The sequence below is a fragment of the Bacteroides sp. 3_1_23 genome (assembly GCF_000162555.1).
Taxonomy (GTDB): domain Bacteria; phylum Bacteroidota; class Bacteroidia; order Bacteroidales; family Bacteroidaceae; genus Bacteroides; species Bacteroides ovatus.
Map to the genome: position 1 here is coordinate 276,541 of NZ_GG774955.1, position 90,502 is coordinate 367,042.

Consider the following 90,502-nt stretch of genomic DNA (forward strand, 5'->3'; position numbering starts at 1 on the left):
AAAAGTACTTCCTTCTGAAAAACTGGTCATCAGTTATCTGGGATATAAGCCCAAAACTATCACTATCGGAAAGAACCGAAGATTTGATATCATTCTAGACCCTTCAGTCACAGAGATGGATGAGGTGGTTGTTGTAGGCTATGGTAGCCAGCGAAAAAGTGATATTGCAACCGCCGTTGCTTCTGTGAATATAAAAGATATTGTAAACAGTAGTTCTACGCAGACGTTGCAAGCACTACAAGGCAAAATCAGCGGAGTACAGATTATCCCCACAGACGGTTCATTGTCAAGCGGAATGACTTTCAGAATCAGAGGTGTCAACTCCGTCACAGGAGGAACCCAGCCTCTCTTCGTCATTGATGGTGTACCAATGCCTACTCAACAGATCACCAATGAAGATACCGAAACGGTAAACAATCCTCTGCTGGGACTGAATCCAAATGATATTGAATCCAATTTGAATTATTGGAATCCTCGTCCTATCAAAAAGGATAATCCATATTTGACCGTCCAAAGGAAGCTCTCTCCACAGACTGTGGAGGATTTCGCCAATAGACTGTTCATCTACCAGGTAGGAAAAAACAATCATATCGGCTTTCCATTCCGCAAACCCTCCCAGATGGAAATCCTTAACTTTGAAATGAGGAACTATTTTGCAGAGACCAATACCAATTATAAAGCCTTTGCCACGGGTGGTGACAAGGCGCAAAGCTGTTGGATGGCCAATTTTGTTCCTTTTGACAAGGTTACAGACATATATCTCTTTGAATCCGCTATTGACGCAATGAGTTTCTACGAAATAAACCATTATACTAAAGAAACCACATGCGCATTCATAAGCACGGGGGGATATGTCACCAAATCCCAAATAGAGAATATAAGCCGTATATTCCCATCTGATAAGGTAAAGTGGAATTGTTGCTATGACAATGATGCCAGCGGTAATGGTTTTGACATCACCACAGCATATTATCTCAAAGGTGAGGAATGTAAAGCTTTTGCAAGGACCAACACTGGAGACACATATAAGACCATCTATTTAAGTTTCCCGGATGGAAACACACAGACCTTCAAAGAAGATGCATTTTCCTCCGGCGAGTATCTTAAACAACATGGTATAGACAATGTAAATATCATCAAACCTTCACGGTACAAAGATTGGAATGAGCTTCTTGTCTATTACAAAAGATTTGATTTGAACCTGGGTCCAGGAATGAAATTCATCCCGGCTATCGAAAAGACCATATCCCAACTGAATCTAAGAGGATATGAACAATTGGCCAATAGTATCAGTTCTTCCACAAAAGAACTGGTGGATTCTCTGCTTGAGCAAGCCAATTACTGCATTTCCGCACCTCTTGCCGAGAGCGGCGCTTATACTCTTATGGTAGACTGTAATATCTTCATGGGGCTGGACACGATGGTACCGGTACCAAGCAACTTATATGTTATAGAAAAGTGCACGCAAAAAAAGATATCGGCACATGCCATAAATGAATTTCTTAAAAAAGAATATATAAACATTTTTAGAGACATGAGTTCATCTGATTTCAAAAATTTTCTAGAGAAAGACATCCTAACTTATACAAAGGGTGCTGTAGAAAAGAATTTTGAGAAAGTGATATTGACTTTCGGATGGAGCCTTAAACCTTCAATTCTAAAAAAAAAGAGTTTTGACTTAGAACATGGTATATAGCATAACAATACAGCATGATACCATAATAGTAGCTGTTTCAAGCAGACATGTTGTCACAATTCCTGCCAGGTTTAATGGAATGATTCTCGGGCTTTGGAACTTGATACAGATTTTCGTTGCCTACTGTAATGAGAATCCGAATTGGGTGAGTAATGTCCGGTCACTGTGGGGTGACCGATTCAAATAGGGACAGGTATGGAACGGATGCCTATTCATGCCCCTATTATAGCTGACACATGGACTTTTATACATTCTTGCACTTTTTAAGTGGGTAAAAAAGTACTATTTGTATTTTATACAAAAAATTGTTTGCTTAATGAAATGGAACATACATTGCCAATGATATTTAATACCTATATATAGGTATTAGATGCGTTTTTATACCCAAAAAATGGTATTTTTATAATCTTTTGTAATATCTAATTTTGCGTCCTAAAATAGATCTTTTATCGAAGAGAGATACAGTTTCCTTATATTTGAACTGGGGCTTCTGTAAAGTGCGATAAATATGAGGCTGGAACGGAGCTATCAGAAGAATTTTGGAGAAAATCCGTTTTTTAACTTAGTTAGATCTATCAATGAAAATATAAGTATTTATCTGCGTTGTATTAAGATATAGCATATCAGAACTACAACCATCCCGTTTTTTATTTAGATTTGCAGTTTGCTTTTAATCACTCAAGATCCGTATTACTATGTATGGAACTTAAATAAAGTACTAATATATATTGGATTTTCCTAAATATAATGCAGTTGCTATATTGTTAGACAACAGACGGTTGAGGTCTGTGAGATTATGCAACGGCACCAACAAAAACAACATGTATTTTTAATAATTTTAGTTTTGTTACACACAATGGTTTGTTTTAATTTAAAATTTACATATAATTTTGCATTATTAATAAATATGATGTTACTTATGAAAAAAGGTATTTTGGGGTGTAATATTATATACTTGTTTATACTTATTTGCATAGGAATTGCCCTCCCTATCAAATCGCAAAACAATTACAAAGTAAAACTTACAGGCACTGTTTATGAGTACGACCACAACAACAAGCGTTTGCCTTTAGAATTTGCAGCTGTGTCTATTCCTGAAATTGCACTAGGGACAACCTCTGATGAAAATGGTAGATACATACTGGAAAACGTACCTACTGGTAAAATTCGTATGCAAATTCAATATTTGGGCAAAGTCTCCATTGACACCTTAATAAATGTAAATAAGGATTTGGTTCTTAATTTTACAATGAGGAATGAGGATTTTAAGTTGAAAGAAGTTACAGTAACTGCAACCAACAGCCGTTCAGGCAAATCCACATCTTCTCACATTTCCCGCTCTGCTATGGACCATATGCAAGCGACCAGTTTATATGATGTAATGTCATTGATGCCAGGTGGAATTTCACAGAATCAAGATATGAGTTCGGCACAACAGATTAACATCCGTCAAGTTTCCAGTTCCAGTGGTCCGGAAGCTCCGATGAATGCTATGGGCACCGCAATAATTCGTGATGGTGCCCCCATCTCAAATAATGCTAATCTATCTGCGATGAGCCCTACGGTATTAAGTGGTACGGAAACACCCGCTTCATTGGCCGGAGGTGCCTCGCCGGCTGGTGGAACCGATGTTCGTAGTATTTCTACTGAAAATATAGAGTCTATACAAATCGTTCGTGGTATCCCTTCTGTTGAATATGGTGATCTGACCTCAGGAGCAGTAATTATTAATACAAAAGCTGGTCGTGAGCCGCTACGTGTCAAAGCAAAAGCCAATCCCAATATCTATCAGGTGTCTATGGGAACCGGTTTTGAACTTGGAAAAAAGAAAGGCGCTTTAAATGTAAGTGCAGATTATGCTTATAATACGAATAATCCAATATCCAGTTACCAGCACTATCAGCGTGCCACAACAAAGTTGCTCTATTCAAATACTTTCTTTAATAATAAGTTACGTACCAATTCCAGCTTTGATTTTATTTATGGTAAGGATCAACGTGAACGTAATCCTGATGATGAACAAACTAAAACAGCTTCGGAAGGCCGCGATATAGGTTTTACTTTGAATACCAATGGTACATGGAATATAAATAAGGGCTGGTTAAAAACACTACGCTATGTATTGTCAGGTACGTATATGGATAAAGACAGTTATTATGAAACCGTATACAGTTCTGCTACATCTCCTTATTCCATGACCACTACAAACGGTGCGGTACTTAGTAACTTTGCAGGTCAGCATATCTATGATGCCAATGGTAATCAAATTACTAATTTTGGACCGGAAGACATAAATCATTATGCTGTTTATCTACCAAGCAGCTATTTGGGACACTATGAGATCGATAGTCGTGAAGTTAATTTGTTTGCTAAAGTGACGAGTTCTCTATTCAAGGCGAGCGGTCATGTAAACAACCGCATCTTGATTGGTGCGGATTTCCGGAGTGACGGTAACGTTGGTAAAGGAAAAACTTATGACCCAAGTACTCCTCCTTATCGTAGTCAATACGGTCATAATTCATCTTTCCGTCCACGTAACTATAAGGATATTCCTTTCATTAACCAATTTGGTGCATATGTGGAAGATAATTTCAAATGGTCCATAAGCGGTACGCATGATTTGAACATTCAGGCTGGTGTGCGTTATGATCATACCTCAGTAGTAGGAGGCATTTTCTCGCCACGTGTAAATGCATCCATTGATTTGATTCCGAATCTATTAAGTCTTCAGGGAGGTTACGGTATTGCTGCAAAGATGCCTTCTCTTCTCTATTTATATCCAGAAAATGCATATTTTGAATATATCAATATAAATGAGCTTACCAATGAAAATATTCCGGAAAGCCAGCGCTTGTTTATGACTACCACAGAAGTTCGGCAAGTAGATAACTCAGATTTGAAGATTGCCCAAAATCATAAAGCAGAAGTCGGTTTTAATTTACGAGTGGGTAAAACCAATCTGAATGTAATAGCTTATAAGGAGCGTCTGAAGGATGGTTATGTAATGAGCCAAACCTTCAACACCTTCAATACATTTATCTACAATGAATACCAGCGCACAGAAAACGGGATAGAGCTTAGTAGTAGCCTACCGGTATTGTCTACTTATGCAAAACCAACTAATAATTTAAATATAGAAACTAAAGGTTTAGAATTTGATTTGAATATCGGACGTATTGATGCTATCCGTACGGCCTTCCAAATAAATGGCTCATGGATGCGTACTAAGAGTTGGCGTCAGGGTTATAGCTTCTATGACAATAGCGAAGATGCTGCTTCAGCCCGTAAACCGGTGGCCATTTATTCTCAAGAAGGCAATGCAAGTTACAAACAACAATTTGTAACGACTTTACGTGCCACTCACAATATCCCGCGTATCGGTTTTGTTGTTACGATGACAGCACAAGCTATTTGGCAGCAGTCTAATTGGAATACATTTGGAAACGATTCTATACCTGTGGGCTATTTAGCATTGGAAGATGCGTCTGTAAATATGTTTCCCAAGGGGAAATATACCACTACCCAGCAAGTAAAGGATGCAGGATATGGATATATGTTGAATAATGTAAGTCATAATAATGCTATAAAAGAATCATACAGTCCTTATTTTTGTTTTAACTTGAATGTAACTAAAGAAATTAGCAATATGCTACGTGTTTCTTTCTTTGCCAACAATATGTTCAGAAGTTATCCGCGCAGAGAATCCAAACGTAATCCGGGTTCATATATTCAATTGAATAACCGATTTTTCTTTGGGCTGGAATTATCACTCACTTTATAATGTTTAGGAAGTTATGAAAAAATATTTAATATATTTGTTTACATTGGCAAGTACCCTTTTGATAGGATGCGATTCGTTCAGGGACATGTCTGGCACAGCAGAAGTGAATCCTATCACAGTGGATGTATATTTGGATATTACCGTTGAAAATATATCCACACTGAAAGATCTGACTGTAAAGTTCGACAATTACGATGAAGATTTACATTATGTAAAAGAAGTAACTGATAATAGTGTGAAAGTTGACGGAATTATCCCCGGAATTTATTCGGTAACAGTATCCGGTACAGCGATCGATACAGAAAACAATGAATACTACATCAATGGCAATTCTGTAAATGCGGCATTATTTAAGCATGGTAGCGCATTGAATATTGAAGTACAAGGGCTTAAAGTGAGCCCATTAATATTCAAGGAGATTTATTATTGCGGTAGCCGTCCGGAAAAAGGAGGAGTCTATTTCCGAGACCAGTTCTATGAGATATACAATAACTCTGCTGACATTTTGTATTTGGACGGTATTTATTTCGCAAATTTAACTCCGGGTACAGCTACCACTAAATTACCTATTTGGCCGGAAGCGGACGGTAATAATTATGCATATGGAGAACGTGTGTGGAAATTTCCAGGAAATGGAACCGAATATCCGTTAGCGCCAGGTGAATCTTGCATCATTTCTCAATTTGCCGCTAACCATCAGTTGGACATCTATAACCCTCAAAGTCCTATAGACGGCAGTAGTTCTGAGTTTGAGTTTAATATGAATAATCCAAACTTCCCTGACCAGGCAGCTTATGATATGCAACATGTTTTCTACCAAGGAAAAGCAGAGATGGGAAGTATACCACAATATTTGACATCCGTATTCGGAGGTGCTTATGTGATTTTTCGTGTTCCTGAAGGAGAAGCTTGGGATCCGGTCAACGATGAAAATATGAAGACAACAGATCTTAGCAAACCGAACAGCAATGTTTATTATGCAAAAATACCTATTAAATATGTATTGGATGCTGTTGAAGCAGTAAACAATGAGTCAAAGATGAATGCAAAACGTGTCCCCGGTGTACTTGATGCAGGTATTACTTGGGTAGGAGCTACTTATTGCGGTTTAGGTATTGCTCGCAAATTGTCCACAGACGAAGAAGGTAATCCTATTATTCGCGAAGAAACAGGTACATATATATATCAGGATACAAACAACAGTACGGATGACTTTGAACGTGGCGTTGTTCCTGTAATGCGTCGTAATGGAGCAAAAATGCCTTCATGGAATCACACATTGTAATAATTAACTAAAAAGACAGAACAATGAAAAAACAATATATGAACTATATGAAAAGCTGCCTGCTGGTAATGATAGCCTGCCTTGTAAGTATGGTGGGAGCGGCACAGGGCTTCTCTCCCGCCGCTATGGAACAATTGAAAACAAGACGACTATGGTCTCATTCACAGAATGCTGCCGGTATGCCATTCGATGATATTCAGAATTATTCGAATGTTATATTGGGATATGACTTACAGGACGGAAACTATTGCCGTCCGCAAGAGGGGCAGAAAGAGGCTATCGTAGGTGTATCCAGTGAAGGCTTTATCAATCTGAAAAATGCATATGTGTGGGGAGCATTTAATTTTGCACAAAAAAATCTGACAGATGCCGGATATAACGCCTCCATTGCCGATCCATTCAGGGGAATGCCTTACTATGTCGCAGACCAGCACTTAAGCAAATGGAGAAATCAATATTACGATCTGAAGTTTCGTGCAGCTACTCCTTTACTTGGTAATCATTGGGCATTGGGGTTGGAAGGTAATTATGTAGCTACATTAGCTGCCAAACAGCGCGACCCGCGTGTGGATACCCGTTTTTATACGCTGGGACTGACGCCGGGGATTACTTACAAGTTGAATAATTCACACAAGTTTGGTGCAAGTTTCAAGTATAGTTCTATCAAGGAAGACTCAAGAATGAGTAATGTCAACTCTTATGTGGATCAGGACTATTATATATTATACGGTTTGGGAACAGCCATAAAAGGAATAGGCAGCGGTGTAACCAGCAATTATATTGGAGACCGTTTCGGTGGAGCTCTCCAGTACAACTTCAGTATGCCCTCTTTCAATTTACTGCTTGAGGGCAGTTACGATGTAAAAGCGGAAACTGTTCAGCAGAGCTATACGACTCCTAAAAAAATAGCCGGTGTAAAAGATAAAACTGCTCATGTTTCTTTAACGATGATTCAGGAAGGAAAGGACTATACCAATTATATGAGAACCACATATACAAATCGTAACATCGATGGTATTCAGTATATTTCTCAACGCGATAACTCTGAATCACAAAGTGGCTGGGTGGAATTATATAATAACATCCGTTCTACGTACAAGGCACAAACCGCTTCTCTTAATTATGCATTAAGCAGAAACCGCGGGAATGAATATAGTTGGAAAGCAGAATTAAATGTGAATTATACCAAGCAAGACGATGAATATTTAATGCCTAATTCTGTACAGAATGCAGAAAATTTATCTTTAGGCTTAGGTGGCAAAAAAAATTTTGTTTTAGGCAATAGTTTGAATCGCAGGCTTTTAATAGATGTTCATGTTGCGTATAACAATAATCTGGGAGGTGAATATGTATATGGTGGCAGCCATGCAGACTATCCAACTGTAACCGAATTACAACAAGGGCTGACTAATTATTATACCTGTGATTACTATCGTATTGGCGGGTCGATAACGTATTCGCAACAAGTCAGAGAAAACAGACGTATGAACTTATTTGCAAAAGTTGTATTCGATCGTGTAAATACCTCTGACTATGATTATGATGGGCGTACTCATTTATCGATAAGTTTAGGATGTAATTTTTAATGCTACATAACGAAATCTATATTACAAAACATGCGTAAATTAATAACTGGAAGTTTGATGCTCTGCAGCATATTATCTCTGCGGGCACAGACATTTGTTAAACCGGCTGTGAAAGTAAAGGACACCTCTTTTGCTGTAATTACAGATAAAGGGACATTTCAGGCTTGTGAAGCCGAGCTTAAAGCCTATCAGGAGATTCTAGGAATGGAAGGGTTGCCTACGTTCATCGTATACAATGAATGGAATAAACCGGAAGATGTAAAGAAAGTTATTGTTAAGCTCTACAAAAAGGATAAATTGGAAGGAGTGGTATTTGTCGGTGATATCCCTATTCCAATGCTCCGCAAAGCCCAGCATATGACTTCCGCTTTTAAAATGGATGAGAAAAACAATGACTGGAGAGATTCTTCAGTGCCCAGCGACCGTTTCTACGATGATTTCGACCTACAATTCGATTTTTTGAAACAGGACAGTGTCGAAAATAATTTCTTCTATTATTATTTGGCTATAAAATCTCCACAGCAAATTCGGTGTGACATATATTCTGCACGTGTCAAAGCTGTTGATAACGGCGAAGAACCGCATGCGCAAATCAGCCGCTATTTTAAAAAAGTGGTGGCTGAGCACCAGATAAACAATAAATTAGACCAATTCTTCTCCTATACAGGTGATGGCTCTTACTCTAACTCATTGACTGCATGGACACCGGAAACCTTTACTATTCGCGAACAAATGCCGGGCGTATTCGATAAAGAGGGACGGGCCCGTTTCATCCGTTATAATTTCAGCGATTATCCCAAGGACGATGTCATTAATATGCTGAAACGCACAGATCTGGACTTGTCTATTTTTCATGAGCATGGTATGCCCGAACGTCAATATCTTTCCGGTAGTCCCGCTACTAATAGGTGGAATGCTCATGTAGATGCAATGAAGTACTATTATCGTGGTTTAGCGCGTAGAAAGCAAAACAACAAAAAGTCTTTCGACGAAATGCTGGATATGATGAAAAACACATACGGTTTGGACACTACTTGGATTGCAGGCTATGATGATCCCAAAGTAATTGCAGAAGATTCTTTACTAGACCTGCGCACCGGTATTATCCTGTCGGAAGTTACAGAGTTTAAGCCTAATAGCCGTATGGTAATTTTCGATGCATGCTATAATGGTGATTTCCGGGAAAAAGATTACATTGCCGGACGTTATATCATGTCGGAAGGAAAATGCGTAACTACTTTTGCCAATTCAGTCAATGTACTGCAAGATAAAATGGCAAACGAGATGCTCGGCCTGTTAGGTATGGGAGCACGAGTGGGGCAATGGGCTAAATTGACGAATATTCTCGAATCGCACATTACCGGTGACCCTACTCTACGTTTTCAATCTATCAATGAGGTAGATGCCAATGCTTTGTTCAAAGAACCATATAGCGAGTCCCGCATGTTGGAGTTATTACAGTCGCCCTATGCCGACATACAGAATTTTGCTTTGCACAACCTTTATCGCAATGACTATCCGGGTATTTCTGATTTATTAAGAAAAACTTTTGAAACTTCCTCGTTCATGATGGTACGTTTCACCTGCTTGGCATTGCTTGAGAAGATTAGTGACAAAAACTTCCGGGAAGTCTTACACTTGGCCATTACGGATTCCTATGAATTTATTCGTCGCACCTCTGTTCGTATGATGCAACATGTGGGACTGAACGAGTATGTTTATCCGCAAATCAAAGCCTATGTAGAAGACAACCTATCCGAGCGTGTGGCATTTAATGTGAGTTTGGGGCTTCAAGTCTTTGATCAGGCAGCCGTACAGGCGGCAATTGATAAAGTAATGGCTGAGACCTATGTGTTGCAAGACAAGGAGGAGATGCGTAAGGTTTTGGAGAATGCCAATAATAGTCGTAGCATGCAAAAAGAGTTATTAAGCAAAGAAACTTCCGAACGTTGGCGCATCCTTTATTGCAATTCTCTGAAAAATCATATGGCACATGCCTGTGTAGACGGCCTCTTGGCTTTACTTACCGACTCCAGTGAAAGTGAAAAGCTAAAAACCTGTTTATTGGAGGCTTTTGCTTGGTTCACTCATTCTTATCGGAAGCCTGACATCCTTCGGGTATGCGATCAACTGAGAAAAGATAAGAGCTTATCCGAGAACCTTCGTGAAGAAGCCGACCGTACATATTACAGACTTAAAAATTAATTGGCCATGATTAAAAAAATAATATATCTGGCATTTCTTTTGCCATTGGCAGGAAATGCACAAACAACAGTCATAAAGCCATTGGTCAAACAACCTACCGCTTTTGCTATCATAACAGATAACCAAACTTATGCAAATACCAAAGATGCCATGCATCAGTACAAAACTGCGGTTGAAGATGATGGTTTGGCAACTTATCTGATCAGCGGTGACTGGCAAAATCCAGATCAAGTCAAACAGATAATCATCAAAACATATCAAGAATGCCCTTCATTGGAAGGTCTGGTTTTAATCGGCGATGTGCCTGTCGCATTGGTACGTAATGCGCAACACATGACTACTGCATTCAAAATGAATGAGAAAGCCTTTCCTTGGGATCAGTCTTCCGTACCTACCGACCGCTTTTATGATGATCTGAACTTAAAGTTTGAGTTCATCAGGCAAGACTCAGTAAATCATCAGCATTTCTACTACAAATTGACAGAAGACAGTCCCCAGCGGCTAAATCCTACTTTCTATTCAGCTCGTATCAAGTATCCGGAAAAAAAGGAAGGGGATAAATATGCGGCCATTGCCTCATATCTGAAGAAAGCTGCTGCTGCCAAGGCAGATAAGCATAATCAATTAGATCGGGTATTCTCATTCAATGGTGCTTCTTACAATTCCGATTGCCTGATTGTATGGATGGATGACGAAAAAGCTTATATGGAGAACTTTCCATTAGCTTTTGGTCGTCAAATGGGATTCAAACATTGGAACTTCCGAATGAAACACCCTATGAAATATAAGTTATTCAGCGAATTGCAACGAAAGGACCTTGACTTATTTATGTTTCATGAACATGGAATGCCAACAGGGCAGCTTATTAATGATGAATTGGCATGCACTGATTTCAATAATCGTTATAAAATGTTGAAGAGTACACTTTATAATGCAGTCATGTCCCATGTTGGAAAACGTGACAAAGACACCTTACGTATTCAGATGCAGGAAAAACGACAAGTGAATGAGGTGTTTTTTAAAGACCTGGACAATCCTAAGTTCTGGGAAGCAGACTCTCTTCACTACGCTGATGAACGTATCGTAACGGAAGATTTAATGAAGAGAAATCTTTCCACTAATCCGAAGATGATAATGTTTGATGCGTGCTACAACGGTTCTTTTCACGAAAACGACTATATAGCAGGACAATATATCTTTAATGACGGTCAGACATTAGTAGCACAAGGAAATACCCGTAACGTATTGCAAGACCGCTGGACTATTGAAATGATTGGTTTGTTGTCCCATGGTGTACGAGCCGGGCAATACAATAAGCTAATCGTATCACTTGAAGGTCATTTGTTTGGTGATCCCACTTTCCGTTTTGCTCCTATCGAAGCCAATACTTTAAGTACCGATATAACAATACACAAAGATGACAAAGCCTATTGGAAGAATTTGTTAAACAGCCCATACGCTGATGTACAAAGTTTGGCCATGCGTATGCTGGCTGACGCCGATACCCAAAAGGAATTATCTCCGTTGCTCCTGAAGAAGTACCGGGAAAGTGGCTTCAATACGGTTCGTATGGAAGCTATCAAGTTGTTGAGCCGTTATCAGGACGACAACTTCATCGAAGCATTACGCGAAGGTTTGAACGATACTTATGAAATGGTAGCTCGCCAAAGTGCCATTTATGCTGGATTTGTAGGTGACGATTCCTTATTGCCCGCTATTGTGGAAGCATTGGTCGAACATAATGAACGCTTACGCGTACAAATGAGTGCCAACAAGGCTTTAAGCCTTTATCCGAAAGAGAAAGTAGAAAAGACAATAGAAGACTTTTATGCAAAAGTTGACCGTTTGAATGAAAACGAAGAGAAAAAACGATTACTAAGAAGCCTGGAAAGAATGTTTGTACAAGAGGCAAAAGTCCATCAGACCTTGATGGATGTAGCTGCACCGGAAGCAAAACGTATCAGTGCAATCCGCAATGTGCGTAACTATACATTCCATTTCCACGTGGATGATTATTTGAATGTAATTCGTGATGCCGGTAATCCACAGGAAGTACGTGTAGTAATGGCCGAAGCATTAGGTTGGTTTACTAATTCTGTACAACGGCCACACATTCTTGAAGAAATAAAGAAGATGCAACAAACAGCCAATCTTCCGGAAGATTTAAAAGCAGAGCTTGAACAGACAATCAAAAGATTAAGTTTATAAATATGAATAAATACATCCTTTTGGCAATTACCGCTTTGTGCTTACAGGATATGCAGGCGCAAACAGTTGTACATCCTAGTATAAAAACAAAGACTACTTTTGCAATTGTAGTCGATCAGAAAAGTTATGATGAAGCGAAAAGTGAAATTGATGCTTATCGTACCAGTATAGAAAAAGAAGGTTTAGGTACTTACTTGCTAATTGATGATTGGAAAAGGCCCGAACCTATTCGTGAGCAACTTGTCAAATTGCATGAGAATGAGAAAACGCCTTTGGAGGGTTGCGTATTTATAGGTGACATCCCTATTCCAATGATTCGTGATGCACATCATCTATCTTCGGCTTTCAAAAGGTCTCCCAAAGCCAATTGGCAGAAATCAAGCGTTCCTTCCGACCGTTATTATGATGACTTCGGATTAAAATTTGATTATATTAAACAAGACAGTTTGATACCTGACTATCATTATATGACATTGCGTGCTGATTCTAAACAGTATATTTCACCGGATATTTATTCGGCCCGTATCCGTCCATTACATTTAGAAGGTGAGAACCGTTATCAGATGCTACGCGATTACTTAAAAAAGGCAGTTGCCGAAAAAGCAAAGCAAAATGCATTTGACCAACTGACTATGGCCCGTGGCCATGGTTACAATTCTGAAGATCCTTTGGCATGGAGCGGTGAGCAAATAGCCTTACGTGAGCAATTGCCGCAAATATTCAAATCGGGTAATACAGTGAAGTTCTATGATTTTAACATGCGCTATCCGATGAAACCATTATACTTGAACGAGATTCAGCGCGAAGGATTAGATGTCATGCTATTCCATCACCACGGTGGCCCCACCATGCAGTATATCAATGGCTATGAAAATGGTTCCGGTATTAATTTGAGTATTGAGAATGCCAAAATATTCTTGCGAAGCAAAGTGCCTTCATACGCCAAGAAACATGGGCGTGAAGCTGCTATCAAAGAATATGCCAAGCAGTATGGGGTGCCTGAAAGTTGGTGTGCGGAAGCTTTCGATGAGGAGAAAATAAAATCGGATTCCATTGTAAACCGTAATATGGATATCTATACTGAAGATATTCGTCTTTTGACTCCTAATGCGCGTTTTATATTGTTCGATGCTTGTTTCAACGGTTCTTTCCATTTGGATGACAACATTGTAGGCTCTTATATATTCAATAAGGGTAAGACCATTGCTACTATGGGATGTACGGTTAACACCATTCAAGATAAATGGCCGGATGAATTTCTCGGCTTGTTAGCTGCCGGTATGCGCATCGGGCAGTTCACTCGTTTTACCTGCTTCTTGGAAAATCATCTGATCGGTGACCCGACTTTTCACTTCACCAATAATGCCGGGCTGGATATGGACATCAACCAAGCTTTAGTTGCGCAGGAAGGAAATGTTACATTCTGGAAAAAACAGCTGAATTCCCCTATGGCTGACATGCAGGCAATGGCGCTCCGTCAATTGTCAATGGCAAATTATAGTGGTCTCGTTGAGTTGCTGAAGAAAAGTTACCACGAATCGAACTATTTCGTTGTGCGGTTGGAAGCATTACGCCTATTAGCTTTGAACTATCCGACAGAGGTTGCCGATGTATTGCAGACAGCCATGAACGACAGTTATGAACTGATCCGTCGTTATGCGGTGGAATACGTTGAAAAGAATTGCAATCCGGAATTGTTGCCGGCATGGATAGAAAGCTATTTATTACGCGGACATGAAAACCGCCATCGTTTCAGAATTTTTAGTGCTATCAACACGTTCGACCATGATATGGCTTTGAATGAATTGAAGAAACAGGCTGCCGATTGGTCTTTCTACGATTCTTCCTATGTGAATGAATTGTTAGAATACCTTCCTCGCCAAAAGAAAGGACTTGAAAGAGATTTTGCACTTATTGACAGTCCGGAAAGTACTACCAAACAGATACAAAGCGAAATAAGTAGGTTCCGAAATAAACCTATTGCTAAAGCTATTGAGCCATTACTGAACATTATAAAAAATGAAAGCCAAGAAGAAGAACTTCGCATATTGGCTGCTGAAACATTAGGCTGGTATAATTTATACTATAATAAAGCAGATATAATCAAAGAACTTAACACATTTAGAACTTCCAATCAAAAGCTAATGAACGAAGTTACCAAAACAATTAATAGGCTGAAAAGTCAAAATAGGTAGAATCATCCAAACGATGAGATAGACCGGATCCAAAGGGCGGTTCTGCCATTCCTGAGCAGCCTGGTTGACTTTGTTCGTGATGATGGAAATAGCTGATGTGGACAGTTCTATCTCATAGATTTCACGCATCTCCTCTTCTATGTCTGACACGCTCATTCCTTTGGCATATAGGGAGATAACAAGTTTTTCTTTAATATTATCGACACTATACAGGGACATTCAGTAAATGTCTATAGTATAACTCCTCAACCAGTTCCAGACACCAATCATTAAAACAGGGATATTCCTAAAATAATAAAATTTAAGGCAACTAATTCATTGCGAGTTAGTTGCCTTTTTTGTATCTTTAAGCATTCCCCCCAAAAAACGGTTTGACGGCCAAAACGGGGGTAATCTAAAATAAAAACACATGGTAAAGATACAAAAAATCTCAGAAATCGAACCTCGTTTAGGTTTTACCGAGTTCGATATGCTAAAAAAATATCGTCAAAGTTTTGCAACGAGTGAATTAGGTCGCCTCCATGCTCTGTTTCCTTTCTCGGAACTGGCCCGACAAATGCATTTGAAGTCCTCTGCTTTGGGTCGTAAAAGTTATTTTTCTCCCGAAGGTAAAATAGCCTTGATGGTCTTGAAGTCCTATACCAACTTTTCCGATGCACAACTGATTGAGCATTTAAACGGTAATATTCATTACCAGTTGTTTTGTGGTGTTCAGATTGATCCGCTTCATCCACTAACCAATCCTAAAATCGTTAGTGCAATTCGTCAGGAACTAGCGCATCGCCTTGACGTTGAGCCCCTCCAGCTCATTCTTGCCGAGCATTGGAAACCTTATCTTGAGAACCTTCATGTCTGTATGACCGATGCCACCTGTTATGAAAGTCATCTGCGTTTTCCTACTGATACCAAACTCTTATGGGAAGGTATTGTATGGCTTCATCGTCATCTGTGCAAACATTGCCAGACCTTGCACATACAACGTCCCCGTAACAAGTATCTTGATGTACGCCGTGCCTATCTTGCTTATAGCAAACTGCGTAAACGCAGGAAATCACAGACTCGTATGATTACACGAAGGTTACTTCAGTTATTGGAAAATTCAATACTGCCAACAGATAATCCAAATGATCGCCTGTCATAATATAACAGGCATTGTTCATTACATAATTGTTGGCATCATATGCAAAAGCCATTTGGTTTCCGATTATTTTCCATACAATTTTTGGCTTAGAAAAATCCTCCCAATAACTGATGCTATCTTGTGTTTCAAACCACTCGTTACTAGTTTTCTTTCGGGCTTTTATTTTTTTGCCATTAACAATATGAGTTTCTCCTGTTTGTTCTAAACGCTCTATGCCAATTGACAGAAGATAATTTTTCACCGCAGGATAACTTTCTATATCATAATGCCGCGAAGGAAATGTGGCTATAATCCACAAGTCCGCCCATTCATATTCATATCTCTTGATATCCCTGCCACGAAGAATCGGTCGTATAAGTTCAGCCGTCCGAACACGTTCATCTTCTGTTTGACAATTCGCTAGTATCTCATCACGCTTTTCGGTAGAAATGATAAAAGCATCATTGAAACCAGTTTTTATCCCATAGTTGATTTGGATGTTCCAATCCTTCAAGGGTATTCCCACAGACTCAATCTTCTGCTTGATGCTCTGTTCAATGGGAGACAATATCACCCATGGGATAGAATCTGCAAAGTTACACTTTACGCCTTGTTGCTGCACGAAATCGCTCAAATTATTCAAGCCATTCGAATCTTGTACCAAACAAGCTTGTGTGTTAAAAATATTTGCTGCTTTTTGAGATAAAAGAATATTTGCTTCTACCGTTATTGCATCGAATATTTTTATACCTGCAAAATCTACCAACATAATAGGATTGGTCTTGCTTGCGAAATAACCTCGCAAGGCTTCACCATACCCTGCACGCATCCATTTATTAGACGTGATATAGCAAAGAAAACCATTGGGAGTAAGCAGGTTCATACCCAACTCATAGAAGAGGCAGTAAATATCACCAGTGCGTGCATAAGTTATGTAACCCATGCATTCTAATACATCGGCACTCTTACCCATAGATTGTAACTGAATGTAAGGTGGATTGCCAATGATACAGTCAAATCCCAAGAAGTTGCCTTCGGCATCGAGTACTTCTGGAAACTCTATACGCCATTCGAATGCACCAAGATAAATTTTGTTGGAGCGTATTTCCTCAAATATATTTTCTAAAGTCGCAATTTCTTTCTTTAAATCGGCAATGCGCTTGTCCGACGCTTTCTTTTCCTTTTTTGTCGGTTCAAACAGTTGAGGCGCTTGTAAGTTTGCCAACTCAGAGCGGCGTTTGTTCAATCTAACCAATCGTGCATCCCGGCGGTTGATCTCTGTTTTCAGTTTCGACTTGATTTCTGTTATAAACGTTTCCAAATCCTGCTTTTCGCTTTTACTTTGGGCATTTTTATATTTAGCTACAGCCTCCTTATATTGGCTGATGCTGATACTAGACTCTCGCAGTACGGTCTGAATACTGTCTGTCAAAGCGAATCGGTGAAGCAAAGAATTTCCACATTTGATGTTAATGTCGATATTTGGTAAGGTTTCTAAATAAGTGTAATTACTTTCAGCCGTATAGTAAGCATTCTTCAACAATTCAATCCACAGTCGTAGGCGGCAAATCTTCACAGAGTTGGGGTTAATATCAACGCCAAATAAACAGTTCTCAATGATTTGACGCTTCTCCTTGAAAAGAGTTTCCTGCATGCGGCGACTTTCCGCATTGAGTGGGTTGTAAGCAAATAAATTACCTTCGGTATCGGTAACAATCAGCTCGTCATTTTCAATGGCAAGTTGATAGTCCGCTTTGCGGATACGCTTACCGGTAGCATCTACCAAAATACCTAATTCGTATTTCAAGAGTATCAGTTCATTGAGAGCAGACACAAGAAAGTGACCCGAACCAACAGCTGGATCACACAGTCGCAAACTGTTAATTAGTTCATTAGCTTCGACTATATTGTCAATATGGTTGTATAGTTCTATACGGGTGGTACAATTCCAGCCATAATAACCATTAAACTTTTGCAACACGGTCTTGGTGATTGCTTCACGGCACATGAACATAGTGATAAAGCCTGGAGTGAATACTGAACCATCCTTGTGACCATTTATTTTCTCGAATATAAGCCCTAAAACAGAAGCATTGATGAGTGTTTTAGCCTCTTCTTGCACTTCTTCACTGCCTTCGCTCGCAAAGTTATAAGCGTCGAGAAAAGCAAACAAATATTGCAGGGTGGGTAATGCGTTGACTTGTAGATTGCGTTTTTTATTTCGTAATACGCTACTCGCCAAGACAGGAAGTACCGTACGTTGTGAAAGGCTGTTTATCTTAATTGTTTTACTTTCCAAATCTGTCACCTCGAAAAGAGAACTGTTAAGATAGGGAACGTAAGCAAAATCACGCATAATGGAGTGTGTGCGGCTGCCCATGTCACGTGCAAGCACTTGGAAAAAGAGTGTGTTGAGATCATCATAGTCATGAATCTTAGTTATTGAAAGAAATTTATAGATTGCATCTCCATTGTGGTATTTCAACATCTGAGCCTCCAACAGTTTCAAGAAAAGGATACGATTCATCCAAGTAATACACAATTCCATTGCAACATTGAATAACCGTTCCTCATAATCATTCCCATACAAACGACCATTTATGTGACGCAAACAATCTTCTGCATCCAGTTGGTTAATAGTATTCTCTAGTAATGAAGCCTCGTCACGCCGTTCCACAGCTTTGCGTACAATCACGGTTTTATTATTCTCTTTGCGTTCCTCAATACCAATAATGTGTAGCAGCTCAGTGTAGAATCCACGGTTGAGCGAATTGCTGTCATTTTGGAACGATAGCTTCAAAAGATGTGTATCGCTGAATATCTTATAAAGTTCGATAAGTTTGCGTGAAGCGCTACTGTCTGTTCTATCAAGCAGGTGTTGATAGTCTTGTAAGTTGAAGTAAGTGTATTCAAGGCTATCTTTCACCTCCTCAATATAGGTTGTTGCAATTTCAGTATAGAAGAAATCGGTTTTGTTACTGGTTTTGCGTCCATCCACAAAGTCTTGAAACTCACGACGTAATTGTTTGTTCTGATAGAATTTGCGTTCAAACTCATGGGCATCAAAAATAAAGAATTCATGAATATTAGTAGCGATGAGATATTTAATATCATTGTTCTTCTTATTGACACGTTCTTTAAGATAGTATAGCAATAATTCCTGCAAAGCCTTACGATTAAGATTGTCATTAGAAATCATCTCACCTTTGTTGGTGGTACTCTTTACTTCAATCAATAACCCTATATTGGACTTGATAGTTTTATCCAATCGGATAGCCAAATCAATATCTTCTTCGGGAGCCATGTAGTATGGCTTGTAGAACGTTTCACTCAGAAAATTACGTAAATGTTCTTTTTGCGTGTGTTCTCTTTGCCCATCCACAATATTGTCTCTCAATGTGCGAAGGGCATTTTTGAATAAGTCAAAATCTGTTGTTTCAATCGCAACCTGTCTATATGCTTTGTTCAAAACTTGATTCGGTTTGAGTAGTCCCATAATGTTTGGTAAATGAGTTAATAAAATACAAAGGTAGTCTAAAAACTTGATAATAAAGAATGAACGTATTGGTTTAACGAAAGTTTGTTCTACTGCCAGCCATTATCAACAAACAATAGCAGCAGTAGATTTGACATGATTCTACTTATTATATTGTAATAGCCAGCCAAAGTAATCTTTTCACATCCGGATCTATCACAGGTTGGATAAGTTGTTAACCTGAAGGTAACCGACCTGATGGTATAGGAACAGGAAGAAGTCTGTAATCATGGCATTTACCCGGATAGAGAAGCCACATTTTTTATTGCCGGACTTCCGGCATTGCCTCATCCATGTGTGAAAAGGAGTTTTTTCTTTCACCACAACGTTCCTTTCACATACCCAAAGGGGGTAGTGGATCCAGACCTGCTTCGGCTTTCTTTTTCCTTCCCATATGACAAAAACCGACTATCCATGACTATTCCTGCCAGTGTGCCGGTCGTGCTTGCCTCTCATGGTTTCTTCCCTTATATTCGCACTGATATTTAAACGAGTTGAAAATATGGAAATATGCTACATCGAGGCCGGTGTCCTTGAGAGGATGCTGGCGCGCGCCGAGAACCTGTCCGCACGTGTGGACAGATTGTATGAGAGAAACCGCTGTAAGGAACCCGGAGAGTGACTGGACGGCCAGGATGTCTGCCTGCGCCTTGACATCTCGCCGCGTACCCTGCAGACTCTCCGCGATACCGGACGGCTGGCGTTCACCCGCCTCCAGCGCAAGTTCTATTACAAGCCCGGGGATGTGGAGAAGTTGATGGTCTACGTCGGCATCAGACGCAAGGAGAAGGAGGTGAGAGAAAGAAGGAAGAACGGAAACCTTTAAAGAGCGGAAGAGATGGAAGGCATTATCGACAAGGAGAACGAACGTGTCCGCAGGTTCTTTGCCCTGCTGGACGACATGGAGAAAAAAGTGGAACGTCTTGCCCGTGACAACCGTCCTCCCTTCAACGGGGAACGGTTCCTGACCGACAGGGAGCTTTCCGGGATGTTGAAGATCAGCCGCAGGTGCCTGCAGGATTACAGGGACCAAGGACGGATTCCCTATATCCAGCTTGGCGGGAAGATCCTGTACAGGCAGTCGGACATCGAGAGGCTGCTGGAGGAGAACTATCACCCTGCATTGGTATAATATCGTATTTAAGTTTAAGGATTGTCGCCGGAATTGCATTTACGATTCCGGCGGCAGTTTTTATTTAGCCTGCGGCTTCCTTGCCGGCCGCGGGCTTTCTTCTTTCCATCAGCCGGTTCATGTCCGAGGATATCTTCCGGTCGGTGACCTGGGCGTAGACCTGCGTGCTGTCGATGTTCGTGTGGCCCATCATCCTGGCGATGCTCTCTATCGGAATACCTGCGGTCAGTGTCAGGGTCCCGAACGAATGCCGGGCCATGTGGTAGGACAGGTTCTCTTTCATGCCTAATGCCACGCCCATTCCATGTACCTCATACCAGAGGACGTCGCGGACCGGCAGCGGGAATACCGGCCTGTCGTCATCCGTGGTGTTGTAAAGCTCCAGTATCTGTCCGGCTATGGGATGCAGCGGGATGAACGCCTCCACGTCCGTTTTGGCGCGGCGGATGCGGATATACCTTCTTCCTTCCGAAGTCGTTCCGATGTGACGGGGATGGAGAGCCCTCGTATCCGCGTAGGCCAGACCGGTCAGCGAGGAGAAGATGAACGTCCTGCGTGCCAGCTCCATCATCGGGTCGGGCAGCGGGGTTTCCATCATCCGCTTCAGTTCACTGCGGCTGATATGCCTTAGTTTAGGTGTTTCTTTCCTCTCGTATGCCACGTCCTCTATCGGATTGGCTCTTAGTATTTCCCGGTCCACGGCGATGTAGATGAGCCGGTTGAGCCAGCACAGGCAGTGGTTCACGTGTCCGTTCCTGTGTCCCAGCTCCTTCTTGAGAAAGACCTTGAACGATTCGGCGAACTCCTCGGTGATGTCCGAAAAGGCGATGTCCTTCATCCCGCGGGATTCGATGAACTGCCTGAGGTTGAGCTGGGTGGTCTTCGACTGGCGGTAGGTGGAAGTGGAGTTGATCTCCTTGGAGCGGACCCTGAGCCGTTCGCGTTCCACCTCTCCGGCCTGCAGGAGGTATTCCGGTACGGAATTGGCGCCTGACACGGTGGTCTTGAGCAGTTCGGCCGTGACCACTCCCTGGTTCCTCAGCAGGTTCCCGTACGCCTCTTCCAACCGGCTGCGGAAGGCGGCAAGGCGGTTGTTCTCCCTGGCTGTTTTGATTTCACACTTCTTGCTGTCCCAGTCCCCGGGTTTGCAATAGACGCCTGTCGTGACTGCCGATTTCTTTCCGTCGATGCTGATCCGGCAGAGGACGGCGGTCGTGCCGTCCGATTTCACCTTGTTACGGTTGATGTAGAATAAGAGCTTGAATGTACTGCGCATGATAATGATTGTTTAGGGATTAAAGGATAAGTTTCAAATCGCGGGTTGCCTCGACGAACCTGTCCATGTCCTCGAACAGCTTCTTCGGGGTTACGCGCGCGTATATCTGGGTGGTCTTTATGTTGGAGTGTCCCAGCATTTTGCAGATGGTCTCTATCGGCACTCCCTCCTCGAGCGTGACCAGCGAGGCGAAAGAATGCCGTCCCATGTGGTAGACAAGGTCCTGGCTCAGCCCTGCCATCAGGCGCAGGGATTTCATATTGGCCCTGAGCGTGTGGTAGTCCTGCGGCGGGAAAAGAGTCTCGCGGGTATCGTCCCGGTATTTCTCAATCAACGCGACGGCTTCCGGAAGCAGCTTGACACGTCCGAGGTAGTCGGTTTTCTTTCGCTGGTATTTCAGCCAGAGGCTGCCCTCGTCATCCCGGAAGAGGTTCTTCCGGGTGATGCTTACCGCATCGGCATAGGCGGTGCCGGTGTAACAGGCGAAGAGGAAGAGGTCCCGGGTGATGACATGTGACCTGCGTTTTTCCGGTATCTCCAGATCACGCAGCTTCTCGAAATTCTCACGGCTGAGTGCTTTCGGTGTTGTCTCCTTCTGCTTGGGCAGCTTGAAGTGGCAGAAATGGTATTTCTCCGAGTGGCCCTCCTTGTAGGCGATGCGGCAGATCTTTTTCAAGATGGCCAGGTAGCCGCGAAGCGTGTCCACGGCATATCCCTTTTCCAGAAGGATGAAATCCTGATAGTCGCGGATGAACTGCTCGTTGAGCTGCCCGAAGACAAGGTCCGGAACCTTGAATTTCGCCTTGATGAATTCGGAAAGCGTGCGGTAGGTGAAGAGGTAGGTCGAGAGTGTGGTGGGCGCACGGTCCACACCGACACGGGCCTTCATTTCCCCGTTATGCCGGTCGAGAAGTTTGAGCAGGGTCATCTGCATGCCCGCATTGCCCTGGAACATGTCCCTGACCGCGGCGGCATCGAAATCCCTTTTTCTTTCCATGAGGGAATTGAAGGCCGAGTGTACGGCAAGCAGCAGTCTTTCTATTTTTTCATTGGTCTCCACCGCTTCCCGGCTCTTGCCGTTCAGCCGGCTCTCACGCGCGTTCCACAGCCCGGGGGTGCAGGAGAGCTTGCAGCTGAACTGCGCCATCGTGCGGTTGAGGGTGATCCGTCCCATGATCGGGGCTTTGCCGGTCTTGTCCGGCTCGCTCTTTTTCAGGTAGAGCAGCACCTTGAATTTTTCCACTTTCATAACGCTCTTTTTTAGGTTGTAAAAATACTCCTTTGAAAAGCGTCCTTTGGCATGCAAAACATTGAGAAACAGTGAATACAAATCCGCTTTGTTCTTATCGGTAAAAATTCGGTTACCTGCCGTCGTTTCCGAAACAGGCGGCTAACAGTCTGGTAACTGAAACGTCGCAATATTTTGTTTTCTTTTGCAGGTCTGTCTGTTCTGCAATTCTCGCAAAATGCTTAATTATAAACGTTTTACGTTTAATTATCGTCATTCTGTTTTTTATTGCATTTCTAAATATTACTTACATGGCCCGACACACTTTTGCCACCACTATCACCCTGTCTCACGGCATACCGATTGAAACTGTGTCAAAAATGTTGGGACATACCAGCATCAAGACGACGCAAATCTACGCTAAGATTCTGGACACGAAAGTCATGGACGACATGGCGGCTCTCAAAGAATTGTACACCAGAAAGGAATCTCAAAAATCACCAGATAATAAAGCCGTAAACGGATGAAAACAACCGCAACCATCAGCCAGGAAGAACTGGAGCAGAAAGCTGTCGATAGCATGATAGCATACGAGAAGAGCCTCATTTCCGGACAGGAAATGAAGGATGCAGTCACCCGCGCGCTGCATCACTACGCCAACAGGGAAGGACACCGGGAAATCGTCCTGAAAGGGTGGATTATAAAAACCATCTACGCCCTCGACAGCAGCCAACTGAAAGACCTCGACCGGGTAGCTTTCACCTGCATGGATAAACAGCCGGTTAACCCCTGATAATTAACTCACATAAAAAACAAAATCATGAAAACAGAAACCAACAGCATGAGAATCGTGAAACCTGAAAAGGAATCTGAAAAAGCAGTCGTGGAACCCCAAAAGGAGAAAGCCACCGGAAAACCGAAGTACAAACCCGTGGAACCCGTCACACTCGAAACTGTTCCGGAAGATGCCGTGTTCATCCGCTCCACGGATGTATGCAAATTGCTCAACATCAGCAACTCAACGTTAAGGAACATGCGTGCGGAGCACGCAATCCCATTCTACAAACTGGGTGGGATATTTCTCTACAGCAAAGAAGAAATCATGAATTACCTCGCATCCAATTACAGTAGAAGAATCTAGCGAAAATGGCAAAAACAGGATTATCATATTATCAGGCGGAAACCGACCGCTTTCAGGACATCAAGGTAAAACGCCTGAAGAAGCGGTACGGCTGCGAAGGGTATGCAGTGTACCAGTATATCCAAAACGAGATATACCGGGTTGAAGGCTGTTATATCCGTTTCACGGACGACCAGCTTTTTGATGTTTCCGAATACTGGGGCATTGAAGAGCAACGGGTAGAAAAAATCATTGAATATTGCACGGAAGTGGAATTGTTCGACACCATTACCTGGCATACGAATCATGTACTTACTTCCGTAGATATTCAGCAGAGATATCTCGAAATCTGCCGGAGAGCCAAGAAGAAGATTGTAATACCGGAAGATATACGGCTTGTCGAGATACAAGACGTGGCTTCCGGTGTGACAGGTGCGCCGCTACCTCTTTTCTCCGGTCAGGAAATTGAGACGAAAACCGGAAAAACAGTTTATGGTTCTCCCAAACTGGATACCGGAAAACAGACCGCAACCGATATCGGAAAAGAAACCGTAATCACTGCCGGAATATCTTCCGGCGTCATTATTCCGCAGAGTTCTGCGGAAATTCCGGAAACTCCGCGGAATTCTGCGGAAAAACGGCACAAAGAAAAAGAAAGTAAAGAAAATTCCCCCTCTATCCCCCGGACTATTCCGCCGGCAAGGGATGATGAGGACAAAGTTTCACTCTCTCCGGACGGGAATAGGGGAAATGTTTCCGCAGAATCCTGCGGGAAACGTCCGGAACATGGCGAAGAATACCGTTTGAAGTTGCAGCGGCTGGGTGAAACCTGCTACAATCTGGGGTGTTCGAAAGGAGATATCCGTAAGGTTCTGATGATAGAAAATATTGCCCTGGACGACAGCCCGATATGGCAACTGATTGAAGAGTTGAAGGCGAGCGGCGGACGTTATTCGTTCACCGGAGAGGTGTTGCCCGCCTTGTGGGGACTGGTGAAGACGGGACGCCTGCGGATGATGGAAGAGCATACGGATGAGGTGAAAGAGGGCGTTCATAACGTCAGGCAGATGCTGTCGGGTATCGGCGTGCCGAGCTACGACATGGACGAATTATGCGGAGAGGCGAAAGGCAAAGAAGATGTCCTGCAAGAGGTTATACGGGAAATACGACGATCGAAAGGGCGGATTCTTTCGGTGAGCTGTTTCATCAGGTCACGGTTGAAAAAAGCGAAGAAAAACGAATTGCAAAAAACGGCGTAAGCCACACAGTTATGAGTGAAGATAAAAACAAGACGCCGCTCTACTACCCCCGCAAAATGCGTACAGGGTGGTGCGTGGCGCACGAAGTGACAGCCGCGGGCGTCACTATCGAGAGATACGGAATACACTGCCAGACGTATGCGGAAGCATACCGACGGGCGGAAGTGATGAACCAGCAGCAACAGGCGCAAGCCCTTCAACCAGCCAACTCTGACGGCAAGAGAGGGGGTGAACGATCATGAGCGAAAAAGTAAGCACGATCACCTTGCGACTGACAGCCGAAGAAGCCGCCCAACTGGAGATACTCAAAGACATCATTGGGAAGAAGAGCGGGAGCGAAGCGATTAAATACGTCGTCAAGGAATACCCCCGTTTCTGTACCCACTACAAGCAGGAAGCGAAGGAACACGGAGAACTGAAACGAAAGTATCGGGAGCAGGGCGAAGCAGTGCGGGGTTTTCTGTCGGCACTCGACAGGTTGGAGAAAGCGGGCAGGGAGAAAGAGTAGGGGGAAACGATTGCTAGCAAAATACGCTCCGGAAGATCTTGGCCAATGAAATATTTGCTAGCAGATGTTTCCGGATCGTGTACTCGAGCTGCGTAAAAGTGCTAGCGGATTCTTGTTCCCGGTTCGTTCCGGAGCAACTAATTTGCTAGCAATTAACGGGGATATCAGGTTGATGGAGTCGGGATCCCGACAGGTATGTGATAGCAAGTGAAGGTAATGGGCAAGTGCCGAACCAAGCGGATTACTTTCGCGAGCGGCTTATCGTCTGATTGCTCACCGTGCCGCCGTGTGGTTCGTGGCAATGCGTGCAGCGGGAATACCGCCGCCCACACAGCCCCGTCCCCCGCAGCAGCACTCCGTCAGTGTTTAATAGCAATATTCCTTCACCGGCAGCGTTTCTCGGACGGGCGGTGTTTCTGTGCACCGTGCCGCTTTCCTTGCTTTCCCGTAGCCACCCAATGGGCGCAAAGAAAGCCGCCCTCTGACAGTGTTTCTATGGAACGTTCTTGGGGGAAGTCTTCCCAAAAGTTACTCCTGTGTGTAACAGTCGAGGCTGGCAAAGTGGGTGATTACGGAAGTTACTACCGCCTGACGCATACGGCTCCGGCTTCCGCTCACACCCCGGCACAGCCGGACTACAAGCGACAGCCTATGCGGTGGAAACCCTTGCGGAAGGGTATCCCCTGCGGAACGGGTGACAGCTGTGATGCCCGGTGCGGTTTCGCTCCGCCCGGCACTAACGCCGGGACTATGGCGAGAATCCGCTACCTCTTTTCGGCTGACTATAGGAACGGAAGTGTTAGCCAGGAGTGCAGCCCTGCGGTGCGGGGTTCCCGGGTTTACGGTTGAGCAAGTTTGTATTGTGGAAGTAAGCACCCTTCGCCGTCCTTCGGGCGCGTACAGACGTGATGCTGCGTGCGCCGTGACAGCAATTGTTTTCCTTCCGTCTTCCTTTTTGGGGGACACCCAAAAAGAGACCGGCAGAAAAACAAAGGGGTAGCGATATTCAACATAACGGGTCATTATGCCCGCACGCCTTGCCATTCAGGCAAGTCGGGTGCATAATGCGTGGTTATGTTTAATATGGATTGTTTTATTTTTCCGCCCCCAGGCGAAAAAAAACATGCGGAGTGGAAACGCCACCACTATGGCGGCAAGCCGCCACCCCGACCACCGCCCCTTAGTTACTTCTGCCACTCCCGAGCCGTGCGGTTTTCTGACCTGTTGCGGGTGTTTGTGCTTCCTGCGGGTTGCGCCTGGCGGCGTGCCCGGCTGACTGTTTACGCCTTTCGGAACATTGGAAATTCCCGGCGGTCGGCTTCGCCGTCCGCTCCATGAAGCGGGGCGAAGCGCCCCGCCGAAAAGTGCAAATAACAAATCCGTGACAATCGGGCAAATGTCACAAAATAAAATAGTAAAAAACGTAAGTTCTCAAAACTTATATTAAACAGAATAGAAATGAAAGAATCACATACAGGTATTGGTATCTGCCGTTGCTACCAATGCCGAATGAAAAAAAAGAACTGCAGCACATCGGGACGTAAATCGCTCAAACGGGCAATCAACAAGTTTCGCCGCAAGCAATTGAAGTTAGACAAAGTAACCAGGCACAATCACTTCGGCGGATATTGGGCCTAAGACTAATACATGCTTTTATCCGCCCCACACTGCACAGGAACACATTTTTTTCCTTTTTTCATCTACCTCTCCAAGGGCATGGATGAACGGCAGACAAGAAATTTCAGATAAAAATACCGCACGACGTAGGAGCGCAGGATATTTTTATCTGAAATAGCGTAGCGGTTCTTGACTGACGGACGGCCGTGACCTATCTTTGTAGAAGAAAAGAGGAAAAATACGCTGTAAAACAGCAAACTTATCATTTATACTTTCCCGTCACTTTATAGATAATTGCGTTTCTGTCTGTGTCATTCTGTTTATTTACGGATAGAACCATACGGGAATAAAACGTAAAAACTCCCGAAAACAGCCGGAAAAGAAGCAAAAACGTACTTGAAACCCTTCGAGTTGTTTTCAAAAATTCATCAGACGTTTTTTTTATTTCGTCAGACGTTTTTTGAAAAACTCCTGATGTTTTCTATGAGACTTTCAGAAGCATATTCCGTTCACCAAATACCCGCAAATGAAAAGCCCGGTGAAATGATTTCTCATTCATCGGGCTTTTTCCTTGGTTTGTTTGCGATGTACGAAACGAGGATAATGCGCTAGCAGGCGTTTTCTTCGTTACCGGTCATTGTTTAAGCTGCCGGGTCTGGAGCTTCTCCGCCGCCTTCGTCAGGTTTCGGATTTGGTTTCTCATCTCCTCCTTCGCCATCTTCGTTCGCTGCGCTTGCTCCTGCCTTGGAGAAAGAATACATTGAAACGGCTTCCTTGATTTCGGCAGAAGGAACATAGATAACACGTGCTTTTTTCACACTGCTTGCTCCACACTTGCTGGCATCCTCGGTGCCTTTACCGGAAACGGAAGGACGGAATGAACCGAGATCTCCCAGGCGGACGGGTGAACCGTTTGCGAGGTTGCGCTTGATAACGACCATCAATGCGTCAAGAACTGCCTTGATGTCAGAGCCGGTCAGTGTACAACGGTCTGCGATCTGGTCAACGATTTGTTTTTGTTTCATTTCTGGAGCGAGCACTACCTGCGCATAGTATTTTGCTGCAGCGGCTTTGTCCTGCGGATTCTTGCGCAAAGCGGGTTTGATTGTAATTGCCATGTTAATTAGTGTTTTAATGATTAATAATGTTGCAAATCTACATATACGTGCGTGGGCGTGCGGACGTATGTTCTTATCTGTGATGATACGTGTTTCATCATACGATTATGTACATGAAAAAAGGGCTGCGGTTTGTATTCCGCAGCCCTCCAAACAGGGGTTTTCACTCCGATCGTAAAGTTTACTCCTTAATCGTTTCTCTTTTCATCGTCTTTCACGGGACTGTCTGCCCCGGTGAGCCAAACAAAAATTTTACCGATAACTTTCAATACCTTCAACGTCGTTCTCCAAAATGGTTTCATAATGACCTCCTTTTTAATTGTTTCCCGCAAAGGTAGAAGAGAGCGATGAACGGTTAATGGTTACCGATTAGTGGCTGCGCTTTCGTGCGTATATCTACGTGTTCATCACTCACCGTTCACTGCTAAATACCCGTATTCGACGGAGACACAGAAGCAGGGGCATTGTTTGATGTACTCGCAGGGTTCTATGGTACCGTTGTGGTTGAGGTCGGGCGAGAGGTCGCGGTGACCGCAAATCTTTGCTCCGTGGTAGGTGAGCAGCAGGAAGCGGAGAAGGGTTTCAAGGCTTTGTTTTTGTGCGTCGGTGCGGGTATCGGCGGCATGTCCGGAAGCGTCCAGGCCTCCTTCGTAGGCAACTCCTATCGACGGAGTGTTGTAGCCTTTGGCGTGGGCGCCGACATGGGTGATGTCGCGCATGTGATGTATTGTTCCGTCTTTGGTGATGTAATAGTGATAGCCACATTCGGCAAAGCCTTGGCGTTTGTGCATGGAGTCGAGGGCTTCCGGGGTGAGGTTGCTTGTGCAACGGGATGCGGTGCAGTGCACCACAATCAGGGTGATGTTTCTTTGTTTAATCATTGTTTTTTGTGGGTGATTATGTGGATGATTTTTAGTTGTGTATTCTTGTTCTACCCCCTTCCGTCCCCCTTTGGGGGAGACGCTTGTCGGGGGAAGTGCTCTTCCCCCTTGCCGCAGGGCGTTCCCCTAGCGAAGAGGGTTCGGGCTGTAGCCGTAGGAGCTGCTGCGCTAGGGTTTAAAAGGGTGAGCCGAAAGAGATGGTTATCAGTTCCTTTTGTTTGGGGGTGAGGATGCGGTTACTTAACTGGTAGTTTGTTTCTTGCAATGCTTCGAGTAGTTCGGTGTCGTCCTTTATCCACTGTTTGAGGCGGATAGAAGCGGACGCAGGTGCAATATTCGGGAAATAGAGAACGGCCAGTTCTTTGAAACCGTAGCTACGGTTGGTCAAACTTTGGCAGTTGTTTTGTTGGTGCATGTTGGTATACATAATTATAGTGTTGGTTTACAGATGTAAAGATAGGCTTTTTAGTGGCTGGTTGTCACCTGTATACTTGGTAGATATAGTTATATATGTTTGTTGGCAGAGGAAATTTGTGATATTCGGGCAATTGTCACGAATTTCTTTTGTCCGTAACTTTTCGGCGGGGCGTCTGCCCCGCTTCGTGAAGCGGACGGCGAAGCCGACCGCCGGGAATCTCCGATATTCTGCAAAGACTGTCCGCAGGGTGCAAACAGTCAGCCGGGCACGCCGCCAGGCGCAGCCCGCAGGAACAGGAAACCCGCAAGAAGTCGGAAACCCTGCCGGAAACCGGGAAAGGCAGGAGTAACTAAGGGGTGTGGTCGGGGTGGCGGCTTGCCGCCACAGTGGTGGCGTTTACATTCCGCAGGGCGCAGTCCGCAAGGGTGGACATTAAACGGAGTAACTTTATGCCCGTTCCTGAAACAACGGAAAAGCCCGCAAACAGCAGGAATATTTGGAAGATGCTGTTATGTTGAATTAAAGCACAAAATCCGGAACGGTTTTGTGACTAATTAAACATAATTGCTCTTCCGGATTTCCTGCGCAAAAGCTGCACTCCACTAGAAAAACCGGAAGACCACGGCGCTAGCAACATCACGTCAGCACGGCGGCGAAAGCTTTCGACGCCTCTAGTTCAAACGGACAAACCCGCTCAATCATAAAACACGGGAACCCCGCACCGCAGGGCTGCACTCCTGACTAACAGCCCGTTCCTATAGTCAGACGAAAAGAGGTAGCGGATTCTCGCCTTAGTCCCGGCGTTAGTGCCGGGCGGAGCGAAACCGCACCGGGCATCGCAGCTGTCACCCGTGCCGCAAGGGATTACATTCCGCTAAGGATATCATCCGAAAGGGTGCCCATCGCATAGGGTGCTGCTTCCTTTGCTGTATTCGGCAAGTGAGGGAGCGGCAACCGGAGCCGGATATAAGACGGTAGTAACTTCTGTAATCACCCACTTGGCAAGCCTCGACTATTATACACCGGAGTAACTTTAAAGAAACTTTCCCCAAGAATGTCCCATAGAAACACTGCCGTAGGGCGGCTTTCTTTGCGCCAGTCCGACGGCTACGGGAAAGCAAGGAAAGCGGCACGGTGCACAGAAACACTGAACGTCCGAGATACGCTGCCGGTGAAGGAATGTTCCGATTAAACACTGACGGAGTGCTGCTGTGGGGAGCGGGGCTTTGTGGGTGGCGGTATTCCCGCTGCACGCATTGCCACGAACCACACGGCGGCACGGTGAGCAATCAGACGAAAAGTTTCAAGCATGACTTTTTTCCAGTTTGCTAGCACATACCTGGCAGGATCCCGGCTTCATCAACCTGTTATCCCCTGCCAACTGCTAGCAGAATCCGGCAGCCGGCTTCTTCCAGGACGAAACATTTGCTAGCACTATTCCCGAGCTGCAGTAGTTGATCCGGAAAAATCTGATAGCAAATCTTTCCTACTGCAGCCGGGGTGAGCTATACAGCCATCGGTTCCTCTTTGATAATCGAGATTTCCAGTGCGTTTTCAATCTTGGTCAAAGTTTCGAGTGAAAGGTTCTCCCGTCCTCTCAACACCTTTGAAATGTATTGCGGGCTGCAATTCATTTTTTCAGCCAATTGCTTTTGGCTCATTCCTAATTCTTCCATCCTGTCCAGCATCAGCATGGCAATATTTTGCGAATGTCGGAGCCAAGACTTGTTTGTTTCAAGGAAGTCAAACAGCTCACGCCATTTCGAAGGCGTTGGAGAAGAATGTTCTTCAAGCCTTTGTGCGATAGATTTCATACTATTTTCCATACTATTCCTCCCAAATTATAATTCACTAATATACTCTATAAACCCTTCGTCATCAATAATTCCTTCTTCCAGCAGGTAGCGTCGGACTTTGTCTATTTTCACAAGTTCCTGCCTGGTGTGCTCTCTTTCCTGCATCGTAGCCGTCAGCTTGATGGCGCCTCCGGTGATGATGTAGTTGCCTTGAATCAATTTGATAGCGTATAGCCGGAGCCATGACGAGTGACCGTATTTACGTTTTAACCGGGCCTTTTCTTTTTGCAGCATCACATCCGAAGCCTGGTTGTTGTCCAGCGGGCGGAATATTTTGCTTAAATCGGTTTCCGGGGAGATGTCCATTATGATGTATCGAAGGCGTTCACTATCTTCAATCGTATCGCTGATAGCTTCTTTTATGTCTGTTATTTTAAAGTAGGCGTTCAAGTCGTCAATGTTCTCCTTGAAGAAAGCACGTAGCCAAACCACGTCCGCCCAGTTGTTGAACACCTTATAAAGTTCGTTATCATCCTCGCCTTCAAAGTGTACAGCCCATAATTTTCTATCTCCAGTAATGTCGTCAAATGTCATATCTCCTTGTTTTATAGTAAGACAAAGATACGCAAAAATAACGAGATAATAAACTTATAGGTTGATTATTTAGCAAGAAAAATGTTTTATTTAGTTGGTTTAGTGGTTGTATGGTAGATGGTGGTGTCTGTGTCCCAGTCATTAATTTCATCATTCGTGTTTATTTGCAGGCTGTCAATGAGAGTTTTTCGATGAGTTATTTCCGGTTGTTCGCAGCCTCCTATCAGTTGTATAATGAATATTATTCCTGCTATAACGATTCCTGCTATGGTATTATTGATAACATTTCTTTTTAAGCCTTTAATATAAGAATTCTGATACCTGTTATTTTGCATAATTTATATTTTTTACGCTGTGAAGTTAATAAATTAAATGCGATATTTATCGTTATTTGTCACTTTAATTAGGTTTATCCGATTAAAAACGATACCTTTGTATTACAAAACTTGAATCCTCAATGGGATATTAAAAGAGGGTTTTTGCCAAAGTCGGTGTCTAATTCGGTGACACTACGAAAATAGGAAGCTGTTAATTCATTATGAATGAGACTATAAAGGAATTAAAGTTTGAGGGCAGGTAGCCCAACAAAACACCAGCTTTTTACTGACAAAAACCCGCTAAAAATGCAATTTTAGCGGGTTTTTTTGTGCTTTGACAAATACCATCCGAAAAAAGTTGACGCTAATTCGGTGGCTAATTCGGTGACACGAATGCACGTTGATAGTTCGAAAAATGCTAATCTTATGAAAAGCCGTGCGGTTGATTGATAAAGAATAAATCCTTAAACTGGCTGTCGTCTTGTTTAGTAGAAAAGAAAAACAGGTTTTATAGCTCAAGTGAGTATAAAACCTGTTTCTAATTTTTCTAAATCGGGCAGAACTCTTATTCTTCTGCTTTTATTGATTCATCGATTACTTTGATCTTTTGTAATACCAGTTCCAAGTCTGCTTTCAACTTATCTACCTTGCGGTTCAATTCAGTCAGCAGGCTGCTGCCTTTCTTAGAAGTAGAAGTCAGGAAGCCTAGATTGTTCTCATAAGTCTGAAGCTCATTCTTCATATTCTCATAAGTACGTACCAGCTTTTCGCGTTCTCTGTACAGAGATTGAGTGCCGCTTCCCTGAATATTGCTGATATTCGAACGGAAGCTACTTAACTTCTTGTTGGAAGCATTGATGTTAAAGCGGTCGAATAGCTGATCGATGATTCCGTGATACTGCTTGTATAACTTATCTTTTTCTTTGAACGGCACATGACCGATAGAGTTCCACTCTTTCATTAAATCCCGAACCAAGGTACTTGCTTCTTCGGTATCCATGCTTTCATCAATAGCGGATAACTTCTCGATCAACGCTTTCTTCTTTTCCATATTCTCTGTTTCTACGGAGCGTTGTGAAGAAGTAGCTTTGTTCTTTTGTTCGAAGAAGTAGTCGCAAGCTGTGATAAACCGTTTCCAGATAGCATCCGAGTGTTTCTTGGCAACCGGTCCGATGGTCTTCCATTCTTTTTGAAGTTTGGTCAGTGCATCGGCAGTTACTTTCCAGTCTGTACTGTCTTTCAAGGCTTCCGCTTTTTCGCAGAGCGCTTTCTTCTTTTCCAGATTCTCGTTCATTCCTTCTTTCAGACTCTTGAAGAATTCTCCTTTCTTCTTGAAGAAATCATCGCAGGCATGGCGGAAACGCTCGAAGATCTTCACATTCATCTTTTGGGGCGCAAAACCAATGGTTTTCCATTTGTTTTGCAGGGCAATCACTTCCTGGGTCTTGTTTTCCCAGGCAGAGAATGTTTTCAGTTCATCATACTCAATCGCTTCAACGATTTCGCAGATGACGGTCTTTTGATCCAAATTATGCTGTTCGGCTTCTTTCAGCGATTCAAAGTGCTGCTGATGGCGGCGGTTGACAGCGGTAGAAGCTGCTTTGAACCGATTCCAGATTTCATCACGCAGTTCTTTGGCTACCGGACCTGTATCGCGGAACTCCTGATGCAACTTCTGAAGTTGGTGGAAAGCGGAAACAACATCTTCCTCGTCAGCCAACTTTTCGGCAGCTTCGCAGAGATGCGTTTTGATTTCCAGATTCTTTTTGAAGTCATATTCGCGGAATTCATTGTTCAGTTTCAATAAATCGTAGAACTTCTCTACATATAATTGATAGTTTTTCCAAAGTTCATTCACTTTACCTTGCGGCACCAGTTTTGTGTCATTCCATTGCTGTTGCAGCTTCTTGAACTCCGTATAAGATTTGTTGGCGTCATCTCCGGATTCCACCAATTCTTTCAGTTCTTCAATAATGGAAAGTTTCACTTGCAGGTTTTCTTCCTTTTGGCGTTCCAGCTCGGCAACCTGTTTGCTGCGTTTTTCCTTGATAACCCCCATCAGGCGTTTGAATTCTTCTTCCGTCGGGTCCTCTTCGGCAACAAAATCTTCAATGTTTCCACCGTTGTCTGTAAACTGTACCTTAGCAGCTTCCAACTCGGCATTATGTAACTTGTAGAATGATTGTTTCAGATTGTCAATTTCCTGCTTGTTCGCATTTTCAGCGTCTTGCGCAAGCTCTTTTAGCTGGTTTAGTACATCTTCCTTAGTGGCAGGTTTAGGAGCTGCTTCAGGTTGAACTTCGGCAGTAACATCTTCAGCCGGAGTCTCTGTAATAGCTTCAGAAACCTCGACTGTTTTCTTTTCTTCTTCTAATTCCCCTTGGTTCAAGGGTTGATTAGTGTCATGAGCGTCCATCATTGTATATTAGTTTTGGGTCACAAATTAATGAAATAAAACGATTACTTCATACTATTTTGCTTATTTTTTTTTGTTTATCGTGTTTTTATGACAATAAAACGGTTATTCCCATGTACAACATCATTCCGATGATGTCATTTGTAATGGCTATAAACGGACCTGTTGCAATGGCTGGATCGATTTTGAACTTCTCCAGCGTCATCGGTACCAGTGTCCCGAAAATAGAAGCGAACATTACCACGGCAAACAGGCTGATGGATACGGAATAGGTGACCGTAGCCGTTGCGCCGAACCTGATAAAGTTGTAGGTGTATACTAATAAGGAGATAATAGTGGCATTAATTAAAGCTACTACCGATTCCTTGGTTATCTGCTTGAACGTGTTTTTAGCGTCCAGCGAGCTGTTTGCCAAACCCTGTACGATGATTGCCGAAGATTGTGTTCCGACATTTCCTCCTGTACCACCGATCAGCGGTATATACAGTGCCATTTCGGGATGGGCAGCAAAGGTGGAGTCGAAATTACCCAATATCATAGAGTTGCCGATTCCGCCGATCATACCGATTAATAACCAGGGGAGGCGGGCGGTGGTCTGTCTCAATACATTATCGTCTGTTTCTACGTCCTGCGAAAGACCGGATGCCAACTGATAGTCACGTTCCGACTGCTCACGGACTTCATCCATGACGTCGTCGACGGTGATTTGTCCCACAAGCCGACCGATACTGTCGACAACGGGGATAGCCACCAAGTCATACTTCTCAATCGCCTGTACTACCTCGTCAATGGGAGTATCTACGTGTACCGAAATCGGATCTTTCTGCATCACGTGTTTCACTTTCGATACAGAAGGGGAAGTAATCATCTTTTTGAGCGGGAAGATACCTCGCAGACGTTCGTCATCGTCAATGACATATACATAATAGATTTCGTCCAGTTCTTCCGCCTGTTGCCGCATCTCTTTCAGACATTCGGGCATACTCCAGTTTTCGTTGACAAGTACCATTTCCGTACCCATCAAACCACCGGCGGTATTTTCGTCGTATTTCAACAAGTCGACGATGTCTCCTGCCTGTTCGATGTCCTCGATGTGCGAAAGAACCTCTTCCTGCTTGTCTTCATCGAGTTCACGCATCAGGTCTACGGCATCATCCGTGTCCATGTAGTCAACGAAGCGTTTGGCGATTGTCTCCGAAGGAAGCATTTCGAGCAGCTCTTTACGAGCATCTTCGTCCATTTCGACAAGCACGTCGGCGGCAATTTCGTTATCGAGCAGGCGATAGACGAACTTAGCCTCTTCCGCATTCAGGTCATTGCACAATTCGGCGATGTCGGCCGGATGGAGGTCGATGAGAAGACCTTTTACCTTGTCGGCGTCTTTTTGCTCAATAAGGTGTTTAACGTTGTCAATGTATTCCTCGTTCATCGTTGTCAATTACAAATTACGAATTACAAAATCCAGTTCTCTGCTCACTGTTGCCCGCCAATTATTGGGCGTTGCCGGCTGTCTTTAATGCTTCTTCCACTTTATTGGTCAGATCGATAAATTCGGCTACCGATAGTTGTTCCGGGCGTTTATTAAATAAGATGTCCTCCGTGAGCGGACAATCTTTGCCTAAAATAGGTTTGATGGAGTTGCGCAATGTTTTCCGTCGCTGGTTGAAGGTCGTTTTCACTACTTGCTTGAACAGTTTTTCGTCGCATCCCAACTCTTTAGTCTCGTTGCGTGTCATACGGATAACAGCACTTTTCACTTTGGGAGGCGGATTGAACACGTGTTCGCTGACAGTGAACAAATATTCCACTTTATACCATGCCTGTATCAATACGCTAAGGATACCGTATGTCTTGCTGCCCGGTCCGGCTGCAATACGTTCGGCTACCTCTTTTTGAATCATTCCCGTGCAACAGGGGACGATATCTTTGTTGTCCAGCATCTTGAAAAAGATTTGGCTGGAAATATTATACGGGTAATTACCAGTCAGTACGAAAGGCTTCCCGTCGAACAACCGGTGAAGATTCATTTTCAAGAAGTCATCCTCGATGATGTGGTCTTCCAGTGACGGATAGGCTTCGCGAAGATAAGCAACCGACTCATAGTCAACTTCTACGACCTTTACCAATCGGTCTTTCTTTACTAGAAACTGGGTCAATACTCCCATACCCGGCCCCACCTCTAAAATAGGCAGTTCGGGGAAGGTGTCGACTGTATCGGCAATATCTTGCGCAACTTTCAGATCTTTCAGAAAGTGTTGTCCGAGAAACTTTTTAGGCTTTACTAATTTCATTTACCAACTAAATAATTACTTTTGCAGCTGACAAAGGTAATTCTTTTAAATGAAGAACGTACCACTATTTATTAAAAAATAAATGATGTGTCAGCGAAGCTAATGAAGAATTAAGGATGAAGAAACTATTAAAAAAGACGCTGAAACTGATATTACCGGTTGTTTTAGGCGGCTTTATCTTATTCTGGGTATATCGCGACTTTGATTTTACAAAAGCGGGCGATGTGTTGTTACACGGTACAAATTGGTGGTGGATGCTCTTCTCGTTATTGTTCGGAGTGTTTGCACAAGTCTTTCGTGGTTGGCGGTGGAGACAAACATTGGAACCGTTGGACGCTTTCCCGAAAAAGAGCGATTGCGTGAATGCTATCTTCATTTCATACGCTGCCAGTCTGGTGGTTCCCCGGATCGGGGAGGTGAGCCGTTGCGGAGTGTTGGCGAAATATGATAATGTCTCGTTTGCCAAGTCGTTGGGAACAGTCGTTACGGAGCGGTTGGTCGATACGTTGACTATTCTCCTCATCACAGGCATCACTGTATTGCTCCAATTACCGATATTCGTCACTTTCCTTCAGCAGACCGGAACGAAAATCCCTTCATTAATCCACCTTTTGACTTCGGTATGGTTTTATATCATTCTGTTTTGTTTTATTGGTGTGGTGATACTTCTTTATTATTTAAGAAAAACGCTGTTCTTCTATGAACGGGTGAAAGGATTTGTATTGAATATATGGGAAGGAATTATGTCTTTAAAAGGCGTGCGCAACATTCCCCTCTTTATTTTTTATACACTGGCTATTTGGGCTTGTTACTTTCTCCATTTCTATTTTACATTCTATTGCTTTGCCTTTACGGCACATTTGGGTATCCTTGCGGCATTGGTCATGTTTGTCGGCGGCACGTTTGCCGTAATTGTGCCTACCCCTAACGGAGCGGGACCCTGGCATTTTGCCATCATTTCTATGATGATGCTTTATGGAGTAAACGTGACGGATGCCGGAATATTTGCCCTGATTGTACACGGTATTCAAACCTTTTTGGTTGTTTTATTGGGTGTGTACGGCTTGGCTGCTCTGCCGTTCACCAATAGACATCGGGCGTAAATTTTTAGCTAAAAGTGTATATTCTTACATGTTTTTGCCAACCTCCTTTGTCATCTGAAAACTTTTCCATAACTTGGCACTGTTTAATTATCAGATTTAAAATAGTTTTAAAATATTTATTATGAGTACCATTCTTTCTTTAGCTCCACAGAACGTGTGGAAGCATTTTTATTCGTTGACACAGATTCCCCGTCCGTCAGGACACATGGAAAAGATTACAGCATTTCTTTTAGGTTTCGGAAAAGAGCTGGGGCTGGAGTCTTTTGTAGACGAAGCAGGTAATGTGATTATCCGTAAACCTGCCACTCCGGGTATGGAAAACCGGAAAGGTGTGATTCTTCAGGCGCACATGGATATGGTTCCGCAGAAGAACAACGATACTGTACACGATTTTGAAAAAGATCCGATTGAAACTTATATAGACGGTGACTGGGTAAAAGCAAAAGGCACTACTCTGGGTGCAGACAACGGACTGGGTGTAGCTGCTATTATGGCCGTGTTGGAAGCAAAAGACCTGAAACACGGTCCTTTGGAAGCTCTTATCACGAAAGACGAAGAAACCGGCATGTACGGTGCGTTCGGCTTGAAACCGGGTACACTGAACGGAGAGATTCTTTTGAATCTGGATTCGGAAGATGAAGGCGAGTTGTATATTGGTTGTGCTGGAGGTATGGATGTAACTGCTACCCTGGAATATAAGGAAGTAGCTCCCGAAGCAGGAGATATCGCAGTGAAAGTTACTTTGAAAGGATTACGCGGCGGACATTCGGGATTGGAAATCAATGAAGGACGTGCCAATGCCAATAAGTTGCTGGTTCGTTTCGTTCGTGAGGCGGTTGCCAGCTATGAAGCCCGTTTGGCTAGCTGGGAAGGTGGTAATATGCGTAATGCTATCCCACGTGAAGCACATGCGGTTATTGCCATTCCGGCTGAAAATGAAGAAGAACTGCTGGGCTTGGTGAAATACTGCGAAAACCTGTTCAACGAAGAATATTCAGCTATTGAAACTCCGATCAGTTTTACGGCTGAACGTGTAGAACTTCCTGCCGGTGAAGTACCTGAAGAAATTCAGGACAATCTGATTGATGCAATCTTTGCTTGTCAGAACGGTGTGACACGTATGATCCCTACTGTTCCAGATACGGTAGAAACTTCTTCCAACCTTGCTATTATAACGATTGGTGAAGGAAAGGCAGCCATTAAGATTCTGGCTCGCAGTTCAAGCGATAGCATGAAAGAATATCTGACTACCAGCCTGGAGTCTTGTTTCTCTATGGCAGGGATGAAGGTAGAGATGGCAGGCGGATATTCCGGTTGGCAACCTGATGTAAATTCTCCGATTTTGCATGCGATGAAGTCATCCTATAAACAACAGTTTGGTGTAGAACCTGCAGTGAAAGTGATTCACGCTGGCTTGGAATGTGGTATTATCGGTGCTATTATTCCGGGATTGGACATGATTTCTTTTGGTCCGACTTTGCGTTCACCGCATTCACCGGACGAAAGAGCGTTGATTCCTACCGTACAGAAGTTCTATGACTTCCTGGTGGCAACTTTGGAGCAAACTCCAATGAAATAACGTATTTCTCTTTATATAAATATTCTCCTATTATATAATAGGTGACCATAGTGAAGGCACGGATGATATTTCATCTGTGCCTTTTTTTCATATTTATTGCAGCGTATATTACAATTCTGCTTTATAACAAATAAATCAATTGATGCAAATCAAGAAATATGCTATAAAACATAAATTTCTCTCTTTTTTAGATCAATGTATAAACAAAGGCTGTATTTTTGTGTTGTAAAACATGTAATTAGGAGGATAACAAAATGAAAAGTTTAAAAAGATTGTTTAGAAAGATCGGCGAAGCCGATGTACATGTTTGGGGATATTCAACAATTAATACCAAACCAAACAAGTAAGTTTTATTTTTAGTTTTCAGGAATTAGTAATTTAAAAGATTTAAAGATTATGGCAAAGAAAATGGGTTCTTTAGTTAGAAAAATCCTTAGTGAAGTAGGTCGTAATGAAATGCTTTCATGGGGGTACAGAATTGAGAAATGAGAACAAGTACATTAACTAAGTTTAGAGTGGGGATACGTTATTAAATACGATATCCCCATTTTTTATATCTAAAATTTTATATAGAGTTGTTTTAGCTAACAACTGTGGCGGGGGATCTGTTTCAGTATCAGTTCCTCCTTTAATTTCTGTGTTTGGGTACACTGTCTTTTGCCACTTGGGCTGGAATGTATCACATGCGAGTTTGGCTGATTTTACTATCACACCCTCACCGAATCACTTGAAAGCCTTTGTTCATCGATGTTACAAAGGGTGAGGGTAACTGTGATTGTAGGGTGAGGGTAATTTTTACTCTCACCCTACAATTATACCTGTAATAAGTGCTTAATAGTTGATTTATAGTAAGTTGTATGCTGATTTGTCTGGTACTAATACATGAAAGATGATGTATTTGTGTCTGATAACTGGCGTAATATTATCTGGAATAACAGGCTGAACGAGATAATAGATACGGATGAATTAATTGTATTCCGTAAGGTTTCGATTGGCTTCTCCATAGGGGAAAATCAGTTTCAAGCTTGTGAACAGTTTGTTTCATACGCTTGAAACACTTAGTTTTCCGGTGTGAAACTGGTAGTTTCATTACTTGAAACTGTTGGTCTCAAGGCATAAAACAGCTTATTCACCGGCATGAACAAGTCATTTTATGTAGAGGTGCTGCAAATTATTGAGTGTCTTCTATGAATATGCCCGGATTCTTATAAACGAGACAGTGTGTAAGATACCTCTATCTTGCACGCATCTGCAACGGTATCTTGCACTGCTTCAAATACTTGTATATCAGTTGACTATCGCTGGTTTAGTGTAAGGTGCAAGATACTTTTGCATTTATGAACTTGTAAGAGATAGGTGAATCTTATTGCAGAAGATAAACTTTTCAATTAAATAATAAACCGAGTGGCAGTTTTTGGACTTTTTATTTTATTCCAGAGCGAGTTGATTAATAGGCTAATGTTTATACAATATGGTATGGGGCTGATAGCTTGATAAAAGCTTTTTTTAAGCTAAAAAGTACAAATCTTTAAACTTTATTTCCTTACTTTGTTATTTATAAGAGTGAGACTTATAGCAAACTTAAACTAGAAAGATTATGAAAGTAAAGCAAATTTGTATGATGGTGCTGCTATGGTTGGGAGTGATTCCGGCGGTACAGGCACAAACTTTCGACAAATTATGGAAAGAAGTGGAGCAAGCGGAGAAAAAGAGCTTGCCTAAGACTGTGATAAAACTGACTGATGAGATTTATCAGAAAGGGGAAAAAGAGAAAAACTCTCCACAAATGCTCAAAGCATATACGTGGCGGATGAAATATCGGGAAATGTTGAATCCCGACAGTCTTTACGCTGATTTGAAAGGACTGGAACAATGGGTGAAACAGACTGACCAACCAATGGATCGCGCCATCCTACACTCTTTGATAGCGGGAATCTATGCAGATTATGCAGCCAGCAATCAGTGGCAACTCCGCCAACGGACAGAAATCGTAGACCAGACACCTGCTACCGATATGCGTGAATGGACAGCCAATATGTTCATCGAAAAAGTGCGGACAAATATAAAGGAGGCATTGGCCGATTCTGTATTGCTGCTCAAAACGTCCTCACGCGGCTATATTCCTTTTGTAAAACTGGGGGAAACGAGCGAATACTATCACCATGATATGTATCATTTATTGGCTTCCCGTAGCATTGAAGCACTGCAACGGGTGGAAGAATTGGGTAACAGGATTACTAATGACGGTACTGTGAATCCGGTCAAACAAGATATAATAGCTATTTATGGGAAAATGATTTCCGCTTATAAAGCAACCGGATTAAAAGAAGGTTATGTGTTGACAGCACTTAACTACCTGGAATGGAGATGGAATGCTGATCGGAATATTCGACCTCTGCAGGCTAAGGGCGAACTTCCGGTACTGACGGAAGATACTTATCTGAAAGCTTTGAACACATTGAAAAGCAAGTATGCTTCCGAACCGATCTGTGCCGAAGTCTATTTGGCAGAAGCCCGGTATACTATTGGAAAACAACAGCAGCTCAATGCATTGCAGCTTTGCGATGAGGCAATCCGCCTTTATCCAGGCTATCGCAGAATCAATGCTTTGAAGAATCTTCGGGAAGAGATATTGGCTCCTTATTTGAATGTTAATGCATCCGATTTGGCTTTTCCGAACGAAGAGATAGAATTAAGGGTCTCACACAAAAATCTGGATGGTTTCACTGTCCGTCTTTATCAGGCGAAGAAACTGATAAAGGAACAACATTACGCTGTGCTTCGTCCGAAAGATTATCAGACGCAGGACACTGTGTTTACATTCAAAGCTCCTGAACTTGGATCTTACGTGATGCGTATCATACCGGATATTCGTGCGAAGAGAGATAGTGAAAGCAAGTTTGATGTAACACGTTTCAAAGTGCTGACATGCCGTTTGCCGGACAAACAGTATCAAGTGGTGACGCTGGATGGACAGACAGGGTATCCTATTCCCCATGCGAAAGTGACGATGTACAGTAATGACGAAAAAGTGTTGCAGGAGTTTACGACAAACGAAGAGGGTAAGGTCGTATTTCCCTGGAAATCCGAATACCGCTATCTGAAAGCTTCCAAGGGGACGGATACGGCAATGCCGAAACAAGGCATTTATGCAGGAAGTTACGGATATTACGGCGACGAAGATAAAGTGACTGAAAATATGACTTTATTGACCGACCGTTCTTTGTATCGTCCCGGACAGACTGTGTATGTGAAGGGAATTGCTTATTCTCAACAATCGGATACGGCGAATGTACTTCCGAACAAGGAATATACGGTGACTTTATTGGATGTAAACAATCAGGAAGTAGGGCAGAAGTCGGTACGTACCAATGAGTTCGGTTCGTTTACCACCGATTTCGCATTGCCTTCGGCCTGTTTGAACGGAATGTTTTCTTTGAAAGCGGGAAGAGACCATACAGGCATTCGGGTAGAAGATTATAAACGTCCGACATTTGATATCACTTTTGAAAAGCAACAAGGAAGTTACAAACTGGGTGATGAGGTACAGGTGAAGGGTAAGGTACAATCTTATAGTGGTGTGCTGCTTCAGGATCTTCCGGTGAAATATACGGTAAAGCGTTCTGCATACAGCCTTTGGCGGTTTGCGGAATCTGTGCAGATTGCTTCCGGTGAAGTGATGGCCAATGAGAATGGAGAATTCACGATACCGGTTCGTTTGCAGGAAAGTGACTCTTATAAGAATAATGATAAGGTATATTATCGTTATTCCATTGAGGCCACTGTTACCAATGTGGCAGGTGAAACACAATCTTCTACGGACGTGATTTCGGCAGGAAACCGTTCGTTGATTTTGCAGGTGGAATTGCAAGATAAGACTTGCAAGGATCAACCCTTCGAAACAATGTTTAAAGTGCAGAACCTGAATGGACAACCTGTGGAGGTGAAGGGGAATTATTACTTGTACCCTGCCAAAGACAAGGACTTTAAGCAGTTGGAAGAGAAACCGGTTGCAACGGGAACCTTTACTTCTAATGAAGACATGACGCTCGACTGGAAGAATCTTCCATCGGGACCTTATGTGCTGAAAGCATCAGTGAAAGATAATCAGGGCAAGGAAGTGACTGCTGACACCAACACGATTCTTTTCTCTGTTGAGGACAAACGTCCGCCTGTAGAAACGACGATGTGGTTCTATGGTGCAAATACGGAATTTGATGCTGCCCATCCGGCCGTGTTCTGTTTCGGTACGTCGAAAAAAGATGCTTATGTGATGATGAATGTATTTTCCGGTGATAAATTGCTGGAGAGCAAGACGTTGAATTTGTCAGATACGATTGTACGTTTCGAGTATCCATATCGGGAAAGTTATGGGGATGGTGTCTTTGTGAATCTCTGTATGGTGAGGGACGGACAGGTTTATCAGGAACAGGTGCGGCTGACCAAACGGATTCCTGATAAGACACTGACTATGAAGTGGGAAGTGTTCCGTGATAAATTGCGTCCGGGACAAAAGGAAGAATGGAAGCTGACGATTAAAACGCCGCAAGGACAAGCTGCTAACGCGGAAATGCTGGCAACGATGTATGATGCTTCCTTGGATAAAATATGGAATCGGCAACAGAATTTCCAAATCTATTATAACCAGATTGTCCCATATTCTAACTGGATGAGTGGATATTCCGGCAATAATTCATTCAACTACTGGTGGAATACGAAGAGTCTCAAAGTGCCATCACTGGAGTATGACCATTTTGTGATGCTATCGGACTATTATAATAATGGAAGAGATTTGGGTGAAGTAATAGTGAGAGGATATGGCTCGACGAGAAAGTTGACGGTGACAGGTAGCGTTTCGACATTGGACGTTGCAACTTTAAGGAGTAATGCGCCAAAGATGAAATCGGCTATGGCTGCTGATGCCATGACTAATGTTGAATTTCAATCGGAAATGATACCCACGGGAGAAAAAGCGGATGAGGCATCTGACAACGAAATGCTTCCCGAAGCATCTGCTGACTTGCGTACCAATTTAGCAGAAACAGCATTCTTCTATCCTCAACTTCGCACCAATGAACAGGGAGAGATCTCTTTCTCATTCACGATGCCTGAAAGTCTGACGCGTTGGAACTTCCGTGGATATTCTCATACAAAGGGAATGTTGACGGGAACATTGGATGGCGAAGCTACCACAAGCAAAGAATTTATGCTGACTCCTAATCTCCCTCGTTTTGTGCGTGTGGGTGATAAGACTTCTCTGGCAGCTTCTATCTCTAATATGACTGGTAAGCCGCAAGCCGGAACGGTCAGTCTGGTCCTTTTTGACCCGATGACAGAGAAGGTTATCAGTACACAAAAACAGAAATTCAGCCTTGCTGCCGGAAAGACAATGGGTGTGGACTTCCAGTTTATCGTTAGTGATAAATACGAAATAGTGGGATGCCGGATGATTGCCGACAGTGGTACTTTCAGCGATGGAGAACAACAGTTGCTTCCGGTTCTTAGCAATAAAGAGCATTTGGTGGAGACACTTCCAATGCCAGTGCGTGGAGAAGAAACCCGTACTTTCTCACTCGATCATCTGTTCAATCAACAAAGTAAAACAGCCACAGATCGTAAACTAACTGTTGAATTTACAGGAAACCCGGCTTGGTATGCCGTTCAGGCATTGCCTTCATTGAGTCTTCCGACAAGTAATAACGCTATTTCCTGGGCTACTGCCTACTATGCCAATACATTGGCTTCGTTTATCATGAACAGTCAGCCGAAGATCAAAGCGGTATTTGAAAGTTGGAAACTGCAAGGAGGTACGAAAGAAACGTTCTTGAGCAATCTGCAAAAGAATCAGGAAGTGAAGAATATCATTTTGTCCGAGTCTCCCTGGGTACTCGAAGCACAGACGGAAGAGCAACAGAAAGAGCGCATCGCCACCTTGTTTGATTTGAATAACATCCGTAGTAATAATATCGCAGCTTTGACTCGATTGCAGGAGTTACAGAACTCAAATGGGGCATGGTCCTGGTATAAAGGAATGAACGGGAGTCGATCTGTAACTACCTATATCGCCGAACTGAATGCCCGTCTGGCTATGCTGACAGGTGAGAAATTAAGCGGATCGGCTCTTTCCTTGCAACAGAAGGCTTTCGCTTACCTTCATCAATCAGCTTTGGACGAGTATAAGGAAATCCTGAAAGCACAGAAAGACGGTGTGAAGTTTACTGGCGTTTCGGGCAGTATTCTGCAATATTTGTATCTCATCGCTATTTCGGGAGAGCAGGTACCCGCAGCCAATAAAGCGGCTTATACCTATTATCTTTCTAAGGTAGGAGAATTGCTGACTTCTCCTTCGATGGATACAAAAGCGATTGCCGCCATTGTGCTTGATAAAGCCGGACGCAAGAAGGAAGCGCAGGAATTTGTCGCTTCTCTGAAAGAACATCTGACGAAGACAGATGAACAGGGAATGTTCTTTGCTTTCAACGAGAATCCATATACATGGGGCGGAATGCAGATGCAGGCTCATGTAGATGTGATGGAAGCGCTGGAACAGACAGGTGGCAATACCGATACAGTGGAAGAAATGAAACTTTGGTTGTTGAAGCAAAAGCAGACACAACAGTGGAATTCTCCGGTAGCTACTGCCGATGCGGTATTTGCATTGCTGATGAAGGGCGCTAATTTACTCGACAATCAGGGAGATGTACGGATTGTGATTGCTAATGAAGTGCTGGAAACTGTTAGTCCAAGTAAAACGACTGTTCCTGGATTGGGATATATCAAACGTTCTTTCACACAGAAGAATGTGGTGGATGCCCGCAAGATTGAAGTGGAAAAGAGAAATCCGGGTATTGCTTGGGGAGCTGTGTATGCAGAATTTGAATCTCCTGTCAGTGATGTGAAACAACAGGGCGGCGACCTGAATGTTGAGAAACAGTTGTATGTGGAGCGTACGATGAATAACGTGCCTCAATTACAGCCTATTACTGCCAAAACGGTTCTTCAGGTAGGTGATAAAGTCGTTTCCCGTTTGAGCATCCGCGTAGACCGTCCGATGGACTTTGTACAGTTGAAAGATCAGCGGGGCGCTTGTTTCGAACCGATCGGCAGTATCTCCGGTTATCGTTGGAACAACGGGCTTGGCTATTACGTAGACATCAAAGATGCATCGACTAATTTCTTCTTCGATCATTTAGGAAAGGGTGTATACGTGTTGGAATATAGTTACCGTGTCAGTCGTGCAGGAACTTACGAAACAGGTTTGGCAACTATGCAGTGTGCTTATGCACCGGAATACGCTTCGCATTCTGCTTCGATGACAATTATTATTAAATAGTTCCGGCAGGGGATTTTTATTCTCACCGACGAGCGAGGCGTTCCTCACCGATGAAGAGGGTGTTCCTCACCGAGGAAGGCATCCTTCGTCGGTGAGGAACTTTTTTCTTATAAACAGGGGCTTACAAGGACTGCTATTAAGTAAAGTCTTTTCCCAATCTGTGTTAATCTGTGTAATCTGTGGTGAAAAACTCATCTAAAACCCCTACATTTGTGCACCAAAATAAAAAATATCGCATGAAACGTAGTTTACTATCTATATTATCTTTACTTACTGTCGCTTTGGCAGCCGTTGCCCAACCTCGTATCTCTTCAAATAAAGAGACACATAACTTCGGACAAATTGAGTGGAAACGTCCGGTGACAGTGGAATATACCATCACTAACACGGGAAACCAGCCATTGGTACTGACCAACGTCACAACCTCTTGTGCCTGTGCCGTGGCCGACTGGACCAAAGAACCGATTGCTCCGGGAGGAAAAGGAGTCGTAAAAGCTTCTTTTGACGCAAAAGCGTTAGGACATTTTGAAAAGTCGATAGGAATATATAGCAATGCCAGTCCGAGCTTGGTCTATCTGAAGTTTACCGGTGAAGTAGTGCAGGAAATAAAAGATTATACAAAGCTACTTCCTTATACAATCGGAAATATTCGTTTAGATCGTGATGAGTTTGCTTTCCCCGATGTCTATCGCGGACAGCAGCCTTCATTGACCTTTGATATCGCCAATCTTTCGGATCGTCCTTACGAACCGGTATTGATGCATCTGCCTCCTTATCTGAAAATGGAAGCGGAACCCAAAGTCTTGTTGAAAGGCAAGAAAGGAACTATCAAACTGACGCTGGATGCAAGCCAGCTAAAAGATTACGGATTGACACAGACTTCTGTCTACCTTTCCCGTTTCTCCGGTGATAAGGTGAGCGAAGATAATGAAATACCGGTTTCGGCCATTCTTCTTCCCGACTTCTCACGTATGACGGAAAAAGATTCTTTGAACGCTCCTGCCATGCACATTTCGGAAACGGATATTGATCTTAGTATCCCGTTGATAAAGAAGAATAAGGTAAGCCATGATATATTGATAGCTAATTCCGGAAAGACTCCGTTAGTCATCAGTAAGTTGCAGGTATTCAATTCATCGGTAGGAGTGAGCCTGAAGAAGACAGTCCTTCCTCCGGATGGAATGACGAAGCTCAAAGTAACTATTCGTAAGCGTGACGTAGGTAATAAGAAGCATCATTTACGTATCCTGATGATAACAAATGATCCGTTACGCCCGAAAGTCGAAATCAATATCAAACGCTAAATCCTATGATTATGGAACATCCTGAAAATAGTGAAGAATATAAGGGGCTTGTTGTCAATAAAGGCATTGAGCAACCCTCATCTGTGAATCCCTACTTAAAGCGGAAACCTAAGAAACGCCAACTTTCAGTAGCAGAGTTTGTAGAAGGTATCGTAAAAGGTGATGTCACTATATTGAGTCAGGCTGTGACATTGGTGGAAAGCGTAAAGCCTGAACATCAGGCTGTCTCACAGGAAATCATTGAGAAGTGTCTGCCATTTTCCGGTAATTCGATACGGATTGGTGTCAGCGGCGTTCCCGGTGCGGGAAAGAGTACATCCATAGATGTATTCGGTCTGCACGTGCTCGAAAAGGGGGGTAAACTGGCGGTATTGGCCATCGACCCTAGCAGTGAGCGTAGTAAAGGCAGTATCTTGGGAGATAAAACCCGTATGGAGCAGCTTTCCGTACATCCTAAATCGTTCATCCGCCCTAGCCCGTCAGCCGGTTCTTTGGGAGGAGTGGCACGCAAAACACGTGAAACGATTATTCTTTGTGAGGCTGCCGGATTTGATAAAATTTTTGTGGAAACAGTAGGAGTGGGACAGAGCGAAACGGCTGTTCACTCGATGGTTGATTTTTTCCTGTTGATTCAGTTGTCCGGTACGGGCGATGAACTGCAAGGGATTAAGCGTGGTATTATGGAGATGGCGGATGGTATCGTTATCAATAAGGCCGATGGAGATAATCTGGAACGTGCCAAGTTGGCTGCCACTCAATTCCGTAATGCATTGCATCTGTTTCCTGCACCTGAATCCGGATGGATTCCCAAAGTATTGACTTACTCCGGTTTTTATAACCTGGGAGTAAAGGAGGTCTGGGATATGATTTACGAATACATTGACTTCGTAAAAGAAAACGGCTATTTTGAATATCGTCGCAACGAGCAAAGTAAATATTGGATGTATGAAAGCATCAATGAACAACTTCGTGACAGCTTTTATCATAATCCGAAGATTGAAACAATGCTCTTAGAAAAAGAACAGCAGGTATTGAAAGGCAACCTGACTTCGTTTATAGCTGCAAGAAGTCTGCTCGATACTTATTTTGAGGATTTGAAATAAGACTTTAAATGATAATAAGATTCTGATTCTTAAAGAATACATTTAGCATAAGCGGGTAGGAAACGTCAGTCTTTCTACCCGCTTGTACTATTAATGAGGCTTTTCTGCTTTTTCAAGATCAGCTCTTGATTTACTTTGAGTCACAATATATACTCCCAGGAATACGAGCGCGATAGCGATTCCTTTCTCCCAGCCGAAACTTCCGATACCCATCGCGATTGCCGCAATCGTAGCCACGATCGGTTGCATATAATTGTACATACTGACTACCGTAGGACGGAGCAGCCTCTGTGCAGTCATAATGCAGAGATACGCGAGGAAGCTACCTCCTAATACGACATAAAGTACCTGTAGAATGGCGACAGTGGAAACAGAAGTCCATTGAATCGTAGAAATATCATAATAGGAGAACGGAATGTAACACATTGAAGCATATATGAACATCCATTTATTAATCGTTACTGCCGAATATCGTTGAGACAATCCTTTGAATACAGTCAGGTATATGGAAAAACTGATTTGCGCAACGAGACAAAGCAAGTCGCCAATCAGGCTTCCATTTCCGTTGCTTCCTGCCTGGCTACTCATAATGAGAATGAGCGCTCCCATAGCACCTATAAAAATTCCCAGTACTTTCTTATTGGTAATAGGTTCTTTCAAGTAAATGGCCGCTACAACCATTGTTACAATCGGTAGAGTGGTAGTTACGATAGAAGCATCAATAGGAGAAGTCATAGAAAGTCCGAAGATAAACACTCCTTGATTGAATACTAGCGCAAACAGTGAAGCAAAGAAGATTTTCAGCATATCTTGATGATTCACATGTTCCTGTTTGCAAAACATGGAAAGGATCCAGAAAGCGGCTGCTGCCCCCACCATGCGGAATGTAGTGACAGAAATTGGAGAAAACTCTTGAAGAGCCGACTTACCGATGGGAGACATTAATCCCCACATAACGTTTGCTGTAAGCGCAAACAAATGACCATACAGGTTCTTACTTTTGTCCATGTTGATACTATTTATTTTACCATATCTCTGATATCATTAACAATCAAATAGAGAAAACGGTTGCAAAGGTAGTCTTTTATCGTATGATTTGTTTATATTTGCCTTGATTAAACTTGAATATTATGGAACAACAAGCCAATTATATCCGTCGTATCGAGATACACGGACTATGGGAACGCTTTAATATAGGATGGGATTTGCGTCCCGATGTGAACATCCTCTCCGGCATCAACGGAGTGGGGAAGACTACCATTCTGAACCGTTCGGTGGGATACCTCGAAGAACTTTCCGGTGAAATGAAAAGTGACGAGAAGAACGGAGTGCGTCTCTTTTTCGACAATCCCCAGGCAACCTATATTCCTTATGACGTCATCCGAAGCTACGACCGTCCCCTGATTATGGGTGACTTCACAGCCCGCATGGCCGACAAGAATGTAAAGTCTGAACTGGACTGGCAACTCTATCTCTTGCAACGCCGTTACCTCGATTATCAGGTCAACATTGGTAATAAGATGATTGAAATGCTTTCCAGCACTGATGAAGAAGAGCGTCGTAAAGCAGCTACATTATCTGTAGCCAAACGTCGTTTTCAGGATATGATTGACGAACTGTTCAGCTATACACGCAAAAAGATAGACCGGAAACGGAACGATATCGCTTTCTATCAGGATGGCGAACTATTATTCCCTTATAAACTGTCGTCCGGTGAAAAGCAAATGCTGGTTATCCTGCTGACCGTACTCGTGCAGGACAACAGCCATTGTGTGTTGTTTATGGATGAGCCGGAAGCCTCCCTTCATATAGAATGGCAGCAGAAACTGATTGCTATGATACGTGAACTGAATCCGAATGTGCAGATTATCCTGACTACCCATTCGCCTGCCGTCATTATGGAAGGCTGGCTGGATGCCGTGACAGAAGTAAGCGATATATCTACCACCGTAGGGCACAAGCTCGACAAGGATTCTCCCAACTGTAATTTGTAATTCGTAACCTGTAATAGAACAAATGGCAACTTCACTACGAGATAATCTGACTTCTTCTTATTTCAATGCCGCCCATAAGCTTTATCCGAAGAAAGCCCGCCGACGTATCATCGCTTACGTAGAAAGCTATGACGACATCGCTTTCTGGCGCACATTGCTTGAAGAGTTTGAAGACGACGAACACTATTTCCAAGTGATGCTTCCTTCGGCCACTTCCCTGGCAAAAGGAAAAAAGATGGTACTCATGAACACGCTGAATACAGCCGAATTGGGGAGAAGTCTGATTGCCTGTGTGGACAGTGACTATGATTTCCTGTTGCAGGGAGCTACCAATACTTCCCGTAAAATCAATCGGAACAGGTATATTTTTCAGACTTATACCTATGCTATTGAAAACTATCATTGTTTTGCCGAAAGCCTTCACGAAGTATGTGTGCAGGCTACGTTGAATGACCGTTCCATTTTAGATTTCAACTTCTACCTGAAGAAGTACTCTGAAATAGTATATCCGCTTTTCCTCTGGAACGTATGGTTCTATCGCCAACGGGATACTTACACTTTCCCCATGTACGATTTCCATACTTATACTTCTTTGCGCGAGATTAATCTCCGGCATCCGGAAAAGAGTCTGGAATCCCTTCAACAACGGGTTAATCAGAAGTTGGCAGAGTTGAAAAAGAAATTTCCCCATAACATCAATCAGGTGAATGGATTGCGGACTGAATTTAAAGAGCTGGGCTTGGTGCCGGAAACTACTTACTTGTATATGCAGGGACACCATGTGATGGATAATGTGGTAATGAAACTACTGATTCCAGTCTGCACCGTATTGCGCCGTGAACGGGAACAGGAAATCAAGCGGCTGGCCGAACACAATGAACAGTTCAAAAACGAACTGACTTGTTATCAGAACAGCCAGGTGAACGTAGAAATCATGCTCAAGAAGAATGTAGCCTACAAAAGGCTCTTCCATTATGATTGGCTACGGCAGGATATCAGTGAATATTTGGAAGAAGGAAAGAATAAAGAAGAAAAGAAACAGAGATCATAAATAAAAGAAAAACTAAAAAAGAGAGAGACGATTGCTTATGAAAGAAGTAAAAGAAGTGGTTGATACAGTGAGTGTGGCATTGGCAAACGGGCAACCGGAAGAAGCAGGTAATGTGGTGATGCAAGAAGTGAATCATGCTTTGCTCTCGATGGGAGTGGATGAAGCTATGGCTGATAAGATTGATAACTTTATCATCTTATTGTTTATTATTGGAATAGCATTACTGGCCAATCTGATTTGCCGCAAGATTATTCTGCGTACCGTGGCTAAATTGGTGAGACAGACAAAAGCTACTTGGGATGATATTGTATTTAATGATAAAGTAATGGTGAACATCAGCAGGATGGTGGCGCCTATATTGATTTATATATCTATTCCTATTGCTTTCCCCGAACATGCAGACTCTGCTTTGCTTGATTTTCTTCGAAGACTTTGCATGATTTATATCCTTGCAGTCTTTCTTCGCTTCGTCAGTGCTTTGTTTACGGCTGTGTATCTGGTATATAGCGCGCGTGAACAATATAAAGACAAACCTTTGAAGGGGCTTTTGCAGACAGCGCAAGTCATTCTCTTCTTTATAGGAGCTATCATCATTATCAGTATTCTGATAAAGCAAAGTCCGGTGGTGTTGCTGACCGGATTGGGAGCTTCCGCTGCGGTTCTGATGTTAGTTTTCAAGGACAGTATCATGGGATTTGTCTCCGGTATCCAGCTTTCCGCCAATAATATGCTGAAGGTGGGCGATTGGATCACGATGCCGAAATACGGTGCGGACGGTACGGTGATAGAAGTAACATTGAATACCGTAAAAATACGTAACTTCGATAATACCATCACCACCATTCCTCCTTATCTATTGATTAGTGATTCTTTCCAAAACTGGCAGGGAATGCAGGAATCCGGCGGACGTCGTGTGAAACGTTCCATCAATATAGACATGACCAGTGTGCATTTCTGTACACCGGAGATGTTGGCAAAATACCGGAAGATACAACTGTTGAAAGACTATGTGGATGAAACGGAAAAGGTAGTGGAAGAATATAATAAGGAACATCATATCGACAACTCTGTGTTAGTGAATGGACGCCGGCAAACAAACCTGGGAGTTTTCCGTGCCTATCTGACTAACTATCTGAAGAATCTGCCTACTGTCAACCAAGACCTGACCTGCATGGTACGTCAGCTTCAGCCTACCGAAACCGGTATCCCGTTGGAACTTTATTTCTTTTCTGCCAATAAAGTATGGGTTGCCTACGAAGGCATACAGGCAGATGTTTTCGATCATGTGCTTGCCATTATTCCCGAATTCGACTTGCGTGTCTTCCAAAACCCGTCGGGGGCAGACCTGCATCAGATAGGGGTAAAGATAGAAAACTAATCAAACGATAAAACGCTTATAAATTGTAATTACTATGACTACACCGTTATCCAACCAGATTATCCGTGAAATCACTCCTTTGTCAGATAAGGATTGCTTTTACATTGCGGAACGTTATAAAACGGAATTCACTTATCCTATACACAACCACTCCGAGTTTGAATTGAACTTCACCGAAAAGGCAGCCGGAGTAAGGCGGATTGTAGGAGACTCTTCCGAAGTGATAGGTGATTATGATTTGGTATTGATAACAGGAAAAGATTTGGAACACGTCTGGGAACAGAACGACTGCCATTCGAAAGAGATACGGGAGATTACGATTCAGTTTTCTTCCGATCTTTTCTTCAAGAGCTTTATCAATAAGAATCAGTTCGACTCTATCCGCCGGATGCTGGATAAAGCACAAAAAGGGCTTTGTTTCCCGATGTCTGCCATACTCAAAATATATCCGTTGCTGGATACGCTTGCTTCCGAGAAGCAAGGATTTTATGCGGTCATTAAGTTTATGACAATCCTGTATGAACTTTCTCTCTTTGAAGAAGAAGCGCGTACCTTGTCCAGTTCGTCTTTTGCCAAGATAGATATTCATTCGGACAGCCGGCGTGTGCAGAAAGTGCAGGAGTACATCAATACACATTATCAGGAAGAAATACGTCTGGGGCAGTTGGCTGATATGGTTGGGATGACGGATGTGTCATTCAGCCGCTTTTTCAAACTGCGTACAGGCAAGAATCTTTCTGATTATATCATTGATATTCGGCTGGGCTTTGCTTCCCGGTTGCTGGTAGATTCTACGATGTCTATCGCTGAGATTTGTTATGAGTGCGGTTTTAATAACCTTTCCAATTTCAACCGGATCTTCAAGAAGAAAAAGAGTTGTTCGCCTAAAGAGTTTCGTGAGAACTACCGGAAGAAAAAGAAATTGATTTAGCGCATTCTCTTTTATGAACTCGGTGATTAACTCCCGAGTTCTATCTTCCATTCACCAATCGTTCGTGTGGCACTGTCAAAGTTTACACCTACTTTAACTATTTTCCTGTGATCCGCCTGATACGGAATAGCATACTTTTTGCTGTTAATCTGCGTTAATGCTTCTTCGGGTGTACCATCTACTTTAAATTCAAAAACATAGATGGTATCTTGAAGTTTCACAACCGCGTCTGCTCTTCCAATGGCTGTATCCACTTCCACATCTATATACTGTCCCATCAGCCGGAAAAACAGATAAAAGATAGTTTGGTAATGTTTCTCTTCCTTGTTGTTCAGTTTATTCGGGATAGACGCAAAGAAAGATTTCAGTCTTTCCAGACATTCCTCTAAATGACCGATACGCAAGTCTTTAATAAAGGACACTACATAAAATGTATTCTCTCGTGCAGGCAGATGCACATAAGCGGGCATCAGCGATTCGATAAATCCTTTTCTTACTTCTTTGTTGGGATAAGCCAGTGTATACAGTTGGAAATCCGGATCATATCCCTTAATTGTGAGATAACCGCTTTGGTAGAGCACCGGAAGAGGATCGGTGATTCTATTGCTAGGTGCATCAAACTGTTCGGCGGTGGCGGTCGTGTTATCCAGTTCCCGGATATCAAAATCGCTTTCTTGCAGAATATCTATCAGGAAAGTGGGAGTACCAGTCGAAAACCAAAAATTCTCATAACTCTTTTGCGCAAATGCATTGAATAGACTAAATGGGTTATAAATGTCTACACAATTCTTACTGAAATGATAACCGTCATATTGTTGTTTCAAATGTACACAGGCTTCCTCGTATGTTTCCTTGTTGGCTTGGGCCATTTGTTCAATATCAATTTGCAATTGCGTGCGCAGTTCTTGTTCGGTGATGCCACAGATAGCACTGTAATCATCCCTCATGCTGATATTCTGCAAGTTATTCAACTCGCTGAAGATACTCATTTGGCTGAATTTGCTGATACCTGTCAATAATAAGAAGCGAAGATACTGTCCCTGGGCTTTCAGTGGACTAAAGAAATCCCGCATGATATTACGTATTTCCTTTTGAACTTCATCATTATGATTGCTGTCCAGCATTGGTGAGTCATACTCATCTATTAATACCACCACCTGTTTACCCGTCTGTTTGTAAGCACGACGAATAATTCCTTCAAAACGTAAACTGAAAGTCGTTTCTCCTTCTTCCCGTTGATAAATTTTCTCCCATAAAAGCAATTGGCGGTTAATAACGGCTGACAGCATATCAGCGGTTATATATTTACTCACACTAAAATCAAAGTGTAGTACCGGGTAGACCGTCCAATCCTTTTCCAGAGTCTCCATAGCCAAGCCTTGAAACAGTTCTTTTTTTCCCAGGAAATAAGCTTCTAGTGTAGAAACCAGCAAACTTTTCCCAAAGCGTCGGGGACGACTTAGAAAATAGACTTTATTTGTATGAGTCAAACGATAAATCAATTCTGTTTTATCAACATAGACACAATCATTATTGCGTAAATCTTCAAAGTTCTGTATTCCTATCGGATATCTTCTGAAATTCTCTTCCATGACGCATATCTGTTTTTAGCGTGAAACATTCACAAAGATAATGATATTTAGTTTCAAGTCAATTATGCCTGTTCTTTTTTTAAGAAAGTCCAACGTTGGATATATACTTAGTGGGAAAGGAGCTATCGGTGTTTCTTTGCGTAATGCATTGAAAAGCGGTGAAACATATCTTTGACGACAAGCGGGTGGAAATACACTATCAGCCAAAATTTTCACCTTCTCACAACTGTCAGCCGATTAATTTTATGCATAATGAGAGATAAAAGAGTGAAGTTCCGGTCTTAAATTTGCTTATAAACAAGTTAAACTAATAGCGTAACTGATTGATAATACGTTTGTAACATCTTGTCATCATCTTGCAATGACTCTTTCAATAGATTGTATTTTTTTCGTCTTACGGTTGTAATGCTCACCCTCTATCTTTGCCGACGTAATTAAAACGTAGAGCAAAGTTAGATGAAAAAACTATTTCTTATCCGATTTTCAGTGGCGGCCTTCTTTTGCCTGTTGTGTGTACTTCCTGCATTGGCTGCCAATATCAAGATTAAAGGAGCTGTGAAAGACAAACTATCCAAGGAACCTTTGATAGGAGCTACGATACGTTTGCTCGGAACTCAAGCCGGAGCAGTGACCGATATGGAGGGTAATTTCGAATTGAACAGCATGGGCGTTCTGGAAGGTATGTATGATATTGAGATTAAATATGTAGGTTACAAAACGGAAGTGCGCCGTAAAGTGCGTGTGGAGAATGGAAAACTGGTGATACTGAATCTGGAGTTGGAAACCGATGCACAGGAACTTGCCGATGTGGTGGTTGTAGCTAAGAAGAATAGGGAAAATGAGAATATGCTGTTGCTCGAACAGCAAAAAGCAGTCATTGCCGTACAATCTGTTGGTGTCAGGGAGCTTTCCCGCAAAGGTGTTTCGGATGCAGAAGGTGCTGTGACGAAAGTTGCCGGAGTGTCTAAACAAGACGGAGTGAAAAATGTCTTTGTCCGTGGATTGGGAGACCGGTACAATGCAACTACTTTTAATGGATTTGCTCTTCCTTCCGAAGACCCGGAATATAAGAATATCTCTCTTGATTTCTTCGGTACGGACATTATTCAGTCTGTAGGTGTAAAGAAAGCATTCAACGCGGGGGGCAGCAGCGATGTCGGAGGGGCAACCATTGATATTGTATCCAAAGAACTAATTGGTAGCGGTCATCTGGGATTCGGCATTTCCGGTGGCTTGAATACACAAACGGTAGCAGCCGATTTTCTGAAACAGGATGGAGTGAACTTCATGGGCTTTGCCAATCGTACCGAACATGCCGATGAAAACTCATGGAACTTCAGAAATAAGTTAGACCCTTCCGCTCAACATCTTCAAATCAACCGGAGTTACAGTATTTCCGGAGGTAAACGATTCTATGTCGGAAAAGACAAAAATCCGTTTTCTTTCTTCCTGACCGCCGGACATACGACGGACTATCAGTATACGGATGAAATCATACGTAATACAACTACCAGCGGTACGGTCTACAAAGATATGAATGGAAAGAAGTATGCGGAGAATATCAGTCAACTGGCACTTGCCAATGTGGATTTCGATATGCAGAACCGTCATCACATCAGTTATAATTTGATGATGATTCATGCCAATACCCAGTCGGTGGGCGATTACAACGGCAAGAACTCGATTTTTAGTGACGACTATGAAAACCTTGGATTCACCCGTCGCCAACAAACGAATGACAATATGCTGATCGTTAACCAACTAATGACTAACTGGGGATTGACCAAATCATTAAGTCTTGATGCAGGTGCTTCCTATAATATGGTGAAAGGCTATGAACCAGATCGTCGAATCAATAACCTGACTAAAGCGGAAGACGGCTATACGTTGCTAAGGGGCAACTCACAACAGCGCTATTTCTCAACTTTAGATGAAGACGACTTGAATGTAAAAGCAGGCTTGGTCTATCGTCTGAAAGATAATATAGAAGAGATTTCGAATGTCCGTTTCGGATATACAGGCCGATTCGTAGATGATAACTTCAAAGCCACGGAATATAACCTGACCGTAGGACATGTTTCTGCCATCCCTTCTTTAGACGACTTCTCGCTTGACGATTATTATAATCAGGAAAACTTTGCTTCCGACTGGTTCAAGATACAAAAGAACTTAGATGAATATATCGTAAAAAAGAATATTCATTCCGCTTATGCCGAGGCTACCTACCAGTTTACTCCCCGTTGGATTGTGAATCTGGGACTGAAATACGACAAGGTAGATATTGAAGTGGATTACAATGTGAATCGTGGAGGCTCTAAAGGAAACAATACCATCCAAAAAGATTATTTCCTGCCCAGCTTGAATCTCAAATACAATCTGAATGATAAAAACTCGTTTCGTCTGGGAGCTAGTAAAACATATACGCTTCCGCAGGCAAAGGAAATATCTCCTTACCGTTATGTCGGCGTGAACTTCAACAGTCAGGGTAACCCCAATCTGAAACCTTCGGATAATTATAACCTTGATCTGAAGTGGGACTTTAATCCCACTCCGACCGAGTTGATTTCTCTTACGGCTTTCTATAAATTGATTAAGAATCCGATATCCCGCATTGAAGTGGCAAGCGCCGGAGGTTATCTTTCTTATGAGAATATAGCGGATAAGGCAACCGTGGCAGGAGTGGAGATAGAAATACGTAAGAATCTGTTTGTCCGTCCGGTGAGTAATGCTGCGCACGGAATGAATAAACTCTCTTTGGGATTGAATGGCTCTTATATCTACACGAATGCAAAAATGCCTTTGGCAACGGTTACCACCGGTTCGCAACTGGAAGGAGCCGCACCGTGGATTGTCAATTTCGACCTCTCGCATAACTTCACGAAAGGAGAACGCAGTTTTGTCAATACATTGGTACTTAATTATGTGAGTGATAAGATATATACCATTGGCACACAGGGCTATCAGGATATAATGGAGCAGGGAGTACTGACACTGGATTTTGTGTCCCAAGCCAAACTGAACAAGCATCTTTCGCTTAACCTGAAAGCCCGCAACCTGCTGAATCCCTCTTATAAGTTAAGCCGCAAAGCGAACGAAAACGGGGAAAAGGTGATATTGAATGATTATAAGAAAGGAATAAATATAAGCCTGGGAGTGTCGTGTACATTCTAAGCCGGGTGATGAAATAAGATTATTAACTAATAATGAAAGCAAAATGAAAAGATTGTTTGTGAACTTTATGACGTTTGCCGTTATGGCAACAACACTTACATTAACTGCATGTAGCAGTGATAGTGACGGAGACGGTGATGGTAACGGAGATGGTGGAAACAACGGTGGGACCGGTAGCTCTATTGTTGTGGGCGAAAATATCCTGTCCGGCACGCTGACCGGAGAACAGACACTGGAAGCTAAGGAATATATTCTGAACGGAACGGTAGTCATTGAAAATGGAGGCCGTCTGAATATCCCTGCCGGAACAACAATTAAGGCTCGCGAAGGTTTCAGCAGTTATCTGCTGGTAGCACAAGGCGGTAAACTTTATGCTGACGGTACAGCTGATAAACCGATTGTTTTCACTGCCAATTCAACAACCCCTACATCCGGCTATTGGGGAGGAATCATTATCAATGGTAAAGCTCCGATTTCCGGTTCGAACGCCAATAAGAGTGATACAGGTCTGACGGAAATCGACAACAACTTAAAATACGGTGGTAATGTTGATAATGACAATTCCGGTTCACTGACTTATGTGAAAATCTGCTATGCCGGTGCCCGCTCTACTGCTGATATCGAGCACAACGGATTGACACTGAACGGTGTTGGAAACGGTACCAAGATCGAGAATATCTACATTCTTGAGAGCGCGGATGATGCCATCGAATTCTTTGGCGGTACGGTGAATGTAACCAACCTGTTGGCTGTGAACCCGGATGATGATATGTTCGACTTCACTCAAGGATATTCCGGTAAATTGAAAAACTGCTATGGTGTTTGGGAAAGCGGTTATACTAGTACGGAAGCAGATCCGCGCGGCATTGAAGCAGATGGTAACTTGGATGGCATTTATCCGGATCATTTACGTCAGTCAGACTTTGCGGTTGAAAATATGACAATCGTAAATAATGCTGCCAATACAACGGATAATGCAGACCGTATGCAAGACGTGATTAAAATCCGTCGTGGAGCAAAAGCTACGATCACCAATGCCCTTGTCAAAGGTTCCGGCGGTACAATCGATTTGATTGATATGAATGACAGTAAAGGGGCAGGAAGTGCAGCTTCCAGCATCAGCATCACCCATACATTGAGTTTTAAGAATAAGCTGAACGGTACATTGAATACATTTACCGAGCCGACTACGAATACTGGTGCAGATGCATCCCTGTTTACTTGGACTGGATATAATATTTCCTCATTATAATAAGATATAGGTTAGCGGAGTCCGTATTTTTCAATAGGAGGTGTGGGAGAATTTGTAGCAAACAGATTCTCCCATATTCTATTTATTTATTTTCGTAATCTTCTTTTAGCTTTTTTATTTGCTCCTTTATGGTATGAGTGATTACCTTTTTTGTATATTTGTCAACCTATTGTTTTACAATGATACAAAATATGCAAACAGACAACGAGCGATACAGAAAAATGGCTTCTCTTGCACAAATCGGGTGGTGGGAAGTAGATTTAACGGCAGGATATTATTTATGTTCCGATTATCTTTCTGATCTTTTGGGATTGGACGGCGACACCATCTCTACTTCGGATTTTCTGAACCTGATACGTGAAGATTATCGCAAGCAGATTGCCCAGGAGTTCCGGGCAAATTCTTCTATCCATAAGGACTTTTATGAACAAACTTTCCCTATTCATTCAAAATATGGCGAGGTCTGGTTGCATACTCGTCTGGCTTTTCGTGAGAAGGGTACAGGTGTTGATGGAGGTGATAAGGCTTTCGGAATAATCCAGCGCGTTGAGGCTCCCAAGGAAGAAGATCAAAGGGATGCATTAAGGCGTGTGAATGATTTGCTTTGTCGTCAGAATTTTGTTTCGCAATCGTTGCTTCGTTTCCTACGTGATGAGGCAGTAGAATCTTGTATCGCAGATATTTTGAGAGATATTCTGAATCTTTATAATGGAAAAGGACGTGTTTATATTTTTGAATACGACGAAATTTATGCCCATCATAGTTGTATCTACGAAGTTGTTTCTGAAGGGGTATCGGCAGAGATAGACAATCTGCAGGACATGCCTGCCAGTGAGTCAAAATGGTGGAGTGAACAGATATTATCGGGCAAGCCGATTATTTTAAATACACTGGAGCAGTTATTAGAAGAGGCTCCTGATGAATATCAGATTCTTGTAGTTCAGGGAATCAAATCGTTAATGGTGACTCCTTTGATGACAGGCGACCGCGTTTGGGGATATATGGGGATTGATTTGGTTGAGACTTACCATGACTGGAGTAATGAAGATTTTCAATGGTTCTCCTCATTGGGAAATATTATAAATATCTGTATCGAGTTGCGTAAAACTAAGGACAAGGTAATCCGTGAACAGACTTTCCTAAATAATCTGTTTCATTTTATGCCGATGGGATATATACGTATGTCCATTATCCGTGACGAGAATAATAAACCTTGCGATTATCGGGTGACGGATGCGAATGAGGTCAGTTCAACCTTTTTCGGGCTTCCTTTGGAGTCGTATATTGGTTCTTTGGCATCTGAAAAGCATCCTGACTATCTCCAAAAACTTAATTTTCTGGAAGAAATACTGGATAGTAATTCTTATAGGGAGAAAGATGAATATTTTCCAAGAACGGAACGGTATACGCATTGGGTTATTTATTCTCCCGGAAAAGATGAAATAGTCGGTTTGTTCCTCGATTCTACAGGATCGGTACAAGCTAACCGGGCATTGGACCGTAGCGAGAAGCTCTTTCAGAACATATTTGCTAATATTCCGGCAGGAGTAGAGATCTACGATAAGGATGGCTATTTGATAGACCTGAATAATAAGGATTTGGAGATATTCGGTGTAGTGAATAAGTCGGATGTGATCGGAGTTAACTTCTTTGATAATCCGAATGTGCCGCAGAACATACGTGATCGTGTACGGAATGAAGATTTAGTAGATTTTAGGCTTAATTATTCTTTTGAACAGGCGGAGGGATATTATGAGACAAATCGTTCTAATGCGATAGAACTGTATTCGAAGGTTAGTAAATTGTATGATAATGAGGGCAACTTCAGCGGATATATATTAATAAGTATTGATAATACCGAACGGATTGATGCAATGAATCGTATCCGTGATTTTGAGAATTTCTTCCTGATGATATCCGATTATGCAAAAGTAGGTTATGCCAAGTTGAATCTCTTGAATCGCAAAGGATATGCTATAAAACAGTGGTATAAGAATTTAGGTGAGGAGGAAGATACGCTTTTGGATGAGGTTGTGGGTGTTTATACCCAAATGCACCCTGAAGACCGTAAGCGTTTCCTTGATTTTTATGATGAAGTCAGAGACGGAAAAAGAAGGCATTTTCAGGGTGAGATGCGTATTCGTCGTCCCGGAACGAAGAATGAATGGAATTGGGTGAGTAGTAATGTGATGGTCACTAATTATAAACCGGAGGAAAATGAAATAGAAATCATCGGTATCAATTATGACATTACAGAATTGAAGGAGACTGAAGCCGAATTGATTCAGGCACGCGATAAAGCAGAGATGATGGATCGTTTGAAAAGTGCTTTCCTTGCCAATATGAGCCATGAAATCCGTACGCCGCTGAATGCCATTGTCGGTTTCTCCGATTTGTTGGTGGAAACTGAAGAGTTGTCAGAACGTCAGGAGTATATTAAGATTGTACGTGAGAATAATGATCTTTTGTTGCAATTAATTTCAGATATACTCGATTTGTCGAAGATTGAAGCGGGTACATTTGAGTTTACCAACGGAGATGTAGATGTAAATCTGTTATGTGAGGATATTGTCCGCTCTATGGGGATGAAAGCGAAAGAAGAGGTGGAACTGGTACTTGATAATCACCTTCCGGTTTGTCATGTCATTAGTGACCGTAACCGTATACATCAGGTGATCTCTAATTTTGTTAACAATGCAATGAAATTTACCTCTGAAGGTAGTATTCATGTGGGATATAAACTAAAAGATGGCGAATTGGAATTCTATGTTGAAGATACAGGCATCGGTATTGAAAAAGAGCAGTTGCCACATATCTTTGAGCGTTTCGTGAAGCTTAATTCTTTTGTACACGGTACAGGATTGGGACTTTCTATCTGTCAGAGCATCGTTGAACAATTAGGTGGGCGGATTGGTGTTGATTCTGAAAAAGGAAAAGGATCAAGGTTTTGGTTTACTATTCCCGGGGTGATCGTGACGGAAGAGGTGGGCTGTGCCCGGTAGAGTGGTAATGAGGCAGGTGAATATCTTCCTTCCTCATTAATAAAAGTGGTTTTTATATAGAAGAAACGGTCTTGGTTTTGATGTCGATTGATACTGACATGAAACCAAGACCGTTTCTTTGGTGAAAAGGTGTAGTCCGTTTAAATTCCGAACGACAGTTTATCGATTGATTGATATACAATACTTGCAATACCCAGTCCGATGATACCCAGCGTGCAAAGTGCCAGTCCCCATTTTGTGCAGCGGTCGCTGCGGAAAGTAGGAATTGGGTTGTCGGAAGGAGTGATATACATTGCTTTTACAATCAATAGATAGTAATACAACGAAATCACTGTATTTACCAATGCGATGAATACCAGCAAGTGGAAACCTGCATCGAAAGCAGCCATGAAGATAAAGAACTTAGAGAAGAATCCGGCAAACGGAGGAATGCCTGCCAATGAGAACAGAGACAGAGTCATCAAAAGAGCGATTTTGGGATTCGTTTTATAAAGTCCTGCGTAATCTTCGAGTGTAAATTTCTGACTGCGTAATGCCACAATAGTAATTACGGCAAATACTCCGAGGTTGGCGGCAGCGTACACTAATACATAATATACCAATGCCGTCATGCCTTGTGCTGTACCACCGATAACGCCTAACATAATATATCCCGCTTGCGAAATACTGGAGAACGCCATCAAACGTTTCAGGTTTTGCTGACGGACAGCAAATATATTGGCAATAGTGATAGAAGCGATGGTTACCCAATAAAGTACTTCCTGCCAGTCATTAATCATTGGAGCGAATACTTTGATAAGGACGGCCAATAATACAAATGCTGCCGATCCTTTTGATATAACACTCAAATAAGCGGTAACTGCACTCGGAGCGCCTTCGTAAACGTCTGCTGTCCATAAGTGGAACGGAACCAGTGATAACTTGAATGCCATTCCTGTGAAGAAGAATATAAATGCCATGATCTGTAACGGACTTCCGTTGATATGGGCAGGGAGGTCATCGAAATAAAGAGTCCCGGCAGAACCATAGATCATGGACAGACCAAATAACAGCAATGCACTGGAGAAAAGAGCTGTCAGAATGTATTTGGCACCTGCTTCGGCAGAGTTGTGACGGTATTTGTCAAAGGCAATCAGTGCTGCCATCGGGATAGAAGCAGTTTCCAGTCCGATGAAGAACATCAGGAAGTGTCCGGCGGAAATCATGAGGTACATACCAAACAAGGTAGAGAGGGTAAGTACATAGAATTCTCCTTGCTTGAATGAAGTATCTTCTCTTTTCATCCATTCGTGCGCCATCAGGAAAACAATCAGTGTGCCGACGTTCAGAATGGATTTAACCACTGTGTGCATCGGTACATAGTGATACATGCCACCGAAGGCATCGGCAGCAGTCCCCGGAATTAAGTTGATAGCTGTATGGATAGCCATCAGAATAACGGGCAACATTGTATTCAGGCGTGCTTTCCCACCATTTTTGTGTGCATCCGGACTCATGAAGAGGTCAGCTAGAAATAGCAGCAGTAGGACAGCTATGAGCGACAGCTCTTCTCGCATATATAGAAATTGTGAATAATCCATATTTACAAATTAATTATTAAAGATTAAAAATTAAAGGTTATGGAATCAGTTGTGAGACTACGGGGAGTACACTTTCACCAATCATGTGGCTAACCCAGAAAGGAGCCATACCTAGTCCGGCTACACAAACGATGAGGCAGATAACGGCTACACGTTCGTCCCAAGTCGCATCAGTCAGTTCGAGATGATGTTTGTTGGTGCAGGTTCCGTATAGAATTTTACCTACCAGACGCAGAATGTAGACTGCAGTAATCACAATCGAAGAACAAGCGATGATAGTCAGTACACGGTGGAACTGGTCGTTGTTCTGGAAAGAGCCGACGAAAATAGTCATTTCAGCAATAAAACCACTTAATCCCGGCAGACCGAGGTTGGCAAGACCGGCAATTACATAACATACACTAAGGAACGGCATCACTTTCATTAAGCCGGCAAGCTCGCGAACGTCACGTGTGTGTGTACGTCCATAAATCATACCGATAAGAGCAAAGAATAAGGCTGTCATCAATCCGTGTGAAAGCATCTGAAGGATAGCTCCTGTTGCTGCTGTCTGATTCAGCATCAGAATAGCGAAAAGAACCAGTCCGCAGTGAGATACGGATGAATAAGCATTAATATATTTCAAGTCGGTCTGTACGCAAGCGGAGAATGCACCGTAAACTACAGAGATACCTGTCAATATCAGGAATATCCATGAAAGTTCGTTAGCAGCTTCCGGCATCAGATACATGGCGATACGGAAACATCCGTAACCTCCCAGTTTCATCAATACTCCGGCATGAAGCATAGATACGGCAGTCGGGGCGGAAGCGTGACCGTCAGGGCTCCATGTATGGAACGGGAAAAGGGCACCTAATACACCGAAACCAAGGAAAGTCAGCGGGAACCAGATGCATTGCTGTGCAAAAGGTATGTTGTGCAACTGTGCGATTTCAAGAAGATTCATGGTCGTTGCTCCCGAACCAAAATAGATTCCGAGAATACCGATCAGCAGGAAGGCAGAACCACCCATCAACATGAGGGTCAGCTTCATGGCTGCATATTCTTTACGTCCTGATCCCCATACACCAATCAACAGGTACATCGGTATCAATGCGATTTCGTAGAACATGAACATGGTGAATAAATCGACGGATATAAAGAATCCGAATACTCCCATAGACAATAGGGTGAACCAGAGGAAATATTCTTTTGTCAGCGGTTGCAGACGCCAGGAAGCGAATGTACCGGTGAACACAATGACAGCGGACAATAACAACATGGCTACCGAAATTCCGTCAACACCTACTGAATAGGATATGTGAAGCGGGGCATACCAAAGCGTATCTGCACGGAAAAGCATTTCTGCCGTGTTTCCGGCACTACGCTCTCCCAGATACAGGAATGTAAGTACGACGGAGGCAATCAGAAGTGCCGATGCGCCAGTAACCATAACCCCTCGGATGGCTTTGATTCCTCGTGCTGCCCAGAGTCCGGCCAGCATCAATAAGGGGATAAGTACGAATATTGATAAGAAATTCATATCGTTCTGTGCTTTATAAGATTAATAGTAGGATAAGTGCCAGTGCACCGCAAAGGAACACATACGCATATTGTTGTACCTGACCACTTTGCAAACCACGGATCTCGTCGCTTGTTGTGTTGGTTGCCCATGCCAGGAAATCAAAGAATCCATCCACTACATGACGGTCGAACCATGCGATAGGAGTAGAGATGCAGCGGAAGATAATCTTATGCGTGATAAACTGGTATATATCGTCAATATAGAAGCGGTTATAAGCAGCCTTGTGCAGACCTTTGAACTGTTTTTCCAATGAATCGGCAACTGGTTGTTTGGCATTCTTGTACATCCATGTAGCGATTGCAATCGAAATAATCGCAATGACAACACTTGTAATAGCCACCGACGGATCGAGATGGATAGAATAAGATTCACCATTCGAACTGATGAAGTGTCCGAAAGGAATAAATCCGGCTCCACAAGTTACTACTGCCAGGAACATCAGCGGGAAAGTCATAGCCAGCGGACTTTCATGTGGTGTGTGGTGTGCGTGGAGTTCTTTGTTTTCCTTGCCCCAGAAAATACCGTAGTACAGACGGAACATATAGAAAGCAGTCATCGCAGCAATTACTGTCATTACCCATCCCATTACAGGGCTGTATTGGAAGCAAGCAGCCAGAATTTCATCTTTCGAGAAGAAGCCCGAGAACGGAGGAATACCGGCAATAGCAAGACAAGCAATCAGGAATGTCCAGTGAGTGATCGGCATATATTTGCGTAAACCTCCCATCGCGGACATTTCGTTAGAATGTACAGCATGAATGATACTACCTGCACCGAGGAAGAGCAATGCCTTAAACATAGCATGTGTGAAGAGGTGGAACATGGAAGCCATGTAGCCCAAACCTCCTTCGTGAGGATCCATGGAAGTACAAACACCCAGAGCTACCATCATGAAACCAATCTGTGAAATGGTAGAGAAAGCCAGTACGCGTTTAATATCTGATTGTACGCAAGCCACACTTGCTGCATAGAATGCGGTGAATGCACCTACCCAAGCAACCATGTGCAACGTATTCGGTGCATAGGCAATGAAAAGCGGGAACATACGTGCCACCAAATATACACCGGCAACGACCATTGTAGCCGCATGAATCAATGCACTGACCGGAGTAGGACCTTCCATTGCATCCGGCAACCAGATATGCAACGGGAACATGGCACTTTTACCGGCACCACCGACAAACATCAATCCGAGAGCCAACGGGAGCATAGAAGCTCCACCGCTTATCAAGGATACCGTGTCCGGGGTAAATCCGAATGTACCACCATAATATCCGTAAATCAGGATACCGATCAGGAAACCCAAATCAGCAAAGCGAGTAACAATAAACGCTTTCTTGGAAGCAGCGATGGCAGCCGGTTTTGTATAATAAAAACCGATTAGCAGGTAAGAACTTACCCCCACCAGTTCCCAGAAAAGGTACATCTGGAAGATGTTGGTTGCAACGACCAATCCCAGCATAGACATGGTAAACAGGGATAGGAAAGCGTAATAGCGTTGAAAACCGACTTCTCCTTTCATGTAACCGAAAGAGTAGATATGTACCATCAGTGACACGGTAGAGATAACAATCAACATCATTACTGATATAGGATCGAGCAGGATGCCCAAATCAAAGTGTAAGGTCTCTGTAAAAGGAAGCCACGTGAAGTTGTAAGGTATCAGTGTGGCGAATGTTCCGTCTTCCAGTCGTGGAGCCGAGAAATATTGGATAGCTGTAACGTAGGATAGTACCGCTACTGCTCCCAGTATCAGCGTGCCAATTGTGCCCGCTGTCCGGTGGGACATCCATTTACCTCCGATTCCCAGTATGAGAAAGGAGAAGAAAGGAAGAAGGAGTATTAGAATTGTTAGTTCCATACAGTTTTATTTTTATTACTTGATTTATTATTATTTGTTCTTGGTGAGAAACAAATCACCACTTCAACTCGTCCAAGTTGCGCACTTGGATGCTTCGGAGATTACGATAAATGTTAATCATGATGGCGATGGCTACTGCAGTTTCCGCAGCCGAGATGGCGATGGAAAAGAGTGCAAAGAAATAGCCTTCCATTCCCTCCGGAAAGAGAAAACGGTTGAACACGGCAAAGTTGATGTCCGTGGCATTCAGCATTAACTCTACAGAAATCAGGATAGCCAGTGTGTTCCGGCGGGTAAAGAATCCATAGATTCCTGCAAACATCATGATGGTAGAAACTACCAGATAATATTCCATGTGTATCATATTCGAACTCTATTTTGATAGTTAATACTTGTTTATCTCTTACGTGCAATTATGATACCACCGATGATACAAGCCAGCAACAGGATGCTGACAGCTTCGAAAGGTAATATATAACCGTATTTGTCGCTACTAAGCAAAGCGTTCCCGATAGCATGAATGTTGATCTCGTGCGGGGCAAGATTAGCCGTCTGCATGAAATTATGTTTCAACGTGATAGTCAGGATAATTGCTAAACCGGCAATCATGGTAATGAGCCCGGCCAGGAGCTTACTTCGTTTTGCTTTCTCGGCGCGATCACCTTCTCCGCTGGTCAACAGGATGGAGAATACATAAAGAACGACGATACCACCGGCATAAACCATTATCTGAACAGAACCCAGGAAGGTGTAACCCAGCAAAAAATAGATGCCGGCCGTGCCGAAGAGCACGAAGAGCAGGTAGGTAGCCGAGCGTACGATACGTTGGGTAGTCACCGTCATGATGGACATTGCAATAATAAATGCTGCCAAAAAGTAGAATACTACTGTTTCAAGTGTTGATCCCATATCTAAACTTCTTTTTTCTTTTCTATTACTTTACTACCGTCATGATTTAATTTCAGGACAAGTTTCGTCCGGTCGAAGACTGCATGTTCGAAGTTCTGGTCGAACGTGATGGCATCGTGCGGACAAGCATTGACACAGAGCTGGCAGAACATACAGGCGCCCAAATCATATTCATAGGTTGCCAGGATTTTCTTTTTCTTTCCATCTTCTGTTTCGACGGTTTCGCTGGTCACTTTGATGGTATCGTTCGGACAAGCCATTTGACACAGTCCGCAAGCTACACAGCGATGTTCATTATTCTCATTGTGGGGCATATTCAGCGTACCACGGAAACGGTCGAACATTTTCAGCTCTTTCCGGTTTTCGGGATATTGCTCGGTCACTTTCTTACGGAAGTATACCTTGATGCTGGTTTTCATACCCGTTGCCAGTGTACTGATGCCATGCATCAGACCACCTAAGTACGTATATTTTTTATCTTTATATTCCATAATTTTCATTTATCAAAAGTGGAAGCCGAAAGCTACGCAGCATGCCATTAATAATAGATTTACCATAGAAATTGGAACCAGATATTTCCATTCCAGATTCAGAATCTGGTCGATACGTAAACGTGGGAACGTCCATTTGATCCACATCAGAAGGAACACCACGAAGAATGCTTTAGCGAAGAACCAGATAAAGCCCGGAATATAATCCATTACAGCGTTGAATCCATCCAGCCCGACGATGTGTAACGGCATCCAGCCTCCCAGGAAGATAGTGGCGGCAACACTGGCCACGATAAACAGGTTCAAATATTCTGCCAGATAGAAGAAACCGAAACCCATACCGGAGTATTCTGTGTGGTATCCGGCAGTCAGCTCACTTTCCGCTTCGGGAAGGTCGAACGGTCCACGGTTACATTCTGCATTTCCCGCAATCAGATAGATGATGAAAGCTATTACCGCAGGGATATGTCCCTTGAAGATGAACCAGCCATCAGCTTGCCCTTCTACGATTTCAGAGAATTGCATGGTTCCCGTCAGCACTACCATCGTCATAATACTCATACCAACCGAAAGCTCGTAACTGATAATCTGTGCACCGCTTCGCATGGCACCGATCAAAGAGAATTTGTTGTTACTACCCCAACCGGCCAGCAAGATACCGACCACTCCAATGCTGGAAGCTGCCAGCAGGAAGAACACGCCTACATTAAAGTCGAGAATCGCTGCACCTTTATTAAAAGGAATACAAGCGAAAGTCAGGAATGAGGCGATAATCACCATGAATGGAGCGAGATTGTAAAGGAAATGGTCGGCACCCTTCGGCATGAAGATTTCTTTGGTCATCATCTTGAGTACGTCGCAGACCACTTGAATAGAACCCCATTTACCAACGCGGTTCGGACCAAGACGACACTGGAAGAAACCGCAAACTTTACGCTCCATGTAGATCAATATGATAGCCAGGATGGCATATAGTGCTACGAGGCACATGCCGACAGCTACACATTCTATAAAGATGGCTAATCCCTCCGGCATAATGGAGAGTAGTAGCTCATGTATCCAGTTTGTTACTATACTAAAGTCGAACATATATTTTTTAATGATTAGGTTTTAAGTATTAAGTATTAATTCCATGCAGGAAATGACCTTTTATATTATTGTATAGTCGGTTAATACTTGATACCTGTTACTTAATACTTGTTTTTTATCTATCAATATCCGGAACGACATAATCAATTGTTCCGCCAATAGCAATTAAGTCGGCAATCTTCGTTCCCCGGCAGATGGTGTCGATTGCGGCAACAAGCGGCAATCCCGTAGCACGGTAGTGCAGGCGGTAGGGCATTTTGTCACCCTGGCTTTCAAGGAAGACACCAAATTCACCACGACTTCCTTCTACTGCAGCATAATAACTGCCTTCCGGAACACGGATGATAGGCTTCATCTTCTCCTGATAAGGTCCTTCGGGAATATTGTCTATTAATTGTTCGATGATGTTCAGACTTTCCATGATTTCATCCATACGTACCAGGTAACGGGCAAAGCAGTCACCCTCCGTATAAACAATTTCTTTGAAATCTACTTTGTCGTATACACCGTATGGCATCCGTTTACGTACGTCACACGCCCACCCTGAAGCACGGCCTGTACCTCCGGTACAACCGAAAGAGATGGCATCTTCGCGGCTTAACACACCGACGCCTTTCATACGGCTTTGTGCGATGATGTTACCCGTAAATATATCGTGATATTCGTGGATGATTCCCCTCATATAAGGAATGAACTCTTTTACTCGTTTGACGAAGTTAGGATGAAGGTCAGCCTGTACACCGCCAATGGTATTGTAGTTCATTATCAGACGTCCGCCACAAGTCTCTTCAAAGATGTCGAGAATCTTCTCACGGTCACGGAATCCATAGAAAAATGCCGTCAACGCTCCTAAGTCCATGGCAAGACAAGAATAGAATAGCAAGTGAGAGTCGATACGTTGCAATTCATCCATAATAGTACGGATATACTTCACACGTTCGCTAACCTCGACGCCCATGGCTTTTTCAATACACATACACAATGCATGGCGGTTCTGGTGTGCACCCAGATAGTCAAGACGGTCTGTCAAGGCCAATGTTTGAGGGTAGGTAAGGCTTTCATTCATTTTCTCGATGCCCCGGTGAATATAACCGCAGTTCGCATCAATCTTACGAATGATTTCACCTTCCAGAGAAACACGGAAACGCATTACACCATGAGTAGCAGGGTGTTGCGGACCGATGTTAACTACATACTCTTCTTCACCGAACAGCTTCATCTCTTTGTTTTTGATGGTTCCGTCGGGGTTCAGTTCTATTTCTTGAGTCGTATCAAACGTCTCTTCATTGGTCATGCACAGTGGGTTATCCTTTTCCGGATCGTTATCTTTACGCATTGGATAACCGATCCAATCATTACGCAGGTAGAGCCGGCGCATATCAGGATGACCGACAAAGGTGATGCCATAAAAATCAAAAACTTCACGTTCGTAGAAGTCGGCTATCTTCCAGATGTCGCTGACAGACGGAATTTCCGGTAGCTCGCGGTTGGTTGTCGCTGTTTTTAGTGCTATCCGTTCGCCTGTAATGGTAGATTCCAGATGGTAGACTACGCCTAAACCGCGGAGTTTTTCCGGAGCGTCTTTCTCATCGGCTACTCCCCAGTCCATACCGGTGAGGCTTTCGAGAAAGTCCATCTGTTTTTCATTTCGCAAGCGCAGCATCTCGTCGTGTAACGCTGCAGGAGCTATAAATTGTATTTCTTGCATAAATCCTTAAAATTACAGAATGTAGAATCATTCTTCATTTTTTAAATAATCCGGTTTCTTCTCTTTTCTGTTTACTCCACCAAAGAACTTCTCTATTTTCACTTTGCGTTGCAATTGCATCATGCCATAATAGAAAGCTTCAGGACGTGGCGGGCATCCGGGAATATATACATCTACCGGAAGAATCTTGTCCACTCCGTTCACTACGTGATAGGACTTCTTGAAAGGACCTCCGCTGACAGCGCATCCGCCTACGGCAACCACATACTTCGGATCGGGCATCTGGTCGTAAAGTCGTTTCAGTACCGGAGCCATTTTATTGGTGATTGTTCCGCATACCATAATCATATCAGCCTGACGTGGGCTGGCACGTGCTACCTCAAACCCAAAGCGGGCCATGTCATAACGCGCGGCACCCAGTGCCATAAATTCGATACCACAACAACTGGTTGCAAAGGTAAGCGGCCACAGTGAGTTGCTGCGTCCCCAGTTGATAAAGTCGTCAAGTACTCCGAGGGCAACATTGGCTCCTCCTGCATTAAGTTCCTTGACCAACTTTTCCAATGATTCATTGTCGATAAACTCATCATACGGAATAGATTTTATTTTTGGCTTTTTGGTTATTTCCATTCCAAAGCTCCTTTCCTCCAGGCATAAGCAAGACCCAGAACTAAAATGATAAAGAAGAAGAGAACACTAATAAGTCCCTGTGGTCCCATGTCGTGCATAACTACTGCCCATGGGAACAGTAAAGCAGTTTCGACATCGAACATAAGAAATAGGATGGCAAACAGGTAGTAACCTACGCGAAACTGCATCCATGATTTACCACGTGTCGGTATACCACATTCATAAGCCTCAAACTTTTGCAGATTGTATGAACGGGGAGAAATAGCACGCGAAAGAGCTACTACTACACCGACAAAAGCAAGCGCTGTCAGTAGAACAACAACTAAAAATGTAAAATTCATAATTCAATAGCTGTTTAGATTGAATATTATATAGAAATAAACAATTAGTCTATTCGCCCTGTGGAGAATAAAACCAACTGTAATAAATGACGAGTAAAAGAGTCTACTGTACTGTAGGCTAAATGACTATCTTTCTTAACCCATATATATAATAGGAGATAGGATCATAATAGCACGTTGGGGGATGAGAAGATGAAGAGTGGTACGGTCTTTGAGAATTGTGATGTTCTCCGGAAAAAGCAACTGGCAACAGTACGCTTTTATTTGTCGGGACATGCGTGACGTCCGTATGACTCATATCACAAGATTGGGTAGCGTAAAGGTTGTAAAGACGTTCTAAAGCATTTTGTATCGGACGATCTTGCGACACATAGCATTTCTCCTGCCGATAAGTCGGGGAGGAAACTTTGCACATATCTTCCATTGCTCCGTTAGTTGCACAATGGATAAGCAAAGCCAATACTAAAAGTAGTCCGAATTTTAAGTTTTGTTTCATCTTTCTCCTTTAACGGCTGCAAATATAGAACTAATATTTATACTTTTTGCAAAGTCCGAGTGGCAAAAAAGCTTTTTTTAACTCCGCTTCTTTGCGATTCGTTTTTTAGTCAGTATGGTTTCACAAATCTCGTTTTAGAATAGGATAATCTCTATTATCTTTATTTGTTAAAAGATGCAATAAAAAGAATGATTTATGCTCTTTTTTGCGAATTACACAAATAAAATACATTTTTTTGCAGATTAAGAAAGAATATACTAATATGAAACGCACACTTTGGTTTTTATTTTTCCTTCTAAACTCCTTGTTTTATCTCTATGCAGATAGTGAGAATGATTCTTTGTTGAAGGTGTTGGACAAAGTGATTTCTGAACGTTTGATATATACCCAGAAAAAAGAAGCCACCATAAAAGAATTGAAGAAAAAGAAGGTTGGTCTTAATTCATTGGAGGATATATATAATTTAAATAAAGAAATTATCCACCAATATGAGACTTTTGTTTGTGACTCGGCGGAACAATATATTCATGAGAATATTGATATAGCAAAAATAATTGGTAATAAAGAATATCTTTTGGAAGAGCAGCTTCGGTTGGCTTTTGTCTATTCTTTATCAGGTTTGTTTATTCAAGCTAATGATATTTTTAAGTCGATTAGGTGTGCCGATTTACCCGATCATCTTAAAGCTTTGTATTGCTGGAATCGTATACGTTATTATGAAAATCTTATTAAATACACGGACGATGTACGATTCTCAAATGAGTATATAGCAGAAAAAGAAGCTTATCGAGATACTGTTATGAGTATTTTATTTGACCAGTCGGATGAATATAGAAAAGAAAAAGCTGTAAAGCTTCAAGATAAAGGGAGTACAAAAGAGGCTCTTCTGATTCTGAAAGAGATATATAATAAACAGGAACCGGCATCTCATGGATATGCTATGATGGCTATGGGACTTGCAAGGGCCTATCGGTTAACAGGGAATTATATACTGGAGGAAAAGTTTCTAATGCTGGCTGCTATGACAGATACAAAATTAGCCGTAAAAGAGAATGAGGCTTTGTTGACATTAGCAGTTAATTTATATCATAAGGGAGATATAGACAGAGCGTATAATTATATAAAAGTAGCGTTGGATGATGCTATCTTTTATAATTCCCGTTTTAAGAATACGGTCATTGCCCGTATCCATCCGATTATTGAAAATACATACTTGATCCGGTTGGAAAAACAAAAGCAGAACCTCCGTTTCTATATATTTCTGACTAGCTTGTTTGTGGTAGCTCTTGCTATCACCCTGTATTTTACATATAAACAAACAAAAATTGTATCCCGGGCTAAACGGCATCTTAAAGCTATGAATGAGGAACTGGTCGGGCTGAATAAGAATCTCGACGAAGCTAATCTGATTAAGGAAAAGTATGTGGGGTATTTCATGAATCAATGTGCCGTTTATATTAATAAACTCGATGAGTACAGGAAGAATGTGAACAGGAAAATCAAGACCGGACAGATTGATGATTTATATAAGTCATCCTCCCGACCTTTTGAAAAGGAACTTGAAGAACTATATCATAACTTTGATAAAGCGTTCCTTAAATTGTATCCTAACTTTGTGGAAAAGTTCAATTCTTTGTTGAAACCGGAGGAGCGTTATAAACTGGAAAAGGACCAACTGAATACAGAATTACGCATATTTGCATTGATTCGATTAGGAATTACCGATGTTGGACAGATTGCTGTATTTTTGCATTATTCTGTGCAGACAATCTATAATTATAAGAGTAAAGTGAAGAGAATGTCCACTCTTGATAGTAATATCTTTGAGGAGGAGGTAAAAAAGCTTGGTTCTTTGTCTCAAAAATGATTCTATCCGGTTTACCAAAACTAAAAAATGGTCTTATTATAAACTATTGACTATTAAGTGTATATGTAATAATTGATCTATAAAACGTTTACTTTCCCGCCTACTTCCATTAAGAAGTAGGCTTTTTTCATCTCTATATTTGCATCACAAGATTTTTGATAACTGAATACTAATCTAAAGAAACACACAACTATGAGTTTTTCAGAATTGTATCTTATTTATTATCCCAAACTAGTTCGGTTTGCAAAAGAATTTGTGATGTCGGAAGAGGATGCGGAGAACATAACACAAGATGTGTTTACAGACTTATGGGAAAAGAGAGAGTCAATGAATCATATTGAGAATATGAATGCTTATCTTTTCAGGCTTGTAAGAAACAAATGTTTGGATTATTTAAAGCATAAAGTATTCGAGCAAAAGTATGTCGAGAATGTGAAGGCTTCTTTTGAGATTGAGTTGAATCTGAAATTGCAATCTTTGGATCGTTTTGATGTATATGATATATCAGAAAGAAATCAGATGGAGAAACTGATACGGGATGCTATCAATAGTTTGCCTAAAAGATGTCGTGACATATTTTTGTTAAGCCGCATGGAAGGATTGAAGTATAGGGAAATATCCGAACGTTTGGGCATTTCGGTAAATACAGTGGAATGTCAGATGGGAATAGCACTAAAAAAGTTGAGAGCAAAACTCAATGTGACATTGGCTGCATAACTTTTTAATGAATTTATCGGTATTTTTTAGGGGTATTTATTGAGATAATCGTTCTTTGATAAAAAAGGACTGTGTATATGGAGAATTGTCTGAATAAATATTTTGCGGATGAATTTACTTCTGATGAAAAAACAGAGTTTCTCATAGAAGTGGAAAACAACGAAAGGCTGAAAGAAGAATTTATAGAAAATCAGAATTTGCTGGCACTCGTTGATTGGATATCTCCGGAATATGAAAATAATAAAGAAGTTGTCCAACATAAATTATATGAATTTATGTGTAGAATGGAGCAACATAAAGATAAATAGGTTTAGGATACCATGAATAAAATTTATATCATATTACTGACTGTTTTCTTTTATGCAAATGTTTATTCTCAACAAGCTTATTTTGTTGATGGGTATCATGGCGGGATATATGGACATTATCCGGTAAAGTGGAAAACTCAATTTATTGTGGATCAGCTGGCTATGCATCCGGACTGGCGAATTTGTATGGAGATAGAGCCTGAAACATGGGATACAGTCAGAGTACAGACTCCGGAGGCTTATTTACGTTTTAAAGAGATGGCTACTAGTAATCAGGTAGAGTTTACGAATCCTACTTATGCACAGCCTTATTGCTATAATATCTCGGGAGAGAGTATAATAAGACAGTTTCAATATGGTATTGCTAAAATAAACAAACATTTTCCGGAGGTAGATTTTGTAACCTATTCGGTAGAAGAACCTTGCTTCACAAGTTGCTTGCCACAAATCCTTAAACAATTCGGCTTTAAATATGCTGTATTAAAATGTCCCAACACCTGTTGGGGAGGGTATACTGCTGCGTATGGCGGAGAATTGGTTAATTGGGTAGGACCGGACGGGACTTCAATATTGACTGTTCCCAGGTATGCTTGTGAAAAACTGGAGCCGGGATCAACCTGGCAGACAACTGCTTGGGGAAATTCGGATGCTTATTTAAAAGATTGCCGTAACGCAGGTATCAAACACCCCGTTGGTATGTGTTTTCAGGATGCGGGATGGAAAAACGGCCCATGGCTGGGAAGTGGAAAGAACACAAAAAATAATTCTATATATATGACATGGAGAGATTACATTGAAAATGTCTCCATCGGAAAAACGGATGATAATTGGTACTTTTCACAGGAAGATATACATGTGAATCTTATGTGGGGAAGTCAGGTTTTGCAAAAAATAGCGCAAGAAGTACGCGTTTCAGAAAATAGAATTGTCATGGCAGAGAAAATGTCTGTAATGGCTTATCTGGAAAATAAATATATTTGTCGACAGGCAGATATGGATGAGGCTTGGCGTACACTGATGTTGGCACAACATCATGATTCATGGATTGTGCCTTATAATGGACTGAATAGGAAAGGAACATGGGCTGATCAGATTAAGCGATGGACAGATAGTACCAATCATATTGCAGATGGAATTATTGAGGCATCTATGCAGAGCTTTAATGAAAAGTTTATTCCGCAAAATAATGCTCAACAGCAATATATACGTGTTTTTAATACATTAGGAATGAGAAGAAAGGAAGTCGTAAGTGTTCTTCTGCCTACGGAATTTGAAAATGCGGATCTAAGTGTTTATGACTGGAAAGGTAAAGATATAGGTTCTTTGGTAGAAAATGAAGGTAAAGAGATAAGATTATTTTTTGAGGCAGAGATTCCTCCCTTTGGTTATTCCACGTATTGTATAAAAAAGAAAGAAGCCGGTAAGAAAGAGGCTTCGGAGAGTAGATTCGTTTTGGAAGGTAATAAGGTGAATAAACAGGAATACGTGGTTGAAAATGATATGTATAAAATTGTTTTTGACTTATCAAAGGGAGGAACCATAAAAAGCCTGATAGCTAAAAAAGAAGGGAATAAGGATTTTGCAGGTAAAACGGAGAAATATGCTTTAGGGGAGCTACGAGGCTTTTTTTATGAAGAAGGTAAATTTCGTTCTTCTATAGAGACTCCGGCCAAGCTGACAGTAGTAAGGGATAATGTATATGAGCAAAAAATTAAGATAGAGGGTGAGATTGCTTCCCATCCGTTTACACAAGTAATCACTCTCACTAAAGGAACGAGACGGATCGATTTTGATTTGACGGTTGACTGGAAAAAGAATGTAGGTATTGGTGAATATAAAGAGGAACGTTGGCGTGATAATCGTCGGGCTTATTGTGACGATCGGTTTAAACTAAGTGTATTATTCCCGACTGATTTACATTCTCCCCGTGTTTATAAAGATGCACCGTTTGATGTATGCGAAAGCAAACTGACTGATACTTTCTTTGGTTCTTGGGATCAAATCAAACATAATATTATACTTCATTGGGTTGACTTGGCTGAACAGGAAGGCGACTATGCTCTGGCTTTATTATCAGACCATACTACTTCTTATTCTTATGGAGAGGACTATCCGCTAGGACTGACTGCTCAATATTCGGGTGGAGGACTTTGGGGACCTGATTATAAAATAACACACCCTTTGAGGATGAAGTATGCAATTATACCTCATCGTGGCAAATGGGACAAAGCATCAATCGCAGATGATAGCGATTGTTGGAATGAACCATTGCTGTATTCTTGCTATCCAGTGGCAAAACCGGAATCGAAATCATTTATTGATTTACAGAATACTGGTTATCAAGTGAGTGCTCTTCAAATGAAAGATGGAAAGGTACTATTGCGCCTGTTCAATTCTGAAGGAGACGAAAAATTACAAAAGGTTACCATTGACATGCCATTATCCGGAGTGGAGGAAGTTGATTTGAATGGACGATGTATCGAAAGAAAGAAGATAAAAACACGTGCAGGTAAATCGGAAATGATGATTTCAATGCCTCGGTTTGGTATTAAGACTTTCGTTCTTAGTTTGACTTAAAATAATTAGATTATTGTTATGTATAAAGCGACTGCTAATCTTTTAATTGTTTGCTTTTTGTGTTGGATGACGGGTTGCTCATCAACCAATACCGTATCGGAAGATTGGGTTCCGACCGATTATGTAAACCCGTTTATTGGTGCCAGTACTAGTGTAGGGGCTGCCGGTGTTTATCACGGATTAGGTAAAACTTTTCCCGGAGCTACGACTCCTTATGGTATGGTACAGGTTAGTCCTAATACAATAACGGGAGGTGATAACGGTTCCGGATACAGTGATGAACATAAGACAATCGAAGGATTTGCCTTTACCCAGATGAGTGGTGTGGGATGGTTTGGTGATTTGGGCAATTTTCTTGTGATGCCTACAACTGGTGAATTATATAAAGTGGCAGGTAAAGAGAATAATGATAGTATAAAAGGATATCGTTCGGCTTATAACAAAGCCACTGAAACGGCTAAGGCCGGATATTATTCGGTAGAATTGACTGATTATCATATCAAAGTAGAAAGTAGCGCAACACCACATTGTGGAATTTTACATTTTACTTATCCTTCTAGTGACCAATCGCGTATTCAGATTGATTTAGCTCGCAGAGTAGGGGGAACATCTACTTCGCAGTATATTAAAGTTGTAGATGATTACACTATTCAAGGATGGATGAAGTGCACACCTGATGGTGGTGGATGGGGTAATGGTGAAGGAAAAGCCGATTATACCGTTTATTATTATGCACAATTTAGTAAACCTTTGACTAATTATGGCTTTTGGAGTGCAGATATTCCCGAGCATTGGGTTCGGAAACGTGATGAAGTAGTGAGTATTCCTTATTTGACTCGTGTATCACAAGCTCCGGTTATAAAAGACAAGAAAGAACTGACGGGTAAACATCTGGGCTTTTTTACTGAATTTCCAACGAAGGAGGGAGAGACTGTAGAGATAAAAGTTGGTATCTCTTTTGTTGATATGGAGGGTGCTGCAAATAACTTTGAACAAGAAATAGCCTCTAAAAATTTTGGACAAGTAAAGCAGGAAGCTACTGAATTGTGGAATAAAGAACTTAATCGTGTCCGGATATCCGGTGGTACGGATGATGAAAAAACGATATTCTATACTGCCATGTATCATACGATGATTGATCCTCGTATCTATACAGATGTAGACGGACGTTATGTAGGCGGTGATTATAAAATACATACGGCTGACAGCACTTTTACAAAACGTACTATATTCAGTGGATGGGATGTATTTCGTAGTCAGTTTCCTTTGCAGACTATAATTAATCCGCGTTTAGTAAGTGATGAACTGAACTCATTGATTACTATGGCAGATCAGAGTGGGCGCGAATACTATGAACGTTGGGAATTGCTGAATTCCTATTCCGGCTGTATGTTGGGAAATCCTGCTTTGTCTGTTTTGGCGGATGCTTATATCAAAGGGATTCGTACGTATGATGCAGAGAAAGCATATCGTTATGCCGTTAACACATCCCGTCGTTTTGGTAATGATTCATTGGGGTATGCTCCGGAACCATTGAGTATTTCAACCACTTTGGAGTATGCTTATACTGATTGGTGTATATCTCAATTAGCGAAAGCTATGGGGAAAGAAGACGATGCCAAATGTTTCTATGAAAAGGGACAGGCATATCATCATATTTTTGATAAAGAAAAGGGATGGTTCCGTCCCCGTAAAGCAGATGGTACATGGGTAGAATGGCCGGAGAATGCACGTCTTAAAGAATGGTATGGGTGTATAGAAGCAAACTCTTATCAGCAAGGTTGGTTTGTACCTCACGATGTTCCGGGAATGGTGAACTTGATGGGTGGCAAGGAGAAAGTTATTGCGGATTTAACAGATTTCTTTAATAAAACTCCTTCTAATATGCTGTGGAATGAATATTATAACCATGCGAATGAACCTGTGCACTTCGTTCCTTTTTTGTTCAATCAGCTTGAAGTTCCCTGGTATACTCAAAAATGGACACGCTATACATGTGAAAAGGCTTATGCAAACAAAGTTGAAGGGATTGTTGGCAATGAAGATGTAGGTCAGATGTCAGCGTGGTATGTGTTGGCTGCTTCCGGTATTCATCCTTCCTGTCCGGGAAATACACGTATGGAGATTACAAGTCCGGTTTTTGATAAAGTAGAGTTCAATCTTGATCCCAGCTATTATACTGGGAAGAAATTCACGGTAATAGCTCATAATAATAGTATAAATAACGTCTATATACAAAAGGCCTTGTTGAACGGTCAGGAATACAATAAATGTTATCTTGATTTTGCGGACATTGCAGCCGGAGGTACATTGGAGCTGTTTATGGGTGATAAACCTAATGTTGAGTGGGGACTTTGATTGAATAACATACTCTAAAATAAATTGTTACTTTAAAATCTTGATAGTATGATGAATAAACTTGGGCTTATCATTGTATCGGTTATATTGGCTCTAATCCAGACAGGGTGTGCAGAGCAGAGTACATGGATGTCTTTGAACAGCTCTAATCCTCGGATTATCTGGGAAGTGAAACCCCAGGCAGATTTAGAGAACATAACCGGAGAGCAGATTTCTACTCCGGAATTTAAAATGTCCGATTACGTTAAAGGTGTGGTTCCCGGAACTGTTTTTACTGCTTATGTTGAAGCAGGAATCGTTCCTGATCCTAATTATGCCGATAATATTTATAAAGTAGACGAAACGTTTTATAACCGTCCTTTCTGGTATCGTACGGAATTCGAACTCCCGTCTTCTTATTCGGAGGGGAAGCGGGTATGGCTTCATTTCGACAATACGAACCGCTTTGCCGATTTCTATTTTAATGGCGAGAAGATATCAGGAACAAAAACATCTACTAAAGATGTAAGCGGTCACATGTTACGTTCGAAGTTTGATGTAACTAATCTGATAAAGAAATCCGGTAAGAATGTGATAGCTGTTCTGATTACCGATGCCGATCAGAAAAAGACGCGTAAGGCTAAAGACCCGTATGGAGTTGCGTGTAGCCCCAGTTATCTGGCTGGTGCCGGTTGGGACTGGATGCCATACGTACCGGGACGTCTGGCTGGTATCACAGGCAATGCCTATCTTGTGGTAACGGGAGATGTAGTGATGGAAGATCCTTGGGTACGTTCAGAGTTACCGACCTTGCAGAAAGCAGAGCTTTCTGTCTCAGCAGATATTAGAAATGCTTCTTCTTCCCCAAAAGAAGTCGTTGTATCCGGAGTGATTCAGCCGGGGAATATTTCTTTCTCTAAAGACATTCGGGTAGAAGGAGGAACAACAGCCAGACTATCTATTAACAAAGATGACATAGCGCAATTGGTTGTTGATCATCCGAGGCTTTGGTGGCCGAATGGTTATGGTGATCCCAATCTCTATACTTGTAAGCTGACTTGTTCTGTAGATGGAAAAGTGTCGGATGTAAAAGAAATGACATTCGGTATCAAGAAGTATGAGTATAAAATGGTCGATAATGTAGTGGGATATCCTGTTCTTACATTCTTTATCAACGGACAGAAGATCTATCTGAAAGGTGGAAACTGGGGAATGAGCGAATATCTGCTTCGCTGTCAGGGCAAAGAGTATGAAACGAAAATCAGACTTCATAAGGAGATGAATTACAATATGATCCGTCTATGGACTGGTTGTGTTACAGATGATGAGTTTTATGATTATTGTGATAAATATGGAATTATGGTATGGAATGATTTCTGGTTATATGTAGCATACAATGACGTGGCGCAACCGGAAGCATTTAAAGCGAATGCCCTTGATAAAGTCAGACGCCTCAGAAACCATCCTTCTATTGCTATTTGGTGTGGAGCTAATGAAACGCACCCGGCACCTGATTTGGATAATTACCTGCGTGAAATGATTGCGAAGGAGGACAATAATGACCGTATGTATAAGTCTTGCTCCAATCAGGATGGATTGTCCGGAAGTGGTTGGTGGGGAAATCAACCTCCAAGACACCATTTTGAAACTTCAGGCAGTAATCTGGCATTTAATACACCGGCTTATCCTTATGGCATTGATTACGGTTACGGTATGCGTACAGAAATAGGAACAGCCACTTTCCCCACATTTGAAAGCATTAAAGAGTTTATCTCGCAAAAAGACTGGTGGCCTCTGCCTACTGATGAGCAGTTGAAGAATGATGATGACAATGTATGGAACAAACATTTCTTTGGTAAGGAAGCGTCTAATGCCAACCCGGTTAATTATAAGAATTCAGTGAACACACAGTACGGAGAATCATCCGGACTGGAAGAATTCTGCGAGAAAGCGCAAATGCTGAATCTCGAAGTGATGAAAGGTATGTATGAGGCTTGGAACGATAAGATGTGGAATGATGCAGCCGGACTTCTGATCTGGATGAGCCATCCGGCTTATCCCTCGTTTGTATGGCAGACTTATGACTATTATTATGATCCTACAGGTGCTTATTGGGGAGCAAAAAAAGCTTGTGAACCTTTACATATCCAATGGAATGCTTCCAATAATAGCATAAAAGTAATAAATACTACAGCAAAGGATTTGAAAGGTGCAATAGCTACAGCTACAATTTACGACTTGAATGGAAAAGAAGTGCCTGCATACGGACAGACAAAACAGGTCGATGTGGCAGCCAGCAACATTGCAGAAGCATTTTCTTTGAACTTTAACCCTTTCAATCTGGCTTATGGAAAGAAGGCTGTAGCTTCTTCTTCAACAGGTGCCTCTAAAAGTGCTTCAATGGTTACTGACGGAGGAGCCGGAAGTCGTTGGGAAAGTGCATACAGTGATCCTCAATGGATATACATTGATCTTGGTAAAGAAGAAAAGATAGAAAAGGTTATTTTGAAATGGGAGGCAGCTTGTGCTAAGAAATACGAACTGCAAGTATCGAATGATGCGCAAGAATGGAAAACCGTTTATACCAACAAAGATGGAAGAGGTGGTACTGAACAGATTGAATTGGAACCTGTTACAGCACGTTATGTGAAATTGGCAGGCATCAGCCGTGCCACACAGTTTGGATATTCATTGTTCGAATTCGAAATCTACGGTGAGAAACCAAAAGAGATAGAAGAACTAACTCCGCTTCATTTTATCAAGTTGGAACTGATAGATGCCAAAGGTAATCTAATCTCTGAAAACTTCTATTGGCGGAATGGCGTGAGAGCTCTTGACTATACATTGCTGAACACACTTCCGGAAGTTGCTTTGTCTTGTCGATTGGTGGATAAATTGATGTCTGACGGAAAAATGAAGATCGCTGTAAAGAACAATTCCGAGACTGTGGCTTTTGCTAATCGGGTGAGGCTTGTTAATAAGGCTACGCAGAAAAGAATACTTCCAATTATTATGTCCGATAATTATGTGACGTTGATGCCGGGCGAAGAAAAGGTTATCACTATGGAGGCGACTCCCGAACTGTTGAAAGGAGGCATAAGTGTATTGGTGAAACAGTATGGGAAAGCAGAGAAGAATAAGCTGGATATAGCAGATTGATTGTTGTACGGTTATCTTTATGGTTTGATTAAAAGAATAAAGAAAATGGCTAATAGACTAAAAATGAGGATACTCTTGTTGTTATCTTTAGTTTATATAAATTGCGATTACTTACAGGCACAAACAACAATACCCCGGTTTGAAGAAGGGGAACGTGTCGTATTTGTAGGAAACAGCATTACTCACGGCGGACATTATCATTCATTTATCTGGTTGTATTACATGACTCGTTTCCCGGATAAACCGATTACTATCATGAATGCCGGAATTGGTGGAGAGAGTGCGTGGGATATGAAGGATCGTTTGGACTATGATGTTTTCAACAGGAAACCAACTTATGTGACTCTAACTTTCGGTATGAACGATACCGGTTATGATATTTACATGAAAGACAATGCAAAAGAACTGTCGGAACAACGGATTGCAAAGTCATTGGAAAGCTATCGGGAAATAGAAGAACGCTTACTGGCTAAAAATAAAATAAAGAAAGTATTGATTGGTGGTTCTCCTTATGATGAGACTTCTAAGTTTAATAATTTTATATTGCGTAATAAGAATAACGCTATTTTAAAAATAATAGATGCCCAACGTACATCGGCTAAAAAGAATGGCTGGGGTTTTGTTGATTTTAACCAACCGATGCATGAGATAAGCAGAAAAGAGCAGGAGGCAGATTCTACATTTACATTCTGCAGGATAGATAGAATTCATCCGGATAATGATGGACAGATGGTTATGGCCTATTTGTTTCTGAAAGCACAGGGACTGGCTGGGGATGAAGTGTCATCAGTATCTATTGATGCATATCATTCATCTGTAATAACTCATAAGAACTGTAAGATTTCAAAACTGAAAAAGAACGGAGCTGATCTGACTTTTGATTATCTGGCGTATGCTCTTCCTTATCCGCTGGATTCAATTTCTAGAAGTGGCTGGGGAAATAAAAGGTCACAACGCGATGCAATGCAGTTGGTTCCATTTATGGAAGAGTTTAATCAGGAACGTTTTCAGGTAACAAATTTAGAGAAAGGAATGTATCGGTTAACTATAGACAATCAGTTTATTGACAATCTCTCATCCGAAAAGTTGGCGAATGGAGTGAATTTGGCAGATTACCCGAATACTCCCCAATATCAACAAGCTGCGAAAATCATGTATCTGAATGAAGAACGGTTTGAAGTGGAGAAACGCTTCAGAGAATACTTGTGGACCGAATATTCATTCTTGAAAAAGGAAGGATTACTGTTTGCTGATGATCAGAAAGCTATCGATAAACTAAAAGAATATTTACCTAAAGACGGGTTTCTTAGGATGAGCTACGACTGGTATATAAAAGCGATGAATCCCGAAATACGGGAGGTTTGGAGCAATTATATGAAGAATCTTGTTGAAACAATTTATAAAATCAATAAACCTGTCACTCATAAAGTGAGGCTGGCAAGAGTTGAATAATAATAGAAAATGAATAGTATGAAACGGTTATTATGTTTAGTTTGTTGTTTCTGTTGGCTGTCTGTGATAGTGTATGGAAGTAAGAAAACATCTACTTTTTATTTGTCAGAGTTGAAATGTGAAAATCTTATTAATCCTTTGGGGATTGATAATGTGACCCCTCACTTCAGTTGGAAGTTAAAGGGGGACGGCTGGAAAGGCGGGCAAACTTATTATGAGATACAGGTAGCTTCGGATAGTATTCTGTTGGCACAGGATAAAGCTGATTTATGGAATACTGGGAAATTGAAATCCGATGTTTCTGTTATGGTGCCTTATCGAGGGAAGACTTTAACTTCTCGTTCTTTGTGTTATTGGCGGGTACGCGTTTGGGATGCTAAAAAACAAATTTCTTCATGGAGTCCTGTTGCTCGTTTTGGGGTTGGTATCTTAAATAAATCACAGATGCAGGGAGAATATATTGGGGCTTCTGCTGAAGGTGGTAAGATTTGTGCTCCTATTCTTCGCAAAAAAGTGAAGCTGACTCAAAGGGAGACTTCTTTCCTGCATGTAAACACGTTGGGGTATCACGAAATTTATGTCAATGGGAAAAAGGTCGGAGAAGATGTCCTTACGCCTGCTGTATCACATTTATCTAAACGTTCATTGATTGTTACTTATGATATTACTCCTTATTTACGAGAAGGAGAAAATGATTTGCTTATCTGGCTGGGACAAGGTTGGTATAAAACGACGACTTTCGGAGCTGCTTATGAAGGTCCGCTGGTAAAAGCAGAATTGGATGTGTTGAGAAATGGTAAATGGGAAGTCGTAACGAAGACAGACGGATCATGGTACGGACGTGAAAGTGGCTATTCGGATACAGGTACTTGGCGTGCTTTGCAGTTTGGAGGTGAGAGGGTGGATGGAAGGATTCTTCCGCGAGATCTTTCAACACAGGCTTTAGACAAAATGGAATGGATTCCTGTTGTGAAAGTGAATGTTCCCGATCATATCGCTTCCCCTCAAATGTGTGAGGTAAACAAGATACATCAGATTTTGCAGGCTGTGTCTGTAAAGAAGCTGGGTGAAAGTCTCTGGCTGGTAGATATGGGAAAGGTTCAGACCGGATGGTTTGAGATGCAAATGCCTATATTGCCGGCAGGTCATGAAGTTATTATGGAATATAGTGATAATTTGACGAAAGACGGTGAATTTGACAAGCAAGGTGAAAGTGATATTTATATATCTGGTGGTAAGCAAGGAGAATACTTCAGAAATAAATTCAATCATCACGCTTTTCGATATGTGCGCATCTCCAATCTTCCACAGAAACCGGAAACAGGTGCAATGAAATCTATGCAAATTTATGGAGATTATAAACAGACCGCAACTTTTGAATGTTCGGATGCCGACTTGAATGCTATTCACCGAATGATTCAGTATACGATGAAATGTCTGACTTTTAGTGGATATATGGTAGACTGTCCGCATTTGGAACGTGCAGGATATGGTGGGGATGGAAACTCCTCAACGATGTCTTTGCAAACGATGTACGATGTAGCCCCTACTTTTGAAAACTGGGTACAAACATGGGGAGACTCCATGCGTGAAGGAGGAAGTTTGCCGCATGTTGGTCCTAATCCGGGTGCCGGTGGTGGCGGTCCGTATTGGTGCGGATTCTTTGTACAGGCTCCCTGGAGAACGTATGTCAACTATAATGATCCCCGCTTGATTGAGAAATATTATTCTCAAATGAAAGAGTGGTTTAAGTATGTTGATAAGTATACAGTAGATGGTTTGCTGAAACGTTGGCCCGATACCAAATACCGTGACTGGTATTTGGGAGATTGGCTGGCACCTATGGGGGTAGATGCTGGTAATCAGGCTTCTGTGGATTTGGTAAGTAACTGTTTTATCAGCGAATGCTTGGGCACTATGTATAAGACAGCCTTAACATTAGGCAAAAAAGAAGAGGCGGAAGAGTTTGCTATCCGTAGAGAAAAACTCAATAAGTTGATTCATCAGACATTCTACCGTGCGGATGAAGGGATCTATTCTACCGGCTCACAGTTGGATATGTGCTATCCTATGTTGGTAGGTGTTGTACCTGATTCTTTGTACAATAAAGTGAAAGAGAATGTCGTTACGATGACCGAAGAAAAATATAAAGGACATATTGCTGTTGGTCTGGTTGGAGTACCTATTTTGACAGAATGGGCTGTTCGGAATAAACAAGTGGATTTCTTCTATCAAATGATGAAGAAACGTGATTATCCCGGTTATCTGTATATGATTGACCATGGTGCGACAGCGACTTGGGAATATTGGAGCGGAGAACGAAGTCGTGTGCACAATTGTTACAATGGAATTGGTACTTGGTTTTATCAGGCTGTAGGAGGAATACGTCTTGACGAGGCTAAATCTGGATATCGTCACTTCTATGTCGATCCTCAAATTCCAAACGGTGTGACCTGGGCAAAAGTAACGAAAGAATCACCTTATGGCACAATTGTTGTTAATTGGAAGTTGAAAGATGATAATCAGTTGAATCTTCAATTGACAGTTCCTGCCGGAACAACGGCTACAGTTTGCATCCCTAATAATGCTGTCTCATGTAAAAAGAATAAGAAGAAAGTGAGCGTTAAGGAGCAGACTGTTGATGTAGAAGCAGGGCATTATGATTTTCTATTTAATTTGAAATAGATACCCTACTAGAGTGTATTTATGGTTCTTCGTCAAATTTGGTGGTACTTCTTCTATTGTGAATAAATAATCTTCGCTCTCAGTAGTTTAATTCCTGCCCTATTGTACATCTGTCTTTTTACCGCTTTAATTTTATTCACTGTCCCCTCCAGTAATCCGTTACTGAAGGGGATATCAATAGCTGCCTGTACTGCCTCCCAGTCTTTTTCAATACCATATGCAAAGTTCGTCAGTGCCATATTCCGTGTTGCCTTCGCTTTTTCAATCCACTTTCTAATATCCTTATCATAAGTGTTCCCATTAATCATATCTCTGAAATTCTGACACACGCTTAAAAGTTCTTTAATCTGCGGTGA

Annotated in this window: 67 protein-coding genes and 2 pseudogenes (1 of these 69 cut by a window edge); 40 read left to right on the forward strand and 29 right to left on the reverse strand. The window is 42.3% G+C overall.

Features of this window, described 5'->3' with window-relative positions; translation table 11 throughout:
• From HMPREF9010_RS05510 to HMPREF9010_RS05480, 7 genes are all read left to right on the forward strand, one after another.
• Window positions 1–1,696: the 3' portion of a carboxypeptidase-like regulatory domain-containing protein gene (locus HMPREF9010_RS05510; RefSeq protein ID WP_032852935.1), read on the forward strand. It extends 185 nt beyond the left edge of the window; only the last 1,696 of its 1,881 coding nucleotides appear in the window; its start codon lies beyond the left edge, outside the window; the stop codon is at window positions 1,694–1,696.
• A 910-nt stretch (window positions 1,697–2,606) separates the two neighbouring features.
• Window positions 2,607–5,477, forward strand: a complete 2,871-nt coding sequence (locus HMPREF9010_RS05505; protein WP_004311273.1) for a TonB-dependent receptor — start codon at window positions 2,607–2,609, stop codon at window positions 5,475–5,477.
• Window positions 5,478–5,490: 13 nt separating this feature from the next.
• Complete coding sequence (locus HMPREF9010_RS05500; protein WP_004312956.1) at window positions 5,491–6,762, forward strand: DUF4876 domain-containing protein; 1,272 nt, start codon at window positions 5,491–5,493, stop codon at window positions 6,760–6,762.
• Window positions 6,763–6,785: 23 nt separating this feature from the next.
• Window positions 6,786–8,348: a DUF6850 family outer membrane beta-barrel protein gene (locus tag HMPREF9010_RS05495; protein ID WP_004327091.1), complete on the forward strand. Its 1,563-nt coding sequence runs from the start codon at window positions 6,786–6,788 to the stop codon at window positions 8,346–8,348.
• Between the two features lie 30 nt (window positions 8,349–8,378).
• On the forward strand, window positions 8,379–10,553 hold the full coding sequence (locus tag HMPREF9010_RS05490; protein ID WP_008650628.1) for a HEAT repeat domain-containing protein: 2,175 nt from the start codon (window positions 8,379–8,381) through the stop codon (window positions 10,551–10,553).
• A 6-nt stretch (window positions 10,554–10,559) separates the two neighbouring features.
• Window positions 10,560–12,761 carry a HEAT repeat domain-containing protein gene (locus HMPREF9010_RS05485; protein ID WP_004311266.1) on the forward strand — a complete coding sequence of 734 codons (2,202 nt, stop codon included), beginning with the start codon at window positions 10,560–10,562 and terminating at the stop codon, window positions 12,759–12,761.
• A 2-nt stretch (window positions 12,762–12,763) separates the two neighbouring features.
• A complete protein-coding gene (locus tag HMPREF9010_RS05480) occupies window positions 12,764–14,956 on the forward strand; it encodes a hypothetical protein (RefSeq protein WP_004311265.1) in 2,193 nt (730 codons plus the stop codon).
• A gap of 3 nt (window positions 14,957–14,959) precedes the next feature.
• Here HMPREF9010_RS05480 and HMPREF9010_RS05475 read toward each other — a convergent pair.
• Window positions 14,960–15,133 (reverse strand): annotated as a pseudogene (locus tag HMPREF9010_RS05475) (transposase); the annotation flags it as partial.
• Window positions 15,134–15,365: 232 nt separating this feature from the next.
• Here HMPREF9010_RS05475 and HMPREF9010_RS05470 point away from each other — a divergent pair.
• Window positions 15,366–16,052: pseudogene (locus HMPREF9010_RS05470) on the forward strand (transposase); the annotation flags it as partial.
• Here the strand turns inward: HMPREF9010_RS05470 and HMPREF9010_RS05465 are convergent.
• Window positions 16,024–19,572, reverse strand: a complete 3,549-nt coding sequence (locus tag HMPREF9010_RS05465) for an Eco57I restriction-modification methylase domain-containing protein (protein WP_004311263.1) — start codon at window positions 19,570–19,572, stop codon at window positions 16,024–16,026. The pseudogene HMPREF9010_RS05470 and the gene HMPREF9010_RS05465 overlap by 29 nt on opposite strands.
• A gap of 195 nt (window positions 19,573–19,767) precedes the next feature.
• Window positions 19,768–19,932: a hypothetical protein gene (locus tag HMPREF9010_RS25950; RefSeq protein ID WP_005651720.1), complete on the reverse strand. Its 165-nt coding sequence runs from the start codon at window positions 19,930–19,932 to the stop codon at window positions 19,768–19,770.
• A gap of 301 nt (window positions 19,933–20,233) precedes the next feature.
• Between HMPREF9010_RS25950 and HMPREF9010_RS0124650 the strand changes: the two genes are divergently transcribed.
• Both HMPREF9010_RS0124650 and HMPREF9010_RS0124655 read left to right on the forward strand, forming a co-directional pair.
• Window positions 20,234–20,437: a helix-turn-helix domain-containing protein gene (locus HMPREF9010_RS0124650; protein WP_032849094.1), complete on the forward strand. Its 204-nt coding sequence runs from the start codon at window positions 20,234–20,236 to the stop codon at window positions 20,435–20,437.
• A 12-nt stretch (window positions 20,438–20,449) separates the two neighbouring features.
• Window positions 20,450–20,743, forward strand: a complete 294-nt coding sequence (locus tag HMPREF9010_RS0124655; RefSeq protein ID WP_004311261.1) for a helix-turn-helix domain-containing protein — start codon at window positions 20,450–20,452, stop codon at window positions 20,741–20,743.
• 64 nt (window positions 20,744–20,807) lie between these two features.
• Here the strand turns inward: HMPREF9010_RS0124655 and HMPREF9010_RS05460 are convergent, their stop codons facing one another.
• Entirely contained in the window at window positions 20,808–22,019 is a 1,212-nt protein-coding gene (locus tag HMPREF9010_RS05460) for a site-specific integrase (protein ID WP_004311260.1), read from the reverse strand.
• A gap of 19 nt (window positions 22,020–22,038) precedes the next feature.
• A complete protein-coding gene (locus tag HMPREF9010_RS05455; protein WP_004311259.1) occupies window positions 22,039–23,268 on the reverse strand; it encodes a site-specific integrase in 1,230 nt (409 codons plus the stop codon).
• A gap of 206 nt (window positions 23,269–23,474) precedes the next feature.
• On the opposite strand from HMPREF9010_RS05455, the gene HMPREF9010_RS0124660 reads away from it, so the two are divergent.
• From HMPREF9010_RS0124660 to HMPREF9010_RS05430, 6 genes are read left to right on the forward strand one after another with little or no spacing between them, the layout of a single operon-like run.
• On the forward strand, window positions 23,475–23,774 hold the full coding sequence (locus HMPREF9010_RS0124660; protein WP_050428298.1) for a tyrosine-type recombinase/integrase: 300 nt from the start codon (window positions 23,475–23,477) through the stop codon (window positions 23,772–23,774).
• Window positions 23,771–24,040, forward strand: coding sequence for a hypothetical protein (locus HMPREF9010_RS05450; RefSeq protein WP_008650634.1), 270 nt, complete (start codon window positions 23,771–23,773; stop codon window positions 24,038–24,040). The genes HMPREF9010_RS0124660 and HMPREF9010_RS05450 overlap by 4 nt, the downstream gene beginning before the upstream one ends.
• Window positions 24,041–24,067: 27 nt before the next feature.
• Window positions 24,068–24,388 (forward strand): helix-turn-helix domain-containing protein, encoded by a 321-nt coding sequence (locus tag HMPREF9010_RS05445; protein WP_004310981.1) that lies wholly within the window; start codon window positions 24,068–24,070, stop codon window positions 24,386–24,388.
• Window positions 24,389–24,393: 5 nt separating this feature from the next.
• Entirely contained in the window at window positions 24,394–25,626 is a 1,233-nt protein-coding gene (locus HMPREF9010_RS05440) for a DUF4373 domain-containing protein (protein WP_008650637.1), read from the forward strand.
• A gap of 11 nt (window positions 25,627–25,637) precedes the next feature.
• Window positions 25,638–25,868, forward strand: a complete 231-nt coding sequence (locus tag HMPREF9010_RS05435; protein WP_004310979.1) for a hypothetical protein — start codon at window positions 25,638–25,640, stop codon at window positions 25,866–25,868.
• Complete coding sequence (locus HMPREF9010_RS05430) at window positions 25,865–26,134, forward strand: hypothetical protein (protein WP_004310978.1); 270 nt, start codon at window positions 25,865–25,867, stop codon at window positions 26,132–26,134. Before HMPREF9010_RS05435 ends, HMPREF9010_RS05430 begins: the two co-directional genes overlap by 4 nt.
• Before the next feature lie 528 nt (window positions 26,135–26,662).
• Here HMPREF9010_RS05430 and HMPREF9010_RS26205 read toward each other — a convergent pair.
• A complete protein-coding gene (locus tag HMPREF9010_RS26205; RefSeq protein WP_157453733.1) occupies window positions 26,663–27,100 on the reverse strand; it encodes a hypothetical protein in 438 nt (145 codons plus the stop codon).
• A gap of 492 nt (window positions 27,101–27,592) precedes the next feature.
• On the opposite strand from HMPREF9010_RS26205, the gene HMPREF9010_RS05425 reads away from it, so the two are divergent.
• Window positions 27,593–27,772 (forward strand): hypothetical protein, encoded by a 180-nt coding sequence (locus HMPREF9010_RS05425; protein ID WP_008650648.1) that lies wholly within the window; start codon window positions 27,593–27,595, stop codon window positions 27,770–27,772.
• 620 nt (window positions 27,773–28,392) lie between these two features.
• Here the strand turns inward: HMPREF9010_RS05425 and HMPREF9010_RS05420 are convergent.
• From HMPREF9010_RS05420 to HMPREF9010_RS05405, 3 genes are all read right to left on the reverse strand, one after another.
• Window positions 28,393–28,869: an HU family DNA-binding protein gene (locus HMPREF9010_RS05420; RefSeq protein ID WP_004312083.1), complete on the reverse strand. Its 477-nt coding sequence runs from the start codon at window positions 28,867–28,869 to the stop codon at window positions 28,393–28,395.
• A gap of 407 nt (window positions 28,870–29,276) precedes the next feature.
• A complete protein-coding gene (locus tag HMPREF9010_RS05415) occupies window positions 29,277–29,750 on the reverse strand; it encodes an N-acetylmuramoyl-L-alanine amidase (RefSeq protein WP_008650656.1) in 474 nt (157 codons plus the stop codon).
• Window positions 29,751–29,925: 175 nt separating this feature from the next.
• On the reverse strand, window positions 29,926–30,177 hold the full coding sequence (locus HMPREF9010_RS05405; protein ID WP_008650657.1) for a DUF4248 domain-containing protein: 252 nt from the start codon (window positions 30,175–30,177) through the stop codon (window positions 29,926–29,928).
• Between the two features lie 121 nt (window positions 30,178–30,298).
• On the opposite strand from HMPREF9010_RS05405, the gene HMPREF9010_RS0124675 reads away from it, so the two are divergent.
• Window positions 30,299–30,517 (forward strand): hypothetical protein, encoded by a 219-nt coding sequence (locus tag HMPREF9010_RS0124675; RefSeq protein ID WP_229091099.1) that lies wholly within the window; start codon window positions 30,299–30,301, stop codon window positions 30,515–30,517.
• 705 nt (window positions 30,518–31,222) lie between these two features.
• Window positions 31,223–31,360: a hypothetical protein gene (locus tag HMPREF9010_RS26210; protein WP_153882657.1), complete on the forward strand. Its 138-nt coding sequence runs from the start codon at window positions 31,223–31,225 to the stop codon at window positions 31,358–31,360.
• Between the two features lie 313 nt (window positions 31,361–31,673).
• Here the strand turns inward: HMPREF9010_RS26210 and HMPREF9010_RS05400 are convergent, their stop codons facing one another.
• The 6 genes from HMPREF9010_RS05400 to rsmA all read right to left on the reverse strand — a co-directional run bounded on the left by HMPREF9010_RS05400 (window position 31,674) and on the right by rsmA (window position 37,582).
• Window positions 31,674–31,994: a helix-turn-helix domain-containing protein gene (locus tag HMPREF9010_RS05400; RefSeq protein WP_008650659.1), complete on the reverse strand. Its 321-nt coding sequence runs from the start codon at window positions 31,992–31,994 to the stop codon at window positions 31,674–31,676.
• A gap of 15 nt (window positions 31,995–32,009) precedes the next feature.
• A complete protein-coding gene (locus HMPREF9010_RS05395; RefSeq protein WP_004312090.1) occupies window positions 32,010–32,558 on the reverse strand; it encodes a hypothetical protein in 549 nt (182 codons plus the stop codon).
• Window positions 32,559–32,644: 86 nt separating this feature from the next.
• On the reverse strand, window positions 32,645–32,893 hold the full coding sequence (locus HMPREF9010_RS05390; RefSeq protein ID WP_008650660.1) for a hypothetical protein: 249 nt from the start codon (window positions 32,891–32,893) through the stop codon (window positions 32,645–32,647).
• A 547-nt stretch (window positions 32,894–33,440) separates the two neighbouring features.
• Window positions 33,441–35,294 carry a DUF349 domain-containing protein gene (locus HMPREF9010_RS05385; RefSeq protein ID WP_008650661.1) on the reverse strand — a complete coding sequence of 618 codons (1,854 nt, stop codon included), beginning with the start codon at window positions 35,292–35,294 and terminating at the stop codon, window positions 33,441–33,443.
• 85 nt (window positions 35,295–35,379) lie between these two features.
• Complete coding sequence (mgtE, locus tag HMPREF9010_RS05380; protein ID WP_004312092.1) at window positions 35,380–36,720, reverse strand: magnesium transporter; 1,341 nt, start codon at window positions 36,718–36,720, stop codon at window positions 35,380–35,382.
• Window positions 36,721–36,781: 61 nt separating this feature from the next.
• Complete coding sequence (rsmA, locus tag HMPREF9010_RS05375; protein ID WP_004312093.1) at window positions 36,782–37,582, reverse strand: 16S rRNA (adenine(1518)-N(6)/adenine(1519)-N(6))-dimethyltransferase RsmA; 801 nt, start codon at window positions 37,580–37,582, stop codon at window positions 36,782–36,784.
• A gap of 116 nt (window positions 37,583–37,698) precedes the next feature.
• Here rsmA and HMPREF9010_RS05370 point away from each other — a divergent pair, with 116 nt between their 5' ends.
• The 6 genes from HMPREF9010_RS05370 to meaB all read left to right on the forward strand — a co-directional run bounded on the left by HMPREF9010_RS05370 (window position 37,699) and on the right by meaB (window position 50,004).
• Window positions 37,699–38,685, forward strand: a complete 987-nt coding sequence (locus HMPREF9010_RS05370; protein WP_004312094.1) for a lysylphosphatidylglycerol synthase transmembrane domain-containing protein — start codon at window positions 37,699–37,701, stop codon at window positions 38,683–38,685.
• 121 nt (window positions 38,686–38,806) lie between these two features.
• Entirely contained in the window at window positions 38,807–40,264 is a 1,458-nt protein-coding gene (locus HMPREF9010_RS05365; RefSeq protein WP_008650663.1) for an aminoacyl-histidine dipeptidase, read from the forward strand.
• A gap of 882 nt (window positions 40,265–41,146) precedes the next feature.
• The gene (locus HMPREF9010_RS26395; RefSeq protein WP_004301421.1) at window positions 41,147–41,317 is read left to right on the forward strand and encodes a hypothetical protein; all 171 of its coding nucleotides are present in this window, start codon (window positions 41,147–41,149) and stop codon (window positions 41,315–41,317) included.
• Between the two features lie 544 nt (window positions 41,318–41,861).
• The gene (locus tag HMPREF9010_RS05355) at window positions 41,862–47,597 is read left to right on the forward strand and encodes an alpha-2-macroglobulin family protein (protein WP_008650664.1); all 5,736 of its coding nucleotides are present in this window, start codon (window positions 41,862–41,864) and stop codon (window positions 47,595–47,597) included.
• Window positions 47,598–47,833: 236 nt separating this feature from the next.
• A complete protein-coding gene (locus HMPREF9010_RS05350) occupies window positions 47,834–48,901 on the forward strand; it encodes a DUF1573 domain-containing protein (RefSeq protein WP_004301426.1) in 1,068 nt (355 codons plus the stop codon).
• An 11-nt stretch (window positions 48,902–48,912) separates the two neighbouring features.
• The gene (meaB, locus tag HMPREF9010_RS05345) at window positions 48,913–50,004 is read left to right on the forward strand and encodes a methylmalonyl Co-A mutase-associated GTPase MeaB (RefSeq protein ID WP_008650667.1); all 1,092 of its coding nucleotides are present in this window, start codon (window positions 48,913–48,915) and stop codon (window positions 50,002–50,004) included.
• A gap of 90 nt (window positions 50,005–50,094) precedes the next feature.
• Here meaB and HMPREF9010_RS05340 read toward each other — a convergent pair whose 3' ends face one another.
• The gene (locus HMPREF9010_RS05340) at window positions 50,095–51,012 is read right to left on the reverse strand and encodes a DMT family transporter (protein WP_004315635.1); all 918 of its coding nucleotides are present in this window, start codon (window positions 51,010–51,012) and stop codon (window positions 50,095–50,097) included.
• A 122-nt stretch (window positions 51,013–51,134) separates the two neighbouring features.
• Between HMPREF9010_RS05340 and HMPREF9010_RS0124680 the strand changes: the two genes are divergently transcribed.
• The 4 genes from HMPREF9010_RS0124680 to HMPREF9010_RS05330 are packed head-to-tail and all read left to right on the forward strand — an operon-like array spanning window position 51,135 to window position 55,358.
• Complete coding sequence (locus HMPREF9010_RS0124680; RefSeq protein WP_004315636.1) at window positions 51,135–51,998, forward strand: AAA family ATPase; 864 nt, start codon at window positions 51,135–51,137, stop codon at window positions 51,996–51,998.
• Window positions 51,999–52,020: 22 nt separating this feature from the next.
• Window positions 52,021–53,049: a DUF4435 domain-containing protein gene (locus HMPREF9010_RS0124685; RefSeq protein ID WP_032852879.1), complete on the forward strand. Its 1,029-nt coding sequence runs from the start codon at window positions 52,021–52,023 to the stop codon at window positions 53,047–53,049.
• A 37-nt stretch (window positions 53,050–53,086) separates the two neighbouring features.
• Window positions 53,087–54,427, forward strand: coding sequence for a mechanosensitive ion channel family protein (locus HMPREF9010_RS05335; RefSeq protein ID WP_004315638.1), 1,341 nt, complete (start codon window positions 53,087–53,089; stop codon window positions 54,425–54,427).
• A 34-nt stretch (window positions 54,428–54,461) separates the two neighbouring features.
• Complete coding sequence (locus tag HMPREF9010_RS05330) at window positions 54,462–55,358, forward strand: AraC family transcriptional regulator (RefSeq protein ID WP_004315639.1); 897 nt, start codon at window positions 54,462–54,464, stop codon at window positions 55,356–55,358.
• A gap of 26 nt (window positions 55,359–55,384) precedes the next feature.
• Here the strand turns inward: HMPREF9010_RS05330 and HMPREF9010_RS05325 are convergent, their stop codons facing one another.
• Entirely contained in the window at window positions 55,385–56,950 is a 1,566-nt protein-coding gene (locus HMPREF9010_RS05325; RefSeq protein ID WP_008642103.1) for an ATP-binding protein, read from the reverse strand.
• Between the two features lie 456 nt (window positions 56,951–57,406).
• Between HMPREF9010_RS05325 and HMPREF9010_RS05320 the strand changes: the two genes are divergently transcribed.
• The 3 genes from HMPREF9010_RS05320 (at window position 57,407) to HMPREF9010_RS05310 (ending at window position 64,375) form a co-directional block, all read left to right on the forward strand.
• Entirely contained in the window at window positions 57,407–60,121 is a 2,715-nt protein-coding gene (locus HMPREF9010_RS05320; RefSeq protein ID WP_008650687.1) for a TonB-dependent receptor, read from the forward strand.
• Window positions 60,122–60,164: 43 nt separating this feature from the next.
• The gene (locus tag HMPREF9010_RS05315) at window positions 60,165–61,373 is read left to right on the forward strand and encodes a hypothetical protein (RefSeq protein ID WP_008650688.1); all 1,209 of its coding nucleotides are present in this window, start codon (window positions 60,165–60,167) and stop codon (window positions 61,371–61,373) included.
• Between the two features lie 191 nt (window positions 61,374–61,564).
• Window positions 61,565–64,375 (forward strand): ATP-binding protein, encoded by a 2,811-nt coding sequence (locus HMPREF9010_RS05310; RefSeq protein ID WP_008650690.1) that lies wholly within the window; start codon window positions 61,565–61,567, stop codon window positions 64,373–64,375.
• Between the two features lie 140 nt (window positions 64,376–64,515).
• Here the strand turns inward: HMPREF9010_RS05310 and HMPREF9010_RS05305 are convergent, their stop codons facing one another.
• The 11 genes from HMPREF9010_RS05305 to HMPREF9010_RS05255 form a co-directional block, all read right to left on the reverse strand.
• Window positions 64,516–65,955 (reverse strand): NADH-quinone oxidoreductase subunit N, encoded by a 1,440-nt coding sequence (locus tag HMPREF9010_RS05305; RefSeq protein ID WP_008650691.1) that lies wholly within the window; start codon window positions 65,953–65,955, stop codon window positions 64,516–64,518.
• 37 nt (window positions 65,956–65,992) lie between these two features.
• Window positions 65,993–67,477, reverse strand: a complete 1,485-nt coding sequence (locus HMPREF9010_RS05300) for a NuoM family protein (RefSeq protein ID WP_004305342.1) — start codon at window positions 67,475–67,477, stop codon at window positions 65,993–65,995.
• Between the two features lie 13 nt (window positions 67,478–67,490).
• Window positions 67,491–69,380, reverse strand: coding sequence for an NADH-quinone oxidoreductase subunit L (gene nuoL, locus HMPREF9010_RS05295; protein ID WP_004305340.1), 1,890 nt, complete (start codon window positions 69,378–69,380; stop codon window positions 67,491–67,493).
• Window positions 69,381–69,435: 55 nt separating this feature from the next.
• A complete protein-coding gene (nuoK, locus tag HMPREF9010_RS05290) occupies window positions 69,436–69,744 on the reverse strand; it encodes an NADH-quinone oxidoreductase subunit NuoK (protein ID WP_004301460.1) in 309 nt (102 codons plus the stop codon).
• A gap of 32 nt (window positions 69,745–69,776) precedes the next feature.
• On the reverse strand, window positions 69,777–70,289 hold the full coding sequence (locus tag HMPREF9010_RS05285; RefSeq protein WP_004301461.1) for an NADH-quinone oxidoreductase subunit J: 513 nt from the start codon (window positions 70,287–70,289) through the stop codon (window positions 69,777–69,779).
• Window positions 70,290–70,291: 2 nt separating this feature from the next.
• On the reverse strand, window positions 70,292–70,780 hold the full coding sequence (locus tag HMPREF9010_RS05280) for a 4Fe-4S binding protein (protein ID WP_004320984.1): 489 nt from the start codon (window positions 70,778–70,780) through the stop codon (window positions 70,292–70,294).
• Window positions 70,781–70,792: 12 nt separating this feature from the next.
• Complete coding sequence (nuoH, locus tag HMPREF9010_RS05275; protein WP_008650692.1) at window positions 70,793–71,869, reverse strand: NADH-quinone oxidoreductase subunit NuoH; 1,077 nt, start codon at window positions 71,867–71,869, stop codon at window positions 70,793–70,795.
• A gap of 115 nt (window positions 71,870–71,984) precedes the next feature.
• Entirely contained in the window at window positions 71,985–73,577 is a 1,593-nt protein-coding gene (locus HMPREF9010_RS05270; RefSeq protein WP_008650693.1) for an NADH-quinone oxidoreductase subunit D, read from the reverse strand.
• A 27-nt stretch (window positions 73,578–73,604) separates the two neighbouring features.
• Complete coding sequence (locus HMPREF9010_RS05265) at window positions 73,605–74,207, reverse strand: NADH-quinone oxidoreductase subunit B (RefSeq protein ID WP_004301465.1); 603 nt, start codon at window positions 74,205–74,207, stop codon at window positions 73,605–73,607.
• Window positions 74,198–74,548, reverse strand: a complete 351-nt coding sequence (locus HMPREF9010_RS05260) for an NADH-quinone oxidoreductase subunit A (protein WP_004301466.1) — start codon at window positions 74,546–74,548, stop codon at window positions 74,198–74,200. The genes HMPREF9010_RS05265 and HMPREF9010_RS05260 overlap by 10 nt, the downstream gene beginning before the upstream one ends.
• A 118-nt stretch (window positions 74,549–74,666) precedes the next feature.
• The gene (locus HMPREF9010_RS05255) at window positions 74,667–75,044 is read right to left on the reverse strand and encodes a hypothetical protein (protein ID WP_008650694.1); all 378 of its coding nucleotides are present in this window, start codon (window positions 75,042–75,044) and stop codon (window positions 74,667–74,669) included.
• 262 nt (window positions 75,045–75,306) lie between these two features.
• On the opposite strand from HMPREF9010_RS05255, the gene HMPREF9010_RS05250 reads away from it, so the two are divergent.
• The 8 genes from HMPREF9010_RS05250 to HMPREF9010_RS05215 all read left to right on the forward strand — a co-directional run bounded on the left by HMPREF9010_RS05250 (window position 75,307) and on the right by HMPREF9010_RS05215 (window position 90,146).
• Window positions 75,307–76,911 carry a DUF6377 domain-containing protein gene (locus tag HMPREF9010_RS05250; protein ID WP_032852939.1) on the forward strand — a complete coding sequence of 535 codons (1,605 nt, stop codon included), beginning with the start codon at window positions 75,307–75,309 and terminating at the stop codon, window positions 76,909–76,911.
• A gap of 192 nt (window positions 76,912–77,103) precedes the next feature.
• Window positions 77,104–77,628, forward strand: coding sequence for an RNA polymerase sigma-70 factor (locus HMPREF9010_RS05245; protein WP_004301470.1), 525 nt, complete (start codon window positions 77,104–77,106; stop codon window positions 77,626–77,628).
• Window positions 77,629–77,705: 77 nt separating this feature from the next.
• Complete coding sequence (locus HMPREF9010_RS05240) at window positions 77,706–77,936, forward strand: hypothetical protein (protein ID WP_008650696.1); 231 nt, start codon at window positions 77,706–77,708, stop codon at window positions 77,934–77,936.
• Between the two features lie 12 nt (window positions 77,937–77,948).
• Window positions 77,949–80,513: a glycoside hydrolase family 38 C-terminal domain-containing protein gene (locus tag HMPREF9010_RS05235; protein ID WP_008650697.1), complete on the forward strand. Its 2,565-nt coding sequence runs from the start codon at window positions 77,949–77,951 to the stop codon at window positions 80,511–80,513.
• An 18-nt stretch (window positions 80,514–80,531) separates the two neighbouring features.
• Window positions 80,532–82,871: a GH92 family glycosyl hydrolase gene (locus HMPREF9010_RS05230; protein ID WP_008650698.1), complete on the forward strand. Its 2,340-nt coding sequence runs from the start codon at window positions 80,532–80,534 to the stop codon at window positions 82,869–82,871.
• 48 nt (window positions 82,872–82,919) lie between these two features.
• Window positions 82,920–86,009: a discoidin domain-containing protein gene (locus HMPREF9010_RS05225; protein ID WP_008650699.1), complete on the forward strand. Its 3,090-nt coding sequence runs from the start codon at window positions 82,920–82,922 to the stop codon at window positions 86,007–86,009.
• A 45-nt stretch (window positions 86,010–86,054) separates the two neighbouring features.
• Window positions 86,055–87,461, forward strand: coding sequence for an SGNH/GDSL hydrolase family protein (locus tag HMPREF9010_RS05220; RefSeq protein WP_032852940.1), 1,407 nt, complete (start codon window positions 86,055–86,057; stop codon window positions 87,459–87,461).
• Window positions 87,462–87,470: 9 nt separating this feature from the next.
• On the forward strand, window positions 87,471–90,146 hold the full coding sequence (locus HMPREF9010_RS05215; RefSeq protein ID WP_032852880.1) for an alpha-L-rhamnosidase: 2,676 nt from the start codon (window positions 87,471–87,473) through the stop codon (window positions 90,144–90,146).
• Window positions 90,147–90,199: 53 nt separating this feature from the next.
• On the opposite strand, the gene HMPREF9010_RS05210 is transcribed toward HMPREF9010_RS05215, so the two are convergent.
• Window positions 90,200–90,502: transposase (locus tag HMPREF9010_RS05210; protein WP_198139072.1), on the reverse strand; the 303-nt coding region annotated here is incomplete at its 5' end.

Coding starts and splice junctions, on each gene's coding strand:
- HMPREF9010_RS05505 (WP_004311273.1), top strand. CDS start 2,607: ATGTTACTTATGAAAAAAGGTATTTTGGGGTGTAATATTATATACTTG.
- HMPREF9010_RS05260 (WP_004301466.1), bottom strand. CDS start 74,548: ATGAATTTTACATTTTTAGTTGTTGTTCTACTGACAGCGCTTGCTTTT.
- HMPREF9010_RS05250 (WP_032852939.1), top strand. CDS start 75,307: ATGAAACGCACACTTTGGTTTTTATTTTTCCTTCTAAACTCCTTGTTT.
- HMPREF9010_RS26210 (WP_153882657.1), top strand. CDS start 31,223: ATGTCCCATAGAAACACTGCCGTAGGGCGGCTTTCTTTGCGCCAGTCC.
- HMPREF9010_RS05245 (WP_004301470.1), top strand. CDS start 77,104: ATGAGTTTTTCAGAATTGTATCTTATTTATTATCCCAAACTAGTTCGG.
- HMPREF9010_RS05420 (WP_004312083.1), bottom strand. CDS start 28,869: ATGGCAATTACAATCAAACCCGCTTTGCGCAAGAATCCGCAGGACAAA.
- HMPREF9010_RS05365 (WP_008650663.1), top strand. CDS start 38,807: ATGAGTACCATTCTTTCTTTAGCTCCACAGAACGTGTGGAAGCATTTT.
- HMPREF9010_RS05370 (WP_004312094.1), top strand. CDS start 37,699: ATGAAGAAACTATTAAAAAAGACGCTGAAACTGATATTACCGGTTGTT.
- HMPREF9010_RS05445 (WP_004310981.1), top strand. CDS start 24,068: ATGAAAACAGAAACCAACAGCATGAGAATCGTGAAACCTGAAAAGGAA.
- HMPREF9010_RS05305 (WP_008650691.1), bottom strand. CDS start 65,955: ATGGATTATTCACAATTTCTATATATGCGAGAAGAGCTGTCGCTCATA.
- HMPREF9010_RS05455 (WP_004311259.1), bottom strand. CDS start 23,268: ATGAAAGTGGAAAAATTCAAGGTGCTGCTCTACCTGAAAAAGAGCGAG.
- rsmA (WP_004312093.1), bottom strand. CDS start 37,582: ATGAAATTAGTAAAGCCTAAAAAGTTTCTCGGACAACACTTTCTGAAA.
- HMPREF9010_RS05485 (WP_004311266.1), top strand. CDS start 10,560: ATGATTAAAAAAATAATATATCTGGCATTTCTTTTGCCATTGGCAGGA.
- HMPREF9010_RS05255 (WP_008650694.1), bottom strand. CDS start 75,044: ATGAAACAAAACTTAAAATTCGGACTACTTTTAGTATTGGCTTTGCTT.
- HMPREF9010_RS05350 (WP_004301426.1), top strand. CDS start 47,834: ATGAAACGTAGTTTACTATCTATATTATCTTTACTTACTGTCGCTTTG.
- HMPREF9010_RS05425 (WP_008650648.1), top strand. CDS start 27,593: ATGAAAGAATCACATACAGGTATTGGTATCTGCCGTTGCTACCAATGC.
- HMPREF9010_RS05450 (WP_008650634.1), top strand. CDS start 23,771: ATGAAAACAACCGCAACCATCAGCCAGGAAGAACTGGAGCAGAAAGCT.
- HMPREF9010_RS05270 (WP_008650693.1), bottom strand. CDS start 73,577: ATGCAAGAAATACAATTTATAGCTCCTGCAGCGTTACACGACGAGATG.
- HMPREF9010_RS05405 (WP_008650657.1), bottom strand. CDS start 30,177: ATGTATACCAACATGCACCAACAAAACAACTGCCAAAGTTTGACCAAC.
- HMPREF9010_RS05460 (WP_004311260.1), bottom strand. CDS start 22,019: ATGCGCAGTACATTCAAGCTCTTATTCTACATCAACCGTAACAAGGTG.
- meaB (WP_008650667.1), top strand. CDS start 48,913: ATGGAACATCCTGAAAATAGTGAAGAATATAAGGGGCTTGTTGTCAAT.
- HMPREF9010_RS26395 (WP_004301421.1), top strand. CDS start 41,147: ATGAAAGATGATGTATTTGTGTCTGATAACTGGCGTAATATTATCTGG.
- HMPREF9010_RS0124685 (WP_032852879.1), top strand. CDS start 52,021: ATGGCAACTTCACTACGAGATAATCTGACTTCTTCTTATTTCAATGCC.
- HMPREF9010_RS05265 (WP_004301465.1), bottom strand. CDS start 74,207: ATGGAAATAACCAAAAAGCCAAAAATAAAATCTATTCCGTATGATGAG.
- HMPREF9010_RS05390 (WP_008650660.1), bottom strand. CDS start 32,893: ATGCAAAATAACAGGTATCAGAATTCTTATATTAAAGGCTTAAAAAGA.
- mgtE (WP_004312092.1), bottom strand. CDS start 36,720: ATGAACGAGGAATACATTGACAACGTTAAACACCTTATTGAGCAAAAA.
- HMPREF9010_RS05440 (WP_008650637.1), top strand. CDS start 24,394: ATGGCAAAAACAGGATTATCATATTATCAGGCGGAAACCGACCGCTTT.
- HMPREF9010_RS05500 (WP_004312956.1), top strand. CDS start 5,491: ATGAAAAAATATTTAATATATTTGTTTACATTGGCAAGTACCCTTTTG.
- HMPREF9010_RS05240 (WP_008650696.1), top strand. CDS start 77,706: ATGGAGAATTGTCTGAATAAATATTTTGCGGATGAATTTACTTCTGAT.
- HMPREF9010_RS05395 (WP_004312090.1), bottom strand. CDS start 32,558: ATGACATTTGACGACATTACTGGAGATAGAAAATTATGGGCTGTACAC.
- HMPREF9010_RS05340 (WP_004315635.1), bottom strand. CDS start 51,012: ATGGACAAAAGTAAGAACCTGTATGGTCATTTGTTTGCGCTTACAGCA.
- HMPREF9010_RS05435 (WP_004310979.1), top strand. CDS start 25,638: ATGAGTGAAGATAAAAACAAGACGCCGCTCTACTACCCCCGCAAAATG.
- nuoH (WP_008650692.1), bottom strand. CDS start 71,869: ATGTTCGACTTTAGTATAGTAACAAACTGGATACATGAGCTACTACTC.
- HMPREF9010_RS05300 (WP_004305342.1), bottom strand. CDS start 67,477: ATGAATTTCTTATCAATATTCGTACTTATCCCCTTATTGATGCTGGCC.
- HMPREF9010_RS05480 (WP_004311265.1), top strand. CDS start 12,764: ATGAATAAATACATCCTTTTGGCAATTACCGCTTTGTGCTTACAGGAT.
- HMPREF9010_RS05225 (WP_008650699.1), top strand. CDS start 82,920: ATGATGAATAAACTTGGGCTTATCATTGTATCGGTTATATTGGCTCTA.
- HMPREF9010_RS05315 (WP_008650688.1), top strand. CDS start 60,165: ATGAAAAGATTGTTTGTGAACTTTATGACGTTTGCCGTTATGGCAACA.
- HMPREF9010_RS05230 (WP_008650698.1), top strand. CDS start 80,532: ATGTATAAAGCGACTGCTAATCTTTTAATTGTTTGCTTTTTGTGTTGG.
- HMPREF9010_RS05330 (WP_004315639.1), top strand. CDS start 54,462: ATGACTACACCGTTATCCAACCAGATTATCCGTGAAATCACTCCTTTG.
- HMPREF9010_RS05280 (WP_004320984.1), bottom strand. CDS start 70,780: ATGGAATATAAAGATAAAAAATATACGTACTTAGGTGGTCTGATGCAT.
- HMPREF9010_RS05400 (WP_008650659.1), bottom strand. CDS start 31,994: ATGGAAAATAGTATGAAATCTATCGCACAAAGGCTTGAAGAACATTCT.
- HMPREF9010_RS05430 (WP_004310978.1), top strand. CDS start 25,865: ATGAGCGAAAAAGTAAGCACGATCACCTTGCGACTGACAGCCGAAGAA.
- HMPREF9010_RS05220 (WP_032852940.1), top strand. CDS start 86,055: ATGGCTAATAGACTAAAAATGAGGATACTCTTGTTGTTATCTTTAGTT.
- nuoL (WP_004305340.1), bottom strand. CDS start 69,380: ATGGAACTAACAATTCTAATACTCCTTCTTCCTTTCTTCTCCTTTCTC.
- HMPREF9010_RS05465 (WP_004311263.1), bottom strand. CDS start 19,572: ATGGGACTACTCAAACCGAATCAAGTTTTGAACAAAGCATATAGACAG.
- HMPREF9010_RS05385 (WP_008650661.1), bottom strand. CDS start 35,294: ATGATGGACGCTCATGACACTAATCAACCCTTGAACCAAGGGGAATTA.
- HMPREF9010_RS05490 (WP_008650628.1), top strand. CDS start 8,379: ATGCGTAAATTAATAACTGGAAGTTTGATGCTCTGCAGCATATTATCT.
- nuoK (WP_004301460.1), bottom strand. CDS start 69,744: ATGATACACATGGAATATTATCTGGTAGTTTCTACCATCATGATGTTT.
- HMPREF9010_RS05355 (WP_008650664.1), top strand. CDS start 41,862: ATGAAAGTAAAGCAAATTTGTATGATGGTGCTGCTATGGTTGGGAGTG.
- HMPREF9010_RS05320 (WP_008650687.1), top strand. CDS start 57,407: ATGAAAAAACTATTTCTTATCCGATTTTCAGTGGCGGCCTTCTTTTGC.
- HMPREF9010_RS05215 (WP_032852880.1), top strand. CDS start 87,471: ATGAATAGTATGAAACGGTTATTATGTTTAGTTTGTTGTTTCTGTTGG.
- HMPREF9010_RS0124680 (WP_004315636.1), top strand. CDS start 51,135: ATGGAACAACAAGCCAATTATATCCGTCGTATCGAGATACACGGACTA.
- HMPREF9010_RS05495 (WP_004327091.1), top strand. CDS start 6,786: ATGAAAAAACAATATATGAACTATATGAAAAGCTGCCTGCTGGTAATG.
- HMPREF9010_RS0124655 (WP_004311261.1), top strand. CDS start 20,450: ATGGAAGGCATTATCGACAAGGAGAACGAACGTGTCCGCAGGTTCTTT.
- HMPREF9010_RS05235 (WP_008650697.1), top strand. CDS start 77,949: ATGAATAAAATTTATATCATATTACTGACTGTTTTCTTTTATGCAAAT.
- HMPREF9010_RS05335 (WP_004315638.1), top strand. CDS start 53,087: ATGAAAGAAGTAAAAGAAGTGGTTGATACAGTGAGTGTGGCATTGGCA.
- HMPREF9010_RS05285 (WP_004301461.1), bottom strand. CDS start 70,289: ATGGGATCAACACTTGAAACAGTAGTATTCTACTTTTTGGCAGCATTT.
- HMPREF9010_RS05325 (WP_008642103.1), bottom strand. CDS start 56,950: ATGGAAGAGAATTTCAGAAGATATCCGATAGGAATACAGAACTTTGAA.
- HMPREF9010_RS05310 (WP_008650690.1), top strand. CDS start 61,565: ATGCAAACAGACAACGAGCGATACAGAAAAATGGCTTCTCTTGCACAA.
- HMPREF9010_RS05415 (WP_008650656.1), bottom strand. CDS start 29,750: ATGATTAAACAAAGAAACATCACCCTGATTGTGGTGCACTGCACCGCA.